Genomic DNA, 115,343 nt, shown 5'->3' with positions numbered 1-115,343 from the left:
GCAGCGGTCGCACGATGGCGTGCTCAATAACCATGCGGAGGTGATCGGGCTCCATGCCCGCGGCGCGATACCGACTCACAACCGCCGTGCGGAGCCGATCGTCGGACCTCAGCTTGAATCGCGCGAGGACCGCATCGATAGTCCCGTCGCTCACGACAGAGTCCAAGGACGCCAGCAGGCCCAGGGTGAGATTCGCCGCCTTCCTCGCATCCTCGTCGCGGCTCACCTGGATCTTGCTCAAGTCGCCCGCGTTCGGGTCCTCGAGCCGCATGATGGTGAGGTTGCTCTCCTCGTCGTCCAGCCGGGCGACGGTGTCGTTTATCGACTTGATCGCGTGTGAGATGACGCGGGGACGATTAGATTTCACATTGGCGAACGCATTCCGGATCTTCTCCGGCGCTGTCAGAGCGGCCAACTCTTTCACCACGTCGGAGGCGTACGACTCTGCTCGCCGATCCCATACAGCGTAGGATACGAATGCCACCAGCAAGGCGGCCGGAACGAGGAAAGGTAGGGAGACGACGAATTGCCGGACATCCTCGCGAGGGTCGATGTTGTTCGCCTTGACGCCCGCCTCGAGGTCGCCCTTGGCAGCATCCCAGTCCTTCGATTCGTAGACCTGATAGTCTTGGACGAGGCTGTCCAACGCAGGCGCGGGGGCTGCGGGGACGGGCCCGATCCGCAGGGGGATGATCGCCTTGCCCAAAGACTTGGCAAGGAAGACCTCGGCGAAGCACCAGTTCGATTTACGTGACGAATCGGTCAGGAGGAGGATAACCGCCCGGCTACGGCGGAGTTGCTTGGCGATGCGCCGCTCCCATTGCTCTCCCGGCTGTATGCCCTGCTCCCGGTCGCTATCGAGGAACACCGTTCGAAAGCGCATCGTCTTAAGGAACTCCATCAAGGCCTGCGCCTCGGCCTTGTCCTCGGTCTTATGGCTGATGAAGATAGCCGCGCCGCGGAACAGGGCGACGATACGGCTGAACCAAACGCTTAGATGAGCGAACACTAGCCAGACTCCTTGCGAAGCGTGCCGATATCAACCATAGAACCATCGCTTCAAGATAGCGACGATCGATAGTCTAGGAGAAGCGTCGACGTGTGAAGAAAAAAGGGGGACATAAAGAAAAAAGGGGGACATAGCGGAATGGCACGAACTTAAGCCGCAGGCCGTTCTGACTCATTGTCGCAAGACGTGCTGATTGATCGACTTGAAAGAAAAAAGGGGGACATAGCGGAATGGCACGAACTTAAGCCGCAGGCCGTTCTGACTCATTGTCGCAAGACGTGCTGATTGATCGACTTGCGACCTCCTGTACAGCGGCGTCGCGGAGCGGGGGCTCGCCGCGCCACAGCAGAGGGTCGCCCCGAATCCAATCGGGCAGGCTCGACCAACGCCAGTCCTCGGCCCGCTCGACCAGATCGGCCCGTAGCGGGTTGCGCTCGACGAGGTCGCCGTCGCCGTGGGGCCGCAGCACCAGGTGGAAATGGTTGGTCATGAGGCAGTAGCCCAGAACGTCGAGCAGCAGCCGCTCGCGAGCGTCGACGATCGCCCGCCGGAAGGCGACGTAGTCCTCCGGCTTTTATGGAAGACGGCCGCGCGGCCGTTTCCCCGATTCAGGGCGTGATAGATCATGCCGCCGACGGCGGCGCGAGCGGTCCTTGGCATGCCTCGAAACTTCCACGGGAGCGTCCAGGCTTCAAGAATGCGCTAAGTCCCTGTTCTTCTGCTTCACGCTCAGCCCGGGATCGCCCCAAGCTGCATCATCAGACCCAGGGTGTCCATGAGGATGCGGGTGTCCTTGATCCGCCCGTCCACCAGTCGGTCGATGACCATTCCCCAAACCGTCACTGGTCGTCCGGTTGGCGGGACGCCGAGGAACTCCCCCTGATGCATTCCGGTCCATACGAACCGGGTAAGAACGCTGTCGCCGTCGGCGAGTTGCTCCTCGACGGTCCAGTGCATATCGGGGAATGCCGACCGCATGCCTCGCAGGACGTCCTGCAGGCCCGTCAGCCCAGGTCCCTGACCTGGGAAGGGAACCTGCTCAACCACGTCCTCCCACACGAACCGACCGGCGCCGTCGACATCTCCCTGGTTCAGGACCTCGTTGATGAACTGGCGGACGATGGCGGCATTGTCGGGCACGGCTAACACTCCGGAAGGTTCGGCTTCAGGCTGAGACGCCCGGCCAGCCTACCGAGGTTTCCTCGGCGCCTAAAGAGTACTCCCAGCCGAGGTTGCGGCGGGGGAGGCTAGTCGATTGAGTTGCGCTTTTTCCCCTTTCCCCGCACAGCATCCCGTATGGAACGGGGAGCGGCAGGGAGCAAGGGCGGACGACGCTGGAGAGGCACGTCGTCGAGCATTTTCGCCAGATTGGCAAGAAGGGCTGGATGTCCGTGGCCGGGAACCTGTCTTGCAGTTGGTCCGAATGGGCGTTAGAAGCTGCGTATTAACCCGGCAATGAACCGTTCTGGGGCGATGAAGATGATGACGAATCCGATCCCCAAGTGGCAGCTCGTGACCGGCTGGGTGCTCTCGGGCATCCTCGCCCTCGTGTTTCTGCCCAGCGCCTTCTTCAAGATCGCACAGCCCAAGGGCTTCATCGAGGAGTGGTCCAAGAACTACCCCGCCGCCTCCGCCCTGCCGCTTGGGGTCATCGAGCTGACTCTGTTCGTCCTCTACCTCTTCCCGAAGACCCGCTACCTCGGCGGCCTCCTCATGCTCGCCTACCTCGGTGGCGCGGTGGCGACCCACGTCCACGCCGAAGACGGGATGTTCTTCGTGCCGGTCATCATCGGCGTTATCGCGTGGCTCGGGTTGTACCTCCGCGACCAAAAGCTCCGCACTCTCGTTCCACTCGTGGCCGAGTAAGTAAGGAAGGGATAACGGGGACGTCGCGTTTCTAACGGCACCTGCACCGGCTTCGTGGACAAGCCGAGATGTTCGGGAGTCGTCGCGGCGACGGGGCCGTGTTCCATCAATCGGAGCAGGGCCGACGTCGGCGACAGGGACGCCGAGAGCGTTCGGGAGTCCTCTCGCGGACATTGCGGCTCAGGAGACCGAAGACGTTCGGCGGCCGGCGCTGGGCTTGGCGCCGTTGGGGGAGTCCTCGGCCTTGGGCTTGACCCTGCGCGTGAGCACGGCGAAGGGGCTGTCGGCCTCTTGCCGCTTGAGCCTGGCGTAGAGGTAGTTCTCGTAGTTGCAGGGATAGACCGTCAGCTTACCCGACTCGACCTCGATCACCTTGTTCGCCACGGCGCGGATGAAGTGCTCGTCGTGCGAGATGAAGCAGAGCGAGCCCGAATACTCATTCAGAGCTTCTTCGAGCAGGTCGCGGCTGGCGATGTCGAGATGGTTGGTCGGCTCGTCCATCATGATGAAGTTGTGGGCGACGGTGAGGATTCGCGCCAGGCAGAGGCGGGTCTTCTCACCGCCGGAGAGCGACCCGACGGACTTATCGACGGAGTCGCCCGAGAAGAGGAACGCGCCGAGCATCTGCCTCAAGGCGCCTTCGCTGGCACCGGGGTGGACTTCCCGCAGGTTGTCGATCACGGTCGCCTTCATGTCCAGCGCTTCGACCCGGTGCTGGGCGAAGTAGGTGGCGAAGACGTTGCTGCCGAACGCCGCCTCGCCCCGCGTCGCCGTGTGGACGCCCGCCAGCAGCTTCATGAGCGTCGTCTTGCCGGCACCGTTGGGCCCGACCAGCACCACCTTGTCGCCTCGCTCGATCTCCAGGGCGAGGTCGCGATAGACCACCTTGGCACCATAGGAGAAGGTGACGTCGGCGAATTTGGCGACGACCTGGCCGCTCCGACGCGGCTCGGGCAGACGGATTCGGACGGAGGAGTTGTCAGCCCGGGGCGCGTCGATCCGCTCGATCTTGTCCATTGCCTTGAGCCGGCTCTGGGCCCGCCCGGCGGTCGCCGCGTTGGCGCGGTTGCGATCGACGAAGTCCTGCATCTGGCGGATCTTCTTCTGCTGCGTGTCGAACGACGCCTGCTGGACCGCCAGCCGATGCTCCTTCTGCGGGAGGTAGGCCGAATAGTTGCCGGTGTAGGAGTTGAGCTTGCCCAGTTCCAGGTCGAACGTTTTGGTGATGACCCGGTCGAGGAAATCGCGGTCGTGGCAGGTGATCAGGATCGCGCCGGGGTAGGAGCGAAGGAACTCCTCAAACCACTTGACGCTGAGGAGGTCGAGGTGGTTGGTGGGCTCGTCGAGGAGCAGGATGTCGTGATCGAAGGCGAGCAGGCCGCCGAGCGCCAACCGCATCGCCCAGCCTCCCGAGAGGGTGGCGACCGGCGCGTCGAGCTGGGCGACCGAGAACCCCAGGCCCAGCAGGATCGCCTTGGCGCGGGCCTCCATCTCGTAGCCGCCGGCGGCTACGAACGCTTCCATCGCGTCGTCGTAGCCGTCCAGGGCTTGCGGGTCGCCCGCTTCCAGCCCCTTCATGACCTCCTTGAGCCGGAGATCGGCCTCGGTCCAGGGGCCGAGGTGGTTCAACATGTTCTCGAAGACCGTCCCTTCGCGGAGCGGGTGGATCTCCTGCGAGAGATAGCCGATCGAGCACTTGCGGTCGCGGAGCAGTTCGCCGGAGTCCAGCGACTCCTGGCCCATCAACACCTTGAACAGGGTCGACTTGCCCGCGCCGTTCTTCCCGAGCAGACCGATCCGCTCGCCGCGGATGATCGAGGCGTCGATGCCGTCGTAAATCGTCTGATTGCCGAACTTCTTGTGGGCGTTGACCAAACGGATCATCGGGGGAATCGTCTCACGGTTCGGGCGGGAAGGGAGGGGGAGCCGGAACGCCGAATCGAAGTCCGGGAGGGCCCGTCATCGCAATCAGGCGGGGAGAGTCTGAAGAAAGCTAGAAATAGTAACCGAATTGATGGTCTTCGGCAAGGGGCACCCTCGCGAAAGATGGGCTTCCGAGCCTCCGTCTTCCCGAAATCATCATGAGCGACGAGCAGGCCGGCGAGTTCGCGGGGTGGTGCGACCGTGGAGTTCACTCATTCGATCAATCGTATCAGGAGACGACTGCCCCGGGGCGATGGCGGCCTCGCCTCACTTTTTCAGTTCCGGCAGAGGCTCGCCCTGCGGGTAGAACCTCATGGAAACCGAGTTCACGCAGTGCCGCGTGTTCTTCTTCGTGAACTGTTCCCCCACGAAGACGTGGCCGAGATGCCCGCCGCAGTTGTTGCAGAGTATCTCCGTCCGCTGACCGTCGCTGTCCGTCACCTTCTTGACCGAGCCCTCGATCTCATCGTCGAAGCTGGGCCATCCGCAGTCGCTGGCGAATTTATCGTCGGAACGATAGAGCGGCGCGTTGCAACGCCGGCAGACGTAGGTGCCCGGGTCTTTGAGATCGGTGTACTCGCCGGTGAACGCCCGCTGCGTTCCCTTCCCGAGGATCACCCGAGCTTCCTCGGGCGAGAGAGGGTTGTACTTGCCTTGGGCGGCGTCCGGCTTGGCGTTCTCTGCGGGCGGCATCTCGGCGGCTCCTGCAATGGGGGGGGACGGCGACCGGCCGGCGGCCCTCTCCTCCGGCCGGTCAGTTGCATTGCATCCAGCGACGGCGAGGCCGATCATGACGACGGCCGTCTGCCATCGGATCGGACGGGACAAGATCCTGGGCGATTCCACGCGCTATCCTCCGGCGGTCTGTGAACTTACGCGGAAAAAGGGGGGCAGTCCAGGCCTTGGCCTGCTCCTGGTAAGAGCGCTCCGTTCCTCTTCTTGCTCCGAGGTAGCAAAAGCGCTGGGTCCCTCCTCTTGCCTTCTTGGACCCTAAGAGAGCTGGGTCCTTCTTTATGGCCCGTCCCTCTTCTGGGCCGCTAGGCGAATCGCCCCGCGGGACCAACGATTTTGTCCGTTCGACCCAAACGAACGGCCGGGTCGCCACCGGTGTGACGCCCGGCCGCACCGGTCGACGTGCAAATCTCCTCACCTACCGCCGGCCGCGTGGCAGCCGGCGGCGGCAACCATCATCCGACCACCACCGTCGGCGCCGCCGCCGCCGAAGAGCCCGTAGCTCCAGGTCGGCTCGCTTCCGCAGGGTGATCGGAGAACCTGAATCCGATCAGCGTCCCGGGCCGAAGCCGCCGACGCCCAGGCCGGGCCGCACCCCCAGCCCGGACGCCGGCCCGCCGAGGCCTCCCGGGTTGTAGCCGGGCCGGCCGAAGTCGTACCCGCCGGGATAGCCGGCCGTGCCGCCGGTGTACCCGCCGGGATAGCCGGCCGTGCCGCCGGTGTATCCGCCGCCGTAGTAGCCCCCACCAGTTGTGACGTAGTTTCCCGAGGCGTCGTACTGGCCCGTGGCGCCCGTGTAGGCAGCCGCCCCGTAGGTAGCCCCCGAATTACAGTACGTCGTAGTCGGCCTGGCCCGACGCCGGTGGCACGCCTCCGAAGTCGTCGCCCACGCGACGATCAGCATCGAGGCGATCAGCAGACTCCCCCTCAAGGTGCGCGTCATGATGGATTCTCCCATTCGGAGCCGCATGCGCTCGCGAAGAAACTCCACTCTCCCTGTGCAACGCGATGTCGCATAGGCCCGTCCGCGCCACCCTAATGCGCCCCACCCTCAAAGTCGAGACAATCGCAGTAATTGGCAAAAGATTTGTGAATATCATAAATGCGCGGCCGATCCGTGATCGCGACGCCTACGCGGACACGATCCCCGGTGCGGAGGTTGACCTGGGGACGACAGACGGACAAGAAGCGGGCGGCAGGTCGTGGCCGTTTGTCGAGAAGTCCGCCAGCTTTCCAATAAAATGGCAAACCGCCCGGGCGGCGTTGGATGCCTCCCGGGCGGGCTGATGTGACCCCGAGCGCGACTCGATTTCTGGGACCGGCGGCGTCTCGGGCGTTCCAGGCACCGCCGGCGCAACGACAATACGGCTTTTGAATCACCACGCCTTCACGATGGCGGTCTGCATCGAGTAGTCGAACGCTTGCGGTCCGACCAGGGGGAACTCCCAGTAATGCAGGAACCACCAGTTGCCGGTGATCTGGAACCGCGTGCCGGGGCCGACCCCGACGTAGGCGGGCCGACCGCGATCCTCCAGCGGGATGACGACGTTGCAGTTGGCATAGAGCACGAGGTCGCCGAACGGGACATCATGCGGCGTGAAGTAGCGGCCGATCGCCAGGTCGGCGTTGTACGTCGTCTGGGCGCTCGACTCGCCGAACATCAGTTGTCCCCCTGGCGTGGTCACCGGGGCCCCCCGCTGGTCGTTCTTGTTCAGCGGGACATTCACCCCAGTCCCGCCACGCACCACCCAGGCACCGCCCGGGTTGCCCCAGAACGAGTAACGTGGGAACACGGTCATCAGCTTCCCTCCCGTCCCGGTCTGCCCCGTCGGCACGATCGTGCCGAGGGTGAACAACTGTGTAAACGCCTTGCTCTCCGAGAGCAGGAACGACCCGGCGATGGACATGTCGCCGAAGTCCGACCGGTAGCCGCGCCTCGGGTCCTCGGTCCCGTTGGCGACGACGAACGGCACGTTGAGAAACAACTCGAACCGGCGACTGAAGGGCAGGAAGACGGAGTAGTCACCCCGGTATCCATTCCCCCCGAATGGCTTGTTCAGGTTGTTCTGGTAAGTCCCGTTCACAAGCCAGAGCCGGTAGAAGACGCCTTCGAACGATCCCAGCCACCCGTGCCGCGGCGTCAGGCCCGACTGCCCGGCGGGGCCGCCGGCCCAGGGTTCCAACCAGCCCTCGCTGAAGAAGTTGCCGAGCGACAGCGGCCGCCACTTGCCCGGGGCGGAGGCGTCGCCGAAGAGCGACTCGGTGATCGTGTCGAAGAGCCCCATCTCGACCCGGGGCGTCGTCGGTGCCCCGCCATGGCCGGGGTAGTGCGCGGGCCCGGGGACGGTCGTCGGCGTGGGCATCACCTCTGACGCCGTCACGCTGTCGACGATCTCGTCGACAATCTCGTCGGCACGTGCGGTTGGCGTCCCCGTCGGGGGTAACGGTGGGGACGAGTTTTGCGCCCGGGCGCCACCCACGGACGTCAGGAAAGCTGCGGCGAGTACGGCTGCGAACTGGCCACCTCGCAGGCGAAGAGTCTGGCTTCCTGCCATTGGTCTACTCTCTGAGTATGGGATTTCGAGCATCCCCACGGTTCAATCCGGGTGCCCGTAAGTCCGCCGAAGGTAGGCATCGGTCGCCCTGGGGGCGGAGCGACCTGACAATTCTTCATATCTCTTCGGTCAGAGGACAGTTGCGAATTGGCCCGATTTCGATCAAGGCCGTGAAATCGCGATGTCTTAATCGGTTCGTCAGGCTCGCGTAATCGACGGCCGTCGTCGAGTGACCTTCCCCGGCGACCGCTCCGCCTGGCTGCCGGGCCCCGCATTGCCCGGCTTGCTAGAATGCCGGCAGGTTTCTCCGTGATCGACCTTCATCAGGAGTCAGCCATGGCCAGAGTCGTGCGATTTCACGAGACCGGCGGGCCCGAAGTTCTGAAGATCGAGGAGCTGGACGTGCCGCCTCCTGGAAAGGGAGAGGTCCAGATCCGCGTCAAGGCGCTGGGGCTCAACCGCGCGGAGGCGATGTTTCGGAGGGGGCAGTATCTCGAAGACCCCAAGCTTCCCGCTCGGCTCGGTTATGAGGCGGCCGGGACGGTCGCGGCGGTCGGGCCGGGCGTCCAGGGGTTCAAGGTCGGCGACGCCGTCAGCACCATCCCGAGTTTCTCGCTGAACGATTACGGACTTTACGGCGAGCTGGCGAACGCGCCGGTCCATGCGGTGGTCCATCATCCCGCGTCGCTCTCCTGGGTCGACGCGGCGGCGGTCTGGATGCAGTACATCACCGCCTACGGCGCGCTCATCGACATCGCCGGGCTGACGAAGGGCGACACGCTCGTGATCCCGGCCGCGTCCAGCAGCGTCGGCCTCGCCGCCATCCAGATCGCGAACAGGGTTGGGGCCATCCCCGTCGCACTGACGCGCGGTTCGGCGAAGCGGCAGGCGCTCGTCGACGCGGGCGCGGCCCATGTGATCGCCTCCGACGAGCAGGACCTGGTCAAGGAGGTTCTCGGGCTCACGGGCGGCAAGGGGGCGCGGGTCGTGTTCGACCCCGTCGGCGGCCCGACCTTGACGAAGCTCGCGAAGGCGACGGCCCAGCTCGGCATCATCTTCCTCTACGGCGCCCTGAGCACCGAGCCGACGCCACTCCCGTTGTTCGACGTCCTGGGCCGGTGGCTCACCCTTCGCGGGTACGTGATGATGGAGATCACGAGCGACCCCGATCGGCTCGAGCGCGCCACGCGATTCATCAACGAAGGGCTCGCCGACGGCGGCTTCAAGCCGCTCATCGCCAGGACGTTCCCGCTCGACGAGATCGTCGAGGCCCACCGCTACCTGGAGTCGAACCAGCAGGTCGGCAAGGTCGTCGTCACGGTGTGACGCAAGCGGAGCAAACCCAATAGTTCCCGCACGGAAGCGGGACGCTTCGGCGCGGCTCGGTCATCGAGCCGCGGGTGGCCAGCGTCTGCGCCTGAAGTGCCGAAAGCAACTGAAAGAGTGGGTGAGGGGTAGTCCGCAAGCCCACGCGAATGAGATCCCGGGCGGTATCCCACTGCAGGTCCGGGCGTTCCGTGCCGCGCCTTTACGAATTGGTAAGGGTTGGCGGGAATCGGCTCAGATCGGCCAAAAGAAACGCCGACTTACCTCTTGCTCCGGCTCAACCAGTTTGTCAACATTTGCTCAACCTGTCCCGGGCTCGTGATCCAATTATTTCGATGTCCGCACATGAGGTGTTACCCATGCCGAGTCGTGGTATGCGACGCTTGTTGATTGTGGGCGTGCTCGTTGGCTTCCTGGCACCCGCCGGCGGCTGTGGAGGCGATGAATCGGGAACCCAGGTCAAGGTCGACAAGCAGAAGGAAGACGCCGTTTTGAAAGCCATGGGAGGATACATGGAGAAGCAGAAGGAGAAGTCGAAAGCCGGAGGGAAACCCATCAAGTGATGCGTGGGTCGTCAACCGTCGAAGCATGACGGTCCGGGACCGAACTCGCTTCTCCCGACGTCCTTCGGGCTCGCCTCGGTCGGATGAGATCCGTGCGGTGGCTCATGGGGACGTCCCGCTTCCAGCCCTCGATTCTCGTTTCCCGTGTTCTATTCCTCCCCCCTCGACTCTAGAGGAGTCTCCAGATGAACCGAGTCGCTCGCAAAGGCTTTACGCTGATCGAGCTCCTGGTCGTGATCGCGATCATCGCCGTGCTGATCGCCCTGCTCCTGCCGGCCGTGCAGGCGGCCCGCGAGGCCGCCCGCCGCGCTCAATGCACTAATAATTTAAAACAGATCGGGCTGGCGCTGCACAACTATCACACGGGCATAGGCTCGTTCCCCATGGGGAGCACGACCGCCTATTCCGATCCCGGCGTGCAAGCCAGTTGGGGCACCTGGGGCGCGCTGGCTCTGATGCTTCCCTATCTGGAGCAGAAGCCGGCCTATGACGCGATCAACTTCAACTGGACGGCCTGGCAGGGTTCGGGAGCGGCCACGAACACCACCATCTTCACGACCCGTCTCGCCGCCTATGTCTGCCCCTCCGACGGGCTGACGGGCCAGGACAACCTCAACAATTACTTCGGCTCGACCGGCACGACGGTGGGCTACATGAACAACGACGATTCGACCGGGTTCTACGCGCACGGCAGGACCTACAGCGTCGCGAACCTCACCGACGGCACCTCGAACACGATCGCCTACTCCGAGGCGCTGGTGTCCACGACCTTCGGCGGCAAGACGTCGACGAAATGGCGCGACGGCCCCTCCGTGGGCGGCAGCGTCGGCGCCTCGTATTACACCCTGGACGCGACGACGAACGTCCCCGCCCTCACGTCTGATTGGCAGAACTGCAACAACCTTTTCGTCACCACGACGAACTATGGAATGCGGGGATATCGTTGGGGCCTGGGTGGAGAAGGGGAGTCGCTCTTCCAGACGCTGATTCCGCCGAATTCGACCCTCTATCCCTGGAACTCGTGCCGGCTGGATTGCGGAGGGGGGTGCGGGTCGTTGCAGAGCGGCTACTTCAACGTCACCAGCAATCATCCCGGCGGAGTGAATGCGGCGATGGCCGACGGCAGCGTCCGGTTCATGAAGAACAGCATCTCCATGCCGATCTGGTGGGCCCTGGGGACGAAAGCCGGCGGAGAGGTGTTGAGCTCGGACTCGTATTGATTCGGGCCTCGACCGAGCTGAAGCCGAGGCTCGCGAGGCTGGATCTCCTATTCGGACGCCGGTCCCGCGGCTCGCCCTGGGCTCCCGGCGTCCGATTGTAATTTCAAACGAAGAGAGTCTCAGTCGTGACTTCCAACGAATCCGACTCGCCGCCCGGGCCTGTCCCGCCGGGCCCGGGCGAATCCGCCGCCGCGTCCTTCCTCGAAACGACAGCCGGCCGCCGCGACGCGCCGCCGATCCGAGTCTGGGCTCTCGCCCTGACCGCCGGTTTGGTTGCGGCTTTCGCCTCCTGGCTGATCGGAGAGGCGTTCCACGACCGACTCCGGCCGCGACTCCTCTCGACGGGGGGCATCCCCACGGTCGACGAAGCGCGCGAGAGCGCGAATGGCATCAGGGCGGCCGTGGCGTTGCAGTCTAGCCTCGCCATCGGCTCGCTGGGCGCGGCCCTGGGCTTGGCGCTCGGCCTGGCCGGGGGGGCCGCCCGACGGTCCGCGCGATCTGGCATGATCGGGGCGATCTTCGGCACGATCCTGGGGGGCGTCGCTGGAGCTTTGATTCCCCAGGTCCTGTTGCCCCTCTATTTTCGGTTCTACGATCCGGATCGTGACGACCTGCTCCTGGCGATCGTGATCCAGGGCGGGCTCGGCGCCGTCGTCGGCGCCGTCGGGGGGGCGTCGTTCGGGATCGGCAATCGGAGCCCCGTCGCCCGCGCACTGCTGGGAGGACTGCTGGGCGCCGTCGCCGGCGTCGTGATCTACGAGGTCGTGGGGGCCCTGGCGTTCCCGCTCGATCAGACGACCAAGCCGATCTCTGCGACGGCGGGCACGCGCCTGCTCGGCCGGATCATGGTGGCGAGCCTGGCTGCGGCCGGGGCGGCGAAAAGCGCCGGGGCCGCTCGGATCGAGCAGGGGGGCGGGAAGATGTCGGCGCCCCGCACGCGAGTCGGCTAGCGATACAAGTTGAAGATACGGCATGTGGTGATGGGTTGATCACGGGAGTCTCGGGCTCGTATTCGGACCCAGCCGACCGCGATGCCCCATATTCATGAAGCCGGGCGTCCTCCTCGGCGGCGGGCGCTTGCTCGCGGAAGATACGGCAATGTGTCCCTGAAACTATTAGGATTGGTCCTTTTTAATCTTCGGCGATGAAATTGCGCCGGGTTCGGAGAAGGGGGACTTGCGGCGAGGATCAGAGCAAGATAGGCTGAGGAAAGGAGTCGAAGTCGATTCGCACTTCTCGCTCGTTCGCTCCACCCGTCATATGTAGTGCAGCCGATCACCGCGAGATCCAATTCGGGGCATTATGAAGGTATTCGCGCCGGAGAGACGGATTGGAGTGTGGGTCGGGGCGCTCATCGCGCTGCTGGCTTGCAGCCATCTCGCCCCGTCGCAGGCCCGGGCTGGCTGCTCGTACTATGTGTTGCATCGATCGACGTCGGGCGATATGGCCGATCACCTTGATCCGCTGGTCTCCGGCATGGCCATGACGCTTGCGGGTGAGCCTTCGCACTCGGACGGCCCGCGTCGGCCCAAGCCCTGCTCGGGCCCGTCGTGTTCGGGTTGGCCGGACTCGCCGACTCCCCCGTCGGTCTCGGCGACCAAGTTCGTCGAGCCGTGGGCTTACCTCGCCCCGCTCTGGTCGCGACCGGAGATCGACTCGGCGCTTCTCCCCATTTCCTCCCACGACCTCTGCCCGATCCATCGGGGCGAGCCCATCCACCACCCTCCGCGATCGATCGCGGCCCCCCCCGTCGCCTGACTACAACAACGTCCGCAGGGTCGGCCGCGCCGGGGTCGGTTGCGCCGCGACGTCCCGAGGTTCTGTGATCCGAACCGCGTGTAGGCCGCGCCCGGCCCGCTGCGATTCGTGCTCGGCTCGGTCCGTCCTGGCGCCGAGAGACCTTGCGCGCCCCTGCCACCGCGCGATGCAACGTGAATCGTCAGCCTCGCCGGCCGGCCGCATTCGGCCGCGCCCGAGGAGGCGCTGCGCTCAAGGTGCGCGCCGCTCCTCATTATTAATAGGTTTGAACATAATTTGAATTGATCCCACGATCTCGAAACGAGGACCTCATGATCCACCGACGCTCCGGCTTCACCTTGATTGAACTCTTGGTGGTCATCGCGATTATCGCCGTGCTGATCGCCCTGTTGCTTCCCGCCGTGCAATCGGCGCGCGAGGCGGCTCGGCGGTCGCAATGCACGAACAACCTCAAGCAGCTTGGCCTGGCGGTCCATAACTACATGGACGTCCACGGCCGCTTGCCGATCGGCCGGGGAACCCGCCCCCCGCAGCCGTACACGATCACATCCCGGTACAACTACTCGGGGTTCGCCCAGATCCTCCCGTTCATGGAGCAGAATCCGATCTTCTCATCGATCAACTTCAATTTGACGGCGACGACGACGGACGGCAACACCACGGCGCAGCGGACCGCGATCGCCTCGTTCCTCTGCCCGTCCGACGCCGTGACGACGCCCGTCGAATCCGCGGGCGTCAACTATCGATTCAGTGAAGGGTCGAGCATCTGCTATTCGTACGGCGAGACCGACACAGGGAACACGAACACGATGCTCCCCGCGCCCGACGGCCCGTTCTTCGCCGAGCGCTCGATCAGGCTCTCCCAGATCACCGACGGGACCAGCAACACCGGTCTGACCTCCGAGCGCCTGATGGGCGATTTCAACCAGGGGATCGCGACCCCGAGCCGCGACGTCTACAACACGACCTACTTTCCGGCGACCCCGGAGGAAGCGTCCCTGGATTGCGAGGCCTGGGACTCCACGCAGGTTTCCGCGAGCGGCGAATCGGGCAGCGGAGCCCCCTGGCTGGACGGATTCCTGCACACCGCGATCTACAAGCACATTTCGACTCCGAACAAGAAGTCGTGCTACTTCCGGCCGACGCGGCTGGTGATGACCGTCAGCAGCCTGCACCCCGGCGGAGTCAACGTGGGGTTCGCGGACGGCTCCGTCCGCTTCGTGAAAAACTCCATCGACCGCATCACCTGGCGGGCGATCGGCTCGATGAACGGCGGCGAAGTCGTCTCCTCCGACTCGTACTGACCGGCAACTCGATCGAACGGGAGGCTTATTCGTGTTGATGTATAAGTATAGTTTCGTCGGTTTTCGATTCCTCTCCCTCGTGATCCTGCTCGTCGCGACGGGTTGCGGCTCGGGCGCCGCGCCGGTCGCGGCCGACGAGGATCAGGCCAGAAAGATGCTCGACCAGGCGCTCGCCGCCTGGCAGAAGGGCGAGACCGTCGAAGCCCTGAAGAACGGCTCGCCGTCGATCACGGTGTCGGATCCCAAATGGGAACGCGGAGACGTCCTCAAGAAATTCGAAGTCGACGGCGGCGGCAAGCCGTCGGGCGCGGAACGGACCTTCACGGTCAAACTCTGGTTCGCGGACGCCAAGGGTAAAGAGGTCCGCGAGCAGGTGGTCTACAGGGTCGGCACAGACCCGATCATCACCGTCTTTCGTTCCCTCTTTTAGCTAGCCGCGGGCTCGTTCTTACACTCACTCGATCAGGAACTCCAATCATGATCCTCAAGACTACGCGTCTCCCCTTGCTCGGGATGGGACTGCTCATGAGTTCTTTGCTGACGATCCAATCGACACGGGCCGACGACTCCGCGGCTGCCGTGAGCGATGCGGAAGGCTGGAAGCGGCTGCCAAAGACGGAACGCGGAGGGGAGGGCCCCTTGCCGGTCTGGGCGAAGGCCGTGGCCGCGCGGCTTCCCCGGACGGCCGCCGCGATGCTCGAACTCGACTTCGCGCAGCGGACCAAGAGCCCCCTCGATCCCGCCTTGCGCGCCAAGATGCGGTGGGTGATCGCCTCGGCCAACCGATGCGCCTACACCCAGGCTTACGCCCTGGCCGATCTCAAACGCACGGGCGCCACGGAAGCCGCGATCAAGACCCTGACCGGCGATCCGGAACAATGGCCCGAGGCCGACCGCGAGCCCCTCGAATTCGCTCGATTGCTGACGGTCGCCGCCCCGACGATCCCCGACGCCCTCTTCGCGAGACTTCGCGAGAAATACGGCGACAAGGGGGTCGCCTCGATGGTCCTGCTCGCGGCTTACGGCAACTTCCAGGACCGGATCATCCTCGGCCTGGGCCTTCCCCTGGAGGTCGGCGGTCCACTGCCGCCGATCGACGTCAAGTTCGTCCCCGGCACGATCCAGATGACTCCGCTGCCGCAGCCCCCGCAGTCGAAGCAGCACCTCCTGGAGTCCGGCGAGACGGTCGTCGACCGCGATCCCGAGTGGTCGCAGGCGTCGTACGACGAGTTGCAGGCGCGGCTCGAACGTCAGCGAGCCCGGACGCCTCGGCTGCCCATCCCGTCGTGGGACGACGTGAAGAAGACGCTCCCCCCCGCGATGACTGTGCGGCCGATCAAGATCGTTTGGACTCTCGTCTGCCTCGGCTACGTTCCCGAACTGGCGATCCCCTGGAACCACGCGACCCGCACCCTTTGGGCCGAGTCCAAGCCGGACAGAGTCTTCGAAGAAAGCCTCTTCTGGATCCAGACGCGGGCGATCCAGTGCAACTACTGCATGGGGCACTGCGAGATGTTGATGGAGGTCGCCGGACTCGACAAGAAGGAAATCGCCGAACGGACCCGCAGGCTGGCGAGCGACGACTGGTCGGCGTTCCCCCCCGCCGAGCAGCGGTCGTACGCCTACGCCCGCAAACTCTCGAAGACCCCGTGGGCGCTCACGGCCGACGATTACAAGGCGCTGGAGAAAGATCTGGGGCCGGACATGGGCCTGGCCACCTTCTGGTGGCTCTGCCGGGGGCTCTACATGACCCGCGTCTCCGACGGCTTCCAACTCCCACTCGAACGCGAAAACGTGTTCCAGAATTTTTATCCGAAGAAGCCAGAGGACGAAGCCAAAGCCAAATCGCGCTGAGCGACGAGGCTTGGACTCCTCGTCAAACCAGGACGCCGGAGCTCCAGGGGACGATCCCCCTGGAGTTCCGCTTACATCGACTTACACCTCGTTTCTTCAACTTCGAGGCTATTTGATGCACCTAACCACGAGTTCCTCCTTATTCGGGATTCTCGCCATGGGACTTCTCCCGGCCGCGGCGTCCGCCGATCCCTCCCGAGAACGTGAGCCCACGATCCCTTTGCTGAGCGTCGAAGACGCCTGGCACGCTCTGCCGCCGGTGGAGAAGGGTTCCGGACAGCCGTTGCCGTCGTGGGCGCGGGCGCTCGCCGGGCCGTTGCCTCGCACGACCGCCGCGCTGCTGCGGCTCGATTTCGTCCACCGGACTCGCAACCCGATCGACCCGAAGCTGCGGGCCCAGATGCGCTGGGTCGCCGCCCACGCCAACGGCTGCGCTTACTCCGAGGCCTACGCGCTGGCCGACGCCCGGCGCGCGGGAGTCGACGACGCGGCGATCGGCGCCCTGACGAAAGCGGACTACTCGAAGCTGTCGGCGGGCGAGAAGTCGGCGCTCGAGTTCGCGCGCAAGATGACCCTGGAATCGTCGAAGGTCACCGACGCCGAATTCTCCGAACTGGTCGGGCATCACGGCGAAGGGAATGCCGTGGCGATGGTTCTCCTGCTGGCCTACTCCAACTTCCAGGACCGGCTGCTCACTTGCCTGGGCTCGCCCCTGGAGTCCGGCGGACCGCTGACGCCCGTCGAGGTCGTCTTCGCACCGTCGGCGACGCAGTCCGGGATGCTCGCCTTCCCGAAGAGCAAGACGACGCTCGGCAAGCCCACGGGGAAGGACCTGATCGACGACGATCCGGAGTGGCTCGGCGTCGGCTATGACGAGTTGCAGGAGAAGCTCGAACGCCAGCGGAGCAAGACGACCCGCGTCCGCGTGCCGAGCTGGGAGGAGGTCGTCCGCGGCCTGCCGAAGGGCTTCACGCCCAGCCGAAAGCCGGTCCGGATCGTTTGGACGCTGGTCTGCCTGGGCCATCAGCCCGAGCTCGCCTCGGCCTGGGAGACTCTGATGCGAACCGCCGGCGCGGAGTCGCGCGGGAAGCTCGATCGCGTCCTCTCACAGGGCCTTTTCTGGGTCGTCACCAAGGCCGTCGACTGCCCGTACTGCATGGGGCATTGCGAGATGAACTGGGAGGTCGCCGGCCTGACGAAGCCCGAGATCGCCGAGCGGAGCAAGGCCCTGGCCGGCGACGACTGGTCGGGCTTTCCTCCCGATGAGCAGCGCGTGTTCGCGTTCGCCCGCAAGCTCACCCGCAGCCCGGCCACGATCTCGTCCGAGGACGTCGAGGGGATCAAACGCGATTTCGGCATCGACCGGGCGGTGAACGTCCTGGTGTACGCCTCGCGTTGCAACTACATGGTCCGCGTCTCCAACGGCTTCCAGCTCAGCCTAGAGCGCGACAACGTCTTCTTCGACTATTACTCCGACGCCCCGACGCAGGCCAAGCCCGCGCCGAATTCCTCGGGACGTTGAACCGGCCGCCCGCGCCGCCCTCGCGCCGGCGATCGAGGCGGCGCGGCGTGTCAGCGTCGTGCGTTGGCCCGGATCATCGGCTGATCGGGCGGGAAGGCGCCCTCGAAAAACTCCTTGAGCGGTCCGTCGAACTGCGCGGCGCGGACGGCGCTCCAGGTGGATTGGTTTCCGGTGGCGTAGTAGATGTAGGTCTTGCCTTCCCACTCGAACAGATCGACGTCCGAGTTGTTGATCCCTTCTCCATCTGATGCTTCGAGGATCGGATTGAGGGGGCTCAGCTCCCAGTCGGCGAGGTCCTTGGAGCGGGCGAGGTACGAGATCCACCCCTTGTGACCTTCGACGGCCGCGTGCAGATAGATTACGTAGTAGTACGGAGCGACGAAGCGGACCACCGGGCACGCGCTGTATTCGTTGTTCACGCCGGTGAAGATCAGGCCGGGGATTTTGTCCCAATGGGCGAGGTCTTTCGAGCGGGCGAATTTGAAGCAGAAGGAGACCGGGTTGTTCGATTCGTAGGCCATCAAATAGCCCTGGTCGTCGCGGCAGACCGAGACGTTGAGCAGCGCTTCGCCCGGCCCTTGCTCGACGGCGAGTTCGCGACGCCAGGTTTTCAGATCGGTCGATGTGAAGCGATAGATGCTGTGGAACCAGTTCTTGTCGCCTTCGCTCGCGAAGACGCTCAGTTCATCTCCGTTCACGATCGCGTTGGCGAACGAGTGCCCTTCGCCGAACCGCGCGACCTCCTCGCCAGTGACGAGGTCGCGGATGTAAAGGTACATCGACTTGCCGTATGCGTCGGTGTGGACCTTCGTGTCGTCGCGATGGTTGAGGACCAGCAGGGGCCGGCTCTTGAACACGACCGGCGTGTTCTCCATCCCCTGGGAAATCGCGAACGGAAGCTTCACCAGACGCGGCCCGGCGGGGGGCGCCGGCGCGGGGTCGACGATCCTCGGGGGAGCGAGCCGGGCGAACAGGTCGGACGGCCACGCTCCTCGTCGCTCGAATCCATCGGGCACGGACTGCTTGAATTGAACGTAGGCCGACGTCTTACCCTTGGTGGTGTAGCTGACGGCCTTGCCGTCGTCGCCGGGCGTGAAGACGCTGTATCCGGCCAGCTCGCAATCTAGCAGGTCGACGTGGAGCCGGCCCGTCGGACCGTGGCCTTGCGTGCAGACGACGCCCGTCGAGCGGCCTCCCATCTCGGGTTGGGTGAAGTTGAGCACGATCAACCGGCAGCCGACGAACCTCGCTCGCGCGGAATGGCTGGCGTACGACATGGCCACGGCGTTGTCGGGATGGACCATCGTGCAGTCTTCGAAGACGACGTGCGGGTGCTCGGGCATCGACTTTTCCCACCCTCCAAGCAGGACAGCGGCGGTGTCGCCCACCCAGTCGAGCGCCAGGAAATAGCAGCGGCGGAAGACGCTGGGCTCGCCCGGACGCGCGGTCGGATAAACCACGCCGCCTCCGAACGCGCGGCCGGTCCCCACGCAATCCTCGACCACGACCGTGAATCCTTCGCCGCTCTTTTCGGTGAGATCCCAGAACAGGCCGGCGTCGCCCCCGGCTGTGTACAATCGGCGCAAGATCCAGCGATCCCAGACGATGCTGGAGAAGGTCTCCTTGTTATTGCCGTTCGGCCAGTGTTTGTCGGACGCCCGAATCGTGCTCCACCAATCCCAGCTCTTGAATCCCTTGATGGGATCTCCCGAATCGACGACGACCCAGCCCTTCGCCCCGGAACCGAGGCGGCCGTCGAAATCGCAGAGCAGGGCGTTGTACGCTCCCGCCGCTCCCTTCTTCGAGGGCGCCAGATTGGCTTCCGCGTAGACGTCGGGTCGGACGACGATCCGATGCCCCCCTTGATCGTCGGGGACCGCGCTGAGAGCCGCTTGAATCGTGGTGAAGGCCGACTTCCAGGTTCGGCCGTCCGAGCCGTCCCCCAGCTTCGAGACGTAAATCGTCGTTCCGCGCCGGCCCGCATAGTCGGGGGCCGTCGGGTCCGACGAGGCCGCGCCCGAGGGAGTCGCCAAGAGTCCCACGACGCAAGCCGCCGTGATCGCCTGAAATTCCAATCGGAATGGCCGCATGTTGAACGACACCCTGTCTCATGAAACGGTTGGACCGACGGTCGAAGTTCGCCGCCTCGCTCGAACCTGGCATGCAAGGCGGCGCCCATTGTACAGGCCGCACCCGCGCCGGGAACTCGGGCGATGCGAATCCGGGTCCCGAAATCGGCCGGTGGGGGGGCTAGAGCCGTAGCTTGTCAACAATGAGGCGTTCGCGTTAGCCTGGGGGTAACGATCGAGTCCGAGGCCGACGCCCGGGCGAGGGCGGGATGGTTCAGGGATAAGGACGCCGAGTCGAACGCCCGGACGGGCCCAGGAGGCGAGTCATGTCGGTCGGCGATCGACCGCAGCGTGAAGAGAACCAGCTCGCCGATTTCCTGAAGCGGATTCAGGAGGGAGACGAAGGCGCCGCGCGCGAGCTGCTTCAGCGGTTTGAGCCCGAGGTTCGGCTCGTGGTCCGCAGGCAGCTTCCGAGGCTGCTGCGGTCGCGGTTCGACTCGCTCGATTTCTTGCAGAGCGTCTGGGGGAGCTTCTTCCGTCGGATGCGCGACGCACCCACCGATTTCGAAGATTCGCGGCATCTTGTCGCCTTTCTGGCCCGGGCTGCGAAGAATAAAGTGATCGATGAGTATCGTCGCGCCGCCAGCTTGAAGAACGATATGCATCGGGAGGAACCGCTCTGGGGCGACGGCCGTCGTCCCAAGGAGGTGGCCGACCCGATCGATTCCCCCAGCGAGGTGGCGCAGGCTCATGAAGTCTTCGATCGTCTGCACGCGCTTTTGCCTGAGGAGCGCAGGACGATGCTGGAGTTGAAGGCCGAGGGCCTTTCGAGCAAAGACATCGGCGACCGTCTGGGCGTCAGCGAGCGGACCGTACAGCGCGTCCTCGAAGAACTTCGGCGGCGCATGGAGACGGAGTGGGAGCCGGGGGGATGAGCGTAGCCGCCTGGGGGAGGACGTGGGAGGACGCCTCGACGCCCTCCGCGGCCCGCCTCACACGACGATACGAACAAGCCTGGCGCGACACCGCCGCCTCGGGACCGCCCCCCGACCCTCGCTCGTTTCTCGCGAGCTGGACCGAGGCGGCCGGCTTCCCCGGCGCGCGGCTGGCGGTCTTCCGCACCGATATGTCGCTGCGATGGGAGGCCGGCCAACGGCCCGAAGCCGACTGGTACATCCAGCACTTCCCCGAGCTGGGCGAAGACACGATCGTCGCCCTGATCTACGAGGAATTCTGCCTCCGCGAAGAGGCCGGCGAGACGCCCCAGCCGTCGGCCTTCCTCAGCCGCTACGCCTCGTTCTCCGAATCGCTGCGGCGGGTTCTCGACATTCACCTGCTCGTGGGCTCGGGGTCGGCCTCGGCGCTGCCGCTGGCCTCGACGTCGGTCGGCCCGGGCGAGCGGCCCGGCCGCGTCGCGTTCCCGGAGGCCGGCCAGGTGGTCGCCGGCTTCGAACTGGTCGAGGAACTCGGGCGCGGCTCGTTCGCCCGGGTCTTCCTCGCGCGCGAGATTCATCTCGCCGATCGGCTGGTGGCGCTCAAGCTGAGCCTGCGCGGCTCGCGCGAGCCCCAGACGCTCGCCCGGCTCCAGCACACGCACATCGTGCCGGTGTACTCGCACCGTGTCGATCCGGAGTCCGATCTGAACCTGCTCTGCATGCCGTATTTCGGCCGCGTCACCCTGGCGCAGATCCTCGCCGAGGTCGCGCGGTCGGCCGACGGCGAGACCCTGACCGGTTGCACGCTGGTCGAGGCGCTCGACCGGCTCGAACCGTCCGACGGCTCGACGTCGGGGCCGTCGACCGGGCGCAAGGCCCTTTCCGAACGGACGTACGCGCAGGCCGTCGCCTGGTGGGGGGCGCGGTTGACCGAGGCGCTCGGGCACGCCCATGACCGCGGGGTGCTGCACCGAGACGTCAAGCCGTCGAACGTCCTGATCGCCGCCGACGGCACGCCGATGCTTCTCGACTTCAACCTGGCACACGAATCGATCGTCGAGGACGAGCGCAGCCGCGCCGCGGCCAACCTCGGGGGGACGGTCGATTACATGGCGCCCGAGCACCTCGAAGCGCTGGCCGAGGCCCGCTCCGACTACATCGACGCGCGCTCGGATCTTTACTCGATGGGCGTTTTGCTGTTCGAGGCGACGCTAGGCCGCAAGCCGTTCCAACCGCCTCGCAAGGCCGGATCGATCGCCGAGAGCTTGCTGAGCGCCGCCGACGCCCGGCGCCGCGACTCGAGCGCGCTCTTCGCGTCGAAGGGGGAGATCCCGGCGGCCTTGCAGGCGGTCGTGGGGCGTTGCCTTGCGCCCGACCCGGAAGACCGTTACCAGTCGGCTGCCGAGCTGACCGCCGATCTTCAGGCCGTCGCCGACGATCTGCCGCTCATCCACGCGCGCGAGCCGTTCTGGAGCCGGACCGCGCGCCGGCTCCGCCGCAATCGGCTCCGCCTCGCGGCCGCGGCCTTGATCCTGGTCTCTTGCTCGGTGATCGCCGTCGCGGTCGTCAACCGGAGCGTCGAGCGGGCCGAGCGGCTCGAGCATGGGAATCAGAACTACGACCAGGGCAAGATCGATCTGGATCAGGAGAGGTTCGAGAAAGCCAAGCTCCAGTTCGAGGCGGCCTCGCAGCTCGCGAGGCGATCCGAGGTGGGAATCTGGGGCCGCCTGTTCCGCTGGCGCGGCGCCGAAGGCGTCGTCGGCGGAGCCCGGCTCACGCCCCACGGGCGCGAGAGCTACTACAGCTTCGAGGAACTCGACCAGAAGGCGCGCGAGAAGGCCAAGCTCGCCGATCGGTACGCGACCACGCGGGGCCACGCCGAGGATCTGCACACCGCCGCAGATGGTCTACGGATGCGGCTGATCGGCCTGGGCGAAGACCTCCCAGGCGCCGTCCGCGAGCTTCAGGAGCAACTCGGACCGTTTCACGTACTGAACTCGCGAGACGACTGGACCAGCCCCGAACACATCTGGTGGAGCCTGCTCGACGAGCCGCGCCGCGTCCGCCTCAAACGCGAAGTCGACGAGTTGCTGTTTCTCTGGATGGCGGGGGTCGAGGCCGCGTTCCGCACGACCGGGAAAGGCGCCTCCGAAGCGAGTCGCGAATCACTCCGCCTGGCTCTGGACGTCTGCGACAGGGCGCTGAGCTTTGCCGAGTCGAAGGCCCCCTGGCAGTCGCTCCGGGAGCGTATCCGCGCGCTCATGGACGACGACGCTCCCGCCGGCCTCTCGGAGGGTTTCGAACCCCAGGCCCCGGAGCCGGCCTTGGACGTGGAGCGTTCGGCCCTGGCCTGCTTCCAATGGGGACTTCTGAATTCGAGCCTGGGCAACCGAGGCCGCGCCCGCCTCTGGTTGCAACGCGCCGTGCGGCTTGAAGGGTCGAACTACTGGTATCAGTTCTACCTTGGGTTTCTCGAAGACCAGGCTGGGCTTCGCAACGACGCCGTCCACCAATACAGCATTGCCGCGGCGCTCAAGCCGGAGTCGCCCTGGGTGCTGTTCAGCAGGGCCCGGCTCTACCGGATGAAGGGGCTCTGGTCCTGGGCGATCGTCGACCTGGAACGGACGCTGGTCCTGATGCGGGACCGGAAGGAAGTGGTCCAGGTCCGACTCGAACTGGGATACGTCCACCAGGCGCTCGGCGACTTCGCGCGAGCCCGCGAGCAGTATGACGCCGCGCTGAAGGTCGATCCGGACGGCCCCCTGGGCCGCGCGGCGCGGCTCAACCTCGCCAACATCGACGCCGAGTCGGGGCTGGTCGAGCGCGCGCACGCCGGCTATGACGCGGTTTTGAAGCTCGACCCGAACGATTCGGCGGCTCGATACAGCCGGGCGCTGCTCGACCTCCGGATGGGCCGTCCCCAGGCGGTCGCCCCGGCGCTCGACGTCTTGATCGCGAGGGAATCACGGGGAGTCGCCCTCGGCGACCTTCTGGCGACCCGCGCCGTGGTCCGGATGATGCTGCGCCGCGAGGATGAAGCGGTCGCCGACGCGACCGAGGCGAGGAGGCTCGATTCCTCGCCGGCCCACGATCGCCTGGTGCAACGGACGCTGCTCAGAGCCGGCCGGTACCGCCAGCTTCGGCTCAATCGGCCGGAGGAGCTGGCCCTGTTTCCGCTTGGGGGCGCCGCGCTGGAAGCCGACCTCGTCGCGGCGGAAGCGGCGATCGCCGATCGAGCCCCGAGCGACCCTGGCGAGGTCTACCGCGACCATCTCACGCGCGCCGTGATCTTGTCGGCCCTGGGCCGGCACGCGGCGGCCCTCGCGACGGCCGATCGCGCGCTGGCGGCCTCCAATCAGAACTCGGCGAGCGCCCATCTCGTCGCGGCTCGCGTGGCCCATCGAGCGGGGGGCCGAAGCCGGGCCGCGCGCGAGATCGAACGAGGGTTGACGCTTCAGCCCGACGAGCCCGGCTTGCTCGAACTGCGGGGCTTGCTGCGGACCGAATCTGGTCATCCCGAATCGGCCGTCGGCGATCTCGATCGGGCCGTTTCGAAGTCCGACGACCCGTTCACACACGCCGGCCGGGCCGAGGTTCTGCTTGCCCTCCGCCGGGTCGATGAAGCCGCGGACGAGTGGACGCAGGCGCTCCGCCGCGATCCCGAGCTTCCCGCCGCGTATCTCGGCCGGGCGCGGTGCTATTTGGCGTTCCGGTCGCCGTTGTGGGAGCTGGCGCTGGCCGACCTCGAACACGCGTCGTCCTGGGCGCAGAACGACCTGAAGCTGGAGCTTCGCATCCTCGCGACCTACGCCCGATGCCTGCGAGAACGCCCCGACCGCGTGCCGCGATGGCTGACCTTGCTTCACCGCGCCGCGATCCACGCCTGGCTTCGAATGCCGAAAGCCCGAAGCGCCAGCGAGTGAATCGTTTTTTCGGAAGCCGTCTCGCTCGGCGGCGGCCATCCGGGCCAAGCACTCACTGGCCCTTGGGCTTGCATTCGGAGGCCGCCCACGTGACTTCTCGTAAACTTGTTTTCAGGAGATCGGCCAGATGGAGCGGCGGTGGAAGAGCCGGCGTTTGGTCGTGGCGACGGTCGGCGAGCCGCCGCGGCGCTTGTGGGCGAGCTTTCGCCGGGCCAGCGCGACGAGGTCGGGATACAGCGGGCCGCTGGCGAGTCCCAGGGCGACGATGAAGCCGACCGCTCGCGTGGCGATCCCCGCTCGGGCGATCTCGTCCCCCTTGCCGCGGCGCTCGATCGACGAGATCGTCAGGCTCTCGTCGCCGGAGACCAGGCCGGCGGCCTGGTCGGAGTGTTGTCGCAAGGTCGCGGCCAGGTCGTCGGCGGGCGTCGCCGTTTGCCGATGATGGAACGAGGCGACCATCAGGGGCAGGCCGCCCAGGCCCTTGAGAGCTGTGAGCGGCGAGAGGTCCTCGTCGGCCGTCGCGACATCCTGGGGATCGAGCCGATGCACAGTCGTTCGATCGGCGTCGCCGCCCAGCCTCAGCTTGAGGACCAGCTCGACGTCCTGGCCTTCCAGACGCTCGAGCGCGGAATCACGACCGTCTTGATCGTCGCGGCTGATCGACGGCGCGGGGTCGTCGATCGAGGTCGCCAGCGCGGGACCCATCGGGGCCGACCCTCGCGACACCAGCGGGCCCAGCGAGATCGACGTCGATTCGGAATCGATGTCGGGCGAATCGATCGAAGGGTGCGCGCCGTCGTTGCTGGGGATCCGGTTGCTCGTATTCGACACGTAGCCGGGCTCGATGCTCATCGCATTGTAGTTCGACGAACTCGTTGCAGGGCCGATGCTGAGGTGGTTCTGGGCCGTGTCGAGCGAGTTGGGAAGGTACGAGCCAGGCGGGATGACGACGACCGGCGGAGGACCACTCGAGTCGCCTGGCGATTGCGGCAAAGAATCGTCGCGCTGGACGTCTACCGTGAAGTTGTTCGGTGCGGAGAACGACGGGGGCGTAAGCGCTCCGAGCCCGTTGCCCGAGTCGGTCTGATCGGTCGAATCCGGTGAGCCGGTCGATGCGGCCGGCGATTGGGTGGACGGTTGGACCATGCGGACGACCAGGACTCCCCCCGGCGGCGGCGACTGGAGGGTGACGACCAGCGTCTGTCGCGAACTCGTCGACTGAGTCGCGACCCCCGTGACCGATGCGATGAGCACCCCGTCCGCCCCGATGAGGTACATCTGATCGACCATCACCGTGGACGACGTGCCATCGTCGTGTTCGGGACGGACGGCCAGTCGCAGGGTGTTCGTGTTCGGGCCGACCGGCACCTTGAACGACATCCAGCCTCGGTCCGAACTGAGCGAGCCGTAGATCGAAGTGTCCAGCGACCAGGGAACCTTCGGCAGTTGGGCCAGGCCCTCGGGCGTCAGTTCCTTGGCTTGCTCGGCCAGGGTGTCCGGATCCGGGATCGTCGAGGGGGCCTCGCTGTTGATGAGGGTCGCGTCGCTCGATGGGGGACCGTCCAGCGACGAGAGGATGTTGCCGTCCTGATCGCGCAGGAAGATCGCCGGACGCGTGATGATCGAGAGACTCAGCTCATTGTTCGCGGAGATCTGTCGCGGCGATACGGCGTCGATCGCGGGATCATGGACGTTGGTCGTGGACGGGAGCAGCGAAACCGACACCGAGGTCGACTGCGACGACGGCGCGGTCACCGAGACCTGGGCCGAAGCGGGAGCCGACGCCAGCCCCAGCGCGATCGGGTCATCGACCGAGTTGGAGGCCAGCTCGCCGCCAAGACTCAGAAGCATTCGCGCTTCGAGAAGCTCAAGGCTCCCCGAGCGGATCGCTCGACGCGAATCGAGTACCGCGCGCCGCGTCTTGGTTCGGCGTCCAGCCTGGCGGAATGTGTGCCAAGGTCCATGCACGGTTGTCGCCACCATCGGTCTCCGACTGCCTGATTCCATTGCAAGGCAAGACCGGCCATGAATTCTATCGGCGAAGCATTAAGAATGTCGAGCGCGATCATACGCCTTATGGTAGCATCTCGAAATCCGGCGACATCCGCCGACAAATCGCAATCCAGAATTTCGGGCCCCGGGGCGGAAAGCCAACTCCGGCCGCGACATCGGTCATAAATCGCGGTCCCGATGAGAGCCGCCGCCGTCAATTCTCTCTAAGAGAATACGCTCCTCGACGTTGGATCTTAGGAAGTAAACTGAAGACGTGGGCCGGAAACCATTTCCGGGAACCGGAAGGTCGCCGGAAACGTCCAAGCTCTGCGATCGCCGCGCTGGCCGACTCGGACATTCGCACGTCCGCGTCGGCTTGCTTCCGACGCCGTGGAAACGCGGCGTCGACCGCGTCATCCTGTCGTCGCTTCTTGTTCTTACCTCGCGGAGGCCGATCCCGTGACGTCACCTCTCGATCGTATTTTACTGTGCGTGGTCGTCCTGGTGGGAGGGGGGAGCAAAGCCGCCCGGGCCGACGACCCCAAGCCGGCAGCAAAGCCTGTGGCCCCGCGAGGCGATCTTGCGCCCCCCGCGCCTCTCGTGCCGGGCGAGGTCGTCGCGGCGATGCAGGAGGGGAAGTACGACGAGGCGATCGCGGCGCTGCGCGACCTTCGAGCCAAGGCCAAGAGTGACGACGAACGGGCCTACCTGAGCTTCCTGTCGGCGATCGCCGAGCGGTCGGCGGGCCGCCGTGACGCCGCGCGGACCACGCTCGAAGCAGCCTTGAAAGACCTTCCCCGGGGTGTCTGGGTGCCCAAGATCCGCTTCGAGCTGGCCATGATCGAGCTGGCCGCCGGCAATCTGGCGAAGGCCGAGGAACTGGCGAGGATCGAGGCGCTCCCGCTGCTGGCCGACGATCGCAAGGACCGGCTGGCGGAGGTCTATCAGTCGTTCGCCGTCCGTCTGCTCCAGCCCGACGACCCGGCGATCCCCGCCGATCCCAAGGCCGCGTGGGACCTGCTGGCCCAGGCCCGACTGCTGGCGAAGGGGAAGACGGTCCGCGCCAGCCTGGAATTCACGATGGGGCGGACGAGCCTCGCCATGCACGAGAACGCCCGGGCCGTCCAGGAATTCCAGGATTACCTCCGCGACCATCCCAAGGGGGCCGATCGGTTCGCGGCTCGGTTCGCGCTCGGCGAGGCGCAACGGGACGAGAAGAGGCTCCTCGACGCCCGTCTGACCTGGACCGACCTGGCGCGCGACGTCGAGAAGCTGAAGCCTGACGAGACGACCCCGGCCGCGCGAGACGCCCGGACTTTGGCTCTTGCCGAGATCCCGTCGACGTACGGAATTCCCAATCCGCCCGACGACGCCAACCTGAACCTGGGCGTGGCGGCGATCCAGCGGTTCCTCGAAGCCTACCCGGCGCACCCCCGGGCCGTCCGCTCGGCGTACAACATCGGCGCTTCGCACCTGGCCCGGGGCAAGAGCGATCAGGCCCTCGCCGCCCTCTCGCGGTTCCTCAAGAGCGAAGGGTTCCGCGTCGAGACCGACGAGGCCCGCAAGGACCTCGCCGAGCTGTCGATGACCGCGACGTTCCAGTACGGTCAGATCCTTCAGGGCCAGCAGAGATTCGAAGACGCCGTCGCCGCGTGGAAAGGCTACCTCGCCGCGTATCCCAACGGCCCCCAGAGCGCCGACGCCCAGCGCGCGATTCTCGACACGCGGCTGCTCATCGCCGCCGACCACCTCAGGCGCGGCCGATACCCCGAGGCTCGCGCCGCCTGGAGCGACTTCGTGGCGCAGAACCCGCTCGACGAGCGCGTTCCGCAGGCCCTGTTCCTGATCGGCGAGAGCTTCTTGCCGGAGAAGAAGTTCGATCAAGCCCTCGCCGCCTGGTCGACGCTCGCCGGCAAGTTCCCCAACGCGGAGCCCGCCGCCCACGCTCAGTTCTTGGCCGGCTCGATCCTGGAGATCGAGAAGGGGGAGCCCGCCGCGGCGATCGACCGGTTCAAGAAGATTGCGGTCGAGCCCTGGAAGTCGCAGGCGAGCCAGCGGATCGTGGTCATGGAAGCGAAGGCGCTGACCGTCGTCACCCCACGCGCGTTTCGGAGCGGTGAGGCGCCGTTCCTGAAGATCTCCAGCCGGAACCTCGAACGGCTGACGTTCACGGCCTACAAGCTCAACGCCGAGGCCTTCTTTCGCAAGAAGCACGGACTCGAAAAGGTCGAGTCGCTCGACATCGGCCTCGTGGCGCCCGACGCCGAATGGACCGAGGACGTGCCGGCGTTCGCCAAGTACAAGCCGGTCGAATCGAACTATGAGCTGAAGAAGCTCGAAGTCCCTGGCGTCTACGTGGTCAAGGTCACCGACCAGAAAACCCTTCAAGCGACCTCGCTCGTGGTCGCCAGCGACGTCGACGCGATCGTCAAGACCTCGCGCGAGCAATTCCTGGTCTTTGCGCAGGACATGAAGACCGGCAAGGGGAGGCCCGGCGCGAAGGTGCTCGTCTCCGACGCCGGTCAGGTCGTACTCGAAGCCAAGACCGGCGCCGACGGCGTGCTGCTGCACGATTGGGTGCCGCCACGCGAGGGAGGACGGCGGCTGACCTACCTGATCGTCGACGGCGCCCACGTCGCGGGCTCGGGGCTGGGGGTTCTCGAGCAGGTCTCACAAGGCCTGACGCCGCGCGCGTACCTTTACACAGACCGGCCCGCGCATCGACCCGGCCAGAAGGTCTCGATTCGCGGCGTTGTCCGCGAGGTGCGCGACGGTCAGTACGCGACCTCGGCCGGCTCGGTCTACCACTTCGAGGTCGTCGACGCCAAGGGCCGCCAGCTCGTTTCGCGGAAGGTGACGCTCTCGGAGTTCGGCACGTTCCACGAAACCTTGCCCCTCGACGTCGCCGCGCCCGTCGGCGCGTATCGGATGCGCGTCTACCAGCCGGGCAAGAGCGATTTCGCCGGTGTGTTCGAGGTCCAGTCGTACCAGCTTGAACCGATCGACCTCGCCTTCGACCTCAAGAAGACCGTCTACTATCGCGGCGAGACCATCGAAGCCGACGTGAACGCCCGCTATCAGTACGGCGCGCCCGTCGCCCGGCGGCCTCTGAACGTGACCCTGCCTGACGGCCGCGTCCTCAGCGGCGTGACCGACGACGCCGGCAAGTTCCACATCTCGATCCCGACCGAGGGGTTCGCCGAGCAGCAGCCGCTGCGGCTTGCCGCCCAGCTCACTCAGGACAACGTCCAGGCCGCCTCGTGGGTGATGCTCGCCGTCCGAGGCTTCGAGATCAACGTGGAGCTGAACCGGGAGGTTTATCTGACCGGCGAGACCTTCGCGGTCCACGTGCGAACGTCCGACGCCCACGGCGACCCGATCTCCGAGAAGCTCTCGGCGGCGCTCGTCAAGCTGGTCAACCAGCATGGGCAGATCGTCGAGCGCGAGGTTGTACGCAAGGAGGTCGTGACCGACGCCTCGGGCAAGGGGGTGGTCAGCCTCAAGGCCGACGACCTCCAGGGCGGAAACCACCTGATCCGCGTCGCGGGGACCGACCGCTTCCGCAACCCGATCGTCGCCGACCGGCCGCTCTACATCTCGGGCAAGCAAGACGAGACCAAGCTGCGGATTCTGGCCGAGCGTCAACAGTACAAGGCGGGCGAGGAGGCGAGCGTCAACGTGCATAGCCGAGGCCGAGCCGGCACGGCGCTTTTGACGTGGGAGGCCGACCGCATCCTGTCGTACCGGATCGTCCCGCTGGCCGACGGCGACAACCCCGTCGCCTGGTCGGTCGACGGGGCGCAGTTCCCCAACTTCACGCTCACCGCCGTCCGGATGTGGGAGAACCAGTTCGACCAGGCCAAGCTCGACGTGGCGGTCGAGCGCGACCTCCGCGTGACGATCGCCCCCGTCAAGCCGGTCGTCGCCCCCGGCGATCCGGTCGAGGTCGACGTGACGACCGTCGACCAGCTCGGGCGGCCGGTCGCGGCCGAGCTGTCGATCGCGATGATCGACCAGTCGTTGCTCCGTCTGTTCGGCGACAGGCAGACGCCGATCGGCCCGTTCTTCTACGATCAGACCCGCACCGGCGCGTTCGCCACCGAGTCGACCAACACCTTCCACTACGCCCCGAACACCACGCCGGTCGCCCAGGCCGTCGTCGAGGAAGCTGAGATGGCGGCTGCCATGGCCGCCAACGCCGTCGACCTCAAGGCGGGGGAGACGCAGTTCTCCGACACGATCATGCTCGACCAACGAAGTAAGGGGCTGCTCGCGCCTTCCGCCGCTCCGGCCCCGGCGATGATGGGCCGCATGGCTGCGATGGGCGGCGGCATGGGGGCGATTGGCGGCGGCAGGGACGCGTCCAAGAGCCGAAGCCGGAGCTCACCGGCGGCCGCTTTCGACAAGGCCGTGTCCAAGCCAGGGTTCGCGGGGACGCAGTTCTTCCTGGCACCCAACGACGGAAATAACCCGGTGGAAGCAAAGCTGGCAGAGCTCGGCCCAGTCGGCTTCGATAAGAACCGCAATCCTGAGCTAATCCTGCCGCGCGAGCGGTTCGTCGAGACGGCGTACTGGAACCCCAGCGTCGTGACCGGCAAGGACGGCAAGGCGCGGGTGACGTTCAACGCGCCGCCGGCTTTCTCGGAGTACAAGATCACGGCGCGAGGCGTCACCGGCGGCGACACCCTGGTCGGGCAGTCGACCGCGACCTTGCGAGTCCGCAAGGATTTCTTCGTCGACATCAAGGCGCCGGCCTCGCTGACTCAGGGCGACAAGCCACAGTTCGTCGCGCGGGTCCATCATCTCGGCGTCGAGGGGACCGTCGCGCTCAAGCTGTCGGTCTACGGCGGCGGTCGCGATCAGGTCTATCCCAGGACGGTGGAGATCAAGGGGGACGGCGTCGAGGAGGTGTTCTTCGAACCGATCGAGGCGGCCGACGGCGGATCGATGCGCCTGTCGTTGAGCGCGACGATCGGCGAACGTTCCGACCAGCTCGCCGTCGAGATTCCGGTCCATCCCTGGGGCGTGCAGGCCTACGCCTCGGCCTCGGGGACCAGCAGCGACGGCTCGGCGGTGTTCGTGGGACTCCCCAAGGGGCGGACGTATGAGGACGCCGAGATGCAAATCGTCGTTTCGCCGTCGCTCGAACGGATGATCGTCGAGCTGGCTCTCGGTCGCGAGTATCGAATCCTCCGCAACAGCCTCAGTGCGAAGCTGATCTGCTCACCGGCCGACACGATGAGCGATCGGGCGGCCGACCTGCTGGCGGCGACCTCGGCTTTGACCTACCTCCGTCAGACTCGCCCCGACGGCTCGCCCGACGCGCAACGGCTCATCGATCGGATTCAAGGGCTCGTCGCCGAGCTGACCGCCGCGCAGAACGACGACGGCGGCTGGCCGTGGGTCAGCCCGCCTCGGTTCGCCCCCGGCGTAAACCAGCCCCCGAACGCGGCCAGTGAGCGGTTCACGTCGGCCTCGGTTTTCTGGGCGCTCGCCACGGCGGAACGCCTGGGGCTGCTGGCCGACCCGAAGGTCTGCGACAAGGCCGCCGGCTGGCTGAACCAGGCGATGACCGCCGGGGCGAACGCCCGCGACCGCGAGGCCCGCGCCGCGCTGCTCCACGCCCTCAGCACCCGCAAGGCCGCGAGCTTCGAATCGGCCAACAGCCTCAACCGCGAACGCCAGAACCTGTCGAACACGGCGCTCGCTTATCTGGCTCTCACCTTCGCCAACCTGGGACGGGCCGAGCTGGCCGGCGAGGTCTTCACGATCCTCGGCCCGCGCGCCAAGACCGAGCAAGTCGCCCCGGGACGCCGGGCGCGGCTGTACTGGGATGACGCCAACCAATCGGCCGGCGCGAAGGGGACGGTGGAAACCACGGCCCTCGTCTGCCTGGCCTACGCGACGGCTCGCGGCCAGGCGACCGAGCTTCCCCAGGCGATCGACTGGCTCGAAGCCCATCGGTTCGGCGCCGGATGGAACCCGCATAAAGCCAAGGGCGCGGCGCTCGCCGCCCTCGCCGCGTTCCACGGACGGTCGAAGGCCGGCGACGATCGGTACAAACTGACGGTCGTCGTCAACGACACGACGGTCGCCGAGATCCCGGTCGCCGGCGCGGCCGAGGGCCAGGTGATCGACGTGCCGGTCAAGGCCCTGAAACCGGGCGATTCCAACCGTGTCGCGTTCACCCTCGAAGGCCGGGGGACGTTCAGCTTCGCCGTCTCGATGACCGGGTTCACCCGCGAGTTCGGCCCCGATCAAGATCGCCAGAATCGTCCCGCCTGGGTCGATCGCCGGGTCTACTGGCCGGCCCCTCCCGAGTTGGACGGCAAGACGCTCCCCGTCGGCTTCGGCTCGGCCGTGAACCCGACGACGTTTGAAAACATCGCGACGCAGGTGGCCCTCGGCGGAAAGGCCCGGGTCGGCCTGACCGTCTGGCGGAACGTCCCCGCCGACACCCCCGACTGGGACCGCGACTTCCTCGTGGTCGAGGAACGCCTCCCCGCCGGAACGACGCTCATCGAGAATTCGGTGCAAACCTCGGCGACGTCGTATACCCTGGTCGACGGCCTCCTGACCTTCTACTTCGCCCCCGACCAGAATCCGGGCGGCATTCAGTACGACGTCTACGGCTACCTGCCCGGCCAGTATCGGACGCTCCCCGCGCTCGTCCGCAGCGCCTACGAGCCCGGCCGGTTCCACGTCGGCCAGCCCGGCGAGTTTCGGGTGCTGGCTCCGGGCGAGAAGAACACCGACCCGTATCGGCCGTCGCCCGACGAGTTGCTCGCGCGCGGCAAGGCGCTGTTCGACGCCGGCAAGCACGAGTCGGCCGCCGAGGCTCTCGAACCGCTGTTCGCCGGCTACACGCTCCGCGACGACGTCGCCAAGGACGTCTCGCGGATGCTCCTGTTGATCCACATCGGCCGCTACGACGCTCGCAAGATCGTCCAGTACTTCGAGGTCGTCAAGGAGAAGTCGCCCGAGCTGATCATCACGTTCGACCAGTTGCAGACGATCGGTCGCGCCTACCGCGACATCAACGAGTACGAGCGCGCGATGATCGTCTGGCGCGGATTGATCGAGGCCAGTTACCTCGAAGACGCGCGAGTGGGCGAACTGCTCCGCCAGCGCGGCCAGACCCTGGAGGCGATGACCTACCTGACCGACCTGTGGCGGCAGTACCCCAACACGCCGTCGATCGAGTCCGACTTCTTCGGTCTCTCGCAGGTCCTGGCCGACGCCGCGTCGAAGGCGTTCACTGACCCCGCGTTGCGCAAGGAGTTGGCCTCGGCCGGGATCACGAGGTCGGAGCTGTTGGTCCAGTCGATCCGGCTGATCCAGACGTTCCTGTCGCAGTCGCCCACCAACCCGACGGCCGACGAGGCCAGCCTGGCCCTGGTCGGGGCTCTGCTGGAGCTGGAGGATTACAAGAACGTCGTCAAGGCGGCCGGACGGTACGCGAAGCTTTACCCCAAGAGTTCGTTCCTGGACAGCTTCCAGTACAGCGAGGCGCTGGCCAACTTCCATCTCGGCCAGTACGACCGCGCCGTCGAGGTCGCCGAGGCGATCGCCAAGGCAACGTACAAGGACGCCGCCGGTGTCGACCAGCCCAGCACCAACAAATGGCAGGCGGTTTACATCCTGGGACAGATCTTCGACGCCCGGCGGATGCCGGCCAAGGCGCTCGAATACTATCGCCAGGTCGACGACCGTTTCAGCGACGCCGCCAGCGCCGTGCGGTTCTACACGCGGAAGGACCTCAAGGTCGCCGAGGTTTCGGTTGTGAGGCCCGCCGCCAAGCCGGTCGTGGCGGGCGCTCCGGGGTTTCAGGCCGTGGGCGTCGTGCGGCTCGCGCCGGGAGCGGCCAACGCCGCCGACCAGCCGCCGGGTATCAAGCTCGATTACCGCAACCAGGCGAAGGTCGACCTCACCGTCTATCCGGTCGATCTGATGCAGCTTTACCTCACCCGGCGCAACCTCAACGCGATCGCCGGAATCGACCTGGCGGGGATCACGCCGCTGCTCGAGAAGGAGGTCGTCCTCGGGTCGGGCGCCGACTACGACGATAAGACGCGGACCATCGACCTGCCGCTCGCCAAGGAGGGCGCCTACCTGGTGATGATTCGCGGCGACGACCTGTACGCGTCGGGCATCGTCCTGGTCTCGCCACTGGAGCTCGAGGTCCTCGAAGAACCGCCCAGCGGTCGCGTCCGCGTGACCGTCCGCGACGCTCGCACCAAGGAGTTCTTGCCCAAGGTGCAGGTCAAGGTGATCGGCTCCGCCAACCCCCAATTCATCTCGGGAGAGACCGACTTACGGGGCGTCTTCGTCGCCGAAGGGGTCCAGGGGCAGGCCACGGTCGTCGTCCGAAAAGACACGGCCGAGTACGCGTTCCATCGCGGCACGACCTACGTCGGCGCACCTCCTCAAGCGGCGAACGCAGAGTCTTCGAAGGCCGAGGGCCAAGCTTCCCCCAAGGATGCGAACCAATCGCTCGACGCCAACCTGAAGATCCAGAACCAGTCCAACTCGATGCGCCAGCTCAAGCGGCTTGAGCAGCGTTACCAGCAGGTGAAGCCCGAAGCGCTCCCCGGTGCCCCGGCGGGCGATTTCCACTGAGAATCGGGCGAGTGGAATTCGCTCGGAGTACGAACCATCATGACGTCGTGGGAGACACGGCCTCATCAAATATCAGAGGTGCTGAAATACAAACCGTCATGACGCCGTGGGGACACCCGGCCTCATGAAAATGGGGAGGTGACCGGTTTTGGGTGGCTGTGGCAGAATGCCACAGAGACGAGGGCCGTGGCGTCTCTCCTGTGGTGTCGCTTCGCTCCACCACAGCCACCCAGTCGAATTTTCAGAGCAGCCCGAAGCGCCAGCGAGTGCATGCCCCGGATCGCTCAGGGGAATGCACTCGCTGGCGCTTCGGGCTCGTACCGGCGGGTTGCGCTCGTTCATTCGGGAAGCGCTAACCGGGGCGTCCCAGGGCGCCGTCGACGGCACCGACGAGACTTTCGCCAAGTCCTTTCTGGCGGATCGCTTCGAGGTCGAGGCGGCAGGCGAAGAGGGCGTCGATGATGGCTGCGTCCCACTGCACGCCTCGGCCCTTTCTGAGGATCTCATCGATCTGCGAGGGCGTCAGCCGTTTGCGGTAGGGCCGGTTGCTCGACATGGCGTCGAACGAGTCGGCGACGGCCAGAATGCGGGCCTCGAAGGGGATCTGGTCGCCTTCGAGGCGGTCGGGGTAGCCCGAGCCGTCGAGGCTCTCATGGTGGTGTCGGACCCCCGGCAGGATGTGCCGCAGCTTCTTCAAGTCTTTCAGGATCGTGACGCCGATCTCGACGTGCTCCTGGATCTTGCGGTACTCGTCGCGGGTCAGCGGGCCCGACTTCTTGAGCACGTCGTCGTCGATGCCGATCTTGCCGATGTCGTGGAGCAGGCCGGCCAGGTACAGGTCGCTCCGCTTCTGGGGGGGCATGCCGAGTTCTTCCGCGATACGGACGGCGATCCGGGCCACGCGCTCGGAGTGGCCCGAGGTGTACGGGTCCTTGGCGTCGATGGCGGCGGTCAGGGCCCGGATGATGCCGAACAGCAGCTCCTTGAGATCGGCGTAGATCCGCGCGTTGTTCGACTGGGTGGCGATCAGCGACGCCACGTACTGCATGCGCTCGATTTCCGGGCCGGCGATCAGTCGCTCGTCGAGTGGGTTGACGACGACGAGCCAACCCGAGACGCCGGCGGGGGTCGATGCGAACCGGTGGACCGAAGCCGGCGTCGTCGCCAGCGGCACTCCGGCCGGGTCGTTGGCGACCAGCACCGAATCACGTAGCGCGGGGGGCAGAAAGAGCCGGTACGACGACGGGGCGATCCCCTCGACGTCGCCGCTGACCACGACCTCCTCGGGCTCCTCGATCGGAACCCAGGCCACGGCGGCCATCCCCAGCGACGCTCGCAAGACGTTGGTGGCGAGCGCCTGGAACCGGGCGGGGGGGTCCGAGATCCGCAGCCGCCGGATCAGCCGGCCGATCACCACATGCTCGCCTTCCTCGTCCCCCGAATCGCTCGCCTTGCCGACGCCGGCTCCCGCGACGACCGCGAGGGCCTTCCCCGGCCCCGCGACCGACCCCCCCGGTCGAAACGTGACTTGCTCAATCCCAGAGCGGTCGTCGAACATCGTTGAACCTCCGCCTCCGCCGGTTTGTGATTCTTAATTAAGAACGCCATGCCTTGGTTTTCCTCAAGTCTAGGACACGAATCCTCCGGGCATCGCGGAACGGGCGATTCTTGTACTTTCGGGAGGCCCAAGTTGACTGGAAGCCTCATCAGTGGACAACCGGAACGCGCGGGCCTATGGAACAGGTGGAGGCGTGCATGTGGCGGCCTCGCCAAGCCCGAATCAGGGCTTTTCCTTGCCGCCGGCCTCACAGGGTCGGTCGGCTGTCTACTTAGGTGAAGCGTATTGCGTCCCTGCGTCGCGGCGAATCCGCGCGCCTTGGGCCGGAAGAAGGTGCGTCTCTCATGTCAGGTGAACACCGAGCGGCCAGCGACGACGACGAGCTTTTCGACCAGTGGAATCTGGCCGACGACGACCCGCTCGATTCCCTGCGGTGGACCGAAGATCCGCGCCAGCGAAGCCTTCGAAAGCCGAGCAAGCCGTCGACCGAGGCCACCCGGGAGGGGACCAGAGAAGCGCAGCCGCTGGACCCCGAGTCTTCGGACCTGGTTCAGGATTTCGCCGTCGATTCGGTTCGGATCGAGGATGCTTCGATGTCGGCGGGGGCCGGATCCGCGGGGGAGCCCGCGGTCACGTGCGTGTACGATCCCGACGCCGGGTTTCAGATCGGCGGCCGCTCCGGGCCGGACGTCCCCGGCCGGCGGGCGCCCTTGCCTCGACCCGGCGACGAGGTCGGCGGCTTCCAGTTGGTGATCGAACTGGGCCGTGGGGCCTTCGCCCGCGTCTTCCTCGCCGAGGAGGTCAACCTGGGGCGCCGGCTGGTGGCCTTGAAGATCTCCAAGGCCGAGGGGGACGAGCCGCAGATCCTGGCGCGGCTGCAACACGCTCACATCGTCCCGGTCCACTCGGTGCATGACGATTCGGCGACCGGCCTGCGGTTGCTCTGCATGCCGTTCCTGGGCGGGGCCAATCTGGCGCAGGTGCTCGAAGAATCGTGCGGGTACGCGAACGCTCGGGCCACCGGCAAGGGGCTCGTCGAGGCTCTCGACCAGCTCAGTCAGCGGTTCCCCACCCGGGCGGGGGAGAGCCTGTCGCTGAGTCGTGGTTCGATCGGCCGGGCGCCGTCGCGGAGCCGGTTGGCGTCGTCCCGAGGAGGCCCGCGGTGCGATTCGCCGGTCTCGACCACTGCGATGACGGCGGCGACGCCCGTGAGCGAACGCCCGGCTCACCACCGGCCGTCGCGGCGCTACCTGCCGATCCGTCACTTGATGGAGCGGATCGCGGGGGCGGAGGCGCCCGCGACGGCCGTCGCCGATCACGACGAACTGCTGCCGAGCCGCAGGTTCCTCCGCGGCGCCGATTCGATCCGCGCGGCGGTCTGGATCGTCGCCCGACTCGCCGAGGGGCTCGAACATGCGCACTCGCGCGGCTTGCTGCATCGCGACCTGAAGCCGTCGAACGTCCTGATCGCGGCCGACGGCACGCCGATGCTCCTCGACTTCAACCTCGCCGTCGCCATCGAACCGGGGCAGGAAGCGGCGGCCGAGGAATTGGATAAGGCGATGCTCGGCGGCACGTTGCCCTACATGGCGCCCGAGCACCTCGACGCTTTCGATCCCAAGGGGAGGACCAAGGTCCAGGAAGTCGACGAGCGGTCGGACTTGTACTCGCTGGGCCTGATCCTTTTCGAGATGATCGCCGGCGAGCCCGCCTTCGACCCGCCTCCCTCCAACGGGCCGACGCTGCACACCCTGAGGAGGATGGTCGAGGAACGCCGACGGTCGCCGGCGCCCTCGCTCAAGGCGCGTCGCCCGGACGTGCCGCCGAGCATCGACGCGCTGGTCGCCCAGTGCCTCGATCCCAACCCCGATCGCCGCCACGCCAGCGCCGGCGACCTCGCCGAAGACCTGCGGCGTTTCCTCGACGACCTGCCGATGAAGCACTGTCCGGAGCCGAGCCTCACGGAGCGGGCGGGCAAGTGGGCCCGCCGACACCCGATGCTCTGCGGGTCGACCTCGATCGTCGCGGCGGCGATGGTCATGGTCGTCTTGCTCGGGCTGGCGGCGGTCCAGGCGTACGAGGGAATGCAGGGGCTTCACTCGCGGCTGAGGCTTCGGGTGTTCCAGCACGACGTTCTGGAATGCCGGTTCCTGCTCAACACCTTCGGCCGCGACGACGCGTTGATCCGCAAGGGGATCGCACTGGCGGCGGCGACTCTCAAAAACGCGCAGGTCGCCGAGACCGACGCGGCGGACTTCGAGGACCGAGTCTCTCCCGAACAAGCCGCCGCCCCCTGGATCTCCAGGCTGGGACCGCTGGAGCGCGACGAGGTTCAGCGCTCGATCGTCGAGCTGACGATGCAGCTCGCGCACGCCCGGGTGGTCTTGTCGAGTCGGCACGGCGTAGGCCAGCAACTACGGACGGCCCTGGAGAACGCCGTCGCGCGGCTGGATCAGGTCGAGGCGACGACCTCGCGCCCTCCCTCGGTCCTCTTCCGCCAGCGATCGAGGTATCGGGCGGCTCTCGGCGACGCGGAGGGGGCGGTGCGTGATCGGGCGCGGGCCGACGCTCAGCCGCCGACCACCAGCCACGAGTGGACGATGCTGGGATCGTTCCTGTTCGTGAGCGGCGACCCGACCGCCGCCGAGCAGGCGCTCCGCGAGGCCGTGGCCCGCGACGTGACCTCGTTCTGGGCGTGGTTCAATCTCGGCCATTGCCACTTCGACCAGGGCCGGTTCCTGGAAGCGGCGTCCGACTTCACGGCCTGCGTCGTGGCGCGGCCGGAATTCGCCTGGGCCCACTTCAACCGAGGTCTGGCATTGGCCCGCGCGGGAAGGCCGCGCGAGGCGAAAGACGCCTTCAACGCGGCCGTGGCCCGCGACGGCGACTTCGCCGAGGCGTTCGTCAATCGCGGGCTGGTGGAACTGGAACTCGACCAGGCCGCCGAGGCCGAGGCCGACCTTCGCAAGGGCATGGACCGGGGCCGTCGCGACCCCGCCGTGCTGGCGGCTCTCGGCGACGCGTTGGTGCGACAGGGCAAGACCGTCGAGGCCGAGCGCCTGTTCGGCGAGTGGATCGGACAGGCGCCCCGCGACCTGACCCTCCGGGTCGCCCGGGGGATCACCCGGCTGCGAACCGATCCGGACTCGGCCGCTGCCGACTTCGCCACGGTCCTCGCCGTGAAACCTCGGCACGCCCTGGCGCACTATGGGATGGCCTGCGTCGTCAGGGTGACCGACCGAGCCCGGGCGATCGCGCATCTGGATCAGGCGATCCAGGCCGATCCGGGCCTGATCGACGCGTTCGAGGCCCGGGCTCTGGAGCGGGCGCGGGACGGCGATCGTGGGGCTCTCGACGACGTCGACCGCCTGATCAAGTCGCCCACGGCCAACCGCCTGTACAACGCCTCGTGCGCCCTGGCGATCCTCGGCGAAGCGACACGCGAGCCCCGATTTTTCGGCCGCGCCGTCGCGATCCTCGAATCATCGTTCAAGGCGGGGTTTCCCCCGGCGCACGCCGTCGACGATGCCGACCTCGCGCCGTTGCGCGGTCGGGCCGATTACGTGGCGTTGCTGGCTCGCTACCGAGGTGACGCGGGGCGTTGATCGGGCGAGGCGCGATGGATCAGCAGGCTGAGCGGCGTTTCGAGGCCGTGGGCTTCGAGCAAGGGGGCGTCGTCGAGGATCTGGCGACTCGGGCCGTCGGCGACGACCGCGCCGCCGTCGAGCAGGATCGCCCGGGGACAGACTTCCAGGACCATTTCCAGGTCGTGGGTGGCGATCAACTTCGTGCACGAGAGTCCGGCGATCAACTGGATGAACCGCCGCCGCCCGCGCGGGTCGAGGTTGGCGGTCGGCTCGTCGAGAGCCAGGATCGACGGGCCGCACGCCAGCACGCCGGCCAGGCAGACGCGTTTCCGCTCGCCGAAGCTCAGGTGATGCGGCGGTCGTTCGGCGGCGTCGGCGAGGTCGACCCGCTCCAGGCATTCGAGCGCGAGCCGACGCGCCTCGGCCTTGCCGAGCCCGAGGTTCAGCGGGCCGAACGCGACGTCCTCGATCACGCTGGTCGAAAAGAGCTGGTCGTCGGGGTCCTGGAACAGCAGGCCGACCCGGCGGCGGACCTCGACCGCGTTCCGCGCGTCGACTTCGAGGCCGTCGATCCAGACGGCGGCCGGGCTCCGGCCCTTCTGCGACGGCCAGGCGACGCCGTGGTGGTGGTTCGAGGCGGCCGAACTCCGGCGACCCGGCAGCAGGCCGTTGAGGTGGAGCAATAGCGTGCTCTTGCCCGCGCCGTTGGGACCGATCAGGGCGACCGACTCTCCCGGCGCGATCTCGAAGCTCACGCCGTTGAGCGCGTGCTTGCCGTCGGGGTAATGGTAGACGAGCCCGCTCAAGCGGACGGCCGTCGCATCAGACGCGTGTTCTGTCATCGCCACGGGGTCGCGTCAATCTTCCAGGGTTCGAATCGTGCCGTCCCAACCTCGGGCGGTCATGGCCGCGTGGACGCGTTCCTCGCGTTCCAGCGCGCGGAGCAGGAGGACCCCGATCAGGGTCGAGAGCGTGCCGATGCTGAGATCGCCCCGCCGACGGAACCAGCGAGCCCGACGGGCCGAGCGCATCCGCTCCAGCTCGTCGCGCAGGACGTTCACGTAGCGATCCATGAAGCTGAGCGTCGCCGCCAGTACCGGCGGCATCCCCAGGCGGCGCATCGCCAGCAAGAGCTTGGGCCAGGTCGTAACGTGGACCAACACCAGCATCATCAGGAACGCCAGGCTGTTCTTGATCAGCAGGTTCAGGACGACGAGCCCCCAGCTCATGTTCGCGCGGGCCGCCAGACCGCCGGCCGTCACGGCCGCGAGAAAGCCGACGAGGGCCAGAAACCCCAGCCAACGCGTGAACAGGCGGACCGGCGAGGCCCCCGAGGCCGCGATCAGCATGGCGAGCACCAGGCCGAGCAGCCCGAGCAAGCGCCACGAGCCGAGCGGCGTCGCGACCACGGCGACCACGTACACGACCGCCGCCACGAGCTTGACGCGGGCGTCGAGTCGGTGGAGCGGACCGTCAAGCGCCATCGAATTCGACCTTCCCGGGCGGCGGGCCCTCGCGCGAGAAGACCCGGGCCAGCAGCCAGGCGAACGCGAAGACCGCCAGCGTTCCCGTCAGCCCCGCGAGGGCGGTCGCCAGCTTGACGTGGTCGAGCCCGAGAACGGGAACCGAGACCGGAAGCTGGTAGTCGGGCATCGGGGCGGCGAGCATGGGGGGGGCGTCGTCCTCGGGCAGAAAGCCGAGCTTGCCGCCGACGTATTCAAGACCGTCTGGCGCCTCGCTGGCGAACGGGGAGAGGAACACGGCGACCCCCAGCGCGATCCCCACGCCGGCGAGCGTCGTCGACAGCCAGCCCGGCAGCCATCGGCCCGTCGGCTCGTCGAGACCGTCGCTTCCTGGCTCGTCATCGATCAGGTCGGGGCGGGTCAGGAGGACGAACCGGACGACCAGCCCCGTGATGAGAGCCTCGCCCACGCCGATCACCGCGTGCACCAGCGCCATCCAGCTCAGGATGCGGAAGAAATCGTGCTTGCCGCCGAGGATCGCCAGCTCGATCGTGAACGCGCCGGCCGCGAGCAAGACCGAGAACCAGGCCGCGATCATCGAGCCGATCAAGACGCCCCGGCGACCGCCGATCGCCCGGCGGATCGGCGCGTAGACGGCGTAGCCGCCAACGGCTCCGACCAGGCCCATGTTGATGAAGTTCGCGCCCAGGGCCGTTAGGCCGCCGTCCTGAAACAGCAGACACTGGACGATCAGGACGGCCGCGATCACCACGGCGCCGGCCCATGGTCCGAGGATCACCGCCGACAGCACGCCGCCGAGCAGGTGACCCGACACGCCCGGCCCGACCGGGAAGTTCACCATCTGGGCCGCGAACACGAACGCCGCCATCATGCCCATCAGCGACGTGGTCCGCGCGCCGTGTCGCCGCTCGACGACTCTCAGCCCGTAAGCCAGACCCGCCGCGCCCAGGGCCGTCGTCGCGATCGCGACCCGACCATCGATCAAGACGTCCGGTATGTGCATGTCCCACCCCGCCCGCGACAGCCCGAAACCGCGCCTCCCGTGACCCTTCGTCACTGGCCGATCATACACCCGTTATGTCGTTTGGTCAAAAACTTCATACCGGAGCGGGGAGCAGTCGTCAGCGGCCGCCGGCGACGGCCGGGGGAATCGGCCGGGGGCAGTCGGGGATGGCGGCGAGCGCGGCCTTGAACTTGTCGCCGATCATCGCCTGGGCGTTCTCGTACAGCATCTTCTCGACCTCGGGGAGTCGAGCGTCGCTGAGCGCCAGCCGGGTCGAGATGAAGTTGGGCAGGCTCGGCAGGGGGACGGTCGTCCGCGCGTTCGGCGTCGACTTCCAGATCTCGCGTCCCTGCTGGGAGAAGCTGATCCGGGCCTCGATGCGCGTCAGGCGGTTCTGGGTCGCCATGTAATTCCCCTCCTGCCGCTCGTGAATCGAGAGGGTCAGCCGGTAGGGGGCCCGCGACCAGTCGTCTCGCCAGGGCTTGGTCGAGGCGGCGGGAAGGTAGCCCTTGTCGCCCAGCGCCTTGATCATCACCGGCCGCATCGACTTGTCATACCCGGCCTCGGTCCCCAAGAGGAATTCGCCGGACGGTTTGTCGATCACCACCCCTCGGCGCTCGATCAGGGGAACGACGATCGCGTTGAGGCGTCGCAAGACGGCTTGCTTGTCGTCGGGAGGCAGATGGATCGCCACTCCGGCCGCGGTCGTGCAATGAGCGACGGCGTCAACCGGGCGCTGCGACTCAACGGCCGATCGGGCGGCGGCCTCCTCGACGTCGATCCAGCGGTGCAGGGCGGCCAGGAACTTCGCCCGCACTTCGTTCCCGAGCGTTCCGAGATCGTGGTCGGCGCCCACCCGCGCCTGGACGTTCAACCAGTCGCCGAGGGCCGATGCGTCGCGCTCGGCGAGCTGAAGGATCATCGACTGAACGTCGCGGACGGCCAGCGATCGGCGGCGGTCGCGAAGCGTCTTCCTGTCATTCGTGTGCGCCGGGACGGCCGACGGCAGGTATTCCAGCGCCGTGTCGAGGTCGAGCAAGGCCATATCGAAGCGGCCCGCTTGTTCATGAGCCTCGGACGCGGCGATCAACTTATTGATCGTGTGTGCGCGCGCGGCTCGTTCCTGGCTGAGGATCAGTTGCATGGCGGCCGTCGAGACCAGAGCGACGGCGACGAAGCCGACGCCCACCCAGGCCCAGACGACCCACCGCGGCTGTGCAGACGAAGTTCGCTTCCAGCCGTTCGAAGCCCGGGGCAGGAACGGGACTTCGAGCAGGCGCTTGCAGAACTTGCAACGCACCTGCCGCCCCGACCCGAACCGGCGGACTTTGACGATCTGGCCGCACTCCGGACAGGCGAACTCGCCGTCCATGTCGGTGGCTCTCTCAAATGCGTATCACTGTGGCATGCGCCGTTAATGGTACGCGTGGAGTATACCAGACGGCTTGAAACAGAATCGCCTCATTCCGGCGCAAGTTCCCCGTCCGAACGATCGCGAGGCGGCCTCGTCGATCATCCCGGATCGGCTGCGGAGGCGTTCTCAGACGGCGGGCTGGTTGGTGCAGTGGTTCATGAGCCAGGTGTCGACGTCGGCGAGCATGCCGCTGCTGAGGCGGTGGTTGCAGGGGTAGGACTGGAAGGCGACGCGGAGGCCGCCGGCGCGGAGGGTGGAGACGTCGCGACGGGCTCGCGACAGGGGGACCCGGCTGTTCCAGGCGCCGTGGACGACCAGCACGGGGAAGTCGCGACACGCCCGAAGTCGGCCGAGGGGGCGGAATCCGCCGGGGAGCCAGCCGTTGATCGCGACCACGCCGGCGAACTTGTCGGGGAAACTTAGCCCCAGCCGATACGCCACCGCGGCCCCTTCGCCGCAGCCGACCAGGAAGATCCGCTCGGAATGAACGTGCAGCAGGCTTCGGGTCTGGCGAATCCCCGTGAACACGCCTTCTTCCAGACGGTCGATCGGGTCGGCTTCCGAGTCGAACAGCGACCGACGCACCGACTCGGCTTCCGACAGCCGAGGGCGAACCCGAAAACCGCTCCGATCGGGGAGTTCGAAGTCCGCCCCCCAGGAATAGCCGGACAACCGTTCGCGCTTCATCACCGGCGTCGGGCCGCGCAGGCCGAGACCCACATAGTTCCGCCAGCTCAACGCCGGCATGGCCTTGACGAGTTGGTCCTCGTCACCCCCTCGTGCATGCAGGAGGACCAAGAGCGGGTACGCATAGTTGGGCTCATACTGCCTCGGGATGAACTGCGCATCCACCAGTGGCGAACTGCAAGACACCGTCGAGGAGCCCTGTGCATCAATCCGGTCTTGGGCCATCGAAAAAACCTCACTGGACAAGACTTCCCAGAAGTCGATCAACGCGGGAGATTCCAGGCGAAGACCGGAGGTGGAAGCCGTCGCTCAGCCTATCAGGGTGAGATGCTCAGACCTGCAAAGCATAGCCACGAACTTGCCGCCCTTCAACAAACCGCCTAGGTATTTTCAATTTTGTCTCAAGTTTCCCGGATTGCGATCCGAAAGAGCGCCGAATCCATGAAATCTGCTTGGGTTGTGTCGGTTGCCAGTGATCCGAAACCTGGGGGTTCTACGCAGTCGGCGTGGAGAGCGAGGGAGTGACTGCGTGTTTGCCTTGGTGCAATCGGGTGTCGCGTGTTCACTCCCTCGTGCATGGTCGCGGCTGTGACACCTCGCTTAGATGTACTTCTTAATGAAGTCGCCCACCGTCTTGGGGAAGACGCTGAGTTGATGCGTGACGCTGTTATTGATTTTCGGCAGTGGCCGGCGGTACAGCTTCTTGGTCGGCGGGGCCACTAGACCTTTCGCGGCCTGCGCCGCCGTTGCGGCTCGCCTGTTCTTCGCCGCCGAGGGTAGATTGACGGGGAGGAGCTGGCCCGGCGGCGGGTAATTGGGAACGTACGTAGAGCCGTTGCTGCCGAGCAGGCGGAGCGTGATCGGCGCGGAGGTGGCGGTGTTGTTGTTCTTGAAGGTCTCGTTGAGCGCGTTTTCGGGATCGGCGACGACCACGATCTTGCCCATTCCGACGCTGTCGAGGACCACGCCGTCGGGAAGCCTGCTGGGCAGGGTGAGCGTCTGGTTGATCGCCTGGCTGTAGCCGGGGGCGAGGCCGGGGATCGTGGCGTCGCCCAGGAAGATGGACCGGGTGGTGTTTCCGCTGGGGCCGACGAGGAGGAACCGGACCCGGAACGGGCCGGGATCGGCCTCGCCCATGTTCTGGACGGTGGTTTGGACCTGGAAGCTCTTGCCCCAGTTGATCTCGGAGCTCCCCACCGTGACAGTCCCGGTGGCCAGGTCGGGCAGGACGCCGTAGTCCGGCGTCGTGGTCGTCCCGTCGGCATTGACTGGCAGGTTGATGTTCACGACCGCCTGGTCGACGCCGATGCCGCCGGTCGCGAGGTGCGGCGAGACCGGGTTGGTGGCGAAATCGGCGTCCGGGAGGACTGAGAGCGTGTACTGCGTCGTCCCGCTGAGCAGGAGCGGAGGGATCGCGGGAAGCGGGATGTTGGCCTCGACGTTCGCCGTCTGCCAGGCCGCGACGGCCGGAACCTTGATGCTGCCGATCGTCACGTCCGAGCCGGAACCTTGCAAGGTGCCGACGGGCGTGAGCACGACCTGGGCCCGCGTGGCCGGCGCTGCGCCGTACGACGCATTGGCGATCTGCGCCGTCACCGAGAGCGTCCGGCCCCAGGTGGCGCTGGTGGGATAGACGCCGACCGAGGCCGTCGTGAGCAAGGCCGGCTGGGCCGGGCTGATCTGGATCGCCGACTCGTCGTAGCCCGGGCCGATGCCCGAATTATTCCGCTCGTTGCTCTCGGCCACTTGTTGCTGAGAGTCGACCTTGAGGTCGAGATGGACGATACCGTTCTGAGCCATGTTCGGGACGGGGCTGCTCGGAAGCTGGACCGTCGTGGTGAACGGCACCGACTGGCCGGCCGCCAGGCCCCCGGGGATCGTCACCTCGCCCAGATACACCGAGGCGCGGCCGATGGCCGCCCTGCCGCTGGCGTAAATGGCGACGTTGAACGGCTTCGTGACGTCGCCCACGCCCTGGTTGGTGATCTGGCCCGAGGCCGTCACCGAGTCGCCCCAGTCAGCGTTCTGGACTGTCACAAAGGAAGACCCTACCAGGTCGGGCAAGCCCTGCGCCGCGGCCGAGAGCACCTCGCGCTTCTCCAGGGAGTCGTACTGCAAGATGATCGGTCCGCGCCCCCAGGCGCGCCGACGTCCCGCAGATCGCCGATTCTGAGACATGGTCGTTCTCCTCCCTGAGAACTATTACGCCGAGGTCGTCGCCCGCTCGGTCGGTTCGCCGCGTCGCCGCGGGCGTTCCGATTCGTCGGGGAGTCGTGGCGGCGTTCGCAATTCGAATGGACCCTTCCTTGGGCTCCGGGCAAACTATCGATGTCGGCCGACAAGGTCAAGACCGTTCGAATTGGGGGGGAGGAAAGCCGCCGTGGCCTGCGATCAAGCTGCGAACTGGCCGGCGCGACGCGATCCATGGTGGACGGTCGAGAAGCAGGGCCTCGACGTTTCGGCCTCATTGTGATACCAAATTTGAGATGGAGCGCGGCTCGATCGCGCTCCGTCGAGAGGGATCGAGGGTCGAGCGTCGTCTCGCCGCGGTCGGGTTCGAGCGTCCGGGCGGGAGTGATCGCGAGGAGCGGGAGTCGAGGTTGACGGAGCAGCTAGTCGGACAGCTCGGGTATGTCGGGATCGCGTTGATACTGGTTCTCGGCGGGCTGGGCCTGCCGATCCCCGAGGAAGCGCCGGTCCTGCTGGCCGCCATCCTGACCCGCAACGGCCGGATGTCGGGCCCGCTGGCGTTCTCGACCTGCCTGGCCGGCGTCCTCCTCGGCGACTTCATCGTCTATTTCCTTGGCTATTACTTCGGCGAGCGGGTACTCAGCCTGCCTTTGACCCGACGGCTCTTGACCCGCGCCCGCGAGGCGCAGATCAAGGGCTATTTCCACCGCCACGGCTTCAAGATCCTGATCTTGGGCCGGTTCGCGGTCGGCTTTCGGACTGCCGCCTACCTGACGGCCGGAATTCTCAAGCTGCCGCCGCTCAAGCTGCTGCTCACCGACTTCGTGGCGGCGCTTTTGAGCACGTCGCTGATGTTCCTGCTCGGCTACTTGTTCGCCCACCAGATCGAGAAGGGCATCCACGACTTCCAGCAGTGGGTGGCCATCAGCATCGGGGTGGGCGTCGCGGGCTGGCTGATCTACCGCCATTACAAGGCCCATCAGCGAGCCGGGCTGCCGGTCGGTCCGCCGGTGCTGGTCGCCGACGGCGACGACCTGCCGCTGCCTCCCGACGACCTAGCGATCCAGGACAAGTCGCCGTCGCGTTCGGCCCCGGCCGCCGCGGCTCCCGAGCCGTCGCCGGCCGAGCCGGTCGACCCGGCTCCGTCCCGGGCGCGGGTGGAACGATTTCCGAGCCCCGAACCCCCCGCCGGGTTCACGGCGCCCGAGTCGGTCGTCCCGCATTGAAACAATCGGCCTGAATTAGGGCGTGCGGGGCTGATTTCAGCCCCCGGTCCGCGAACGGCTTGATCCGTGTGCGAATGCTTAAAGTCGTGTTGACCCTCCAGGTCGTTCGTGGTAGCTTGCCGATCGTCTCAGCCGGCGTTAGACGCTGGTTGGAGACGCGTACCAGTCGCTGGAGCCTGTTCTCGCCCTCATGTGGGAGTCGTCGATCGGAAGTCGAGGACCGCGCGCCGCCTGGCTTTGTTAAGCTGGGGCGTGGGTTCGAGCCGCTGATCCGGACTCGAGGACGGGAGATCCAGGAGGGGAGTCGCGGCGGCATCGCCGTTTCGGCTCCTTCGACCCGCGTTCGATGCACCAAGGCCCGCGGGTACCGTCCGGAGACGTTCTCCGGCCGGCGAGTTACGGATTGACTCGCACGGGGAGGTTCGTGATGCGACGCGCCTCCCAGATCAACCCTGGAAGATCGACTCGAATGAACAAAATCTCCTCTGCTCTCGCCCTGGGCGCTGGTCTCGTGTTGAGCGCGGCCTCCTCGACCGCACACGCCACCCCGATCGTCCAAAACCTCAATGCGCCCGAGATCTCCGCGTCGGCTTTCAACAGCCTGTTCAAGCCGATCGACGGCGTGGCGCCGCTGACTTCGGCGTACCAGTTCATGGGCACGCCGGTCACGGGCATCGTCGAATCGCAGGTCCTTGAAGGGACTGGCGCCTTCGCCGGGCTCTACGCCTACGCCTACCAGTTCGGCGTCAACAAAGTTTCCGACGTCAGCGGTGAGCCGACCTCGGTCAACAGCGCCTCGCTCCAGTTCAACGCCACGCCCGCCCTGGCGGACCTGCTGAACACCGGCGGTCCCGGCAGCTCGGTCTTCGTCGTCACCGACGGCAAGGTCGGCAACCTGGATCTGCCCGCGGCCGCCCCGGGGAGCGTCATCCAGACCCCGACGTCGATCGCCTGGCTGCCCGGCTCGCAGACTGGCGCCCTGACGTTCCAATACCTCGACCCGGCCAAGGACAAGGGCCCGCTCGGCGCCGGCGCCACCAGCGGCACCATCGTCGTCCTGACCTCCCAGCCGTACACCACCAAGCCGGTCAGCGTCCAGAACGCCAACCCGCAGATCACCTACCCGGCGGCCTACTCGGCCCAGGGCGGACCGATCCAGGAAGTCCCCGTGCCCGAGCCGTCGACCGTGCTGGCCTGGGCCGGCATGATCGGCGCCGCGACCCTCGTCAAGCGGGTCCGCGACCGCCGCAAGGCCGCCTGACGATCGACCTGATCAGCCGCACCGCGGGCGCGCTCTCGCCCGCGTGGTTGTGAAGCCAAAAAACAGCCCCTCGCGACGCCCCTCGGCTCGCGAGGGGCTTTGGCGTTTCGAACCGCCGCCGCGATGCGAGCCGCCCGGTTTTCGGGGGATTCCCGACTCCCGAGTCTGAATCCGCTACGAACGTCCGTGTTGGGACGCTCTAATAGGAACTCAGAGCGCCGTGGAGTCTGAAGCCCGACCCTATCGCATCCTGGGGCAGGAAGCGTCGGAGTCCCGACGATGAGTCCGAGTCAAGGGCGTAAACCGTTGGGCATCCCGCGATTGATCCTCCTGGGGGCGGGCGCGGCCGTGGTTCTGCTGGGCCTGTACCTGGCCGACGACCTGATCTCTTACCTCCCTCGACAAGTCCGCTCTCACGCGCTCGAATCGGCCTTCGCGGCGGTTCTGGCCGGCTACGTGCTGAGCGTCTTCTGGGCCGGACGCCGAGGGACTGAAGACCGATCGACGGCGCGGTTGGCCCGCGGCCTCGATCGGCTCGATGCACTCTCCACGGCGGCGCTGCGGAGCTGGCTCGTTTACGGGCTTGTGGGGGCGGCTGTCGTCTGGCTGGCGATCTGGATTCCGCACTACCTTTACTGGCCCTGGTGCCGGGACGTCGAGGCCTTCGCGGAGTTCGCCCACGGGTGGAATGACGGGGAACTCCCGTATCGCGACATCCGAGGCTATAACTTCCCGGGACACATCTATCTGCACTGGATTCTCGGCAAACTGTTCGGTTGGGGCTACGCCAGGGCTTTCTACGGAGTGGATGCGGCGGCGCTGTTGATGTTGGGGGGCGTCGTCCTCGCCTGGAGCCGGAGGTGCTTCGGCGGCCTCCTCCCGGGGATGGCGGCGTATCTCATGTTTCTCGGTTTCTATCTCGACCAGCATTTCGAGGTCGTGGCCGAGCGCGACTGGCATGCCGCGCTGGGTGCGACGCTCGGCATCCTCGTGCTCCAGGCCTGGCCGGGCCGGCGCGGCCGATGGCTCGCGGCGTTCCTGGCCGCGGCGGCCTTCACCATCCGCCCTCACGTCGTCCTCTTCCTCCCCGCGCTGGCGGACGCCGCGATACGGAGCGAAGCCGGATCGGACGGCGATCCCGGAGGTCAGTGGTCGCGACGCGGCGTGCGTCGTCTCCTGGAGTGGACCGGCGCGTTCGGGCTGTTCGTGACGGTGGGCTTCGCGCCCTTGATCGTCGCCGGAGTGCTGGGCGACCTCGTCCGGAGCCTCCGCGTCGTCGCCTACGGCGGACCTTACAGCACCTTCACGCCCGCCCGAGCGGTGACGTTCCTGGTTGAGGAGATCCAACAACCCACGAGGGCGGCCCTGCTGATCGCCTTGACGTATCTGAGCCTTCGTCCCCCTCGCGGACTGGTCAAGGCGAACGCCCGGACATGGCTCCTCGCGGTCGTGGGGGCGCTGTTTTATCGCCCCCTGCACCCGATGGATCATAGTTATCTGAGGACGCCGCTGGCTTTAGTCGGCTCGACGGCCTGGGCGATTCCGATCGCGTGGTGCGCCCGGATCGCGACCGAGAACTCCGGCAGGCTGCGCCGGCCTTTCCCTGGCCTGCTGCTGATCGTGCTGCTCTTGTTCGAGACTCTCCCTAGGTGGTTTCCGTACAATTGCGACGTCCGGGCGACTCTTGATTCGATCCGCGCCGCAGCCACTTCGAGATGGCCCAGGCTGCCGCCCGGGGCGTGGATCTGGTTCGACCAATCGAAACAGCCTTTCTACACATGGGATGGATACATCCGGCTCTTGCGTTACGTGCGCGAGACGACCGGCCCTACCACGATCGTGGCCAACGCCCTGAACAATCCGCCGTTTCCCTGCGTCAACGGTCCCACGGGCCGAAGGTCTCCCTTCCACGTCGAGACGGGCGTCGCCTGGATGTGGCTGGTCCATCACGACCTCGACGAAGAGTTCGCTCACGACCTGGAACAGGCGGGGGACGATTCGATCGTCGTCTGGTCGCCCACTGAGATCGGCCGCCAACCCCGGATTCCCTTGAAGCGACTGACGCAGGTCATCCTGGACGAATACGAGCCCGAAGCGCGGTTCGGGCTGATCGAGGTCTGGCGGCGCAAATCGAACAACCCGGCAGAGCTTCGGCTACAATCCAGAGGAAACGAGGAAGTTCCCAACCCTCTTCCTTCCCAGGTCTCACCCCCATGACGATGACGCCGCCGCCGATCGCCAAGGTCCGTCGCACGTTCGATCAACCCGAGGCACCGGACGCGCCGGCGGCGGTCGCCCTGGCGGTCGCCGTCAGCCGGCTGGTCGATCGCGCGCCGGCCGGGGGACGCGTCGCGATCACCGTCGGCAGCCGGGGGATCGCCGGGATCGTCGAGATCGCCCGGGCGACGGTCGACGCCGTGCGCGGGCTTGGGTTCCAGCCGTTCGTGGTCGCGGCGATGGGCAGCCACGGCGGCGGCACGGCCGACGGCCAGCGCTCGCTGCTTGCTGAGCTGGGGGTGACCGAGCGGACCGTCGGCTGCGAGGTCCGTTGCGAGATGGACACCGTCGTCATGGGGACCAACTCCCTCGGCCTGCCGATCCATTTCGACCGCAACGCCTTCGAGGCCGACGGAATCGTCCTGCTCAACCGGATCAAGCCCCACACCTCGTTCACCGGCGACTACGAGAGCGGCCTGCTGAAGATGCTCACCATCGGTCTCGGCAAGCGCGAGGGGGCGGCGCAGGTTCACAAGCTGGGGCTCGACGGCCTGCGGCGGATCTTGCCCGAGGTCGGCGCCTTCCTGCTCCGGAAAACCCCCGTGGCCGTCGGCCTGGCGATCCTCGAAAACGCCTCCGAGCACACCGCGAAGATCGTCGCCGTCGAGCCCGAGGATCTGCTGGCCGTCGAGCCCGCGCTGTTGGCCGAGGCCCGCGCGCTCATGGCTCGCCTGCCGTTCGACCAGATCGACGTCTTGATCGTCGGCGAGTTGGGCAAGAACTACAGCGGCACGGGGCTCGACCCCAATGTGATCGGCCGCCAGCGCGTCGAGACCATGCCCGACCCGCCGTCGCCGTCGATCACTCGCCTGGCCGTGCTCGACGTCTCGGTCGAGTCGCGGGGCAACGCCCTGGGCGTCGGCCTGGCCGATCTGACGACCGACCGCCTCGTCCGGGCGATCGACCCGACGCCGATCCACGTCAACTGCTTCACCAGCAACTTCCTGACCCGAGCCCGGGTGCCGCTGGCGATGCCCACCGACCGCGACGTGCTGGCCGCCTGCCTCGACACCTGCTGGCGGATCGACCCGAACGACGCCCGGATGGTCGTGATCCCCAACACCCTCGAACTCACGACCCTCTGGGTCACCCGGCCTCTCCAAGCCGAGGTCGACGCCCACCCCGAGCTGACTTTCGAGACCGATTTCCTCCCGTTTCCGTTCAACGCCGTCGACAACATCGAGCAGGAACGCCTCTTTCCCGAAAGCCTTCGCGGTCGGCGAGCGAGCCCGCCGCGCGTTTGATAGAGGAGACGACAGCTCGATGCACGCACAGGACTTGACCCTACCGACCGGCTCGGGCTCGCCTCGCCGGCTTCTACCCGTATTGCTCGTGTTGTTCGTCGGCAGTGGCTGTGCGGCGATGATCTACGAGGTCGTCTGGCTCCAGCTCCTGCAACTGGTGATCGGCTCGACCGCCGTTTCGCTCGGCGTGCTACTGGGGACGTTCATGGGCGGCATGGGCGCGGGCAGCCTGCTGTTGCCGCGCCTCGTCTCGACCCGGCGGAACCCTTTGCGGGTCTACGCACTGCTCGAACTGGGCATCGGCGTCATCGGGCTGCTGGTGTTGTACGGCATGCCGTACGTTGAACGGGTGTATCTGCTTTACACCGGCCACGGGACGCCGGACGTCCTGCTGCGCGGGGTCGTGGCCGGGTTTTGCCTGTTGCCGCCGACGCTTCTGATGGGGGCGACGCTTCCGGCGATCGCGCGCCGGGTCGAGACCGGCCCGGAGGGGGTGTCGTGGCTGGGCTTCTTTTACGGTGGCAACATCGCCGGGGCCGTGTTCGGCTGCCTGCTGGCCGGCTTCTACCTGCTGCGCGTCCACGATATGGCGACGGCCACCTACGTCGCCTTCGCCATCAATCTAACCGTCGCCGCGATCGCCCTGGCCCTGGCGACCGTCCCGGCGGGGGGCGAGGCGACGGCCGAGCCGGAGACCAACGAGAGCGAGGGGCGAGCGGCCGGCGTCTGGGCCGTGTATCTGGCGATCGCCCTCTCCGGGATGTCGGCCCTGGGCGCCGAGGTGGTCTGGACCCGTCTGCTTTCGCTGATGCTCGGCGGGACCGTGTACACCTTCTCGTTGATTCTGGCCGTCTTCCTGATCGGCCTGGGGATCGGGAGCAGCCTTGGGGCGTTGCTGGCGCGGCGGGCCGCGTCGGCGAGGTTGGCCCTGGGCGCCTGCCAGTGGCTCCTCACCGCGGCCATCGCCTGGACCGCGGTCATGATCTCGCAGTCGCTGCCTTACTGGCCGATCCTCCCCGAACTGTCGCCGAGCCCCTGGTACACGTTTCAGCTCGACCTGGCGCGCTGCCTCTGGGCCGTCCTGCCGCCGGCCTGCCTGTGGGGGGCGAGCTTTCCGCTGGCGCTGGCGGCGGTCGCCTCGCGCGGCCAAGACCCCGGACGGCTGGTCGGAGGGGTCTATGCGGCCAACACGGTCGGCGCCCTCGCGGGAGCTTTGGTGTTCGGCCTGCTGGTGGTCCCCGCCATCGGGACGGCCGGCGCCGAGCGGGCGCTGATCGGCCTCACGGCGGCGGCCGCGCTGGCGGCGCTGACGCCCCTGGTCCGGCCGTCGCCCGGAACGGTGCGTCTGGGGGGCGCGTCGGCCCTGGCGGTCGCGATGGGGGTCGCCGGTTGGCTGGCCTGGAGCGTGACGCCGATGCCGTGGCAAGTCGTGGCGTTCGGCCGGCAGACGGTGAGCTTGCTCCCCCAGTCGGCACCTGGCATCGTCAAGGAAATCCCCAAGGGCGATGACTACGACGTGTTCTGCATCTACGTCGGCGAGGGGGCGAACGTCTCGGTGGCCGTCACCGAGTCGAAGGACGGCGTGCGGAGCTTCCACGGCGCGGGCAAGGTCCAGGCGTCGACCCGGCCCGCCGACATGCGGCTCCAGCGGATGCTCGGACACATCCCGTCGCTGGTACATCAAAAGCCCGAGTCGGTGCTGGTCGTGGCCTGTGGCGCGGGCGTCACCGCCGGCTCCTTCATCCCACATCCCGACGTCAAGCGGATCGTCATATGCGACATCGAGCCGCTGGTGCCGACCGTCGTGACGCCGATGTTCGGCGAGGAGAATTACCATGTGGTCGACGGGATCGCACAGCAGAACCCCCACACGGTCGACGGCAAGCAGGTCGAGGTGGTCTACGACGACGGCCGGCACTTCCTCCGCACCACCCGGGAGAAGTTCGACGTCATCACCTCCGATCCGATCGACCCGTGGGTCAAGGGCTGCGCCGCGCTGAATACGGTGGAATACTACCGGATGTGCCGCGATCACCTGAATCCGGGCGGGATCGTGTGCCTCTGGATTCCGCTCTACGAGAGCAACGAGGAGACGGCCAAGAGCGTGATCGCCACCTTCTTCGAGGTCTTCCCCAACGGAATCCTCTGGAGCAACGATCGCGAGGGCATCACCTACGACGCCGTCCTGTTCGGCCAGGTCGAGCCGACGGTGATCGACGTCGATGCGCTGCAACGCCGGCTGGACCGCCCGGACCATCAGCTCGTGAAGCAGTCGCTCCGCGAGGTGGGGTTCGGTGAGGCACGCGACGCGGGGCTGGAGGAGGGGGTCGACCTGCTCGCCACGTACGCCGGCCAGGCGCCCTTGATGAAGGAGTGGACGCGGGGCGCCCAGATCAACACCGACCGCAATCTGCGGCTCCAATACCTGGCCGGCATGTGGTTGAATTCCAGCCTGGACGCGCGGATTCTGGCCGGAATCCGCGCGTGTTACCGCTTCCCCGATCAGACGTTCGTCGGCTCGCCGGAGCGCATCGGCGTTTTGAAGCAGCTCCGGCATCGGCCGACTCGGTGGCAGTGAGCCGCGCGTTCGGACTCTCAGGCGATCGCGCTCGCTTCGTTCAGCCGCTTGATCGCCGCGTCGTCGAGTTCGAGACGGGTGGCTTCGATCAGGTCGTCGAGCTGTTCGATGCTCGTGGCGCTGGCGATGGGGGCGGTGACGCTGGGGCGGGCGATCAGCCAGGCGATGGCGACGCGGGCGGGGTTCGAGGCGGTCTCGGCGGCGACCGCTTCGAGGGCGTCGAGGACGCGGAAGCCGCGGGCGTCGAGGTATTTCTTGACCCCCTGGCCCCGGGCGCTCTTCTTGAGGTCGTCCTCGGTGCGGTACTTGCCGGAAAGGAAGCCGCTCGCCAGCGAGTAATACGGGATGACGCCGATGTTCTCCCGGTCGCAGAGGGGCTCAAGATCGTGCTCGTACCCGGCGCGCTCCATCAGGTTGTACTGCGGCTGAAGGCACTGATAAGCGGGTAGCCCCTCGGCCTTGCTGAACTTGAGCGACTCGGCCAGGCGGGCGGCCGAGTAATTCGAGGCGCCGATCGCCCGCACCTTGCCCTGCTTGATCAGTTCGCCGAAAGCCTCAAGGGTCTCTTCGACGGGCGTGTCGGGATCGTCCTTGTGCGACTGGTAGAGGTCGATGCGATCGGTCTGGAGTCGCTTCAGCGAGTCCTCGACCGCCTTGAAGATGTACGGCTTCGAAAGCCCCTTCTTGTCCGGCCCCATCTCCATGCCGACCTTTGTGGCCAGCACGACCTTGTCGCGCTTGTCGGTCTGCTTGAACCACTTGCCGATGATCGTCTCCGACTCGCCGCCGTGGTTGCCGGGCACCCACCGCGAGTACATGTCGGCGGTGTCAACCAGGTTGAAACCCGCTGCGACGAAGGCGTCGAGCAGCTTGAACGACTGCTTCTCGTCGACCGTCCAGCCGAACACGTTGCCGCCGAATGCCAGCGGAGCGACTTCCAGGCCGGAGCCCCCGATCTTGCGGGTCTTCATCATATTCTCCTCAACCATCGTTGTGGGTGCTGCCGTGAAAGAGAGCGAGGGACCACCCGCGGGACGATCGAGAAGCGAAATACCAGCCCGAAGCGCAAGCGAGTGAATTGATTCCAACGGTCAATCGGGAATTCACTCGCTTGCGCTTCGGGCTTGTATTCGGACCGGGACCACCCCAATTCACTCCCACTTTCAGGCCGTCGGGTGTCTTTGCTTTGCTCTTCGTGATCTCGATCATTGTAGGAGGGCGGAAAAGTCGCGATCAATCACGTCGCCGCGCGGTAGGTTAGAGATGTGGGCGTCGGCATGCGCGGAGTCATGACTGCGTTCGTTCGCGACGCGTGATGCGGATTCTCGTCGGAATGGGTAAGCTGTGGTCCGAACGTATGGATTGAGATGGTCGGCGCGGGGGTCTTTCCCGGGCCGACAGGCTCCTGGAGATCGGTCAACGCTCATGCTCCCCGCGATTGACGCCGTCGTCTTCGACCTGGACGGCCTGATGTTCGACACCGAAGCCCTGTTTTACCGGGTTTCGTGCGAGATGCTCGAAGCGCGCGGCAGTCGGTTCACGCCGGAGATGATGGCGGCGATGATCGGCCGCCGGTCGGTTGAGGCGGGGCACGTGCTCAAGACCATGAGCGGGCTGGACGCGCCGGCCGAGGTGCTGCTGGCCGACGTCCGCGAGCGGTTTTTGGCCGTCGTCGACACGGACGTTTCGCCGTCGCCGGGGTTGCTCGTCTTGCTCGATCACTTGAAGAGCCGGAAGATCCCGGCGGCCGTGGCCACGTCGTCGCGGCGGGTTTACGCCGAGCGGCTGCTGAACGGGCACGCGATCCGCGACCGGTTCGCGTTCGTGCTCGCCTCCGAGGACGTCGTGAACGGCAAGCCCGATCCCGAGATCTATCGGAAAGCTTCGGACCGGCTGGGCAAAGATCCGAAGTCGGTGCTAGTTCTAGAAGATAGCCGGGCGGGCGTCGAGGCGGCCCGAGCCGCCGGCGCGTTCGTGGTCGGTGTGCCGCACGAGCACAGCCCGGCCGAGGGTCTCCACCGGGCCGACCTGATCGTCCCCCGGCTCGACGACCCCGCGCTGCTGGCCTGGCTGGGACGATCCGAGGCTGCATGATCTCGGGCCTCTCCCCCTTCGAGAGCATCTTGAATTCGCCGCAAGGAGATCGTTGATGTCCGCTCCCGCTTCCGTGGAATCCCCGACAGAAATCCGTTCCGACGACCATCCGGCTGCCGATCACGACTTCATTCCGTACGTCGCGCCGATGTTCGCATACGTGGCGCTCTCCAGCCTGGAAGGGAGCTTGCCGAACCCGGGGTGGTATCCGGCGGCGTACGCGGCGAAGGCCGTGATCGTGGCCTGTATCATGTGGTACTATCGCTCGACCTGGCGCGACCTTCGCCCGGCCCCCGGTCCCGCCGCGCTGGCGATGGCCGTGGCGGCCGGACTGCTGGTGATCGTCCTCTGGATCGGGCTCGACGGCTTGTATCCCTCATTGCCGTTCATGGGAGGCGCCCGCACGGCCTTCGACCCCAACGTCCTGAGTCCGGCGGGCAAGTGGTCGTTCATCGCCGTGCGGTTCGTCGGCCTGACGCTGCTGGTGCCGGTGTTCGAAGAGCTGTTCTGTCGATCGTTCCTGATCCGCTGGATCATCGACCAGGACTTCTGGAAGGTTCCGATCGGCCGGGTGACGCCGCTCGCGGCCGCGATCAGCTCGGGGGTCTTCGCTCTGTCCCATCCCGAGTGGCTCCCCGCGCTCTTGACCGGTCTGATCTGGGCCGGCCTGCTCTGGAAGACGCGATCGGTCTCCGCCTGCGTGGTCAGCCACTTCGTCGCCAACCTGGCCCTTGGCGTCTACGTCGTGGCGACGCAGTCGTGGAAGTTCTGGTGAGCCGCGTCTGGTCGTTTGTTTCCGAGGGAGCCGTGAGATGATCATCCCCTGGGGGACGGACGCGCCGATCTACCACCGGCCGATCGCCACGGTCGCGATGATCGTCTTGAACGTCCTGATCTTCTTCGCGTTCCCGTCGCCCGACTATATGGACTGGTCGCTTGAACTGGGCGGCGGTCGCCATCCCATCCAGTGGCTGACCAACGTGTTCATGCACCTGGGCCTGGGCCACCTGATCGGCAACATGATCTTCCTCTGGGCGTTCGGGATCATCGTCGAGGGGAAGCTCGGGGCGATCGGCTTCGTGGCGGTCTACCTGGCGATGGGCGCCTGCGAGAGCGCGGCGATTCAGTTCCTGGTCCGGCCCGAAGTGGTCCGGCACATGCTGGGGGCGTCGGGCGTGATCTTCGGCCTGATGGCGATCTGCCTGATCTGGGCGCCGCGCAACGATCTCAACTGCATCGCCTTCTTCCAGTTCTTTCCGACCGATCACGAGATCCCGATCCTCTGGTTCGCGGGGTTCTACATCGTGATGGAAGTCCTCGGCGCGACCGCTTCGCAGTTCGCGGCTTCGAGTGCCCTGGCCCACGCCGGCGGGGCGGCGGTCGGGACCATTGCGGGCGTCGGCCTGCTGAAGGCCAAGCTCGTCGACTGCGAGGGCTGGGACCTGCTCAGCATCATGGCGGGCCGAAAGGGGCAGGGGGGCGGGAAGTCGACCAAGTCGTATTCGCTCGCGGACAACGTCCGGAAGCGGGCGAAGAAGTCCGCCAAGAAGAAGATGGCGGACGCCGCGGCTGCGGCGACCGGCGAAGACCCGTCGCAAGCGGCCTTGAGGACGCTTCGCGGGCATCTCGAAGCCGGCGAGACCGAGGCCGCGCTCTCCTTCTATAGAGGAATGCGGCGAAAGTTCAGCCGGTGGCGTCCCCCCGACCCGGAATGGATCGAGCTGATCAAGGCGGTTCTGGCCCAGAAGGCCTGGGACGACGCCACCGGCCTCATGCGCGCCTATATCGACGAGTCGGAGTTCCCGTCGGTGAAGATCCGGCTCCGGCTGGCGGAAGTCTTGATTCGCCGGCTCGATCGGCCGGTCGCGGGCGAACGGGTTCTCGAAGGGGTCGCCGAGGCCGGGCTGACCCCGCAGCTCGCGGAAGTTCGTCGTCAGCTCGCCGCGCTGGCCGAACAGAAGCGCGAGGAGGGCGTATTAGAGATCGACGACGAGGTTCGCGGCACCTGATCGCGACGGCCGCCGGCTGGGTCGACGGAATCGATTTCGCCAGAGAAATCGGAAACGACGACCAGACGCGCAAGACCCCGACATCCCGCAAACCGTCAGCTTGCAAACCACGAATCGTTTCGGCAGGATGAGAGTGTAGAAATCTGGGGAAGACGGGGGGATTCTCCCGAATTCGGCCGTCGCCGCGTCGAGTCGTCCCCACCCCAATTCCAGGGCGAGCGGCCCGACTCCCCGCGTGATCCGCTCGCGTCTTCGGCAGGAACTAGAGGAGGGCTTCATGAGTCGCAACGGTCGTCAGAGGTGGATCCCATTCCTGTCGTTCGCCGCGCTCGCGGCCGTCTCGACATCCTGGGCGCAGGAGGCGGCAAAGCCGGCGCCGAACGCGATCGATATCGAGAGCATCCTCGCTGCCTCGCGCGGCGGCTCGGGCGGGGGTCACGGCGGTTCTCAGACCAAGTTCCGGGACTTCAACGAGGTGACCAAGGACGCCGAGAAGATCGAGGGGCTGTTCACGCTCCACAAGACCGGCGACCACCTCTACGCCGAGATCCGCCCCGACCAGTTCAACCAGACGCTGCTGGTTCCGGTGACGATCGCCCGAGGCATGGCCAACGCCGGCATGCCGGTCGGCGACGACGACCTCGTCATCGTCTTCCGCCGCGTCGGCGACCGGGTGCAGGTGGTCCGCCGCAACATCCACTACAAGGCCCCCGCCGGCACCCCGCTCGATAAGGCGGTCAAGCAGAATTACACCGACTCGGTCATCATGGCCCTGCCCATCCAGGCGATCAACATGATGCGCGGCGGCGCCGTGCTGATCGACCTGTCCGACATCTTCATGACCGACTTCGCCCAGCTCGGCATCGGGCCGGTCGACCGCTCGCGAAGCAGTTGGCAGAAGGTCAAGGGGTTCGCCGACAACATGGAGCTGGAGCTGGAGGCGACCTACGGCGGCAGCGGCCGTCGCGGCGGCTATTCGCAGGGCGACGACGGCGTTGCCGACGCGCGTGGCCTGACGCTGGTCATCCACTACAGCCTGATGCGGACGCCCGACGCCGGCTACCGCTCTCGCCAGGCCGACGACCGCGTCGGCTACTTCCTGACCGCCTCCAAGGACTTCGGCAGCACCAGCCCGGACTCGAACTTCGTTCGTAACATCTACCGCTGGCGGCTCGAAAAGGCCGACCCCCGCGCCAAGCTTTCGCCCCCCAAGAAGCAGCTCGTCTGGTACGTCGAGGACAACGTCCCGCTCGAATACCGGCCGTACGTCGAGGAGGGCATCCTCGAATGGAACAAGGCGTTCGAGAAGATCGGCTTCCGAAACGTCCTGGCGGTCCGCTGGCAAGAGCCGGGGCGCGACGATTTCGACCCGGAAGACACTAACTACTGCACCTTCCGCTGGGTGACCAACGAGACCACCTCGGCGATGTCGTGCGTCCGGGCCAACCCGATGACCGGCGAGATCATCGACGGTGACGTCATCTTCGACGCGAGCTGGATTCGCTACTGGAAGCAGCAGTACGCCCTCCTGATCGGCAGCACCACGTCCGCCAACGGCGACGTGTCGGCCACCCCGCTGGCCGTCGGCGAGGTCGTCAGCCCGATCCTGGCCTCGAAGATGGGCTTCGGGTTCCCCGTCGCAATGAAGCCCCCCGGCCTCAACCTGCTCGACAAGGTTCCCGGCCAGATGGTCGCCGAGGTCATCCCCTCCGATCAGGGCGCCCTTCAGTGGCAGCTCGCCAAGAACCTGTTCCGCGGCACCCGCGGCTTCTGCCAGCGCCAGCACGGCTTCACCCACGACTTCGGCCTCGCCTCGATCGCCCTCGCCGGCGGCCAGGCCGCGCCGACCCCTCCCGCTTCCGCGGACAAGGATAAGGACAAGCCCAAGGAGGCCGAGAAGAAGGACGCGAAGAAGGAGCCTGAGAAGAAAGAGGAGAAGAAGAAGCCCGAGCCCAAGGACGAGCTGCCGGAAGACTTCCTCAGCCAGGCGATCAAGGAAACCGTGATGCACGAGGTCGGCCATTCGCTGGGCCTGCGGCACAACTTCAAGGCCAGCACGATGTTGACGGCCGACCAGCTTCACGACACCTCGATCACCCGGTCGAAGGGCCTGGTGGCGAGCGTGATGGATTACAGCCCGGTGAACATCGCCCCCAAGGGCAAGAAGCAGGGCGACTACTACACCACGACGATCGGCCCCTACGACTACTGGGCGATCGAGTACGGCTACAAGCAGGCCGACGGCGACGAGGCGGGCGAGCTGAAGAAGATCGCCGCGCGGGCGCCGGAGCACGACTTGACGTACGCCACGGACGAGGACGTGATCCTCAACGACGACCCGTACGTCAACCGGTGGGACCTCGGCGCCGATCCTTGCCAGTTCGCCAAAGACCGCATCGAACTGGCGGCCGATCTGCTCAAGGACCTGGATTCGCGGGTCGTCAAGGACGGCGAGTCGTGGTCTCGGATGCGCCGGGCGTTCAGCATCCTGCTCAGCCAGTGGGGCGACGCCGCGACGTTGGCCTCGCAGTACGTCGCCGGCCAGTCGGTCTCGCGCGACCACAAGGCCGACAAGGACGCCCGCGACCCGATCGACCCGGTCGCCGGCGCCAAGCAGCGTGAGTGCCTCAAGTTCCTCGCCACCGAGATCCTCAGCGACAAGCCGTTCCAGTTCTCGCCGACCGTCCTCCGCCGGCTGGGCAACGAGCGCTGGATGCACTGGGGTAACGAGGGGCTCTTCAGCGGCCCCGGCGTCAACATCTCGGTGTTCGAGCGGATCTTGGGCATTCAGAAGATCGTCTTGGGCCACTGCCTGAGCCCCGACACGCTCTCGCGGTTGCAGAACCAGGAGCTTCAGGCCAACCCCGGCGCCGACCCGCTGCGGATCGACGAGGTCTTCCGCGCCCTGACCGACGGCATCTGGTCGGACCTCGACAAGATCCCGGCCAAGGACGACAAGACCGCCAAGCCGGGCCTGTCGACCATCCGCCGCAACCTCCAGCGCGAGTACCTCCGCCGCCTCGGCGGTCTCGTGCTCGGCGACAGAGGCGGCTCGATGTCCGACAGCTACTCCTACGTGGTCCTGCTGGGAGGCTCGAACTCCGCCACCCCCGCCGACGCCCGCTCGCTGGCCCGGCTGCACCTCAAGGACGTCCTCGGCCGGATCTCGACGGCCCTGACAACCCGGGGCGCCCAGCTCGACGACACCACCCGCGCCCACCTCGAAGAGTGCAAGGAGAAGATCTCCAAGGTTCTCGAAGCCCGGATCGACTCGCGCGAGCCCTGATCCGAACTGGTCCGCCGAACCCAGGTCGCGCTTCTCGCGGGACCGTTCTCCTCGCCTTGACGGCGGCGGGAACGGTCCCGCTTCGTTTCGACCGCTCATGCCGAATCGCCTGGACCGCTAACCATTTACGGCCGGCAGTCCCGACGATACAAGCTCGAAGCGCCAGCGAGTGAATTTCCCAATGGTTGCGCGGATTCACTCGCTGGCGCTTCGAGCTTGTATCGGCCGCCTCCGGCAGACGGCCCGCGAAAGGTGACGGATCCACGAGATTCGGTATCAGAGCTTGAGGTAAAGCTTGTTCTTCTCCAGGTAGCGGATCAGCAGGTAGCAGATCCCGAAGTAGACGAGGAACCCGGCGATCACGTACCAGAGCGGCGCGTCGTCGGGCAGGTAAGGCCGGACGGCGAGCGAGACCATGGGGTGGATGACGTACGCCGCCAGGGCGTTGGTGCCGAACGTCCGGAAGAGCCCGACCGTGACGCCCCATTGATCGCAGAGCAGCACGAACAGGGCGTAGACCGCCAGCGAGAAGCCGGCTGAGAACGTCAGGTACGAGACGCTGCCGGTGCGCTGGCTCATCGTCCAGAGATCGACCTGCCGGCCCGCCGCCGGAGGGCTGAACGGCGGGGCCGCCAGCTCGCCTCCCAGGCACGAGAGGCCGTAGCCAACGGCCATCAGCACGACCGACCAGACGAGCAGCGAAGGTACGGCGCGGCCGCGCTCGTGGTCGTCGCGAGCGGCCACCGCGTCGTAGGCCAAGGTGCCGACCAGGGTCGGGATTGCCCAGCTCAGTATCCCAAGCCAGCCGCCGTCGATCACCGGAGTCTTCCAGGCGTAATCGAGGTAAAACCACCACGACAGCCCGAGATGCAAGGCCGCGGAGACAACCAGATAAACGACGCGGACCCTCGCCGACGCCGCGATCACCGGCAAGATCCAGATCGACGTGAGCGCAATCTGCACGAGCGTCTGACATAGCTCGCGGCGGAACGCGTTGGCCAAGAAACCCTGGAAGCCGAGCTGCTTCAGCTCCTCCCACGTCTTGTACTCGCCATCGAGGTGGTACATGACGAAGCCCAGGAGGATCAGGCCCAGGGCCCGCGCCGCCACCGCCCGCTGGGCCTCGGCCCGGCCCACGGTCTGAAGCCGTCGCAAGTAGGTCAGCCGGAAGGCGAACCCCACCGCGAAGAAGAACTGGGGCATGATCGTATCGGCATAGCTGCAATACGTGTTGTGATGCTTGAGCAGGTGATGGACGACCTGATTCCCCCCGATGAAGTTCACCAGGATCATTCCCGCGACGGTGTAGCCTCGAAACTGGTCCAGCGAGGCGATTCGCGATTTCGCGAACGAGGGCTCGGCGCTCATTCGGTTCTCTTTCCGACCGGTCGAATGGAGAGGTGAGGAATTAGCCCGACGGGGGACCGACGGTCCCCGAATCCAGGTCGAGCCTGGCGAGAAAGCCGGAACGCGCAACCACCGTGACCGAGAGGCCGAGCGCCGCCAGGGGTACGCCCAGGGTATTGTAGGCGAAGGCCCAACACAAGTTCTGGCGACTCGCCCAGAGCCTTTCCCTGGGCGGCCAGACGCGGCCAGGGCAGGGGGGGCACCGATGCCGTTGCGCGACATGGTTCGATCTCGCAGTCGTGCGGCCAGCCGTGCATCGGTCCGGTGCGCCTTGGGCCGTTGCTGTCGCGGCGCCTTGGTCCATGAACAGTATTTCATGTGCGTGGCGTTTCGCAACAGGAAACTCGAATGTTTGATTGTCACTGGGCTGTCTACTTTGGCGTTTCGAGGACGGGCCGAGTTCGGGATTCCGACGATTGACGATGGCCTGACAATGCGGACCGCGGCGATTTCGAGGGGCGAGCGGTCGGGGGGACTGTTTCGCGGGTTCTCGGGGTTGCGGCGGTCGCGACGGTCGAGGCCGGCGGCTGCGTCGGCTCGCGTCGCCGTCGCGCCGCGCGTGATTGCCGAGCCTCGGGACCGCCTCCGCGGGCTCGCGGGGCCTCCGCGGCCCTTGGAAAAAACTCGGAGGGAGGGTTGACTCGCGGGCCGGTTCATCGTATTTTGACGTTCGTTCGCGACATGACGGCGAGAAAGTCATCAACGAAGCGTCATGGCGGTGCACAAGTATCCCTTTATATCATTCCCATCGACGATACGATGCTGAACCGCCTCTTCAAGGCGGCTTGGTCCTCTTCCCAAAAAGCTCAAGGTTTGATTCCAGGCGGCAGGGATGCGCGCGTCTGGTTCGACCTTGTCGAGGTGAGGAGACCGCCGGTACCCACTGGCGGTCGCTCCTCCATGTCGGCCACACGGTCCGGGGCCTGATTTCGCAAGGATGCTGAAATCAGCCCGGACCGCCGGTGGCCAAATTAAACGCTCGTGGGCCCGTCGCCCGGACGGCCTTGCGAGTCGTTTCCCGCGGGGACGCCGCCGAGACCTTCCCGGGCCGAGGCGTTGCTCCGGTTGTAGCGTCGCCGGGTTCGGCCGTCGGCTCAGGGGACGACGCGGTCGTGGTACGGGGCGTCGGCGAAGTCGCGGAGCATGACCGAGTCGGGGATGGCGCTCCGGGAGAAGTAGGGGTTTCCGGAAGGAGCGCTCGGCGGGGCGTCGGGGATTGCTTCGGGGTCTCGGGTGCCCACCCGGACGCCGACGCGTTCGAGGAGCGTGCGCGACAGCGGTTCGTCGCCGAACCGGCCGATCCGCGCGCCGACCTGGGTGGCCCCCTGGCGGAACCGGAGCGTGACGGCGACGGGGCGGGCGTCGCTCGTTCGGGCTTCGACCCGGATCACCGCGCCGTCGCGGGTCTGGCGGACCTGGTCCATTTTCAGGTCCTCCATCGCCGCGAGGACCGCGGGGCCGACGACGCTGAGGGTCGACGGGAAGTCCTCGACGCCTCGGCCCGTCGAGTACGAGAAGCCCGAGCCCGCGCCGATCGGCTCGATGAACGGCGCGGTGGTGGCGCAGCCGGCGGAGGCGAGCAGCACAGTCGTCAGCAAGGCTCGTCCCGGCGCGCGTCGGTTCATCCCTGGTCCCCTCGCGGAATCGACGGTTCACGGTCGCTTGGCTCGTGGAGGCCGTGAAGCCGCTCGGGAGGCTATAGCGCGCGGCTCGATCGGTCAAGATCGCTCCTTGGGCGGTGATCCCGGGGCGAAGATCGATTGTCATGGTTGGGGGGACGTCTATAATATTAGATTGCGAATATCCACCCCTTGTGTGGAGGGGTGGTTTTTCTGTTTTTCTGGCTTTCGTCAATCGCGCGGCGGGACGCTCCAGGCGGCAGGGCCATCGGGGCGGGCCGTTCGGGAAGTCGTGGTTGACGAGTCCGTCCGGCCCTGGTGGGTGCGGGACGGAATCACAACGAATCGGAAACATGGTAGATCGTAACCTCCTACGTGAATTTGACGTCAACGAAGACGAGCTGGCGGCGGTCGTCACTGCCGAGGACGGCGCCAAGACCCTCGAACACTTCCTGGGCGAAGGCCAGAGCTTCGAGATCGGGACCATCGTCCCGGGCCGGGTCATCGAGATCGTGGGCGACCAGGTCGTCGTCGATGTGGGATACAAGTCCGAAGGCCTGGTGCCGCTCAACGAGTGGGAAGACGAACCCGCGCCGGTGACCGGCGACGAGGTCGAAGTCCTCCTCGAAGGGATGGAAGACGAGACCGGCGAGATCGTGCTCTCCCGCAAGAAGGCCCATCGCATGCGGGCCTGGGAGATGGTCATCTCCAAGTACCACGAGGGCGACGTGGTCAAGGGCAAGGTGACCCGGAAGATCAAGGGCGGCCTGCTCGTCGACATCGGCGTGAACGTCTTCCTGCCCGCCAGCCAGGTCGATATCCGCCGGCCGTCCGACATCGCCGATTTCATCGATCAAGAGATCGAGTGCATGATCCTGAAGATCGACGAAAGCCGACGCAACATCGTCGTCAGCCGTCGCAAGCTCATCGAGATCACCCGCGAGCAGCAGAAGAAGCAGCTCCTCGAGGAGATCGCAGTCGGCCAGGTCCGCAAGGGGACGGTCAAGAACATCGCCGACTTCGGCGCGTTCGTCGACCTCGGCGGCATCGACGGCCTCTTGCACATCACCGACATGAGCTGGGGACGGATCAACCATCCCAGCGACATGCTCAAGATCGACGACCAGATCGAGGTCATGGTCCTGCACGTCGACAAGGACCGCGAGAAGATCGCGCTGGGCCTCAAGCAGAAGAGCGCCAGCCCGTGGGAGAACGTCGCCGACAAGTACCCGGTCGGCACCCGCGTCGTCGGCGAAGTGGTCAACGTCATGAGCTACGGTGCCTTCGTCAAGCTCGAAGAGGGGATCGAGGGCCTGGTCCACATCTCCGAGATGAGCTGGACCAAGCGGATCAACCACCCCAGCGAGCTGGTCAACACCGGCGACAAGATCGAGGTCGTCGTCCTTGGCATCAACAAGGACAAGCAAGAGATCTCGCTCGGCATGAAGCAGACCCAGGTCAACCCCTGGGACCAGGTCGCCAACAAGTACCCGCCGGGCACCATGGTCGAGGGGACCGTCCGCAACCTCACCAACTACGGCGCGTTCATCGAGATCGAAGAGGGCATCGACGGCCTCTTGCACATCTCCGACATGAGCTGGACCCGCAAGATCGGTCATCCCAACGAAGTCCTCGAAAAGGGCCAGCGGATCTCCTGCCAGGTCCTCAACGTCGACCAGGATCGCAAGCGGATCGCCCTGGGTCTCAAGCAGCTCAAGGAAGACCCGTGGGAGACCGACATCCCCGGCCGCTACGAGCCCAACGACGTCGTCAAGGGCAAGGTCACGAAGCTCACCAACTTCGGCGTCTTCGTCGAGCTGGAGCCGGGCCTCGAAGGCCTCTTGCACATCTCCGAGCTGGCCGACCACAAGGTCGACAGCCCTGAAGAGGTGGTCAAGGTCGGCGACGAGATCGAAGTCAAGATCCTCCGGGTCGACCGCGGCGAGCGGAAGATCGGCCTCTCCCGCAAGAAGGCCCACTGGACCCGCCCCGAAGACGAAGAAGGCGAGTCCACCGGTGGCGGCGAGTCGGCCGAAGCGGCTGCTCTCAAGGAAACCAAGGAACTCAAGGGCGGACTCGGCGGCGGCGGCCCCTTGTTCAGCATCAGCACGCCCGCGGTCGAGGCCGAGGTCGAAACCGACACCGACACCTCCGAAGCCGAGGTCGAGGTCGAGTCCGAAGCCAAAACCTCCGAAGAAGAGTGAGCTGAGCAAACGACTTAGCTCTCGTCGACCTTCCGCCGCCGTCCCGACCCAACGTCGGGACGGCGGCGTTTTGCGTTTCGAATCCCGGCTTCACGAGTCGTCGGGATCATCCCTCAAGAGCCGCCGGATCGCGACCGCCGGCGCGTCGATCACGAAAACGCCGGCCGGAAGCGGCCGGGTCTCAGCGGCCGTCGCGTCGGGCTCTTGCACGACCAGGAACATCCGCTTCGCCCCTTTCGGCCCTCCGGCGCGGTGGAGCTTCGCCGCCGCCTCCGCGACCGTCTCCCCGGCCCGCTGAACCCGGATCGGCACCGGCGAGTCGTCGAACTCCTGCTTGAGGATCGCGTCGACCCCCGCGTTCCGGTGGACGGGCACGCAGTCGAGGCCTGTCAGCAACGCGAGGCTCTCCGCGTCGGCCGTCCGGTACGACTCGCGCCCGCGTTCGAGGACGCGCGACCGGCTCCGGATCGGATCGGCCAGCCGCTTGCGGGTCAGCTCGACGGCCGCCGGAGACCGGTCGACGCCGATCGCCCGACGTCCCAGAAGCAAGGCGGCCACAAGCGCCGTGCCGCTGCCGCAGAACGGGTCGAGCACCAGGTCGCCCGGGTTGGTAGCCAGGCCGATGATCCGCTCCAGCAAGACCACCGGCTTCTGCGTCGGATAGCCGGTCCGCTCGCGGGCCTTGGGATTCAAATAAGGGATGTCCCATACGTCGCTCAGCGGCACCCCCGGTTTGTCGCCGCTGGGGATCGGCCGGCCCGACCGGTCGCGCTGGTAGACGGCTTTCTGAAAGGCGTCGCGTTCCCGGCGCTGGAGCAACTGGTCGACGTTCGTCGCCGGCGAGTACTCGCCCCACACCGGATGGAAGACGAACGAGCCCGACCTGGTGTAGTAGTAGATCGTCTGGTGCGCCGGGAGCAACGACGACGAACCGCTCGACCACCGCCGGTAATGCCAGATGATCTCCGACCGGAAGTTCGCCGCCCCGAACACCACGTCGAGCAACCCCCGCGCGACGTGGCCGGCGTTGCGGTCGCAATGGAAGAACAACGAGCCGTTCTCCGCCAGCACCCGGTGGGCTTCCTCCAGACGTTCACGGAGGAACGCGGCGTATTCCTCCTGCGACTCCCAGACGTCGTCGAAGGAGTACGACATCGTCCGGTCGCGGGTGTGCAAGCGATGGACGCGCCTCGTGAAGAAGGGAGGGTCCAGATAGACCAGCGCGACGCTCCCCGCCGCCATGCCCCTCAAGAACGACAGGCAGTCGTCGTGGTGGACCGAGCAGGGGGGAACGGGGCGGTCGTCTTCGATTTCTCTGGTCGGCGTAATCGTCACAAGCTCTCCATCCGTCGGTACAGGCAGCCCGGCCCTCAGCCACATGCGCCCGCCCGCATATTTCCGTCAATCGCGACGATCAGGGGCATCCGCGCTATCCTCTCGTCCACCGCAATCGCAACGTAGTCCGCAGTTTAGGTGACCAGAAAGCTTTTCCGAATTCCTATGTTTCGTATATTCCCAATACGCCCTAGTTTTCCAGGTCCCTCTTAAGTTATCAAAGAAGCGTGTCCGATACTTCGTACTAGTCAAGCCGTGGGCGGCAAAGCGGGAGGCGGAGGAAGAGGGGACGGAACCGTCGGACGACTGGCCTTGGCCTGGTTGTCGGCCTCGACGTCTCGGCCCTGCCCGAAGGTCGGTGGCGGCCCCGGTAACGGGTACGTCAGCGCTGGCGTTTTGCCGAAATGGTCTTTTTGCGCCATAGGGGGGAGCTAGAGGGGTCGCAGCCTTTCTCGCTCGGTTCCGTCACCCCGCCGCGAGTTCGCGCCTGACCTCCGGGTCGTCGTGCGGGGACCCGCAGCCTCGGCTTCGTTTCTCGTCTACCGACTCGGGGACGTGAGCGGACCTTGTTACGACCGACACAACGAGGATCTTCATGGCCCGGATTCGCCGACACCGCCGTGACACGGTTCAGAGCCCCCTGGAGACGTATCTCCGGGAGATCAACGAGATGGCTCTTTTAACCGCTGATGAAGAGAAAGAACTCGCGCATCGGATTGCGGATGGAGACGACCAGGCCCGCGATCGGATGGTCCGCGCCAACTTGCGGCTCGTGGTGAATATCGCCCGGGGGTACGTCGGCAAGGGGCTGGCCCTCCAGGATTTGATCGAAGAAGGCAACCTTGGGTTGTTAAGGGCCGTCGAGGGTTTCGACCCCGCCGTCGGGACCCGGTTCAGCACTTACGCCAGCTACTGGATCAAGCAGTCGATCAAGCGGGCGCTGGTCAATACGGCCAAGCCGATCCGGATACCCGCGTACATGGTCGAGCTCTTGTTCAAGTGGCGGCGGACGGCCGCCGAGATGCAAGAGGGGCTGGGGCGGGCGGCGACGGTCGAAGAGATCGCCCGCACGCTGCAACTGCCGAAGAAGAAGCTGGCCATCGTCAAGAAGGCGATCAAGGTCTACAACCTCGTCCCCCAGACCGACCAGCCCGAGAACGGCTGGAGCCTGGGCGAGATGTTGATGGACGAGCGCACCCGCGCCCCGGACGTCGAGATGGTCGAGGCCGACAACCTCCGACTGGTCATGACCCGGCTCGACGAGATGGACAAGCGCGAGGCCACCGTGCTTCGGATGCGGTTCGGCCTCAACGACGCCCCCCCCAAGACGCTCAAGGAGATCGGCGAATCCCTCGGGTTGACGAGGGAGCGGGTTCGCCAGATCGAGAACGAGGCGCTCGGGAAGCTGTCGGCGACTCTCCAGGCCGACTGAGGCCGTCGCTCACGGCCGCTATCCGCCGCCGCATCCGTCGGCGGCGGTGGAGACGCGAGCCGACGACCCCCGCGCCACAGGTCAGCACGAACAGGATCGAGGTCGGCTCGGGCACGGGCGCGACCATGGCCTGCCGGCTGGCCCGCAGGCTCGTGAGCGGCCTGTCGCCCGAGAAGCTGGCGGCGAAATCGCCCTGAAACGTGCTGTTGGCCTGGGGGGTGATCCGGAAATACGCCTCCGGCCCGAATGCCTCGGCCAGCTTGCCGCCGGTCACCTTCAGGCTCAGGTCGAAGACCCCCGAAGTCCGCGCCGGCTGGTTCGAGAGGGCCTGGGCGCCGAACGCAGTCGGCCTCCCCTCCAGCAGCAGCCCCTTGTACACCTTCCCGCCGATCTCCACCGAGCCGTACAGCTCGAACTTGTTCCCCGGTTCGTCGACGAGCCGGCCGTCGCGATCGAGCGTGAGCTGGAGCGACTCGTTCAGGGTGCCGTCGTGATCGGGCGTCACGTCGACCATGTTCCCACTGGTCGGCCCCAGCGTGATGACGTGGGGGGCGTTGGTCACCCGGAACACGCCGGTCTGGGACTCGGGGTCGAACGCGTACGTCTGCGCCCCCACGATGTCGCCCGCGATGTCGGGGTAGGAGCGGAATCCGTGAGGACGGATCAGGTCGCCCCGGGTCGACGCGCAGAGCCCGACCAGGACCACGATCAGGGCTCCCGAGACAAGAGGGATTCGGATTTTCCGTCTGACGATGTCGTTTCGCATCCGGTGCATGGCGACGTCCCTTCGACCGCCCGCATCCCGCGGGCGTGACCTGACCTCCTGGTGATCGGCGTCTAGCTGGCTGGCCGGATCGGGTCGTCGCCCATCCGGCGAGTTGGTCGCTCGCCCGCTGCGCGAAGTCCGAGCCGGGTTGCGGCGGGGCTCGAAGCGGATCAGGATGTCAGGTCAAGGTGTGCATTCCGATGCGAGCCTGTCGGCGAGACCATCGAGTCGACCGAATCCGGCCGCCCGACGATCCTCGACGCCGGGGATTTAATCCGGAGTCGACCTGGCTGTCAAGACGGAATTCCAAACGGGCGGACGGCCGCGCGCCGCGCCTCGTCTTCACCGAATGGCGGATTGTCAAAGAACCCCGAAGCCCGCCGACCGACCCGATCAGGTGACGCCGCGTTGGCTTCGTTCGCTCCGGGGTTCGATCGGTGTCGGCGGCTCAAATAGTTGCGGCGTCATTGTTTGCGGCTCTGGTTGATTGGCTTCGTTCGCGCGGCTTTTGGGGTTTCTCGCCGGCGACTCGCCGGCTTCCAGCAGCTTCGCCAGGTAGTCGGTCATCCCCTCGGCGACGAGGTTCTCGATCGGGTCGGACCGGTACGACGACGGTCGAGAAGCCGGCTTCCGGGGGGCCGGCGGATTGGGTTCCTTCGTCGCTTTTTTCTCCGGTTTCGACGCCTGCGCCTCGGCCTTGCGGAGCTTCGTCAGCAGGTCGATCGTCCGGAGCAGCTCGCGGGTCCGGGCGGTCTGAAACCGTCGCAGCCGCTCGGCGGCGTCGCTGGCGCAGAACGACGCTTGCTCGGCCAGTTCGAGGGCGTCGTCTCCCTCGATCTCTTCGAGGTCGACGATCAGGTCTTGCAGCCGTTCGACTTCACGTTCGGCGATGCTTCGGAGGAACTCGACGCCCGCCTCGGCGCTTTCGGGCCGGGGGACAATCTCGCGCCAGACTCTCCAGGCGCTGAACGCCGGATCTTCGTAGGGGGTCATCTCCTGCATCTGATGCCAGAATCGGGTGCCCCATTCCTCTTCGATCGTTTCCCATGCGAGGAAGATCTCGTTCAGCTCGGGGTCGTCGATGGCGGCGAGCGGCTGTTTGCCGAGCAGTCGGACGAATTTGAACTGGTCGAGGAAGGTCCAGTTCTCGTTCGAGATGATCAGGCACCTCATTTCGACCCACCGGTCGAGCAGCCACTGTGCGCCTTCGGGCGTTTCCTCCAGCCGGGCGACGAAGGCCGAGGGGTCGTCGGCCCATGCTGGTCCCGAGGTCGGCAGCAGTCGTTTCCCCGCCATGTAGAACAGCTTGCGGCCGAGGTCGCAGACCTTCTCTGTGCGCTTCGCTCGTGAGCGGAGCATCGCCTTCCTCACTCGGCGCGCCAGTAGAGCGGTTTCATGCCGCTCGGCCCGGTTGAGGGTCCAGGAGATCCGCGCCGCCCGGCTGACCAGCTCACGTTCGACGGCGTTGGTCGGCTGGTAGTCGTCGACCCATTCCTGGATCTTGGCCTCCAGCTCGGCCGGGTCTTCATGCGGCAGGATCAGGTTGACGGTCTTGGCGCGCATTCCATGTTTGAGCGCGTTGAGCCTGCTCTGCGCCTTGCCGTGGTCGGTCTTCGGTCCGCAACTCTTCCTGGCGTTGATGCGGTTGGCCTGGATCTGGGCGTCGGTGGACATGGCGGGGAATCTCCTCGAAGCGGGCGTCGTCGATGAAGCCTCTATTGAGAAGATGTCGCCGGTGCGCCTGGATCAGAAAAGATTCTGGGCGATTTCGGACGGTTCTGAGGTGAAGGATGCGGATTGTAAGGGCGAGGACTCCATCTTGTGTTTTAAATCATGGTATCAGAATGGCTTCGTGCGAGCGTGTATCCCTTCTCGCCCACGCTGGCGCTCCGACGCTTTTTCGGGATCCATGAGGGCCGGATACAAGCCCGAAGCGCCAGCGAGTGCATTCTCCCTGCCAGCGTGCTGAATCAGCGAACGCAAAACCATGCACTCGCTGGCGCTTCGGGCTTGTATTTCGAGGGCTCGGGATTTGTGTCGGGCGGTCAGCCCCCGAGAGAAGGGGGTAATGAATCGAAGATTGTTTATTTATCTTGCTTCTTGCCGGCGGCCGGTGAATAGGGCGACAGGGCGCGGAACCGTTTCAGCCAGGCGCTGGTGAGGGCGGCGGGGATGTCGTTCTTCTTGTCGTACTCGTCGATCGTCTTGCCCCAGTAGAAGCTGATCCAGCCGTCGACGTGCTCCTTGGAGCGTTCGAGGAAGGTCTCAGTCTGCTCGAAGCCGGCGGAGAGGGGGAAGATCTCCTCGATGACGAGGGGCTTGCCCACCTCGTAGACCCTCAGGGCAGTGAGGTCGGCGTCGAGTTGGTCTTTCTTGGGGTAGAAGTGGACGCTGACGAAGTCGAGGGGGCCGCCGACTTCGGGGGAGTAGAACAGGGGTTTGGCACCCTTGAAGACCTGAGCCCAGGGGATCACGCCGACGGTGATCATGTGGCGGTCGTCGACCGATCGGACGGCCGTCGTCAGGCGGTCGACCCAGGCCTTGGCGATCTCGCGATCGGAGCGGCCGTGGGCGTCGATCGTGAGCCGTTGCACGAAGTGCTTGCCGCCGAACCCCTCGCCGGGAAGCCAGTCGGTCTTGCCGTCGCCGCCGCCGAGGATCGGCTCGTTCATGAGGTCGTAGCAGAAGACGGCCGGGCTCTCCTTGCAGACCTTGGCGACGGCCTTCCAGAACCGGCACTGGGCGTCCCAGCGGTCGGATTCGGCGAGGGCGTCGTACCATTTGGGCACGTCCCGTTTGTGGTAGCAAGCCAGGCCGGTGACGTCGAGGTACAACCCGGTCTCCTCGGCGAGCTTGACCAGCTTCGCCAGCCGCGCGAGGTTCGCCTCGTCGGGCTGGTCGGCGGCCTTCAGGAACCGGCCGATCTGGAGATGGATGCGGACGACGTTCGCGCCAAGCGCCTTGATCTCGCGGAAGTCCTCGACGACCGCCGGCCACTCGTCGGCCCAGTAATCTTCCAGCAGCCGGCCGGCGTCGTCGTGATCGTAATTGACGCCCCACATCACGATCCGTTGGTTCGTTTTTCCGAGCACGAAGTGCGTCTTGTCCTGGCTCGGCGTGATCCAATCGAGTCCGACCGGAGGCGGGGGAGGGTCGGCCAGGACCAAGGGCTGAAAACAGAGCAGGGCGGCCAGGATCACGAAACCACGAACGTCGGGCCTCATGCGAACAGCTCCTCAAGCCTCCGGCGCATGACGGTCGGGTCGACGGCCACGCCGGTCCAGTGGCGGATGCCGACGACCCCCTGGTTGACCAGCATGCCCAGGCCGTCGAGCGTGGTGCAGCCGCGGGCCTCGGCGTCGCGGATCAGGTTGGTCCGGGGCGGGTTGGGGATCACGTCGGCGACGATCATGCCGGGGCGGAGGCTGTCGAGGTCGAGGTTCAGCCGCGCGTCGACGTCGGGGAACAGGCCGATGGAGGTCGCGTTGACCACGACGGTCGTTCCTTCGGGCACGCGGTAGGTTTGATCCCAGACGACCAGCTCGGATTCGGCCGGCGTCTTGTCCTGGATCAGCCGGACCAGGTCGCCGCCGCGCTTCGGGTCGCGGTTCACGACGCGGATCGACGACGCACCGGCCAGCGCCAGCTCGACCGCGATCGCCCGCGCCGCGCCCCCCGCGCCGAAGAGGACGACGTTTCCGCCCGCCGGGTCGACGACCGTCTTGAGCGAGGTGAGGAAGCCCTGGCCGTCGGTGTTCTCGCCGATCAGCCGGCCGTCGCGGATCACGACGCAGTTGACCGCGCCGATGATCGTCGCCGACGGGGCCAGCTCGTCGAGCCATTCGAGGACCGCGACCTTGTGCGGGATCGACAGGTTGAAGCCGATCCAGCCCATCGCCAGCGCCCCATGGACGGCGTCGCGGAGGTTCGCGGGCGAGACGTCGCAGTTGATGTACCGGGCGTCGATCCCGTGATGACGATACGCCGCCTCGACCATCGCGATGCTTGGGTTCTCGGCGACCGGCGAGGCGAAACAGCCGGTGAGGACGCTCAAAAAGTTCAATTCGGCGGGCATGAGGCACCGTGGCAAGGGGTTGAGGGCGTTGCGGCTCTCCAAGCCCGAGCGTAAACCACCTTATGCCGAATACAAGCCCGAAGCGCCAGCGAGTGAATTTCCGGACGGTCGCTGGAACCATCCACGCGCTGGCGCAACCCGCGCGGTCCAGATCGAGTCTTAATCCGACCTTCATTGAAGGCAAAGCGAATTTGCATCGGACGATGTTAAGCTTCCATTCCCTACAAGTACGACGGAAGGGAAGGAAGACATGTTCGATCTCAAGTTGATTCACGAAGACGTGCGACGCGAGGGCGCGATCAACCGCCGCCACTGGCTGGCCTGGACCGCCGCGCTGTCGGCGACGCCGATCCTCGGCGGCCGGGTCGAGGGCCGGACGATGCGCGCCGTCGCGTTCGCGTCCGATCCGTTCGCGCTCGGCGTGGCTTCGGGCGATCCGGACGCCTCCGGCTTCGTCGCCTGGACGCGGCTCGCCCCGTCGCCGCTGGAGCCGGGGGGCGGAATGCCGGCCGAGAAGGTCGAGGTCCGCTGGGAGGTCGCCCGCGACGAGGCGATGAAGGATGTCGTGAAGTCCGGCGCGGCCGTCGCGACGCCGCAGCTCGGACACTCGGTCCACGTCGAGGTCGGCGGCCTCGAAGCGAACCGCTGGTACTGGTATCGGTTCCGCGCCGGCGACGCCGTCAGTCCGGTCGGTCGCGCCCGGACGACCCCGACGCCGACGTCCGACCCCGACTCGCTCCGGTTCGCGTTCGCCTCGTGCCAGCACTACGAGCAGGGCTATTTTACGGCCTATGAGCACATGCTCAAGGACGATCTCGACTTGGTCGTCCACCTGGGCGATTATATCTATGAAGGGTCGGGCCGCGACAAGCTCGTCCGGAAGCACGCCGGTCCGGAGATCGAGACGCTCGAAGACTACCGGATTCGGCACGCCCAGTATCGGACCGACCCGCACCTCCGCGCGATGCACGCGAAGTGTCCCTGGCTGGTCACCTGGGACGATCACGAGGTCGACAACAACTACGCCGACGCGACGTCCGAGCAGAAGGGGGTCGACCCCGCCGACCTCCTGGAGCGCCGGGCCAACGCGTACCAGGCCTATTACGAGATGATGCCGCTGCGGCGCCGTTCGCTGCCGCGAGGTCCGCATATGGACCTCTACCGGACGATCCGCTTCGGCCGGCTCGCGGGCTTCCAGGTACTCGACACCCGGCAGCACCGCACCGATCAGCCCAACGGCGACCACCGCTCGCCGCTCAACGACGCCGCCCTCAATCGGAAGAACACGCTGCTCGGCGACCGCCAGGCCGGCTGGCTCAAGGCCCGACTGCTCGAATCTCCCGCGACGTGGAACGTCCTCGCGCAGCAGGTGATGATGGGGATGGTCGGCTTCCGGTCCAAGGAGGGCGAGCCGACCTACTCGATGGACCAGTGGCCCGGCTACGCCGACGAGCGGATGCGGCTGGTGAAGTTCCTTCAGGACCGTCGCGTCCTCAACCCGGTCGTCCTCACCGGCGACATCCACTCGAACTGGGTCAACGACCTCCGCGTCGACGACCGCAAGACCGAGACGTCCGTCGTGGCGACCGAGTTCGTCGGCACGTCGATCTCCAGCGGCGGCGACGGCAAGGCCGAAACGCCGGGGCTCGACAAGCGGATGGCCGACAACCCCTGTATTCGATTCTTCAACGCCCAGCGCGGCTACGTCCGCTGCACCGTCACCCCGAAGACCTGGCGGAGCGACTACCAGGTCGTCGAGGAAGTCACCAAGCCCGGCGCCCCGGTCGTGACCCGCGCGTCGTTCGTCGTCGAGGCCGGCACCCCCGGCGCCAAGCCCGCCTGATACCGCTGGCTGGCATCTTCAAAGCGCCTCGGCTCGCATCGAGGCGAGGGGCGACCCCTGCGTACTCATGGTCCCAGATCTACGCTACTTCGAGGCCGGAGTTCCACCGCTGCTTCTGCCGGCTTGCGGTTGCTTCGGGGCGTCGCCCGGGGCCGTTTGAGCGTCGGGCAGGATGATCGAGATGCGAATGCGAATGTAGAACGCGAGGGGGAACTCGATAAAGAAGGGACTCTTCCTCGACCAGTCGCCTCCGGCTCGGATTATTGCGACTCGTGTGCTCGCGTAGATCGAGATCCGGACCGTTCTGTCCCGTTTATCCGGAGCAATCTTGAAGTCGACTGCGGACTCGGCTGCGACTGTTGGTAGGCGGAGCACCTGTTCGCCCCAAGCGAACGAGTGGGATTCGTTCGCAAGGTCGATCCAACACGCGACGAGCAGCAGGGCGGCCATGGTCGTCTCTCCATGAATTGTGTACATCCCTCCGTAATGCACCCCGGCCGCCGCGAGACTACGACGCGAAGGCCGAGGAAGCAAGGGGGATCAAGGCCCGCCTGACCTGCCTTCCTCCATGTCTTTGCCACCCCGGCGCATCGCTTTGCACGGAGCCATGCGCCGGGGTCGCGTCTTCCGGGCCGGGGGGCGAACGCGAATTCGCCTCGATCGGCGAGGGGGGAATCTGCTACCGTAGCCTCATCTCATCGGGGCGGATCGGTCGCGTTCATCGTCGAGTTCGAGTGAAGTCATGGCGTTATTGAGTTTGCGCGGGGTCGCCTTGTCGTTCGGCGGGCCCAAGCTGTTCGACGGGCTCGATCTGATGATCGAGGCTGGCGAGCGGGTCTGTTTGCTGGGTCGGAACGGCGAGGGCAAGAGCACCCTCCTGAAGTTGATCACCGGCGAGATCGATCCCGACGAGGGGACGGTCGTCCGCCAGCAAGGGCTGCGGATCGCCCGGCTGCCGCAGGATGTGCCGGAAGGCCACGGCGGCACCGTCGCCGACGAGGTCGCCAACGGCCTCGCCGAGGACGACCACGACTTCGGCGGCGACGACTACCGCGTCCAGTCGGTCATCTCGCGGGTCGGCCTCGATCCCGACGCGAAATTCTCCGAGCTGTCGTCGGGCATGAAGCGGCGCGTCTTACTGGCGCAGGCGATCGTCGACGATCCCGACATCCTGCTGCTCGACGAGCCGACCAACCACCTCGACATCGAGTCGATCCGCTGGCTCGAATCGTTCCTGCTCCGCTACAACGGCACGATCGTGTTCGTCACCCACGACCGCGTCTTCCTCCAGCGGCTGGCGAACCGGATTTTGGAACTCGACCGCGGCCGGCTCTCGGACTGGTCGTGCGACTACGAGACGTTTCTGGTCCGCCGCGACCAGCTTCTCGCCGCCGAGGCCCGCGAGCGCGACCTGTTCGACAAGAAGCTCGCCGAGGAGGAGAAGTGGATTCGCAAGGGGGTCGAGGCCCGGCGGACCCGTAACGAAGGCCGGGTGCGGGCGCTCCAGGCGATGCGCGTCGCCCACCGGCAGCGTCGCGAGCGGCAGGGGACGGCCCGAATGCAGGCGCAGGAGGCGTCGCGGTCGGGGACGCTGGTCGTCGAGGCCGAGGGGGTCGAGTTCGGCTACGGCGATCGCTCGATCGTCCGCGACCTGACCACGGCGATCCTCCGGGGTGACAAGGTCGGCGTCATCGGACCCAACGGCGCGGGCAAGACCACGTTGCTGCGGCTGCTGCTCGGCCAGCTCGCCCCCCGCCAAGGGGAGATCGTCCAGGGCACCAACCTCGAAATCTCGTACTTCGAACAGCTCAAGGGCGCGCTCGACGACGAGAAGACCGTGCAGAAGAACGTCAGCGACTACGACATGATCACGATCGACGGTCGCGACCGCCACATCCTCGGCTATCTGCAAGACTTCCTCTTCGAGCCCGAACGCTCGCGGACCCTGGTGAAATACCTCTCCGGCGGCGAGCGCAGCCGCCTGCTGCTGGCCAAGCTGTTCACCAGGCCGTCGAACGTGATGGTGATGGACGAGCCGACCAACGACCTCGACATCGAGACCCTCGAACTCCTCGAATCGCTCCTCGTCGAATACCAGGGGACGCTCCTGCTCGTCAGCCACGACCGGGCGTTCCTCAACGACGTGGTCACCAGCACCCTCGTCGTCGAGCCCGACGGCCTCGTCCGGGAATATGAGGGGGGCTACGACGATTACCTCCGCCAGCGCCCGGCCGACAAGCCCGCCGAAGCCAAGCCCGCCGCCGAGTCTTCCGCCAAGAACATGAAACCGGCCGAGCCCCCACGCGCCAAGGTCGTCAAGCTGAACAACGCCGAGCGCAAGGAGCTTCAAACCCTGCCGGCCAAGATCGAGAAGCTGGAAACCGCCCTCCGCGAGCTGCACGCGGCGATGGGCGACCCGAGCTTCTACAAGCAAGACCGCGACGTCATCGCCAAAGCCAACGCCAAGCTCCAGGAGGTCGAACGCGACCTCGCCGCCGGCTACGCGCGCTGGGAGGCGCTCGACGCGATCGAGGGGTGAGACGGACGCTGTTAGAATGCTCGGGTCCAGTCCTCCGTTACGTACTTAGGCATGGAACCTGAAGGCCAAGGATGAATCATCCCTGCGGGTGTGGAGGACACGTCAATGGAAACCGCGCGGATCGCTCAGGTGCTGGACGACATGGGGACGATCCTGGAGATCCAGGGGGAGAACCCGTTCCGCTGTCGCGCGTACCACAATGCGGCGCAGACGTTGCAGGGGCTGCCGGCGGATTTGACGGAGATGATCGCCGACGGCAGCCTGGCAGAGGTGGCGGGCATCGGCGAGACGTTGTACGCCAAGATCGTACAGCTTGCGACGACCGGGCGACTGCCGGCTTACGACAAGCTCCGGGCCGAGACGCCGCCGGGTCTCCTGGCCCTCTTGCGGATCTCGGGGATCGGGCCGAAGAAGATCAAGGCGCTGCGCGAGGAATTGCAGATCGAGAGCCTCGCCGACCTCCGCGCGGCGGCCGAGGCGGGGAAGATCGCCAAGGTGAAGGGGTTCGGCGCCAAGACCGAGGCCAACATCCTTGAGGGCATCAGCTTCGTCGAGACGACCGGCGGCCGGATTCTCCAGCACCATGCGCTCGCGCTGGTCGAGCCGATCCTGGCGACGATTCGCGACCATCCCCAGGTGATCCGGGCCGAGGTGTGCGGCAGCCTGCGGCGTCGGGCCGAGACGATCGGCGATCTCGACATCCTGTTCAGCGCCCACGAGCCCGGTCCGGTGCTCGACGATTTCGTCGCCTTGCCGCAGGTCGCCAAGATCCTCGGCCACGGGCCGACCAAGGCGAGCGTCCTGCTGCCCGGCTTCAAATCGGGCCAGTTCGTCCAGTGCGACGTCCGAGGGGTCGCGGACGACCAGTTCGCGTTCGCGCTCCATTATTTCACCGGCTCGAAGGCCCACAACATCGCCGTCCGGAAGCGGGCGCTGGCGCAGGGGCTGTCGCTCAACGAGTACGCCCTGACCGGCAAGACCAGCTCGGTCGCCTGCCGCGACGAGGCCGACGTGTTCCAGGCGCTCAAGCTGGAGTACATCCCTCCCGAGCTGCGCGAGGATACGGGAGAGATCGAGGCGGCCGAGAAGGGGAAGATCCCCAAGCTCGTCGAGCTGTCCGACCTGACCGGCACGTTCCACTGCCACTCCGACTGGAGCGACGGCGAGGCGACCCTCGAACAGATGGCCGAGGGCGCCCGGGCGCTCGGGCTCCATTACTTGGGGATCGCCGACCACTCGCGGTCGCTGGCGATGGCGCGCGGCCTGTCGATCGAGCGGGTGTACGAGCAGTGGAAGGCCATCGACGCCCTCAATGAGAAGCTCGGCCCCAGGTTCCGGCTGTTCAAGGGGACCGAGTGCGACATCCTGGCCGACGGCAGCCTCGACTACCCCGACGACGTGCTGGCCGGGTTCGACTACGTCGTGGCAAGCGTGCATTCGCGGTTCAAGATGCCCCGCGACGAGATGACCGCGCGGATCGTCAAGGCGGTTTCGAACCCGCATGTGACGATGCTCGGCCACGCGACGGGCCGGCTGCTGCTCTCGCGAGCGCCGTACGAGGTCGATCTCGACGCCGTGATCGAGGCCGCCGCGAAGAATGAAACGATGATTGAGATCAACGCCAGCCCGTACCGGCTCGACATGGACGCCACACACTGCCGGCGGGCCCGTAAGAAGGGGGTGACGATCGTCGTCAACCCCGACGCCCACTCGGTGGCCGGACTGAATGATCTGTCGTATGGTGTCGGTGTGGCCCGCCGCGCCTGGTTCACGGCCGACGACCTGTTTAACACGGCGCCGCTCGCCAAGGTTGCGCGCCGGCTCGAACGGCTGCGGAATCGGGCGAAATGAAGGTGGCGGCGGAAGTCGCCGGCGTTCCCGCGCCGACGGGCCCTTGCTGGGGTAGGTCGGGCTCCTATAATGAACGATGAGTGAACAGGGAAGGTCGCCTGAAAGTCCCCCGAAGACGGAAGCCTTGTGGAACGATTCCACTCATTCTTCTCAATCGACGAGCCGGAGAGGGTGAATTCACAGAAACGAAGGTAATGCTGTTCAGGTCGCCGCGACGTCGTGTCGACCGATTAGCATCGGAAACGAGGTCCTTCGTAACTCTCCAGCCGTACCGCCTTCATCGCCATTATTCATCCGTTGCGAGGACGTAGCCATGGCCACCGCGAACCCTCTCCTGGAACCCAAGAGGAAGTATTACAGCGTCGAGGAAGCCAACCGGGCGCTCCCGCTGGTTCGGGCGATCGTGACGGACATCGTCCGTCATTACGAACAGGTCGAGGAACTGCAAGGGCGGCTCTCCCGCGTCACTCGCGAGCGCAAACGTCAGACCGACGATTTCTATTCCGAGGAACTCGCCCAGACCCAGGCCGAGTTGACGGTCCAGGAAGACCATCTGCGCGAGTACATCGACGAGCTGAAGAAGCTCGGCGTCGAGCTGAAGAGCGAGGACGGCCTCTGCGACTTCCCGAGCATGATGGACGGCCGCGAGGTCTACCTCTGCTGGCGGTTGGGCGAGCCCCAGGTGTCGCACTGGCACGAGCTTGAAGCAGGCTTCGCCGGCCGCAAGCGGCTCTCGAGTCCGAATCGCGCGGGGAGCGGCGCCGACGTTGGGAATTGATTCGAGGCAAGCTGCGACGTTCCGGGTGGTGACGATCGACGGTCCGGCCGGTGCCGGCAAGAGCACCGTCGCCCGGCTGCTCGCCGAGCGCCTGGGGTGGCGGTTTCTGGACACCGGCGCCATGTACCGCGTCGTCACCCTCGCGGCGCTGCGGGCGCGCGTCGACCTGACCGACGCCGAGGCGCTCGATCGGCTGACCGCCGACCTCCGGGTCAGCCTGCCCCCTGGCCAGGTGCTGCTGCACGACGAGGACGTGTCGCGGGCGATCCGCGACGCGGCCGTCACTGAGGCGTCGCGGTTCGCGGCCGACTGCGCGGCGGTCCGGGCTCGGCTCGTGGCCTGGCAGCGCGCGTTCGCCGAAGCGGCCGACACCGTGACCGAGGGCCGCGACCAGGGGACGATCGTCTTCCCCGACGCCTTCCGCAAGTTCTTCGTGACCGCCACTGAAGAAGAACGATCGCGCCGTCGCCACGCCGAGCTGCGGGCGCGGGGCGCGGCCGTCGAGCTCGAAACCGTCCTCGCCGATCAACGTCAGCGCGACGCGCGCGACGTCGCTCGGGCGATCGCACCCATGAAGCCGGCCGACGACGCCGAGCTGGTCGACACGACCGGCCTGAATATCGAACAGGTGGTCGACCTCCTGTTCCATAAAGTCGGCACTCGTCCATAATGGAAGTCGATGGATGCAAATCCTCCCTTCTCCCCCCGGGAGAAGGTGGCCGGAACGGCCGGATGAGGGTCGTGGAGCCTCGCGATACGTGCTGACCCCCTCGTTCGCCGACCGAAAGCCGTGGTGGACGCGACGACCCTCACCCGGCCTTCGGCCACCCTCTCCGGGGGGGGTGGGGGGGTGATAGTTGTTGATGCGATTATGCGTTCTCCGCGGTGCGAGGCTCTGGTGTGGGAGCGTGATTCTCATGGACGTGGAACCGGCCGTTGTCTCGAATCCTGAACCCGAACTCTCGCCCGGGGGCCGCCGGGGGGGCGACAAGAACAAGGCGGGCGCCGACCGCTCGGCGGCCAGTCTGTTGTGGTATCGCGGCATCCGACTGTTGATGGCGACGTACACCGCGGCGATCGGCGGTTGGCGGGCGACCGGCCGTCGCAACATGCCTGCGACCGGCGGCGTGATGCTGGTCTCGAACCACCTCAGCTACCTCGACGTCTTCCTGCTGGGCAACGGGATCGAACGCCCCTTGAACTACGTCGCGCGATCGACGCTGTTCCTTCCCATCCTCGGCCCGCTGATCCGCTCGGTCGGCGCGTTCCCGATCCAGCGCGAGGGGATGGGGGCCTCGGGCATGAAGGAGACGCTCAAGCGGCTCCGCGCCGGGGGGATCGTCACGCTGTTCCCGGAGGGGACCCGGAGCCCCGACGGCGAGATCGCGCCGCTCAAGGCGGGCATCGCCCTGCTGGTCGCCCGCGCGGGGGTCCCCGTCGTGCCGGCCGGCATCGCCGGGACCTTCCGAGCCTGGCCGCGCGGCCGGCTGTTCCCGATCCCACGACCCATCCGCATCCATTTCGGGCCGCCGATCTACCCGCACGACCTCGAAGGGCTCGATCCCAGGGCCGTGACCGCGCTGATCCACGATCGGATCAGCGCGTGCGTCGAGATCGCCCGTCAGGGGCTCGACGGCGATCTCGAGGCCTGAACCCACTCTGTGAGCCGGGGGGGCTCGCTCACGGTTTCCAGATCGTCGCCGCAAGGTAGCGGTCGGAGTCGGGTCGGTCGTGGAAATAGTAGACGACCACCACCGCGCCGTCCTTTCGGACGACCGCCCGGGGATAGCCGACGTCGTTCCCGCCGCCGTCGTCGCGGAGGACGATCGCCGGTCCCCAGGTTTTCCCTTGATCGTTGCTGAGCCGGGCCCGGATGCCGAACGGCGCCACGCGACGGCCGGACAGCAGGCAAAGTCGACCGTCCGGCAGACGCAAGAGCGCCGGGGGATTGCCTTCGCCGGTGTCGGGCTCGGGGCGGTTGAGGAAAGTCCAGGTGCGACCTCGGTCATGCGAGGCGTAGGCTTCGATCCAGCTCTTGGGGGCGTCGAGGCGGCGGATCGTCGTGACGAGGTCGGTGGGCGACAGCGCGACGGTCGACGGCATGATCGCGTAGCCGGTCGGCTCGGGGCCGATGTACGACACGAACTGCCAGCTCAGGCCGGCGTCGGTCGTCTCGGCGCAGAACGGGCGGCCCTCCTTGCCGTTCGTCTTCGAGGCCGTCAGGAACAGCAGGCATTCCGACGGGCTCGTCACGATGTAATCGGTGCGGGCCATGACCCCGATTCGGCCCATGAGCGGCAGCCGGAACGGACCGTCCCACGTCCGGCCGCGATCGGTGCTGTAATAGAGCCGAGACGCCCCGGAGTTGGTGCCTTCCATCCGGAGGGTCATCGCGAAGTCCGGGTGGCCCAGGGGCAGGGGCGTGGTCAGCGGGACGGGCTCGCGGTCGCCGGGCCCATCGGGCAACAGGCCGTGGCGCATCCCGACCGAGCCGGTCAGGGCGCCGGGAGGCTGAGGCTGCTCGACCTTCCACGTCAGGCCGCCGTCGAGGCTCCGGGCCAGCAGGTGCTCCTCGGCCTTCTCCTTGTCGATGTGGTGATACGGTCCTCGGTCCTTGTTCCAGCCTCGGCTGAAGCCGACGAGGATCTCGTCGCCCCAACTCCAGATCCCGTGATTCGCCGGCCAGCCCGCGAACCGCCCGGGCTCGGCGTAGACGACCACGTTCTTGACCTCGCCGGGCGTTCCCGCGCGCGACGTCGGGCCGGTCGCGGCCAGGAGGGCGAACAGAAGCACCGGCGCGGTCAGTCGATGGGGAGCAGGATGGTCCATGGTGATGGCTCCGATGAGGGAACGGGTCGCGACCGGCTTTCGTAAGCGGTCACGGCCTGGTATTGAACTTTGCCGTTGAGGGCGCTATACCGTCGTAATGACGAACGCGCCGCCGATCCCCGAGGAGCTTTGGAGTAAAGTGCCGCCTGACGCGCAGGCGGCCGTCGCCGCCGTGTTTCTGGCGACACAGCGGCGGATCGACGTTCTGGAGCGGCGGATCGCCGATCTCGAGGCGCGGCTGAACCAGAACTCGACCAACTCGTCGAAGCCGCCGTCGTCGGACCCGATCGGGGTGAAGCGGAAGCCGCCGGCGCCGCCGTCGCGACGCAAGCGGGGCGGACAGCCCGGGCATCGCAGGGCGGTCCGGCCGCTGGTTCCGCCGGAGCAGCTCGACTCGTCGACCGACTGCAAGCCGACGTCGTGCCGGCGGTGCAAGGGGCCGCTCGACGGCGTCGATCCGGCGCCGTTGGTCCATCAGGTCGCCGAAATCCCCCGGTTCGATCCGTGGGTGGATCAGTATCGGTTGCATCGTCTGACCTGCCCCGGCTGCGGCGCGTCGACTTGCGGCACGCTCCCCGAGGGGGGCTCCGCGAGTTGTTTCGGCCCGCGGCTCCAGGCGGTGCTGGCGACCCTGGCCGGGGCCTATCGGCTGAGCAAGCGGCAGATCCGCCAGTTGGCCGGCGACTTGCTGGGGCTGTCGATCTCCACCGGCATGATCGCCAAGTTGGAGCGGCGGTCGGCCCTCGCCCTGGCCGAACCCCACCGCGAACTGGCCGCGGCGGTCCACGAGGCGGCCGTGGTCAACGTCGACGAGACCGGCTGGCGCGAGCAAGGCCGTCGGGCCTGGCTGTGGGCGGCGACGACCCCGACCGCCACGGTCTTCGCGATCGCCGCGAACCGCTCCGGCGAGGTCGCCCGAAGCCTGCTCGGCGACAGGCCGGACCGGACCGTCGGCAGCGACCGCTTCAGCGCGTACAACTGGATCGCCGCGGCGGACCGGCAACTGTGCTGGAGCCATCTCCGCCGCGATTTCCAGGCGATGATCGACCGCGGCGGGGTCGGCGCGAAGTTCGGCGGCCGGCTGCTGGGGTTGTCGAACCGGCTGTTCCGGATCCATCGCAAGGCGCGCGACGGACTGCTCGGCGGAGCGACATATCAAAAAGCGATCGGCGGTCTGGAACGGCTGGTCCACGCGACGCTGGAGGCCGGCGCGCGGTGCGCGAGCGAGCGGGCGGCCGGTACGTGCTCGGAGCTGTTGCGGCTGGAAGCCGGGCTGTGGAACTTCGCGCGGCGGCCGGGCGTCGAGCCGACCAACAACGTCTCGGAACGCGCGGTGCGTCACGCCGTGATCTGGCGACGGATCAGCGGCGGGACCGCCAGCGCTTCGGGGAGTCGGTTCGTCGAGCGGATGCTGACGGTCGTCGCCACCTGCCGACGACAAGGCCGCAACGTGCTCGACTATCTGACCTCCGCCTTCCAGGCCCATCGCGCGGCCCTCGCCGTCCCATCGCTGACCCCGCCCTCAGTCGGCTCGTGCTGATTCAACAGCGCCGACCCGTGAACGGTTACCGGCTTTCAACTCTGCCCGTCCGCAAAGGCTCGGGCAAGCCCCCGGCGTCGCGAAGTGCTGGAGCCGAGGCCCGGGCGTTCGTTAGGATGTTCGGGACGGCTGGACCGTGTTGAGTTCGATCCGGGAATGAGAGCGAGGCTTGGCTTTATGAGCGGGAACGGTGAAGGGCGAGCGGCGGGGCCGGTGTTCAATCGTAGGACGGCGCTGGCCGGCTGTGGGGCGATGGCCGTTGCGGCCGTGGGCGGGGCTTCGGGCGCGGCGCGGGCGAATGGAAAAGGGGGCTCGGGGGCGTTCACGATCGGCCTGAACACCAGCACCATCCGGGGCCAGAAGCTGCCGATCGTCGAGATCATCGCGATCGCCGCCAAGGCGGGGTATCAGGGGATGGAACCCTGGCTCGACGAGCTGAACCGCTACAAGGACGAGGGCGGGTCGCTGGCGGACCTCGGCAAGCGGTTCCGCGACGCCGGCATCCAGGTGGAAAGCGCGATCGACTTCTTCGAATGGGCGGTCGACGACCCGGAGCGCCGCCGCAAGGGGATGGAAGCGGCCCGCCGGACGATGGACCTGCTCCAGAAGATCGGCGCCAAGCGGATCGCCGCGCCGCCGGCGGGCGCGACCGACGTCCCGGCCGTCGCGCTGCCGAGGTTGGCGGAACGCTACCGCGAGCTGCTCGAACTCGGCGACCAGTTCGGGATCGTCCCCGAGGTCGAGGTCTGGGGGCCGTCGAAGACGCTGGGCAATTTGGCCGAAGCCGCTTACGTCGCGATGGCGGCGGGCCACCCCAAGGCCTGCATCCTCCCCGACGTCTACCACATGTACCGCGGCGGGTCGCCGTTCGAGGGCCTGAAGCTGCTCGGGCCGGCGTCGGTCCACGTCCTCCACTTCAACGATTACCCGGCCGCGGCCGACCGCGAGAAGCTGAACGACGGCGACCGCGTCTACCCCGGCGACGGCGTCGCGCCGTTGAAGTCGATCCTCAAGACCCTCGCCGACGGCGGATTCCGCGTCATGCTGTCGCTCGAAGTCTTCAACCGCGACTATTGGAAGGAGGACCCGGCCGTCGTGGCCCAGACCGGCTTCGACAAGATCAAGGCGCTGGTCGACGGCGGCTCGTGACCGCAAGATTCAATTTCGCCTCGGCCCGGTGTGGATCTCGTGAAGCCTCGGGCCATGCTTTCGAGTAGACAGGTGCAGATTTCAGTGATGGGATTCGATGTTTGACAGTTGTTGATTATTTCGGTTTCAGGCGGTCTCGATTGGTTCCTGGCGTGGCAATCACGTTTTCCTTTTGATGAATGCAGCTTTCTTGTGCGGGACCTTTGGGAATCAAGACGATAATGGAATGCGACGCTGGATTTTCCTTGAAAGCGTTAGGAGCTATGCTCTATTCTCCTAACTGAAGTCATTTGACCGAATGCATTTTCAGATTGCCTCTCGCCGCCGTTCAGGTGGAAGCGCGACATCGGCTGTTGGTTGTTCAGGATCAGCGAAGAATCCAAGTCCGAATTGGTTCGTTCGAGGTCGGTCGGCCTTGAGACCGACCCAGCCGGTGGTTTCTGAGTCGGTGGCGAAGGCATCGGGTCATGGCGCCCAGTACGACCGCAGTATCCCTTGCTGAGGTGAATCGCGTTCCTACACGCAGATGGTGACTGCGGCCCAGGTCGTCGCAGGAGACTGTTCAACGATGAAGAGTCGTAAGGGCAAGCGCGTCTTGTTGTCGGGGATTGCGTCGATCGGGCTGATCGCGGCTGGGATCGGGTTGTCGGGATGCGGTGGCGAAGAACCGTCGCCTCCCACGACTCCATCGGCCGCCCCCGCCTCTATTGACGCTCATGCCACCAAGAAGGCGACTACTAAGGGTAAGCAGGCCGTCGATACGTCGTCGCGGCAAGAGCGTCAGAAGCAGAGAGCGGCGGAGAAGGCGGGAGGGTGACCTCTCCGGATGCGTCTTCGGCTGCGCGGATTTTCCCCCCCACCCTTGCAAGAGAAGGAGACCTTGATGCAACGGAAAGTGTACGGACGCGCATTGGTCGTCCGTGGATTCACGCTGATCGAGCTGCTCGTGGTCATCGCTATCATCGCGGTATTGATCGCCTTACTCCTACCCGCCGTCCAGTCGGCTCGCGAAGCCGCTCGGCGCGCCCAGTGCGTGAACAACCTGAAGCAGCTCGGACTTGCGGCCCACAACTACGAGAGCGCCAACGGCAGCTTCCCCATGGGGAAGAACAACCAGCTCTACATCGATTTCGGTGGCGGGGCCCAAGGTTATCACGATGGCTGGGGCATGCTGGCCGGCGTTCTTCAGTTCACTGAGCAGTCGCCGCTCTACAATGCCATCAACCAGGGCCTGGGCTGCTACCAGATTCGCAACTCAACCGTGATCGGGACGGGGATCACCATCTTCTGGTGCCCCAGCGACGGTGACATCCTCAATCTTCGGCTCTACGAAGCCCAGGCCGGATGGGATGGTGCGACCCTGCCGATCACCTACAGCAGCTACGCCGGCGTGATGGGGACCTTCTGCCCGGGCACCACGAATCAGCAATCCATCACGGCCGAGAATGGGATCTTCCCCGAAATCAACGGTCCGAGCTGGCTGCAACCCAATCCGAAGCCGAGCGGTAACGTCGTCCGCATCTCGGGCATCACGGACGGCACCAGCAACACCTTCCTGTTCGGCGAACGGGCCCAGAGCAAGTACGCCAAGGTCGCAAGCGATCTGAAGACCCCGTGCAACGGCACCGGCAATTGCCCCTTCGAGGGGTCGGGCTGGTGGGCGGATTCCGATTACGGCGACTCCTCGATGTGCACCAAGTATCCGCCTAACATCAAGAAGCCGGACGTCCAGGTCATCGCGGGGCCTTGCGACGGTGGGTCGGTCTCGGGCATGACCGCTTCCAGCAACCATCCCGGCGGCGCCAACTTCGCGTTCGCCGACGGCTCGGTGCGGTTCATCAAAGACTCGATCAACAGTTGGAACTACGTGGCCCTCACGTACGACGCCAACTGCGTGCCGGTCTTGCCGGTCGGCACCCAGCAGGGAGTCTACCAGGCCCTGTCCACCCGCGCCGGCGGTGAAGTCATCAGCTCCGACCAGTATTGATCGCTTCTTTCGACTCGATCGCTGGTTCATCGTCAATCGTTGGTCGTCAAAGGGAAGCACGATGCGTTCGAGGCGGCTCTGGGCGAGCTTGATCCTCGGGCTCGTCGTGCTTTCGTTTTATCTGGTTTGGGCGCGCCGGCAGCGGCTCTGGGCGGAGGCCGAGTTGGCCGAGGTCGATCGGCTGTTCGCGGCCGGCCGTTTCGGCGTCGCTCAGGCCCGGCTCACCCCTCTTACCGATTCGCCGTCCGCGCGCGACCAGGCCTTTTACTGGATCGGCCGTTGTGAGGAGGCCCGGGGCCGATTCGACGCCGCCCTGGCCGCATGGGGCCGCGTCGCCGCGTCGTCGCCGTTCTCCGACCGATCGCGGCTGGCCGAGGCCCGGGTGATGGCCAACACCGGTCGACTCTCGCGCGCCGGCGACATCCTTGAAGCGCTGCCCCGCGCCGGCGGCCCGGACGGCGACCAGGCGCGGAACGCGCTCGATCTCCTCTATCGCCTTGAAGGCCGGCTCGATGAGTCGCTGCCGCTCGTCGCCGAGACCTGGAAGGGCGCGGCCGATCCGGGCTACATCCTGCGGCGGATCTACCTGATCGACAATTCCGCCTACCCGATCGATTTCGTCCGCAAGAACCTCGACGCCGGTGATCGCGACGACCCGCGGGTCTGGCTGGGCGAGGCCAATCTCGCCATCTGGACGGGCCGATACGACGACGCGGCCAAGTGGCTCGACCGCTGCGCGGCGAAGGCGCCCGGCGACCTGCCCGTCGCGCGGGCGAATCTCCGGCTGGCCGTCGCGGCCGACGACCTCGATCGGGCGCGCGCGGCCGTCGCGGCGCTGCCGGCGGGGTCGCTGGCCGACGTGGAAGTCCTTCGCCTCCGCGCCTGGCTGGCCGCGCGCCAGCCCGACGTCGAGATCGAGCGCAAGGCGCTGGTCGCATGGCTCGACCGCGAGCCGGGGAGCATCGCGGCCTGGGACCGGCTGGCCGAGCTTGCGGTCGTGCGCGGCGACCGCGACGAGGCCGAGCGAAACCGCCGCCGCAAGGCCGAGATCAATGTCATCCGCGAACGCTACAAGACGCTGATCACGCGCGACGACCGAAGCGATTTCGCTCCGGAACTCGCCGACCTGGCGGCCAAGCTCGGGCGCTCGCTCGAAGCCCGGGGCTGGGAGATGATCCGTGACGGCAAGGAGGGGCTCGAACCGCTTGAGACGGAGTCGAAGCCGTCGGCCGTCGCGCCGGGCGTCCAGCTCGCCGACCTGCTGAGCGCCGCCCGGCCCGGCTCGGCTCGTTCACGGACGGCTCAACCGGGCGCGACGCTCGCGTTTCGCGACGACGCGGCGGCGGCCGGCCTGACGTTCGAGCACGACAACGGCCATTCGAGCGAGCGGAACCCGCCCCCCACGGAAGCGATGAGCGGCGGCGTCGCCTTGCTCGACTACGACAAGGACGGCCGGCTCGACGTCTACGTCGTGCAGGGGGGGCCGTTCCCCGCCTCGCCGACCGCCCTCAACGACGGCGACCGGCTGTATCGCAATCTCGGCGGCGGTCGATTCGAGGACGTCACCGTGCAGGCCGGGATCTCCCGGTTCCCCGGCGGCTACGGCCACGGCGCGACGGTGGCCGACTACGACAACAACGGCTTCCCCGATCTGTTCGTGACCCGCTGGGGTTCGTATGCGTTGTATCGCAACACCGGGAAGGGGGGCTTCGAGGACGCCACCCGAGCGGCGGGCCTCGACGGGTTTCGCGACTGGCCGACCTCGGCGGCCTTCGCCGACCTCGACGGTGACGGCGACCTCGATCTGTACGTCTGCCATTACCTGCTCTACGACCCGAGCAACCCCAAGCGGTGCGCGCATCCGGGTTCGCCGACGGCCCGCACCTGCAACCCGATCGACTTCCCGTCGCTCCCGGATCATGTGTTCCGGAACGACGGCGGCCGGTTCGTCGACGTGACGGCCGCCAGCGGCTTCGTCGACCCTGACGGGCGGGGCCTCGGGGTGTCCGCCGGCGATTTCGACGGCGACGGCCGGATCGACCTGTTCGTCGCCAACGACATGTCGGCGAATTATCTGTTCCGCAACAAGGGGGGCTTCCAGTTCGAGGAGGTCGGCCAGCTCGCCGGCGTGTCGGCCAGCTCCGACGGCGGCTACAAGGCGGGGATGGGCGTCGCGGCGGGCGACCTCGACGGCGACGGTCTGCCCGACCTGGCCGTCACCAACTATTTCGGCGAGTCGACCACGTTCTACCGGAACCTCGGGCGCGGCTTCTTCGCCGACCACTCGACCAGCATCGGTATCGCCGCGCCGACGCGCAGCTTGCTCGGCTTCGGAATCGCCTTCGTCGACGTCGACAACGACGGCTGGCTCGACGTCCTGAGCGCCAACGGCCACATCCTCGACGAGCGGCCGAAAATCCCCTGGACGATGCCGCTCAACCTGCTGCGCGCCGTGCCCGGCGGCAAGCTCGTCGACGTCTCCGCGACGGCGGGCGAAGCGTTTCAGCGGCTCCATCTCGGTCGAGGTCTGGCCGTGGGCGATCTCGACGACGACGGCCGGCTCGACGCCTTGGTGGTCGCCCAGAACGAGCCGCTGATCTTCCTCCACAACCAGACCGAGGCCGCCGGCCGCATCATCCGGTTCCGGCTCGAAGGCACGCGCTCGAACCGCGACGCCGTGGGGGCGAGTGTCAGCGTTTTCGCCGGGGGGCGGAAGCGGGTCGACGAGCGCCGCGGCGGAGGCAGCTATCAGTCGGCGAGCGACCCGCGGCTTCAGTTCGGCCTGGGAGACGCGAAGGCCGTCGATTGGGTCGAGGTGCGGTGGCCGTCGGGCCTCGTCGAACGCCACGAGGCTCTGGCCGTCGATCGCGAATACCTGCTCCGCGAGGGGAGCCCGCCGGTCGAGACGGGCTCCCCGATCGGTCAGAGCCGCAAGTAGAACTTGTTCTTTTCGAGGTAGCGGACGAACACGTAGCTGATGAGGAAGAAGAGCCCCGTGCCGAGCAGGCAGTACCAGAGGGGCGAGTCGCCGGGCAGGACGGCGAGCACGGCGCCTTCGACGTAGTGGTGGAGGATGTACGCCGCCAGCGGGTTCTGGCCGAGCGTCCGGAAGACGCCGATCTGGACGCCGCCGAGGTCGCAGACCGGGATGAAGCAGCCGTAAAGCGCCAGGGCGAAGCCCGAGGCGAAGAGCATGAACGGCAACGTGACGAGCTTCTTGTTGATCTGCCAGTAGCTGATAGGCCGGACGTCCTTGGACGGCGGTTCAAAGAACGGCGGGGTGGCCAGCAGCGAGACGAGCGAGCGGCCCTGGATGTTCTCCCACGGCGGAACCACGGGCGACGCCGCGACGTCCTTGTCAATCACCGCGACCTTCCCCTTGTCGGTGTCGTACAGGGTCGCCAGGCAGTTGAACGCGTAACCGACGACCATCATGACCGTCCCGACCGCCAGCAGTTTCCGCCAGGCGGCCGAGGGGGGGCGGGTCGACATGAAGTCGTAGGTCAGCGAGCCGATGAGCATCGGGACCGACCATCCCACGATCCCGAAGAACCCGCCGTCCCACGCGCCCCCCTTGACGCCCCAGAGGTCGTCCATCCAGTTCGGTTTGCCGTAGACGAAGTGGATGTTGAACGAGTGGCACATGATCGTGTAGAGCACCAGGCAGGCGACCGTCGCGATGAGTCGAACCCGCGCGCTCGCGGCGATCACGGGCATGATGAAGATCTGGGTGATGCCGATGATCGCCAGCGTCTCCCAGAGGTTCGCCTTGAGGATTCCGCCGATCAACCGCCAGGTTCCGGGGCCGACGAGGTCCGCCCACTTATCGACCTTGAAGTCTTCCTCGCCGTACATCACCAGCGAGATCAGCACCAGGCCCAAACTGCGGATGAAGAACTTGCCGTAGGTGGCGAGAGGGCCGATCTGAGAGAGCCTGCGGAGCACCGAGAGCCGGTACGAGTAGCCCGCGGCGAACATGAAGCTGGGCATGATCGTCTCAGCGTAGCTGAGGTAGTTGTCGTGGTGCTTCAGGACCGCCGGCATCGCCGCCAGCCCCCCCACGAAGTTGACGATGAACATCCCCGCGACCGTGTAACCGCGAAACTGGTCCATCGACACGATCCGCGACGGCGACGGCGGAGGAGCGGTGGGAGTCGGGGACGCGCTCATGGATAGGCTCGACTCTCTTCGGAATGACGGAAGAAGACCGTGCAAGGGATAGGGCGCGGTCGGCGCGGAGTCGTCGCGTGGAGACTTCATCCGATCGCGATTCCGATCTTAACGTCCGCTCAGGCGGCGGGCAACGAGTCCGACCGTTTACGGCCGCGTCGGCTTGACATCGCGCGGGCGGCGGCCGAAGCTGAAGCGATGCGTATCGAACAGATCGATCTGGTGGTCGTCCGCCTCCCGCTCATCCGGCCGTTTCAGACCAGCTCCAGCCGGAAGGCGCGCCTCGACCACATCCTGGTGCGCGTGGTCGCCGACGGCGTCGTCGGCTGGGGCGAGTGCGCCAGTCCGTCCGACCCGTTCTACTGCCCCGAGACCACCGAGACCTGCTGGCACCTGCTGCACGACTTCCTCGGCCCGATGGTCCTCGGCAGCTCCTGGTCGACGATCGAGGAACTGGTGGCGCTTTACGGCCAGGTGAAGGGCAACGGCTTCGCCCGTTCGGGAATCGAAACCGCCTGCTGGGACGCCCTGGCTCGCTCTCAGAACCTTCCGTTGTACAAACTGCTCGGCGGCGAACGGTCCGAGATCCTCTCTGGGGTCAGCCTGGGGATCGAGTCCGACGAGCGTGCCTTGTTCGCCAACATCGACCAGTACCTATCGGAAGGATATCGGCGGATCAAGCTGAAGATCGCGCCCGGTCGCGACGTGGACGTCGTCCGGCGGGTTCGCGAGCGTCACCCGTCGATTGCGCTTCAGGTCGACGCCAACTCGGCCTACACGCTCGACGACGTCGCGACGCTCAAGCAGCTCGACGCCTTCGACTTGCTCTTGATCGAGCAGCCGCTCGCCCATGACGACATCATCGACCACGCGCGGCTTCAGGCCGAGCTGAAGACGCCGATCTGCCTCGACGAGAGCATCCACTCGGCGGCCGACGCGCGGAAGGCGATCGAGATTGGCGCCTGCCGAGTGATCAACATCAAGGTCAGCCGGCTGGGCGGCCTGCTCGAAGCCCGCCGCGTCCACGACGTCTGCCGCGCTCGCGGCGTGCCGGTCTGGTGCGGCGGCATGCACGAGTTCGGCATCGGCCGCGCCGCCAACGTGGCCGTCGCGAGCCTGCCCGGCTTCACGTTGCCCGGCGACGTCTCGGGTTCCGACAAGTACTATCACGAGGACGTCGTCGAACCGGCCGTGCTCGCCCACGACGGCGCCATCACAATGTTCGAAGGCCCCGGGATCGGCGTCGAGCCGATCGAGGACCGCATCCGTCGCCACACGCGACGGTCCGCGACCCTGCGGGCCGGCGCCTGAGATCGAGACCGATCATGAGCGACCTCGCGATCCGCGCATATGTTGAAGATCACGTCGAAGCCTACCTGGCCGAGCTGACCGCCCTGGCCGAGCACGAGTCCCCCAGTCGCGACAAGCCGCGCCTCGACGCCTTGGCCGCGACGATCGCCGGCCGGTGGGCGGGCCTCGGCGGAATCGTCGAGATCGTCGCCAATCCGCGAGGCGGCGATCACATCATCGCGCGGTTCGGCCGCGCGACCGGCCAGCGTCCGAGCCTGGTCCTCGGCCACTTCGACACCGTCTGGCCGGTCGGCACCCTCGGCCGGATGCCGGTCCGCCGCGAAGCAGGCCGATTGCACGGCCCCGGCGTCTACGACATGAAGGCCAGCCTGGTGCTCGTCAGCGCGGTTCTCGAAGCGCTCGAGGCGACCGAGCGGCGGCTGGCGCGGCCGGTCGTCGCCCTGTTCACGTCCGACGAGGAGATCGGCAGCCCCACGTCGCGATCCCTCATTGAGCAAATCGCCGCCGAGTCCGCCCACGTGTTCGTCCTGGAGCCTCCGCTCGCCGACGGCAGCCTCAAAACCGCCCGCAAGGGGGTCGGCCGATTCACGATGACCGTCGAAGGGAAGGCCGCCCACGCGGGCGTTTCACCCGAGAAGGGCGCGAGCGCGATCGTCGAGCTGGCCCATCAGATCCTTCGCGTCCAGACGCTCAACGACCCGGCCGCGGGGACGACGCTGAACGTCGGCCTGATCCAGGGGGGAACGACGCCGAACGTGGTTCCCGCCCACGCCTCGGCCGAGATCGACGTCCGGGCCGTGACCCGCGCCGGGGCCGAAAAAGTCGAGCGAGCGTTGTCGGCGCTCGTGGCGGTCACCCCGGGAACCCGGCTCTCGGTGACCGGCGGTTTCAACCGCCCGCCGATGGAGCGCACCGAGGCGGTCGCCGCGCTGTTCGAGCAGGCCCGGCGCGTCGGCCGAGGTCTCGGCCTTGAGCTGACCGAGGGCTCGACGGGGGGGGGCAGCGACGGGAACTTCACCGCCGCCCTCGGCGTGCCGACGCTCGACGGCCTCGGGGTCGAAGGGGGGGGCGCGCATGCCGACGACGAGCACATCGTCATCGATTCCTTCTCCGCACGCGCCTCGCTGCTGGCCGACCTGATCCTCGAACTCTGAGAAAGAGCCCCGCGCATGTCGACCCTGAGCCGAGCCGTCGGCGGCGGCGAGATCACGCTGCGACGAGCCGAAAGCGTCGCCGACTACCATGCCTGCCAGGACGCCCAGCGGCTGGCCTGGGGGATTACCGAGGACGGCTATGTGATCCCGATCGCCACGATGGTCGGCGCGAACCTGCACGGCGGGCTCGTGCTGGGGGCGTTCCTCGCCGACGGCCGCGCGGTCGCCATGTCGTTCGCGTTCATGGGCCGGATCGAGGGCCGCATCTGCCTTTACTCGCAGCTTACCGGCGTGGTCCCCGGCCGGCAGTCGCTCGGTCTGGGATATGAGATCAAACAGCTTCAGCGCGATTTCGCGATCGCCGAAGAGGTGCCGACGATCGCCTGGGCCTTCGACCCGCTCCAGGCCCGCAACGCCTATTTCAATCTCGCGAAACTCGGAGCCCGGGCGTGCCGGTACGTCGTCGACATGTACGGCGCGCGCTCCGACCGCCTCAACGCCGGCGCGGCGACTGACCGTCTCATCGCCGAGTGGGACGTGAGCCGGGACGCCCGGCCCGCGGCGGGGGCGTCGACGCCCGGCATCCTTGCGACGGCCCCCGGATTGATCGAGACCCGCATCGGTGATTCGGGCCTGGTCGAGCCCGTCGCCGTGATCTCGCCAGTCGATGCGGACCGCGTCTGGCTGGCGACGCCGGCCGACGTCGCCAGTCTCCGCCGCGATCATCCCGAACTGGCCGGACGGTGGGGGAAGGCCGTCCGCGAGGCATTCGTCGGGGCGCTCGCGCTCGGCTACGAGGCCGTCGGCTTCGTTCGCGACGACTCCGGCGATCTCCCGCGCTGCGGCTACGTCCTCGAACGATCGAGCCCGGCCTGACGTCTCGGATACGTGGCGGCCGGAACGGCGCGTATAATAAAGGGCGTCGGCGGGCGTTCGACGCGGGCCTTGGGAAATCGATCGACAAATGGCGACGTCATCACGCTACACCTCGGTTCGCGGCGGCGGTCGGGCCCTCGTCAGGCTCGCCCCCGTGGTGCAGCTCGGGGTGGCGTCGTTGGGCCTGGCCTACTTTCTGGAGCAGGCTCAGGGGCTACTGTCCGACACCCAGTTCACCTGGGCCGAGCGGCGGATGCTGGGCCTCATCGCCCTGTCGACGATCGTCGGCTTCGCCCTGGGCGGCTGGGTGCTCGGCCGGCTGTTGAAGGTCGTCGCCGAGCTGCTCGACGTTCTGGCCGACGGCGCGGAGGCCTCGTGGCGGACCGTCGACCTGTTGGAAATGCACGTCATCCCCACGCTCGGACGGATCGCCGCCCGGCTCGATTCTCCGGACGCCCCGCAACCGCCTGGCGCGGCCGTGGCGAGGTCCTTGGCTCCGTCGCCGTCGCCCTCGCGGTCACGATCCCGGTCGCCGGCCGACGAGCTGGCGGATGAGCTGGAAGCGGCCCGGGAGGCCGGCGACGTCGGACGCGCGCTCGACCTCCGCGACGCCCTTACCGAGTACCTGCGCGGCGAGCCGCTGCATGCGCTCGATCAGGAACTGGCCCTCTGGGTCGCGAAGCGCGTCGAGCGTCGGGTTCGCGAGCAATCCGCCGACTGGGAAGTCGCCGGCTGGGTCGCCCGCGCGCTGGACAGTCTGGGCGACATGCCCGAGACCGAATCACTAAGAGCCGCCCTGCCGGTGATCCGTCGCCGGGCGGGCCTGTGCACGGTCTGCGGCCAGGCCGTCGCGGGAGGTCAGCCCGTCTGCGGGCGCTGTCGCGACGACGGCACGAAGCCGAAGCCGTCCCCACCAAGCCCCGCCCCTCGCCGATCGTCTTCGAAGGAGCGCCCATGAGCGTTCGCGTCCGTTGCAACAAGTGCCGCACGGCCTTCATGGCCGCCGACGACCGACCGGGCAACATCGTCCCGTGTCCCAAGTGCGGCGCGCGTCACAAGATTCCGACGACTGAGGTGTCGGAAGCGCCCCGCGTCGCGCCCGCGCCTCCGATCGAAGTCGAAGACGAGGTGACGTCGGTTTTCCGCCCCTCCGGCGAGTCCCGAGCGCGCTCGACCTGGCGGCGGAACCGTGTCTTGCTCGGGCTCTTGCTCCTGATCACGGCCGCCGCGTCCGTGGCCCTGGTCGTCTGGCCTCGGTTCAAGCCCCGTTCCAACGACCCGGTCGAACGGGTCGCCGAAGACTATCTCGAAGCCCTGACGAAGGACGACTCCGAAGCCCAGCGCCGGCTGTCGGTGGTCGAGGAGCCGCCGGCGATCCGCTCGTATCAGCAGGTGGCGCGCGACAAGACGAAGAACCTGACGACCAAGGGCTCGTTCGCGCCGATCGCGGCGTTGCACAAGAAGATCGACGCCGATTTCGCCTATGATTCCGCCATCGGCCGGTTCACCCCGCGCCATCCCCTGGGCGCGGCCGGCGAGACCCTGGACGCGCTCCACAAGGCGAAAGAAGACGCCGAGAAGTCGGGCGTGTACGACAAGATGGCCAGCGGCGACCCCGACGACATCTTTGACGCCGCCGAGAGCTTCGGCAAGGTGTTCTCGACCCTCGCCGAAGGCGCGCTCGCCCCCAAGAAGGTCTTGCCCACCTACAAGATGCTGGTCGAGGACGCCAAGCCGCCGCTCCCCGTCGCCGAGGCCGCCCTGGCCCTGGACGTCGCCAGGGACCCCAAGACCTGGGACGCCCTGCTCAAGCGCCCGTTCTTCACGCTCAAGGCCGACGGCCCGTTCGTCTACGACCGCGCCCAGGTCGACGCCCTGGTGACCGATAAGCTGGGCTCGCTCGGCGATCCTCCCACGCGGCTCCGCCTGAACCTCGTCCGCTTCCGCCTCGAAGGCATCAACACCGCCTGGCGCGTCACCAGGGCGCGTCGCGTCCTCCCCGGCGTCCCCGACGACGACGCCGAACAGCCCGCGCCCGAGCCCAAAGTACCCCAACAACCCCCTTCGCCCCCCCGCTCGCCCGGCGACGTCCCGCCGTCCGGCGCCGATGCCCTGCCTCCCGTTCCGTGATGGTGTTCTCGCCGCTCCCGCATTCTGGTTATAATGGCCCAACGACCAATACCCGAGGGCGATTAACTCAGTGGTTAGAGTGCCTGCTTTACAAGCAGGAGGTCGGGGGTTCAAATCCCTCATCGCCCATTCTGAATTTGCGCTTGCCTCCCAATCTGCGACCGGATGAGCAATTGTCTGTCGGTTACTCCAGATTGCAGAATCTGAGGGATGAGCGATGCCTGAGGATCGTGACGACCGCAGTCTCCTCGCCATCACTTACGCAAGCATCGAGAAGCTGCCCGATTACCCCTCGATCGAGCAGTCTACCGCCACGTTGATTGAGATGCTCAAGGACACGGTGGATCTCATCGCTGAATTTACAGCGCAGGGGCCGGCCGGGATCGGGCGCTTTGACAGTCTGGTCCTCGCTGCTCTCATTCGTTCTCAGAGCACGGTCGTGGGTTTCCTTGCCATGATCGAGCAGCGGAACAAGCTGTGTGCGCAGTCGATGATCCGGTTCCAATTAGACTCGGCGATGCGCCTTATCGGTTGTCTGATAGCGGCGGAGCCTGAGGAACTCATCGAGCACATTCTCAATGGTGGAAAGCCGAGCAAGTTCAAGGATCTCAGTGGCCAGCCCTTGAACGACTTCCGTCTCCACACCAGGCTTTCCAGTGAGTACCCCGAGGCGAGCCGGATTTACGAGCAGACATCTGGCTATGTGCATTTATCGGTTCGCCACATTGCCGGGATCTGGGCTGCGGAGGCGTCGAGGCCTGATAGGCTAGTCTTCACAAGCCCCGATGCCCTTCCGCATTGGGACGAAATCCAGATACGCGCGACGATGGTAGGATTCGTCTGGGCGACTAGTTGCCTACTCGACCTCGCCTTCAAATGGCAGAAAGGCCAACAGAACGCGTCCGAAACCGAGGCGCGTCCCGAGAATACGTAGGATGCGACTCATTTCCTGACCGGTCCCATCCGTCAGCAGTTCTTAAAACTCTCCATCGAGAGTACTGCGACTACTGCCGTCGCAGTAAAGAAGGTCCGTCAGCGTCCCGAGCGTCAATCGCCGTCGGCGACTCGCGGGTGAAATCATGGTCGGGTCCGTCTCGTTCTTACGGACTCTCCGTCCGTTTGTGTTTTCGTGCGAGTTCGTCGTCAGAGTGACCCGCCCGGGGGGCTCGCCCCGGCCCGGTTGGCTGATCGTGACCGACTGGTTTTTCCAGGTGGCTGGACCTGGCCGACAGTCGTCAGATGGAAACGTCCGACCACCTGAACGGCTGCGAGCCTCGCGGCGCGGAAAAATCGGAAAAACGCTCAAGATCGAGGGCCGGCGCTAAGCCTCGCGTCGTCACGAGGTTAGCGCTTGTGCGCCCGTTTTCGGGGCGTGGGGGGAGGGAGAAATTTGTTACGCCTGAACCAATCTTCTGGTAGACATGCAGTCAGCCCCGAACGATTGCCGTGGCTTTTGAGAATATGATCACGAAATCAAGCACCCTCACCATGGAGGTCGGGGGAAGGCTCGGGGCGAGGTTGTCGCGCTACGCAGGAGTTTCCACGATGCTCGTCTTGTCTCGGCGTGCCGGAGAGCGGTTGGTCATCATGCTCGGCGATCAGGTCGTCGAGGTCTGCTACCTCGGCCAACGGAGTGGGCAGGGGAGGATCGGCGTCATCGCGGATCGAGCGGTGACCGTGCTTCGGGCGGAACTGATCGAAGACGACCGGCCGGTCGCCGAGTCGTCGTTGCGGGGCTGAGATCGAAGGGCGCGGCCCCTGGGCGGGCTTCCTCCCGGGATCGGGGAGGAAGCCCTGGGGTTTTCGTGCGACGGTTTCCGCACGAATAATCGCGCGTCTCGAACGAACAGGAGATAGGCCACCTTCTCCTGGAACGTTCGAGGACGGACCATGAAGATGCGGTATCTCCACATCGCTTTCGCCGTCGCCATGGCGGCGGTCGCCTTCGTCGCCCTCAAGCCGGGCGACCCGTTCGAGCAGATCCTTTCAGACTGGGGGGCGGCCGAGAACGCGTACATGGCCGCCCTCGGTCGGGCGAAAACGGCCGACGCGCGGCGGAGGATTGAAGCCGAGCTGAAGCCGCAGCCGGCGCTGTACGCGGCGCGGCTTGTGGACCTCGCCGAGGCCCGGCCGGACGACCGAGGCGCGTTGACGGGCTTATGCTGGGCCGTCGTGAACGCCCCGGAGACCGACGCGGGCCGGCGAGCGCTCGCCCTGCTCAAGGACGAACGGATCGCTCGGGCCGACCCAAAGGCGCTGGGTGACGCGCTGGAACGAACGCGCACGTCGATGCCGAGGCGTCCGTCGTCGCTCGCGCCCCTGGTGCTCGCACGGGCCAGCCGATGCTTCGGCGACCCGCGCGCCGCTCGGCTGCTGACGTGGGTTTGCGTGAACGACTTCGGCAGCGATCGGCCCGAGGAATCTCCCACCTTCGCCGAGGCCGCCGACATGCTGACCGACCAGTTCGCCGACAGTCCGGACATCTCGAATTTCTGCGAGGTCCTCGGCTCGGTGAACGGCAGCCCCACGTGGGGAGGGAAGTACGAGAACCATCTGCGTCTCATCCTGGAAATGAATCGCACCCGTTTGGTTCGCTGCACGGCTTCGTACGCCATGGCCTCGATCGTTCAGGGGGCGGGTGAGCTGCGGCAGGAAGAAGCGGCGCAGCTCTACGAACAGTTCATTCAAGACTTCGACGCCTCCGATCCCGCGATTGTGCGCGTCGAGCGGAATCTCGTCGCGAGCGCCCGATCGCAGCTCGCGATCATTCGCTCGCGGAGGCTCGGAGGTGAATCGTCTCGTCGCGACGGTCGTTCCGGCGCGTCACCCGTCGCCGAAGCGCAAGAAGACCTCACTTCGACCCACCCTCGATACGCGCTCCGAGCGGGGCCAGGTTGATGAGGCGGTCGACGGGCTGATCGGCGGTCCAGCAGATTCCGCGCAAGAGGAGGAGTCGGAACAGCGGATCGTCGAACGTCCATGTGTAATGGCCGGGGACCGAGCAGAAGACCCGGCCCTTGCCCTGTCGGCGGACCCAGATCAGCGGCTGAGCCGCCCCCTCTTCATCGCCGGTCGCAAGGACTTCGACGCGCGACGGATCGCCGCGAAGCTTCCAGTAACTTTCATCGACGAGTTTGAGCGCATCGAGGCCCGCGACGATCGAGTGCTTCGTGGTTTTCCTGAACTTCAGGTCGAGCGGGCCGTGGCGGAACTTCGACTGGCCGTCGGCCCAGGCGAGGCCGATCAGGTCTGCCAGGGCGTCGGGCGCTTTCACTCCATTGACGCCGTAGTGGACGACCACCAGCCCACCGCCGCGTTCGAGGAACGCACGCAGCTTGGGGGCCTCGTCAGCCGACCAGGTGAGGTTGGCGGAATACCAGACGACGACGTCGGTGTGGTCGAGATCGTCGAGGCCGTTGCCGGTCGCGACGGATCGGACCGTGACGCCTTCGGCCGTGCGCAGCAACTGCGTCCAGCGGTCGAGCCAGAGCGGGTAGTCGTGCTCGTCGACGCCGTGGTCCTTGGGACCTGCCGCCAGGGTGATCCGCAACGGTCGGACGGGGGCGGATTGGGCCGGAGCCGCCGGCCGGGCCTTGAGCACGGCGTCCCACTCGGCGCGCGTACGCGGCGGCGGGGCGTCGTCGCGGTGGATCGGGGCGGGCCCTGGAGGAGCGACGAGTAAGAAAGTGAGCAAGTCTTTCATCCTCTCCGGACCGAGCAAGGCGGGCAGGCCCTCGGGCATCGTCGAGAGGTTCGTCGGCTTCATGTCCTCGACTTCAGATCGCGCGACGGTCGCCTCCTCGCCGGTGCTGAGGCCGACGCGCAGCGTCTGGCCTTCCGTCCGCACCGAGCCGGTCAAGACGCGGCCGTCGGCCAGGGCCATGTTGTACGTCACGTAGTCGGGATGGATCGTCGCGCTCGGCTGCGAGACGTCGCGGACGACCGAATCGAAATCGCGTTCGACGAGGTTCGACAAGTCAGGGCCGATTCGACCCCCTTCGCCCCGGATGCCGTGGCATTTGCCGCACTGGGCGACCGGGCCGTAGAACAAGGCGCGGCCCCGCACCCAGTCGCCTCCCGCCAGCGCGGGGGGGGGCGACGGGCCGGCCGGATGGCTCGACGGCGGTTCGTCGGACGCCCAGGGGACGAAGATCCGCGAGGGCGGCAGCAGCCGCGCGCGGGCGTCGTCGCTGGTGCGGAAGCTCACCTCGATCGCGAAGCCCGGTCCGGTCGGTCCTTCGATCTCGATCGGCGTCAGGAGATCGAACGACTCGAAGTGGACGACGTGCTCGATCATGCCATCGCCCGAGGTCGTCGACTCGACGCGGGCGCCCGCCGCCGAGATTAGCAGGCCGTCGCGACCACGGACGATCAGCGAGGGCTTCTCGGCCGGCAGCCGGTCGTCGACTGTCGAGCCCGGCTGAACCGCCGGCCGCAGCAGGGCGGCGAGCCGGAGCCGCGCCTTGAGCTTGATCCGTCCGGGCGTTTCGAGGTTCGTCCAGAAGCCGTCCTGCTCGGCGCTCCGACGCGACAGCGATCGAGCGACGGCGAGATCGAGGTGCGGCAGCCAGGTCGCGCTCGACGCGCCGCCGTTCGCGTCCGTCCACCGGGCCTCGACGCCGTTCAAACTGTAGGCAACGTCGACCTCGGCTCGCTGCGGCAGCCCTTTCGCCTTCTCGCCGTCGGCGCGGCCGAGGCCGGGAAGCGCGATCGCATACGAGAGGGAGGCCGATTGGGGATCGGTGGCGATCAGCAGCGTACGACGGTCGGGCGTCACGCCGACGCCCCGGACGGCCAACCTCCGACGCGGCTGGGCGAGCTGAGCGGCGACGACCGCGTAGCCGGGCCGCAGCGTCTCGAACCGGTCGCCGGCCGAGACGGCCGGGCCGTATTCGATGGTCGTCTTGGTGGACAGGTCGCGCAGAGCGTCGGGTTCGAGAGGACGGTCGAAGGCGACGCGAACCTCGCGCGGGCCGCTCGACCAGGCGACGACGGGCTGCGGGAGCGCGGGCTCGGAATAGCTCAGCTTGAACAGCTTGCCCCGGCCTTCGGGGCCGCTCCCCCAGTCGGGCGGCCCGCTGTGAGCGGCGACCACGAGCGAGCCGTCGGGCGCGATGCACGAGTCGACCAGCAGCATGCTGGCGACGCCGATCAAGTCGGTCCGTCCCACGTATTCGCCGCGCACATGGGCGAGGGTCGAGCGGTAGAGCTTGCCTCGCGAGTAGCCGCAGACGATGGCGTCGCCGGCCCACCACGAGGGGCCGAAGACCGGCTTGCCGGGGCCGCCGCCGTTGAACGTCAGGCCGCACGTCGACTGGTGCTGCGGCGTGTAGTCGATGACCGAGGGCTCGTCGATCACGCCCGGCAGGTGCCGCGAGTGCCGGGGCGGAAACCCGTAGTGGCGGCCCTGCCGGATGTGCAGCAGCTCGTCGAACGGGTTGCCGTTGGGGAGCCAGGTCGCCCCCTCCTGGTCGGTCGCGAACAGGTCGCCCTCGTGGTTGAACGCCAGGGCGACGGGGAAGCGAATTCCAGTCGCGACGATCTCGCGAGTGCGAAAGTCGGGGGAGACCTTGATGATCGTACCGCGTTCGTCCTTCAGGTCGTATTGGGACTTGCCGGCGCGGTCGACCAGGTACGCGTTCGTGTAGTCGTGGGTGCCGCGACCGAAGTAGATCGAGCCATCCGGGCCGACCGCCACGCCGAGCGCGTCGACGTTGTTCGCCAGCTCGGGCCAGCCTTGCGCGACGAACACCTCGCGATCGGCGCGGCCGTCGCCGTTCTCATCGACGACCAGCGAACACTTGCCCTTGGACGCGATGAACAGGCCCTCGCCCAGATGGTAGCCCGGGGGCGTGAGCGCCATGCCGATCGGCGCCCGGATGCGCCCCTGGTTGTCCCAGAACAGCGACGCATGGTCTTCGAGGCCGTCGCCGTCGGTGTCGCTCAAAAGATAGACGTTGCCGTTGTAGGCCAGCGCGACTAGCTTGCCGTCGGGACGGTAGCGAATATTGTTGATGTTGGTCAGATCCAGCGGCGATTGACGGACGCTGAAGCCCGGCACGAGCGTCTGGAACGGAGGCGGATTGTCGACCGTCCGCAACGGGCGTTCGTCGCCGGTCGGGGCCGAGGCGCGGACCGCGTCGGTCAGGCCGCGATGTTTGGCCGCGAGGTAGCCGGTGACGGCCGCGCGTTCCGCGTCCGACAACGAGCGGTCGTATACGAGCACTTCGGCGACGTCGCCCTGGAAGAAGCCCTGGACGAACGCCGGCCGGGCATCGTTGCTGTAGAACCGCGCGCCGAGGGTCAGTTCGTCGATCGGCAAGTTCTCGACGCGTCGTTCGCGGGGCTTTTGCGGGCGGCCGTCGAGGGTCGTGGCGACGTTCGCGGGCGAGGCGTTCAGGATGGTCTCGATCGTCGCGAACTCGCCGAACCCGCGCGGCGTTTCGAGGACGTTGAAGAATCCGCTGAAGCCCTTGCCTTCGATGTTGAGTGCATCGAACCGCGACGACGGCGCGGGGCCCAGGTCGATCGTGAAGCCCGACGTGTAGTCGTTGCGCCCCTGGGCGTTGGCGGCGAAGAAGCCGCGGAAGCCGCCGAGGTTCGTCGCGGGGGCGGCGACGATGAAGACGGAAGTTTCGGACAGGTCGCGATTCAAGCCCGCCAATTCCAGATAGTCGTCCTTGCCGTCGAACCGAACGACCGATCGGCCCGCCGAGACGACGAGGACCGGCTGCGATTCGCTCCGGCGCTGGAGGAAATCGCGATGCGTCCCGGAGCCGTCGTTCCAGAAGGCCAGGGGCGTATCCGGCAGGGCGGCCGGCGCATTGCGAGCGACGCGTGCCGAGGCCTGTCGCCCGGCGTCGAGCCAGACGATCAGGCCGTTTTGCACCGGCAGCGCGGGGTCGGCCCAGGGTTCGAGCGCGGCTCGGGCCGGAGCCGTGAGGCAGGCGATCGAGGCCGCGAACAGGAGCGGACCGAGAACGACGATCGAGGTCAGTGGGAAACGTGTGAGTCTCATGCGATCCGCTCCTTTCTTGGCGTCGGCCGCTCAGGGCCGATGGGGGCTGAGGGACTTCTTGGAGGTCACGTGCTTCATCAGTTCATTGGGGCGGAGGAAGTAGGTTTGCACGGCCTTGCCCTTGCTGAACAGCTTCTCGGCCTGGTCGTCGAAGTGGCCGCTTTCCTTGCTGTCGCTCGCGCCCAGCGGGTTGATCGAATACGACTCGGGAGGATCGGTCATGATCACGACCTGGGTGGCCGTCTGACCGGTGCGGCCGATCATCTGCTTGCCGTCGGGAGAGGGGTCGAACGACACCGCGCGAGGCGTGGCCATGCCGATGTCGCGGAACGAGCCGCCGCCGACGGGCCAGGTGCGGTCGCCCCCCTTGCGGCCGACGCGGAAGTAACGACCGAACGGTGCCTCGACCTCGCCGAACATCGTCTTGAGCATCGCGGCGCCTTTGCGGACGGCCTCGACGAGCCGCGCGTCGGTGAGGCTCGCTGGGGGCTCGGTCTGCTTGGCTTCCTCGCCGCCGAGCGACGTCTTGAACGCGTAGTAGGCCATCGCGCCGTTCGAGTCGGGATCGCTGCGGCGGTTCCAGTCGGCGATCTGCTGGTAGACGCGTCCGGCGTCGCCCGACGTGTCGGCGACGGTCGCGGCCTTCGCCCAGGCGTCCTTCAGCCGCGCCTGCCAGAGTTCGGCGTGCCAGACCTGCGTCGAAAACGCGATCTCGATGGCCTGTTCGACGGTGACCTTGTCGGCCGCTTCGAGCAGGTCGTTGACCATCTCAGAGCGCTGGTGTCGGACGCGGTCGTCGCGCTCGTTGTAGAGGTACGGGTGCTCGGCGTAGAGCGAGGGCTTCGGGCCTCCTTCCTTCATCATCGCGGCGGGCGAGCAGTTGCAGTTCTGCATCCAGCCGCAGGCCGGGTTCTCGATCTGCAAGAGATCCTGGAACGGGTGGATGCCGTGCCATTCGTTCGCCGACTCGGATCCCGCGATCGGCTTGTGGGCGTGGGTCCCCTTGGCCCGGATCGGGACGCGGCCGTTGCGGAGGTAGTAGATGTCGCCCTGGACGGTGGCGACCATGACGTTTTGCGACATCAGTTGCAGACGCGAGAGCGCCGTCTTCATCTCACCCAGGTTGCGCGCCTTGAGCATCTCGTACGACTGGTCGGCCAGGCCGATCTCGTTGGTGTAGGGGATGGTCATGGTGTAGGCCTTGCCGTCCTGCCGCGCGACGATCGGCCCGAGGTGCGAGTAGGCGAACTTCATCGGCTTCTGCGCGACCTTGTCCCCCTCCTTGACCCCGACGTTGACGCCGACGAGCGTCATGTCGCGCCATCGGCCGTCATGGCGATACTGGAGCGGGTTCGCGGGGTTGACCTCCAGCTCGAAGGAGTCGGACGTGTCGGGGCCTCCAGTCGTCATGGCGACGGAGCAGAACTGGCTGTGGCCCAGCGTCGGCAGCGGCATGCCCAGCAGGCAGACGCCGGCCACGTTGTATTCGGGGGTGTAGACGCGCACCTGGTAGAACCGGATCGCGTCGTACCAGCTCACGTGAGGGTCGATGATTGCGACGGCGGCTTTCGAAGCCGAGCGGCTGGGGGCGATCAGCATCTGGTTCGAGCCGAGGTAAGGGCCGGGCCGGAACTTGATCCCCGCGTGTTCGAGGTCGCCGGCCGATTCGCCGATCGGCCAGTTCCAGATGATGTGTCGGCCGAAGGCGATCGCGTCCCAGGGGTGGATCTCCTGGGCCCACGACGGAACCTGCTCGGGATGCTCGCGCATGAACTGCTTGATGCCGCGCTGGTACGATTCGATCAGGCCGCGGACCTTTGGCGTGACCTGGTCGTAGCGGTCGCGGCTGATCTCGGTGTGCCGCATCAGGCGCTGCATCACGTCGTCCTGGAGGAACGAAGGGCCGAAGACCTCGGCCATCGTACCGTTCGCGCGTCGGTAGTTTTTGAGGAGTTCTTCGAGGCGGTCTTCAGCCTGCGCGTAGCCGACCGCGAATGTTGCGTCTTCGAGCGTCGAGGCGAAGACGTGGGGAATCCCGAACTCGTCACGGTAGATCGTCGTCGAATCCTCGGCGGCCTTCGCCGAGCTTGTCGCGGCGATCGCGAGGGAAAGGAGGAGGAGGAAAGTCGAAAGACGTTGCATCATCGCAGTGTCCTGTTGATCGTGCTTGACCGGGCCGAACCGCCTCGAAACCTCGTTATTCTAATGAGGGGCAACGGCCGCAACCACCCATGCGACGGCGAAACCCGGGCAATCGTGATCGCGGACGGCGGAGGGGCTGGGCGATTGTCCTTCGGCCGTCAAACCTTCATGATGACGGCGGGCCTTGAATCTCGAAGGAGGTCGTTCCATGCCGGTCTTCGCCGTTGTGCTTTCGATGTTGCTCACGGGTTCGCTGCCGCCGCTTCGGCTCCATCCAGCCAATGAGCGGTATTTCGAGTTTCGAGGCAAGCCGACGGTGCTCGTCACGTCGGGCGAGCATTACGGCGCCGTGCTGAACCTCGATTTCGATTACGTCCGCTATCTCGATGAGCTTCAGTCGCGCGGATTCAACCTGACGCGAACGTTCTCGGGGACGTATCGCGAGACGCCCGGTTCGTTCAAGATCGAGCACAACACGCTGGCGCCGAAACCGGGCCGTTATGCTTCCCCCTGGATCGAAAAAGGGGGAAAGTACGATCTGGACGCCTTCGACGACGCCTATTTCCGTCGCCTGAAGTCGTTCATGGCCGAGGCGAGCAAGCGGGGCGTCGTCGTCGAGTACGTGCTGTTCTGCCCGTTCTACGAAGACGGACTCTGGACGGTGAGTCCGATGAACGCCCAGAACAACGTTAATCGGATCGGCGATTGCCCGCGTGAAGAGGTCTTCACGCTCAAGCATCTGAAGTTGGTTGATCGTCAGCTCGCTTTCGTGCGCCGGGCCGTCGCCGAGCTGAACGCGTTCGACAACCTGTATTTCGAGATCTGCAACGAGCCCTATTTCGGCGGCGTGACGCTCGACTGGCAGAAGAAGGTCGCCGAGACGATCGCGGCGGTCGAGAAGGGTCTGCCGAACACGCACCTGATCGCCCAGAACATCGCCAACGGCAGCGCCAAGATCGACAAGCCCGACCCGAACGTCTCGATCTTCAACTTCCACTACGCCTCGCCTCCGGACGCGATCCGCGAGAACCGGGGCCTGTCGCGGCCGATCGGCTTCGACGAGACGGGCTTCAAGGGGACGGCCGACGCAGTCTACCGTCGCGAAGCTTGGGAATTCCTGCTGAGCGGCGGCGCGGTGTTCAGCCATCTCGACTACTCGTTCACCATCGATCATCCCGACGGAACCGCGAAGATCGTCGATCCGACTCCGGGGGGAGGCGGTCCCGAATTCCGCCGCCAGTTGTCGATCCTCAAGAAGCTCATCGACGGGCTCGACCTGACGAAGACTCGGCCGATCAACGCCCGGCTCGCTTCACGGGACGGAGGGGCTCGGCCTGTGATCGGCCTCGTCGACACAGGAAAACCTCTCTACGCTTTTTACGCCAGCGCGGGCCCTCGCGCGAAGTTCTCATTCATGCTCCCGCCGAAAGCCTACAAAATCGAATGGATCGAGCCCGCGACCGGCGCCGTCGTCAAGACCGAGCGGGTCGACGTACTCGACGCCGGCGCGGAGACCGTCATGGAATCACCCGAGTATCGCGACGACGTCGCGCTGCGGATATCGGTGGATGCCGGGTAACTGTCGGAAGCTGGACTCAGGTTCCTGATGTTCGAGTAGGAGCGATTACGATGGTCGGTGGGCTCAAGGTGATTCTGGTCAAGGCGGGGCATGAACAGGAATTCGAGAGGCTATTCGGCGAATTGCGCGAGACGATGCGGGAGCGTGAGCCGGGTTGCCTGCTCTACGCGTTGCTCAGGTCCCAAACGAACTCGCGGTCTTACATCGTCCAAGAACAATATCGCGATCAGGCTTCCCTGGACGCGCATGAGACCTCGGAGCATGGCAAAATCTACTTTCCCAAGATTCGAGCCGTCCTGGAAAGTATCACGGTCGAATATTTCGATGTCGTGATATCGTGATGTTGTGGTTCGAGACGAGGCAGCGGCAGGAACTTCGCTGTTCACGATTCCTGCGAGGCGCCGTCGTGGGCGTCGGGGGGAATCAGGTCGGCTGCTTCGGTCGTCGGTTCGGCGCGCCGGTGACGGCGGATCACGTAGAAGAACACCGGGGTGAGGAAGACGCCGAAGACGGTGACTCCGAGCATGCCGCTGAAGACCGCCAGGCCGAGCGCCTGGCGCATCTCGGCTCCGGCTCCGGTCGAGAGGACGAGCGGGACGACGCCGAAGATGAACGCGAACGAAGTCATCAAGATCGGCCGCAGGCGCAGCCGCGAGGCTTCGAGCGCGGCCTGGCGGGCGTCGACGCCCGACTCCTGCTGGAGCTTGGCGAACTCGACGATCAGAATCGCGTTCTTCCCGGCCAGGCCGATGAGGACGACGAAGCCGATCTGCGTGAAGATGTTGACGTCCATCGATGCGAACCCGATCCCGACGATCGAGCAGAGCAAGCACGTCGGCACGACGAGGATCACCGCCAGGGGGAGCGACCAGCTTTCGTATTGCGCCGCCAGGACCAAAAACACGAACACGACCGAGAGCGCGAGGACGCCGATGGCGGTCCCGCCGGCCTGGAGCTGGAGGTAGGTCAGCTCGGTCCAGTCGTAGGCCATCGAACGGGGGAGTTCTTCCTCGGCGATCTGCTGGAGCAGCTCGATCGCCTGCCCCGAGCTGGCGCCGGGTGCGACGTCGCCGGTGATGGCGGCGGCCGAGTACATGTTGTACCGCAGCAAGACGACCGGCCCGCTGGTGTTGCGGACGTCAAGCAGCGTTCCCAGGCGGATCATCCGTCCCTGGTTGTTGCGGACTTGAAGTGCGCGGATGTCGCGCCCGCGCTCGCGGAACTGCTGGTCGGCCTGAACGTTCACCTGCCACGTCCGGCCGAACTCGTTGAAGTTGTTGACGTAGTACGAGCCGAGGTAGACCTGCAGCGTGCTGAACAGGTCGCTGACCGCGACGCCGAGCACCTCGCACTTGGTGCGGTCGATATCGAGGTAGAGCCAGGGCGTGTGGGCTCGCGAGCCGTTGAACAGGCCCGTCAATCCCTCCGTCTGATTGCCCCGGGCGACGATGCGGTCGCTGACCCGCTGCAATGCGCCAAGGCCGAGGTTGGCGCGATCCTCGACGATCATCCGCATCCCACCCGTCGCGCCGAGGCCCTCGACCGGCGGCGGACCGAAGACCGAAACCTGCGCCGAGAGGATCTCGCGCCGACACCGCTCGCGGAGCGCGTCGGCGATCGCGCCGGCCGACAGCCCCGGCCCACTCCGATGGTGAAACTCCTTGAGCAAGACGTACATGGAGCCGAGGTTCGGCGAGTTGGCGTTGAGGATCAGCGACTGCCCCGAGACCCCCACCGTGTGCGCGACCCCCTCGGTCTCGCGGGCCATCGTCTCGATCTGCGCCATGACTTGACTGGTCCGCTCGACCGACGCGGAGTCGGGGAGCTGGACGTTGAGCAGGAAGTACCCCTTGTCCTGCTGCGGGATGAACCCCTTCGGCGCCTTCGTGAACTGCCAGTAGGTCGCGACGAGCATCCCGCCATAGACGAGCAAGGTCAGGAAGCTGATCCGTAACAAGCCCGCGACGATTCGCACGTAGAAGTTGGTGCCGGCCTCGAACACGCCGTTGAACAGCCGGAAGAACCAGCCGAGCGTCGTGTCGAGCAGCCACGTTAGTGGGTCGCGGCTCGCGCCTTTGGGGCGGAGCAGGATGGCGGCCAGGGCGGGGCTGAGGGTCAGCGAGTTGAACGCCGAGATCACCGTTGAGACGGCGATGGTCACCGCGAACTGGCGGAAGAACTGCCCGGTGATCCCGCTCAGGAACGCACACGGGACGAACACCGCGCACAGCACTAGGGCCACGGCGACGACCGGGCCGGTCACTTCGTCCATCGCCTTACGCGCGGCCTCACGTGGCTCCAGGCCGTGCTCAAGCCAGCGTTCGACGTTCTCGACGACCACGATGGCGTCGTCGACCACGATCCCGATCGCCAGCACCAGCCCGAACAGCGACAGGTTGTTGAGCGAGTAGCCGAGCCCCGCCATGACCGCGAACGTGCCGATGATCGCTACCGGCACCGCCACCAGCGGAATCACCGTCGCGCGCCAGTTCTGGAGGAACGCGAGGACCACGATCGCCACCAGGATGATGGCGTCGCGAAGCGTCTTGAACACCTCGTTCACCGACTCGCGGATGAACGGCGTCGTGTCGTAGACGATCTGGTATTCGAGCCCGTCGGGGAACCGGCCCTTCAACTCCTCCATCTTGGCGTAGACGCCGCGCGCCGTCTCGAGCGCGTTCGAGCCCGGGAGCTGGAACACCGAGAGCGCCACCGACGGCTGGCCGTCGAGGGTGCAGGACTGGTTGTACTGTTGCGAGCCCAGCTCGACGCGAGCGACGTCGCGGAGCCGAACGACGCCGATAGCCGGCGGCCGGGTGTTGGTCGGCGTATTCGATCCGTCCTGGCCGCCCGCCGCCTGGGCTGCATTGGTCGACGACGAGTCCGAAGTGCTCGCCCCTCCCGACGCGCTGGGGGCGCCTTGTGATTGCGAGTAGGGCGTGCCGGCCTTGAGGATGATGTCGGCGAACTCCTCGGGGGTGGTGAGCCGCCCGAGGGTGTTGATGGTGAGCTGGAACTGCTGGCCGCGCGGCACCGGCTGCTGGCCGATCTGGCCGGCCGCGACCTGGAGGTTCTGCTGGCTGATCGACTTCACCACGTCGCCGGCGGTCAGGTTGAGCGCCGCCAGCTTGTCCGGATCGAGCCAGGCGCGAAGGCTGTAATCGCGCTGGCCGAGGTAGGTGATGCCCGCCACGCCGGGCAGGCGGCCCAGCTCGTCGCGGATGTAGATCGTGGCGTAGTTGCTCAAGAATATGTCGTCGTAGCGATGGTCGGGCGAGATCAGGTTGACGATCATCATCGTGCTGGGCGACGTCTTCTTGACGTTGATGCCCTCGCTCTGCACGAGCGCCGGGATCACCGGGAGCGCCAGCGAGACGCGGTTCTGAACCAGCACCTGGGCCATGTCGGAATTGACGCCCAGACGAAAGGTCACGGTCAACGTGTACGCGCCGTCGTTGGTGCACTGCGAAGACATGTACATCATGCCCTCGACGCCGCTGACCTGCGCCTCGATCGGCGCGGCGACGGTGTCTTGAACCGTCAGGGCGTTGGCGCCGGGATAGAGCGCCGTCACGACGACGGTCGGCGGCGCGACGTCGGGATACTGGGCGACCGGCAGCGTGAAGACCGCGACCCCGCCCGCCAGGACGAAGACGATCGACAGAACGCTCGCGAAGATCGGACGGTCGATGAAGAAGTGGGAGATCACGTCTCGCGCCCTCCCGGTCGGGGTTCCGAATCCGCCTCGCGGAGCTTCGCCCGCGACGCCTTCAGCGCGGCCGGCCGACCGGCGCGGAGCCGGCCCAGGCCCAGGACCATCAAGCCCATCAAAACCCCGATCGCGGCCCCAAGCGCCATCGTCCGGCCCTCATCGGCGGATCTCAGCCATGCGACCAGAAATCCGCTGGCCGCGCCCAGCAGCCCGCCGGCGATCGGCGAGCCTATCCGCTTCATGAAAGCCCCGGATAAGAGTCGCGACTCTCCCAGGCCCTTGATGACGTAGTAAAAGACGGGCGTCAGGAAGATCCCGAAGATCGTCACGCCGAGCATGCCGCTGAACACGGCCGTCCCCAGCGACTTTCGCATCTCGGCCCCCGCGCCGTTGGCGAGCACGAGCGGCACGACGCCGAGAATGAAGGCCAAGGAGGTCATCAGGATCGGCCGCAGCCGAAGCCGCGACGCCTCCACTGTCGCGTCGAACCGCGAACGGCCCAGAGCGTTCAGCTCGAGCGCGAACTCGACGATCAGAATCGCATTCTTGCACGCGAGCCCGACGAGCACCACGAGGCCGATCTGCACAAAAATGTTCACCGAATTGCCGGTGTATAAGACGCCCGCCACCGAGCAGAGCAGGCTGAGCGGGACCACGAGGATCACCGCCAGCGGCAGCGACCAACTCTCATACAGGGCCGCGAGCGCCAGGAACACGCAGGCGATCGCCAGCGAGAAGACGGCCAGCGTGGTGTCGCCGGCCTTGATCTGCATGAACATGAGTTCCGTCCACTCGGTCTTCATCGACAGCGGCAGGTCGTGGGAGGCCT

At 66.5% G+C, this 115,343-nt stretch carries 76 protein-coding genes, 1 tRNA gene and 1 pseudogene (2 of these 78 running past the window's edge); 47 read left to right on the top strand and 31 right to left on the bottom strand.

The window, feature by feature from the left end; all coding sequences use genetic code 11:
• The 3 genes from BSF38_RS11145 to BSF38_RS11135 all read right to left on the bottom strand — a co-directional run.
• Window positions 1-1,009: the beginning of an SUMF1/EgtB/PvdO family nonheme iron enzyme gene (locus tag BSF38_RS11145; RefSeq protein ID WP_076345598.1), read on the bottom strand. The gene continues 1,022 nt to the left of window position 1, outside the view; only the first 1,009 of its 2,031 coding nucleotides appear in the window; it begins with the start codon at window positions 1,007-1,009; its stop codon lies off the left edge, out of view.
• 241 nt (window positions 1,010-1,250) lie between these two features.
• Window positions 1,251-1,499, bottom strand: coding sequence for a hypothetical protein (locus BSF38_RS11140; RefSeq protein WP_076345596.1), 249 nt, complete (start codon window positions 1,497-1,499; stop codon window positions 1,251-1,253).
• Window positions 1,500-1,738: 239 nt separating this feature from the next.
• Window positions 1,739-2,149, bottom strand: coding sequence for an ester cyclase (locus tag BSF38_RS11135; RefSeq protein ID WP_168189361.1), 411 nt, complete (start codon window positions 2,147-2,149; stop codon window positions 1,739-1,741).
• A gap of 339 nt (window positions 2,150-2,488) precedes the next feature.
• On the opposite strand from BSF38_RS11135, the gene BSF38_RS11130 reads away from it, so the two are divergent.
• Complete coding sequence (locus BSF38_RS11130) at window positions 2,489-2,875, top strand: DoxX family protein (protein WP_237170845.1); 387 nt, start codon at window positions 2,489-2,491, stop codon at window positions 2,873-2,875.
• A 180-nt stretch (window positions 2,876-3,055) separates the two neighbouring features.
• Here the strand turns inward: BSF38_RS11130 and BSF38_RS11125 are convergent, their stop codons facing one another.
• The 4 genes from BSF38_RS11125 to BSF38_RS11105 form a co-directional block, all read right to left on the bottom strand.
• Window positions 3,056-4,759, bottom strand: coding sequence for an ABC-F family ATP-binding cassette domain-containing protein (locus BSF38_RS11125; protein ID WP_083712871.1), 1,704 nt, complete (start codon window positions 4,757-4,759; stop codon window positions 3,056-3,058).
• Window positions 4,760-5,065: 306 nt separating this feature from the next.
• A complete protein-coding gene (locus BSF38_RS11120) occupies window positions 5,066-5,491 on the bottom strand; it encodes a methionine-R-sulfoxide reductase (RefSeq protein WP_076345592.1) in 426 nt (141 codons plus the stop codon).
• 589 nt (window positions 5,492-6,080) lie between these two features.
• Window positions 6,081-6,473, bottom strand: coding sequence for a hypothetical protein (locus BSF38_RS31695; protein WP_210405710.1), 393 nt, complete (start codon window positions 6,471-6,473; stop codon window positions 6,081-6,083).
• A 433-nt stretch (window positions 6,474-6,906) separates the two neighbouring features.
• Window positions 6,907-7,911 (bottom strand): hypothetical protein, encoded by a 1,005-nt coding sequence (locus tag BSF38_RS11105; protein ID WP_145952074.1) that lies wholly within the window; start codon window positions 7,909-7,911, stop codon window positions 6,907-6,909.
• 510 nt (window positions 7,912-8,421) lie between these two features.
• On the opposite strand from BSF38_RS11105, the gene BSF38_RS11100 reads away from it, so the two are divergent.
• The 9 genes and pseudogenes from BSF38_RS11100 (at window position 8,422) to BSF38_RS11065 (ending at window position 17,632) form a co-directional block, all read left to right on the top strand.
• On the top strand, window positions 8,422-9,411 hold the full coding sequence (locus BSF38_RS11100) for a zinc-dependent alcohol dehydrogenase family protein (protein WP_076345586.1): 990 nt from the start codon (window positions 8,422-8,424) through the stop codon (window positions 9,409-9,411).
• 374 nt (window positions 9,412-9,785) lie between these two features.
• The gene (locus tag BSF38_RS30675) at window positions 9,786-9,974 is read left to right on the top strand and encodes a hypothetical protein (protein ID WP_145952073.1); all 189 of its coding nucleotides are present in this window, start codon (window positions 9,786-9,788) and stop codon (window positions 9,972-9,974) included.
• Between the two features lie 185 nt (window positions 9,975-10,159).
• Entirely contained in the window at window positions 10,160-11,194 is a 1,035-nt protein-coding gene (locus BSF38_RS11095) for a DUF1559 family PulG-like putative transporter (RefSeq protein WP_076345584.1), read from the top strand.
• Window positions 11,195-11,319: 125 nt separating this feature from the next.
• Window positions 11,320-12,144, top strand: coding sequence for a hypothetical protein (locus BSF38_RS11090; protein ID WP_076345582.1), 825 nt, complete (start codon window positions 11,320-11,322; stop codon window positions 12,142-12,144).
• 385 nt (window positions 12,145-12,529) lie between these two features.
• Complete coding sequence (locus tag BSF38_RS11085; protein ID WP_145952072.1) at window positions 12,530-12,952, top strand: hypothetical protein; 423 nt, start codon at window positions 12,530-12,532, stop codon at window positions 12,950-12,952.
• Window positions 12,953-13,263: 311 nt separating this feature from the next.
• A complete protein-coding gene (locus BSF38_RS11080) occupies window positions 13,264-14,256 on the top strand; it encodes a DUF1559 family PulG-like putative transporter (protein ID WP_076345578.1) in 993 nt (330 codons plus the stop codon).
• Window positions 14,257-14,287: 31 nt separating this feature from the next.
• Entirely contained in the window at window positions 14,288-14,686 is a 399-nt protein-coding gene (locus BSF38_RS11075; protein WP_145952071.1) for a hypothetical protein, read from the top strand.
• Window positions 14,687-14,778: 92 nt separating this feature from the next.
• A pseudogene (locus BSF38_RS11070) lies at window positions 14,779-16,110 on the top strand (carboxymuconolactone decarboxylase family protein); the annotation flags it as partial.
• 157 nt (window positions 16,111-16,267) lie between these two features.
• A complete protein-coding gene (locus BSF38_RS11065) occupies window positions 16,268-17,632 on the top strand; it encodes a carboxymuconolactone decarboxylase family protein (protein ID WP_076345572.1) in 1,365 nt (454 codons plus the stop codon).
• A gap of 50 nt (window positions 17,633-17,682) precedes the next feature.
• On the opposite strand, the gene BSF38_RS11060 is transcribed toward BSF38_RS11065, so the two are convergent.
• The gene (locus tag BSF38_RS11060; protein WP_145952070.1) at window positions 17,683-19,722 is read right to left on the bottom strand and encodes a glycoside hydrolase family protein; all 2,040 of its coding nucleotides are present in this window, start codon (window positions 19,720-19,722) and stop codon (window positions 17,683-17,685) included.
• Between the two features lie 305 nt (window positions 19,723-20,027).
• Here BSF38_RS11060 and BSF38_RS11055 point away from each other — a divergent pair, with 305 nt between their 5' ends.
• The gene (locus BSF38_RS11055; RefSeq protein ID WP_076345568.1) at window positions 20,028-20,636 is read left to right on the top strand and encodes an RNA polymerase sigma factor; all 609 of its coding nucleotides are present in this window, start codon (window positions 20,028-20,030) and stop codon (window positions 20,634-20,636) included.
• Window positions 20,633-24,559 (top strand): protein kinase domain-containing protein, encoded by a 3,927-nt coding sequence (locus BSF38_RS11050; RefSeq protein WP_076345566.1) that lies wholly within the window; start codon window positions 20,633-20,635, stop codon window positions 24,557-24,559. Before BSF38_RS11055 ends, BSF38_RS11050 begins: the two co-directional genes overlap by 4 nt.
• Window positions 24,560-24,670: 111 nt before the next feature.
• On the opposite strand, the gene BSF38_RS11045 is transcribed toward BSF38_RS11050, so the two are convergent.
• A complete protein-coding gene (locus BSF38_RS11045) occupies window positions 24,671-26,410 on the bottom strand; it encodes a hypothetical protein (RefSeq protein ID WP_076345564.1) in 1,740 nt (579 codons plus the stop codon).
• Window positions 26,411-27,010: 600 nt separating this feature from the next.
• On the opposite strand from BSF38_RS11045, the gene BSF38_RS11040 reads away from it, so the two are divergent.
• Window positions 27,011-35,170 carry an MG2 domain-containing protein gene (locus BSF38_RS11040; RefSeq protein ID WP_145952069.1) on the top strand — a complete coding sequence of 2,720 codons (8,160 nt, stop codon included), beginning with the start codon at window positions 27,011-27,013 and terminating at the stop codon, window positions 35,168-35,170.
• 352 nt (window positions 35,171-35,522) lie between these two features.
• On the opposite strand, the gene BSF38_RS11035 is transcribed toward BSF38_RS11040, so the two are convergent.
• Entirely contained in the window at window positions 35,523-36,728 is a 1,206-nt protein-coding gene (locus BSF38_RS11035) for an HD-GYP domain-containing protein (RefSeq protein WP_076345560.1), read from the bottom strand.
• Window positions 36,729-37,072: 344 nt separating this feature from the next.
• Between BSF38_RS11035 and BSF38_RS11030 the strand changes: the two genes are divergently transcribed.
• Window positions 37,073-40,333 carry a protein kinase domain-containing protein gene (locus BSF38_RS11030; RefSeq protein WP_076345558.1) on the top strand — a complete coding sequence of 1,087 codons (3,261 nt, stop codon included), beginning with the start codon at window positions 37,073-37,075 and terminating at the stop codon, window positions 40,331-40,333.
• Here BSF38_RS11030 and BSF38_RS11025 read toward each other — a convergent pair.
• From BSF38_RS11025 to BSF38_RS11000, 6 genes are all read right to left on the bottom strand, one after another.
• Window positions 40,309-41,157, bottom strand: coding sequence for an energy-coupling factor ABC transporter ATP-binding protein (locus BSF38_RS11025; protein ID WP_076345556.1), 849 nt, complete (start codon window positions 41,155-41,157; stop codon window positions 40,309-40,311). The two genes, BSF38_RS11030 and BSF38_RS11025, sit on opposite strands and share 25 nt — an antisense overlap.
• A 15-nt stretch (window positions 41,158-41,172) precedes the next feature.
• Window positions 41,173-41,799, bottom strand: coding sequence for an energy-coupling factor transporter transmembrane component T family protein (locus BSF38_RS11020; protein ID WP_076345554.1), 627 nt, complete (start codon window positions 41,797-41,799; stop codon window positions 41,173-41,175).
• On the bottom strand, window positions 41,789-42,856 hold the full coding sequence (locus BSF38_RS11015) for an energy-coupling factor ABC transporter permease (RefSeq protein ID WP_237170844.1): 1,068 nt from the start codon (window positions 42,854-42,856) through the stop codon (window positions 41,789-41,791). The genes BSF38_RS11020 and BSF38_RS11015 overlap by 11 nt, the downstream gene beginning before the upstream one ends.
• A 64-nt stretch (window positions 42,857-42,920) precedes the next feature.
• A complete protein-coding gene (locus BSF38_RS11010) occupies window positions 42,921-44,174 on the bottom strand; it encodes a hypothetical protein (protein WP_076345550.1) in 1,254 nt (417 codons plus the stop codon).
• A 168-nt stretch (window positions 44,175-44,342) separates the two neighbouring features.
• On the bottom strand, window positions 44,343-45,128 hold the full coding sequence (locus BSF38_RS11005; RefSeq protein ID WP_076350758.1) for an alpha/beta hydrolase: 786 nt from the start codon (window positions 45,126-45,128) through the stop codon (window positions 44,343-44,345).
• Window positions 45,129-45,503: 375 nt separating this feature from the next.
• Window positions 45,504-47,081, bottom strand: a complete 1,578-nt coding sequence (locus tag BSF38_RS11000; protein ID WP_076345548.1) for a CARDB domain-containing protein — start codon at window positions 47,079-47,081, stop codon at window positions 45,504-45,506.
• 422 nt (window positions 47,082-47,503) lie between these two features.
• Between BSF38_RS11000 and BSF38_RS10995 the strand changes: the two genes are divergently transcribed.
• From BSF38_RS10995 to BSF38_RS10975, 5 genes are all read left to right on the top strand, one after another.
• On the top strand, window positions 47,504-48,319 hold the full coding sequence (locus BSF38_RS10995; protein WP_237170843.1) for a DedA family protein: 816 nt from the start codon (window positions 47,504-47,506) through the stop codon (window positions 48,317-48,319).
• Between the two features lie 469 nt (window positions 48,320-48,788).
• On the top strand, window positions 48,789-49,580 hold the full coding sequence (locus BSF38_RS10990; RefSeq protein ID WP_076345544.1) for a hypothetical protein: 792 nt from the start codon (window positions 48,789-48,791) through the stop codon (window positions 49,578-49,580).
• Window positions 49,581-49,859: 279 nt separating this feature from the next.
• On the top strand, window positions 49,860-51,797 hold the full coding sequence (locus BSF38_RS10985) for a hypothetical protein (protein ID WP_145952068.1): 1,938 nt from the start codon (window positions 49,860-49,862) through the stop codon (window positions 51,795-51,797).
• Window positions 51,794-53,101 carry a nickel pincer cofactor-dependent isomerase, group 22 gene (locus tag BSF38_RS10980; RefSeq protein WP_237170842.1) on the top strand — a complete coding sequence of 436 codons (1,308 nt, stop codon included), beginning with the start codon at window positions 51,794-51,796 and terminating at the stop codon, window positions 53,099-53,101. Before BSF38_RS10985 ends, BSF38_RS10980 begins: the two co-directional genes overlap by 4 nt.
• Window positions 53,102-53,120: 19 nt before the next feature.
• On the top strand, window positions 53,121-55,679 hold the full coding sequence (locus BSF38_RS10975; protein WP_076345538.1) for a fused MFS/spermidine synthase: 2,559 nt from the start codon (window positions 53,121-53,123) through the stop codon (window positions 55,677-55,679).
• A 17-nt stretch (window positions 55,680-55,696) separates the two neighbouring features.
• Here the strand turns inward: BSF38_RS10975 and BSF38_RS10970 are convergent, their stop codons facing one another.
• Window positions 55,697-56,650: an aldo/keto reductase gene (locus BSF38_RS10970; protein ID WP_076350757.1), complete on the bottom strand. Its 954-nt coding sequence runs from the start codon at window positions 56,648-56,650 to the stop codon at window positions 55,697-55,699.
• Between the two features lie 454 nt (window positions 56,651-57,104).
• Here BSF38_RS10970 and BSF38_RS10965 point away from each other — a divergent pair, with 454 nt between their 5' ends.
• From BSF38_RS10965 to BSF38_RS10950, 4 genes are all read left to right on the top strand, one after another.
• Window positions 57,105-57,773 (top strand): HAD family hydrolase, encoded by a 669-nt coding sequence (locus tag BSF38_RS10965; RefSeq protein WP_076345536.1) that lies wholly within the window; start codon window positions 57,105-57,107, stop codon window positions 57,771-57,773.
• A gap of 55 nt (window positions 57,774-57,828) precedes the next feature.
• Entirely contained in the window at window positions 57,829-58,548 is a 720-nt protein-coding gene (locus BSF38_RS10960; protein WP_076345534.1) for a CAAX prenyl protease-related protein, read from the top strand.
• 37 nt (window positions 58,549-58,585) lie between these two features.
• On the top strand, window positions 58,586-59,782 hold the full coding sequence (locus tag BSF38_RS10955; RefSeq protein WP_076345532.1) for a rhomboid family intramembrane serine protease: 1,197 nt from the start codon (window positions 58,586-58,588) through the stop codon (window positions 59,780-59,782).
• 277 nt (window positions 59,783-60,059) lie between these two features.
• Entirely contained in the window at window positions 60,060-63,068 is a 3,009-nt protein-coding gene (locus BSF38_RS10950; protein ID WP_076345530.1) for a zinc-dependent metalloprotease, read from the top strand.
• A 276-nt stretch (window positions 63,069-63,344) separates the two neighbouring features.
• Here the strand turns inward: BSF38_RS10950 and BSF38_RS10945 are convergent, their stop codons facing one another.
• Window positions 63,345-64,436: an acyltransferase family protein gene (locus BSF38_RS10945; protein ID WP_076345528.1), complete on the bottom strand. Its 1,092-nt coding sequence runs from the start codon at window positions 64,434-64,436 to the stop codon at window positions 63,345-63,347.
• Between the two features lie 1,133 nt (window positions 64,437-65,569).
• Window positions 65,570-66,100: a DUF3568 family protein gene (locus BSF38_RS10940; protein ID WP_076345526.1), complete on the bottom strand. Its 531-nt coding sequence runs from the start codon at window positions 66,098-66,100 to the stop codon at window positions 65,570-65,572.
• 347 nt (window positions 66,101-66,447) lie between these two features.
• On the opposite strand from BSF38_RS10940, the gene BSF38_RS10935 reads away from it, so the two are divergent.
• Window positions 66,448-68,298, top strand: a complete 1,851-nt coding sequence (locus tag BSF38_RS10935; protein ID WP_076345524.1) for a 30S ribosomal protein S1 — start codon at window positions 66,448-66,450, stop codon at window positions 68,296-68,298.
• Between the two features lie 90 nt (window positions 68,299-68,388).
• Here BSF38_RS10935 and BSF38_RS10930 read toward each other — a convergent pair whose 3' ends face one another.
• Window positions 68,389-69,633, bottom strand: coding sequence for a DNA methyltransferase (locus tag BSF38_RS10930; protein ID WP_210405709.1), 1,245 nt, complete (start codon window positions 69,631-69,633; stop codon window positions 68,389-68,391).
• A gap of 595 nt (window positions 69,634-70,228) precedes the next feature.
• Between BSF38_RS10930 and BSF38_RS10925 the strand changes: the two genes are divergently transcribed.
• The gene (locus BSF38_RS10925; protein WP_076345522.1) at window positions 70,229-71,065 is read left to right on the top strand and encodes a sigma-70 family RNA polymerase sigma factor; all 837 of its coding nucleotides are present in this window, start codon (window positions 70,229-70,231) and stop codon (window positions 71,063-71,065) included.
• Here BSF38_RS10925 and BSF38_RS10920 read toward each other — a convergent pair.
• The 4 genes from BSF38_RS10920 to aroE all read right to left on the bottom strand — a co-directional run bounded on the left by BSF38_RS10920 (window position 70,965) and on the right by aroE (window position 75,906).
• Window positions 70,965-71,840, bottom strand: a complete 876-nt coding sequence (locus tag BSF38_RS10920; RefSeq protein ID WP_076345520.1) for a hypothetical protein — start codon at window positions 71,838-71,840, stop codon at window positions 70,965-70,967. The two genes, BSF38_RS10925 and BSF38_RS10920, sit on opposite strands and share 101 nt — an antisense overlap.
• A gap of 384 nt (window positions 71,841-72,224) precedes the next feature.
• Complete coding sequence (locus BSF38_RS10915; protein ID WP_076345518.1) at window positions 72,225-73,505, bottom strand: hypothetical protein; 1,281 nt, start codon at window positions 73,503-73,505, stop codon at window positions 72,225-72,227.
• Between the two features lie 410 nt (window positions 73,506-73,915).
• Window positions 73,916-75,055, bottom strand: a complete 1,140-nt coding sequence (locus tag BSF38_RS10910; RefSeq protein WP_076345516.1) for a cellulase family glycosylhydrolase — start codon at window positions 75,053-75,055, stop codon at window positions 73,916-73,918.
• On the bottom strand, window positions 75,052-75,906 hold the full coding sequence (gene aroE, locus BSF38_RS10905; protein WP_076350755.1) for a shikimate dehydrogenase: 855 nt from the start codon (window positions 75,904-75,906) through the stop codon (window positions 75,052-75,054). The genes BSF38_RS10910 and aroE overlap by 4 nt, the downstream gene beginning before the upstream one ends.
• 250 nt (window positions 75,907-76,156) lie before the next feature.
• Here aroE and BSF38_RS10900 point away from each other — a divergent pair, with 250 nt between their 5' ends.
• Entirely contained in the window at window positions 76,157-77,749 is a 1,593-nt protein-coding gene (locus BSF38_RS10900; RefSeq protein ID WP_076345514.1) for an alkaline phosphatase D family protein, read from the top strand.
• 84 nt (window positions 77,750-77,833) lie between these two features.
• Here the strand turns inward: BSF38_RS10900 and BSF38_RS10895 are convergent, their stop codons facing one another.
• A complete protein-coding gene (locus tag BSF38_RS10895; protein ID WP_076345512.1) occupies window positions 77,834-78,199 on the bottom strand; it encodes a hypothetical protein in 366 nt (121 codons plus the stop codon).
• 292 nt (window positions 78,200-78,491) lie between these two features.
• Here BSF38_RS10895 and BSF38_RS10890 point away from each other — a divergent pair, with 292 nt between their 5' ends.
• From BSF38_RS10890 to BSF38_RS10870, 5 genes are all read left to right on the top strand, one after another.
• On the top strand, window positions 78,492-80,288 hold the full coding sequence (locus BSF38_RS10890; protein WP_076345510.1) for an ATP-binding cassette domain-containing protein: 1,797 nt from the start codon (window positions 78,492-78,494) through the stop codon (window positions 80,286-80,288).
• A 105-nt stretch (window positions 80,289-80,393) separates the two neighbouring features.
• Entirely contained in the window at window positions 80,394-82,139 is a 1,746-nt protein-coding gene (gene polX, locus BSF38_RS10885) for a DNA polymerase/3'-5' exonuclease PolX (RefSeq protein ID WP_076345508.1), read from the top strand.
• Window positions 82,140-82,452: 313 nt separating this feature from the next.
• Window positions 82,453-82,917, top strand: coding sequence for a DUF2203 domain-containing protein (locus BSF38_RS10880; RefSeq protein ID WP_076345506.1), 465 nt, complete (start codon window positions 82,453-82,455; stop codon window positions 82,915-82,917).
• Window positions 82,907-83,587 carry a (d)CMP kinase gene (cmk, locus tag BSF38_RS10875; protein ID WP_237170841.1) on the top strand — a complete coding sequence of 227 codons (681 nt, stop codon included), beginning with the start codon at window positions 82,907-82,909 and terminating at the stop codon, window positions 83,585-83,587. Before BSF38_RS10880 ends, cmk begins: the two co-directional genes overlap by 11 nt.
• Window positions 83,588-83,834: 247 nt before the next feature.
• Window positions 83,835-84,569: a lysophospholipid acyltransferase family protein gene (locus BSF38_RS10870; protein ID WP_083712868.1), complete on the top strand. Its 735-nt coding sequence runs from the start codon at window positions 83,835-83,837 to the stop codon at window positions 84,567-84,569.
• A 28-nt stretch (window positions 84,570-84,597) separates the two neighbouring features.
• Here the strand turns inward: BSF38_RS10870 and BSF38_RS10865 are convergent, their stop codons facing one another.
• Entirely contained in the window at window positions 84,598-85,746 is a 1,149-nt protein-coding gene (locus BSF38_RS10865; RefSeq protein ID WP_099091969.1) for a sialidase family protein, read from the bottom strand.
• 97 nt (window positions 85,747-85,843) lie between these two features.
• On the opposite strand from BSF38_RS10865, the gene tnpC reads away from it, so the two are divergent.
• The 5 genes from tnpC (at window position 85,844) to BSF38_RS29940 (ending at window position 93,360) form a co-directional block, all read left to right on the top strand.
• Window positions 85,844-87,286: an IS66 family transposase gene (gene tnpC / locus BSF38_RS10860; RefSeq protein WP_076342953.1), complete on the top strand. Its 1,443-nt coding sequence runs from the start codon at window positions 85,844-85,846 to the stop codon at window positions 87,284-87,286.
• 177 nt (window positions 87,287-87,463) lie between these two features.
• The gene (locus BSF38_RS10855) at window positions 87,464-88,435 is read left to right on the top strand and encodes a sugar phosphate isomerase/epimerase family protein (protein ID WP_076345504.1); all 972 of its coding nucleotides are present in this window, start codon (window positions 87,464-87,466) and stop codon (window positions 88,433-88,435) included.
• Window positions 88,436-89,003: 568 nt separating this feature from the next.
• Window positions 89,004-89,252: a hypothetical protein gene (locus BSF38_RS10850; protein ID WP_076345502.1), complete on the top strand. Its 249-nt coding sequence runs from the start codon at window positions 89,004-89,006 to the stop codon at window positions 89,250-89,252.
• A 66-nt stretch (window positions 89,253-89,318) separates the two neighbouring features.
• The gene (locus tag BSF38_RS10845; protein ID WP_076345500.1) at window positions 89,319-90,422 is read left to right on the top strand and encodes a DUF1559 domain-containing protein; all 1,104 of its coding nucleotides are present in this window, start codon (window positions 89,319-89,321) and stop codon (window positions 90,420-90,422) included.
• Between the two features lie 61 nt (window positions 90,423-90,483).
• On the top strand, window positions 90,484-93,360 hold the full coding sequence (locus tag BSF38_RS29940; RefSeq protein ID WP_083712865.1) for a CRTAC1 family protein: 2,877 nt from the start codon (window positions 90,484-90,486) through the stop codon (window positions 93,358-93,360).
• Here BSF38_RS29940 and BSF38_RS10835 read toward each other — a convergent pair.
• Window positions 93,345-94,592: a heparan-alpha-glucosaminide N-acetyltransferase domain-containing protein gene (locus BSF38_RS10835; RefSeq protein WP_076345498.1), complete on the bottom strand. Its 1,248-nt coding sequence runs from the start codon at window positions 94,590-94,592 to the stop codon at window positions 93,345-93,347. The genes BSF38_RS29940 and BSF38_RS10835 overlap by 16 nt on opposite strands.
• Window positions 94,593-94,790: 198 nt before the next feature.
• Between BSF38_RS10835 and menC the strand changes: the two genes are divergently transcribed.
• The 9 genes from menC to BSF38_RS31330 all read left to right on the top strand — a co-directional run bounded on the left by menC (window position 94,791) and on the right by BSF38_RS31330 (window position 102,961).
• Window positions 94,791-95,903, top strand: coding sequence for an o-succinylbenzoate synthase (menC, locus tag BSF38_RS10830; protein ID WP_076345496.1), 1,113 nt, complete (start codon window positions 94,791-94,793; stop codon window positions 95,901-95,903).
• 14 nt (window positions 95,904-95,917) lie between these two features.
• On the top strand, window positions 95,918-97,057 hold the full coding sequence (locus BSF38_RS10825) for a M20 family metallopeptidase (protein WP_076345494.1): 1,140 nt from the start codon (window positions 95,918-95,920) through the stop codon (window positions 97,055-97,057).
• 15 nt (window positions 97,058-97,072) lie between these two features.
• Window positions 97,073-97,933: a hypothetical protein gene (locus BSF38_RS10820; protein ID WP_076345492.1), complete on the top strand. Its 861-nt coding sequence runs from the start codon at window positions 97,073-97,075 to the stop codon at window positions 97,931-97,933.
• 88 nt (window positions 97,934-98,021) lie between these two features.
• The gene (locus BSF38_RS10815) at window positions 98,022-98,891 is read left to right on the top strand and encodes a hypothetical protein (RefSeq protein ID WP_076345490.1); all 870 of its coding nucleotides are present in this window, start codon (window positions 98,022-98,024) and stop codon (window positions 98,889-98,891) included.
• Complete coding sequence (locus BSF38_RS10810) at window positions 98,888-100,063, top strand: hypothetical protein (RefSeq protein ID WP_076345488.1); 1,176 nt, start codon at window positions 98,888-98,890, stop codon at window positions 100,061-100,063. The genes BSF38_RS10815 and BSF38_RS10810 overlap by 4 nt, the downstream gene beginning before the upstream one ends.
• A gap of 56 nt (window positions 100,064-100,119) precedes the next feature.
• Window positions 100,120-100,192, top strand: a tRNA-Val gene (locus BSF38_RS10805).
• A gap of 88 nt (window positions 100,193-100,280) precedes the next feature.
• Window positions 100,281-100,997: a hypothetical protein gene (locus BSF38_RS10800; RefSeq protein ID WP_076345486.1), complete on the top strand. Its 717-nt coding sequence runs from the start codon at window positions 100,281-100,283 to the stop codon at window positions 100,995-100,997.
• 611 nt (window positions 100,998-101,608) lie between these two features.
• Window positions 101,609-101,803 carry a carbon storage regulator gene (locus tag BSF38_RS10795; protein ID WP_145952067.1) on the top strand — a complete coding sequence of 65 codons (195 nt, stop codon included), beginning with the start codon at window positions 101,609-101,611 and terminating at the stop codon, window positions 101,801-101,803.
• A 150-nt stretch (window positions 101,804-101,953) separates the two neighbouring features.
• Complete coding sequence (locus BSF38_RS31330; RefSeq protein WP_076345482.1) at window positions 101,954-102,961, top strand: hypothetical protein; 1,008 nt, start codon at window positions 101,954-101,956, stop codon at window positions 102,959-102,961.
• Here the strand turns inward: BSF38_RS31330 and BSF38_RS10785 are convergent.
• On the bottom strand, window positions 102,915-107,081 hold the full coding sequence (locus BSF38_RS10785) for a ThuA domain-containing protein (protein WP_076345480.1): 4,167 nt from the start codon (window positions 107,079-107,081) through the stop codon (window positions 102,915-102,917). The two genes, BSF38_RS31330 and BSF38_RS10785, sit on opposite strands and share 47 nt — an antisense overlap.
• 30 nt (window positions 107,082-107,111) lie before the next feature.
• Complete coding sequence (locus BSF38_RS10780; protein ID WP_076345478.1) at window positions 107,112-109,226, bottom strand: penicillin acylase family protein; 2,115 nt, start codon at window positions 109,224-109,226, stop codon at window positions 107,112-107,114.
• A 205-nt stretch (window positions 109,227-109,431) separates the two neighbouring features.
• Here BSF38_RS10780 and BSF38_RS31325 point away from each other — a divergent pair, with 205 nt between their 5' ends.
• Together BSF38_RS31325 and BSF38_RS31320 are read left to right on the top strand one after the other, a co-directional pair.
• Window positions 109,432-110,802: a hypothetical protein gene (locus tag BSF38_RS31325; RefSeq protein WP_076345476.1), complete on the top strand. Its 1,371-nt coding sequence runs from the start codon at window positions 109,432-109,434 to the stop codon at window positions 110,800-110,802.
• Window positions 110,803-110,852: 50 nt separating this feature from the next.
• On the top strand, window positions 110,853-111,143 hold the full coding sequence (locus BSF38_RS31320) for a putative quinol monooxygenase (RefSeq protein WP_076345474.1): 291 nt from the start codon (window positions 110,853-110,855) through the stop codon (window positions 111,141-111,143).
• Window positions 111,144-111,184: 41 nt separating this feature from the next.
• On the opposite strand, the gene BSF38_RS10765 is transcribed toward BSF38_RS31320, so the two are convergent.
• Both BSF38_RS10765 and BSF38_RS10760 read right to left on the bottom strand, forming a co-directional pair.
• Complete coding sequence (locus tag BSF38_RS10765; RefSeq protein ID WP_083712863.1) at window positions 111,185-114,511, bottom strand: efflux RND transporter permease subunit; 3,327 nt, start codon at window positions 114,509-114,511, stop codon at window positions 111,185-111,187.
• On the bottom strand, window positions 114,508-115,343 hold the 3' portion of the coding sequence (locus BSF38_RS10760) for an efflux RND transporter permease subunit (protein WP_076345472.1). 3,049 nt of this gene lie beyond the right edge of the window; only the last 836 of its 3,885 coding nucleotides appear in the window; its start codon lies beyond the right edge, outside the window; its stop codon occupies window positions 114,508-114,510. Before BSF38_RS10760 ends, BSF38_RS10765 begins: the two co-directional genes overlap by 4 nt.

It is taken from the genome of Paludisphaera borealis, assembly GCF_001956985.1.
Lineage (GTDB): Bacteria > Planctomycetota > Planctomycetia > Isosphaerales > Isosphaeraceae > Paludisphaera > Paludisphaera borealis.
This window is presented reverse-complemented; position numbering and strand designations above follow the sequence as displayed.

Bases quoted from the DNA above. Each gene is read 5' to 3' on its own strand.
- BSF38_RS11140 (WP_076345596.1), bottom strand. From the start codon at position 1,499: ATGACCAACCATTTCCACCTGGTGCTGCGGCCCCACGGCGACGGCGAC.
- BSF38_RS11130 (WP_237170845.1), top strand. From the start codon at position 2,489: ATGATGACGAATCCGATCCCCAAGTGGCAGCTCGTGACCGGCTGGGTG.
- BSF38_RS11125 (WP_083712871.1), bottom strand. From the start codon at position 4,759: ATGATCCGTTTGGTCAACGCCCACAAGAAGTTCGGCAATCAGACGATT.
- BSF38_RS11120 (WP_076345592.1), bottom strand. From the start codon at position 5,491: ATGCCGCCCGCAGAGAACGCCAAGCCGGACGCCGCCCAAGGCAAGTAC.
- BSF38_RS31695 (WP_210405710.1), bottom strand. From the start codon at position 6,473: ATGACGCGCACCTTGAGGGGGAGTCTGCTGATCGCCTCGATGCTGATC.
- BSF38_RS11100 (WP_076345586.1), top strand. From the start codon at position 8,422: ATGGCCAGAGTCGTGCGATTTCACGAGACCGGCGGGCCCGAAGTTCTG.
- BSF38_RS30675 (WP_145952073.1), top strand. From the start codon at position 9,786: ATGCGACGCTTGTTGATTGTGGGCGTGCTCGTTGGCTTCCTGGCACCC.
- BSF38_RS11095 (WP_076345584.1), top strand. From the start codon at position 10,160: ATGAACCGAGTCGCTCGCAAAGGCTTTACGCTGATCGAGCTCCTGGTC.
- BSF38_RS11080 (WP_076345578.1), top strand. From the start codon at position 13,264: ATGATCCACCGACGCTCCGGCTTCACCTTGATTGAACTCTTGGTGGTC.
- BSF38_RS11065 (WP_076345572.1), top strand. From the start codon at position 16,268: ATGGGACTTCTCCCGGCCGCGGCGTCCGCCGATCCCTCCCGAGAACGT.
- BSF38_RS11060 (WP_145952070.1), bottom strand. From the start codon at position 19,722: ATGCGGCCATTCCGATTGGAATTTCAGGCGATCACGGCGGCTTGCGTC.
- BSF38_RS11055 (WP_076345568.1), top strand. From the start codon at position 20,028: ATGTCGGTCGGCGATCGACCGCAGCGTGAAGAGAACCAGCTCGCCGAT.
- BSF38_RS11050 (WP_076345566.1), top strand. From the start codon at position 20,633: ATGAGCGTAGCCGCCTGGGGGAGGACGTGGGAGGACGCCTCGACGCCC.
- BSF38_RS11045 (WP_076345564.1), bottom strand. From the start codon at position 26,410: ATGCTTCTGAGTCTTGGCGGCGAGCTGGCCTCCAACTCGGTCGATGAC.
- BSF38_RS11035 (WP_076345560.1), bottom strand. From the start codon at position 36,728: ATGTTCGACGACCGCTCTGGGATTGAGCAAGTCACGTTTCGACCGGGG.
- BSF38_RS11030 (WP_076345558.1), top strand. From the start codon at position 37,073: ATGTCAGGTGAACACCGAGCGGCCAGCGACGACGACGAGCTTTTCGAC.
- BSF38_RS11025 (WP_076345556.1), bottom strand. From the start codon at position 41,157: ATGACAGAACACGCGTCTGATGCGACGGCCGTCCGCTTGAGCGGGCTC.
- BSF38_RS11020 (WP_076345554.1), bottom strand. From the start codon at position 41,799: ATGGCGCTTGACGGTCCGCTCCACCGACTCGACGCCCGCGTCAAGCTC.
- BSF38_RS11010 (WP_076345550.1), bottom strand. From the start codon at position 44,174: ATGGACGGCGAGTTCGCCTGTCCGGAGTGCGGCCAGATCGTCAAAGTC.
- BSF38_RS11005 (WP_076350758.1), bottom strand. From the start codon at position 45,128: ATGGCCCAAGACCGGATTGATGCACAGGGCTCCTCGACGGTGTCTTGC.
- BSF38_RS11000 (WP_076345548.1), bottom strand. From the start codon at position 47,081: ATGTCTCAGAATCGGCGATCTGCGGGACGTCGGCGCGCCTGGGGGCGC.
- BSF38_RS10990 (WP_076345544.1), top strand. From the start codon at position 48,789: ATGAACAAAATCTCCTCTGCTCTCGCCCTGGGCGCTGGTCTCGTGTTG.
- BSF38_RS10985 (WP_145952068.1), top strand. From the start codon at position 49,860: ATGAGTCCGAGTCAAGGGCGTAAACCGTTGGGCATCCCGCGATTGATC.
- BSF38_RS10980 (WP_237170842.1), top strand. From the start codon at position 51,794: ATGACGATGACGCCGCCGCCGATCGCCAAGGTCCGTCGCACGTTCGAT.
- BSF38_RS10975 (WP_076345538.1), top strand. From the start codon at position 53,121: ATGCACGCACAGGACTTGACCCTACCGACCGGCTCGGGCTCGCCTCGC.
- BSF38_RS10970 (WP_076350757.1), bottom strand. From the start codon at position 56,650: ATGAAGACCCGCAAGATCGGGGGCTCCGGCCTGGAAGTCGCTCCGCTG.
- BSF38_RS10965 (WP_076345536.1), top strand. From the start codon at position 57,105: ATGCTCCCCGCGATTGACGCCGTCGTCTTCGACCTGGACGGCCTGATG.
- BSF38_RS10960 (WP_076345534.1), top strand. From the start codon at position 57,829: ATGTCCGCTCCCGCTTCCGTGGAATCCCCGACAGAAATCCGTTCCGAC.
- BSF38_RS10955 (WP_076345532.1), top strand. From the start codon at position 58,586: ATGATCATCCCCTGGGGGACGGACGCGCCGATCTACCACCGGCCGATC.
- BSF38_RS10950 (WP_076345530.1), top strand. From the start codon at position 60,060: ATGAGTCGCAACGGTCGTCAGAGGTGGATCCCATTCCTGTCGTTCGCC.
- BSF38_RS10945 (WP_076345528.1), bottom strand. From the start codon at position 64,436: ATGAGCGCCGAGCCCTCGTTCGCGAAATCGCGAATCGCCTCGCTGGAC.
- BSF38_RS10940 (WP_076345526.1), bottom strand. From the start codon at position 66,100: ATGAACCGACGCGCGCCGGGACGAGCCTTGCTGACGACTGTGCTGCTC.
- BSF38_RS10935 (WP_076345524.1), top strand. From the start codon at position 66,448: ATGGTAGATCGTAACCTCCTACGTGAATTTGACGTCAACGAAGACGAG.
- BSF38_RS10925 (WP_076345522.1), top strand. From the start codon at position 70,229: ATGGCCCGGATTCGCCGACACCGCCGTGACACGGTTCAGAGCCCCCTG.
- BSF38_RS10920 (WP_076345520.1), bottom strand. From the start codon at position 71,840: ATGCACCGGATGCGAAACGACATCGTCAGACGGAAAATCCGAATCCCT.
- BSF38_RS10915 (WP_076345518.1), bottom strand. From the start codon at position 73,505: ATGTCCACCGACGCCCAGATCCAGGCCAACCGCATCAACGCCAGGAAG.
- BSF38_RS10910 (WP_076345516.1), bottom strand. From the start codon at position 75,055: ATGAGGCCCGACGTTCGTGGTTTCGTGATCCTGGCCGCCCTGCTCTGT.
- aroE (WP_076350755.1), bottom strand. From the start codon at position 75,906: ATGCCCGCCGAATTGAACTTTTTGAGCGTCCTCACCGGCTGTTTCGCC.
- BSF38_RS10900 (WP_076345514.1), top strand. From the start codon at position 76,157: ATGTTCGATCTCAAGTTGATTCACGAAGACGTGCGACGCGAGGGCGCG.
- BSF38_RS10895 (WP_076345512.1), bottom strand. From the start codon at position 78,199: ATGGCCGCCCTGCTGCTCGTCGCGTGTTGGATCGACCTTGCGAACGAA.
- BSF38_RS10890 (WP_076345510.1), top strand. From the start codon at position 78,492: ATGGCGTTATTGAGTTTGCGCGGGGTCGCCTTGTCGTTCGGCGGGCCC.
- polX (WP_076345508.1), top strand. From the start codon at position 80,394: ATGGAAACCGCGCGGATCGCTCAGGTGCTGGACGACATGGGGACGATC.
- BSF38_RS10880 (WP_076345506.1), top strand. From the start codon at position 82,453: ATGGCCACCGCGAACCCTCTCCTGGAACCCAAGAGGAAGTATTACAGC.
- BSF38_RS10870 (WP_083712868.1), top strand. From the start codon at position 83,835: ATGGACGTGGAACCGGCCGTTGTCTCGAATCCTGAACCCGAACTCTCG.
- BSF38_RS10865 (WP_099091969.1), bottom strand. From the start codon at position 85,746: ATGGACCATCCTGCTCCCCATCGACTGACCGCGCCGGTGCTTCTGTTC.
- tnpC (WP_076342953.1), top strand. From the start codon at position 85,844: ATGACGAACGCGCCGCCGATCCCCGAGGAGCTTTGGAGTAAAGTGCCG.
- BSF38_RS10855 (WP_076345504.1), top strand. From the start codon at position 87,464: ATGAGCGGGAACGGTGAAGGGCGAGCGGCGGGGCCGGTGTTCAATCGT.
- BSF38_RS10850 (WP_076345502.1), top strand. From the start codon at position 89,004: ATGAAGAGTCGTAAGGGCAAGCGCGTCTTGTTGTCGGGGATTGCGTCG.
- BSF38_RS10845 (WP_076345500.1), top strand. From the start codon at position 89,319: ATGCAACGGAAAGTGTACGGACGCGCATTGGTCGTCCGTGGATTCACG.
- BSF38_RS29940 (WP_083712865.1), top strand. From the start codon at position 90,484: ATGCGTTCGAGGCGGCTCTGGGCGAGCTTGATCCTCGGGCTCGTCGTG.
- BSF38_RS10835 (WP_076345498.1), bottom strand. From the start codon at position 94,592: ATGAGCGCGTCCCCGACTCCCACCGCTCCTCCGCCGTCGCCGTCGCGG.
- menC (WP_076345496.1), top strand. From the start codon at position 94,791: ATGCGTATCGAACAGATCGATCTGGTGGTCGTCCGCCTCCCGCTCATC.
- BSF38_RS10825 (WP_076345494.1), top strand. From the start codon at position 95,918: ATGAGCGACCTCGCGATCCGCGCATATGTTGAAGATCACGTCGAAGCC.
- BSF38_RS10820 (WP_076345492.1), top strand. From the start codon at position 97,073: ATGTCGACCCTGAGCCGAGCCGTCGGCGGCGGCGAGATCACGCTGCGA.
- BSF38_RS10815 (WP_076345490.1), top strand. From the start codon at position 98,022: ATGGCGACGTCATCACGCTACACCTCGGTTCGCGGCGGCGGTCGGGCC.
- BSF38_RS10810 (WP_076345488.1), top strand. From the start codon at position 98,888: ATGAGCGTTCGCGTCCGTTGCAACAAGTGCCGCACGGCCTTCATGGCC.
- BSF38_RS10800 (WP_076345486.1), top strand. From the start codon at position 100,281: ATGCCTGAGGATCGTGACGACCGCAGTCTCCTCGCCATCACTTACGCA.
- BSF38_RS10795 (WP_145952067.1), top strand. From the start codon at position 101,609: ATGCTCGTCTTGTCTCGGCGTGCCGGAGAGCGGTTGGTCATCATGCTC.
- BSF38_RS31330 (WP_076345482.1), top strand. From the start codon at position 101,954: ATGAAGATGCGGTATCTCCACATCGCTTTCGCCGTCGCCATGGCGGCG.
- BSF38_RS10785 (WP_076345480.1), bottom strand. From the start codon at position 107,081: ATGAGACTCACACGTTTCCCACTGACCTCGATCGTCGTTCTCGGTCCG.
- BSF38_RS10780 (WP_076345478.1), bottom strand. From the start codon at position 109,226: ATGATGCAACGTCTTTCGACTTTCCTCCTCCTCCTTTCCCTCGCGATC.
- BSF38_RS31325 (WP_076345476.1), top strand. From the start codon at position 109,432: ATGCCGGTCTTCGCCGTTGTGCTTTCGATGTTGCTCACGGGTTCGCTG.
- BSF38_RS31320 (WP_076345474.1), top strand. From the start codon at position 110,853: ATGGTCGGTGGGCTCAAGGTGATTCTGGTCAAGGCGGGGCATGAACAG.